Genomic DNA, 97252 nt, shown 5'->3' with positions numbered 1-97252 from the left:
CCAGTTTGTAGGCTTGTTCCATGGGCCGCAGGTTGACCGGCACCATCGCCCGTATCTCCTGCCCGGTCACATCATCACCGTGTGATTTGAGGTACTCGCCAATCGCGCCCGCCACGCAGCTGAGCAGCACGTCGTTGATGGAGCAGTTCAGCGCCCTGCCAACGGCCTTGACTTCGTCGAGCGGAATCGGCTGGCACCAGGCTACCTTTTTTGCAGTGCCCGGTTTGCCTTTGAGGCGGGTTTTGGAGTCGTCGGGCATGAGCGCGAGGGCGGCCCCGTCCTTGAGCACCTGGAGCATGACCTTGGCCATGTCGAGCGAGCCATTCATTCCTTTTTGCGGATCTCCCAGCATGTGCAGCGTGCGGACGGCGCCTTCTCCGGCCACGCCCAGCGCCTTGACCGTGAGGTCTGTGAAGGGTTTGAGGAGGGTGTCGGCAATCCAGTCTTCTGCGCCGCCACCGGTCTCCTTTTTCTTGCGTTCAGGTGGCGCGGCGCCGCCATCCACCAGCGACATGGTGACGGAAATCAGCGCAATGCCGTCGGCGATGCAATGGTGAATGCGCACAATCATCGCGCTGCCCTTGACGCCGTCGGGACCGGTGTAATCCTCAATCAGATGGATTTGCCACAGCGGGCGTTTGCGGTCCAGCGGTTGCATGGCCAGCTCAGCCACGCGGTCCTGCAGCGCATCCTGCTCCCTGCCTTTGGCTGCCTTGGGCAGTTTTTCGGCAATCAGGTGGTTGTGGATATCAAAGTTCCGGTCGTTCACCCAGGTGGCGCCTGCCGTGTCTTCAATCACCCGTTGCTTGAAGCGGCCGTATTTCAGCAGGCTGCTTTCCAGCCGCTCCGCCACTGCGGCATGTTTGACGCCAGGTTGCAAAGCCCACACGCCAACAATCATCATCAGGTTGGACGGCGTGTCCATGCGTAGCCAGGCGGTGTCCACCTTGCTCATGCGCTCACCGGAAAGACCCAGGGTGCCGGAGACGGCGCGCGTCACGTTTTTCTGAACGTTCTTGGCGACTTTTTTACCGGCCGCCTGGGCTGAAACGCGTGTGACCATGAATGCTCCGCTTGTTATTAGAAGTAAAAAGAGCGACCGTTCTTCGCCGGCCGTCTCTGGGAAAAAATAGCTCCCCACAGTGGCAGGCATGAGAAAACTGGCAAAGCCTGCGGCTCATGAACCTTGACTGGGGGAAATTCCCTATTTTGCAGGCAAGGCTGTAGCTAAGATACCGGGCAGTTACCCCAAGCACCATTTTTGGTGATCAACTTCCCAACCGGAGCATCCTCATGGCAGATCTGAAAGCCGCATTCGACAAGGCAATGGCCGACTCAAAAAACCTCAGCGAGCGGCCCGACAATGCGACCCTGCTGAAAATTTATGCACTGTACAAACAGGGCAGCAGCGGCGACAACGCGGACAAAAAGCCCGGTTTCGGTGACATGGTGGCCAGAGCCAAATGGGACGCATGGAACAGTCTCAAAGGTACGTCCCAGGACGATGCGATGCAGCAATACGTGGATCTGATCGAGTCGCTAAGCTGAACGGCTTGCGCTGAAGAAAAGTGAAAACGGGCAGTCAGCTGCCCGGTGAAAAAAGATCAACCCTGTCGGTGATGATGCCGTCGGTTCCCAGATCCCACAGGCGCTCGGCCGCCCATTCGTCGTTAACGGTGTAACTCAGCGTGCGAAACCCGGCGCTTTTGGCTTGCAGCACGGTAGAGCTGTCCCAAAGCGCATGGTTGCAAACCACGGCTGCGCAGTCCAGCGTAAGGGCTGTTTCAAGCCATCCTTTCCACAAACCATCCAGCAGCAGTCCGCGCGGCAACTGCGGTTGGGCCGCTTTGGCAGCGTCCAGTGCCTCAGGGTGAAATGAAGTCAGCAGCGGCGGGACGGCAGCGTTTGCCCAGAGGCGCGCTGCGGCGTTTGCCACGGTCTCGCCGGTTTGCGCTTCCTCGCCCGGCGTGGGTTTTATTTCGATATTGAGGAAATAGCTGTTGTTCAGGCAAAAAGCGGCAATGCTTTCCAGTGTTGCCAGCGGTTCGCCCGCGTAGGCGCGCGAGTGCCAGCCACCAGCGTCCAGTCGTGACAGCACGTCCCAGCTTTGCGCACCACCGATGCCATGGCCGGTGCTGGTGCGATCCAGCGTCGCGTCGTGCATCAGAAACGGCACGCCATCGGCGCTCAGCTTCACATCGCATTCAAACATGCGGTAGCCATGGGCAGCACCCACGCGGAAGGCGGCCATGGTGTTTTCAGGGGCCAGCTTGCCCGCGCCGCGATGCGCGATCCACCGTGGATATGGCCAGGCGTTCACGTGCGCAGCGCCGGGCCGCCCCAAGCAGGCACAGCCCCCTCGGGGGGCAGCGTTTTACACGCAGTGAAAAGCGTGGGGGCCATATTCAAAGCCGCTTTCCACTTTCCGCGTCAAACCAGTGCAAGCGGTCTGGACGCGGCTCCACATGAATGGTTGAGCCAATCTGCGGGACGGCCTGATTTTCATCCGTGCGCACAATCAGAAATTCGTCCCCGAAACGGCAATAAACCAGCCGTTCGGCACCCAGCATTTCAAGCGTGTCCACTTGCACGGCCCAGCCACTGGAGCCGATCCGTAAATGCTCCGGACGAATGCCCAGTATGGTGCCGGCTTTGCCGCCGAAGTCGGCATTGGGCGCATGTTTGAGCAGATTCATCGGGGGCGAGCCCATGAAACTCGCCACAAAGGTGGTGGCCGGGCGGTTGTAGACCTCTTCCGGGGTGCCAAACTGTTCCATGCGGCCCGCATTCATGACAATCATGCGTTGCGCCAGCGTCATGGCTTCAACCTGGTCATGCGTGACAAACAGTGAAGTGATGCCAAGCTCGCGGTGCAGCTTCTGGATTTCCAGGCGCGTCTGCACGCGCAGCTTTGCATCCAGGTTGGACAGCGGCTCATCGAACAAAAACACCTGCGGCTGGCGGACGATCGCACGGCCCATGGCCACACGCTGGCGCTGGCCGCCGGACAGTGCGCGGGGCTTGCGGTCCAGCAGATGGCCGAGTTCGAGAATCTTGGCGGCCTTGTCGACGCGCTGTTTGATCTCGGCAATCGGCATCTTCCTGATTTTCAAGCCATAAGCCATGTTGTCGAACACGCTCATGTGCGGGTACAGCGCATAGTTCTGAAACACCATGGCGATGTCTCGTTCCGCCGGTTCCAGATCGTTGACCACGCGCCCGCCGATGGAAATCTCGCCGCCGGAAATTTCTTCAAGGCCAGCGACCATGCGCAGCAAAGTGGATTTGCCGCAGCCCGAGGGCCCGACGATGACAACGAATTCGCGGTCGGAAATCTCGGCATTGACGCCGTGAATCACCTGCAGTTCCTGCTTGCCCTTGCCGTACTTCTTGACGACGTCTTTGAGTTGTATTGAAGCCATATATCTTTTTACTTTTCAGTGTCTACCAGGCCCTTGACGAACCATTTCTGCATCAGGATGACAACGATCGCCGGCGGCAACATCGCCAGAATGGCTGTGGCCATGACCACGTTCCACTCGACAAACACCTCGCCGAAGATCAGGCGCTTGATACCCATCACGATGGGGTACATGCGTTCGTCGGTGGTCACCAGCAGTGGCCAGAGGTACTGGTTCCAGCCATAGATGAACTGGATCACGAACAGCGCCGCCATCGAGGTTTTGGACAGGGGCAGCAGCACGTCTTTGAAGAAACGCATGGGTCCGGCCCCGTCCATCCGCGCGGCCTCGACAAGTTCGTCAGGGACTGTCAGGAAAAACTGGCGGAACAGGAAGGTGGCCGTTGCCGAGGCGATCAGTGGCACCGTCAGGCCCTGCATGGTATTGAGCATGCCGAGGTTGGACACCACTTCATAGGTCGGGCCGATGCGGACCTCCACTGGCAGCATCAGCGTGACAAACACCATCCAGAACACCAGATTCTTGGCGGGAAAGCGAAAGTAGACGATGGCAAAAGCTGACAGCAGCGAAATGGCGATTTTCCCGATGGCGATGATCAGCGCACTGGACAGGCTGATCAACATCATCGGGCCCGCCGCACCTATGCTGGCCCCAGCTTCGGTCTTGCCGCCGAACAGGGCCAGACGGTAGCTTTCGATGAAGTTGCTGCCCGGCATCAGGGAGATCGGGTTGCTGGTCATGATCTGCGTGGCGGTTTGCGTCGAGCCGATGAAGGTGACGTAGATCGGAAAGAAGACAACCACCACACCGATGATGAGGATCAGGTGTGAGAAGAAATCGAGGATGGGATTTTTTTGGACCATCAGTAGTTCACCTTCTTCTCGACGTACTTGAACTGCACCACGGTCAGCGCGATCACGATGACCATCAGCACCACCGACTGTGCGGCCGAACCGTTGATATCCATGGCCTTGAAGCCATCGTAATAAACCTTGTAGACCAGAATTGATGTGTCCTTGCCCGGCCCGCCGTTGGTGGCGGCATCCACGATGGCAAATGTCTCGAAGAAGGCATACACAACGTTGATAACCAGCAAAAAGAAGGTGGTAGGCGACAACAACGGCCACACGATGGTCCAGAACCGGCGCCACGGGCTGGCGCCGTCAATGGTGGCGGCTTCGATCAGCGACTGAGGAATTGATTGCAGCCCTGCCAGAAAGAACAGGAAGTTGTAGGAGATGTGTTTCCAGATGGCCGCCATGACGATCAGCGCCATCGCATGATTGCCATTGAGCACGTGGTCCCAGTTGAAACCCATCTCAATCAGCGCGTAACGAATCACGCCGTAAGGGGACGCGAACATCATCAGCCACAACACGCCGGCAACCACCGGGGCCACCGCGTAAGGCCAGATCAGCAGCGTTTTGTAAATGCCGGCGGCGCGTACCACCCGGTTGGCCATCACCGCAAGCAGCAGCGAAATCGCCAGGCCACCCACCGCAACCAGCGCGGAGAAGACGGCTGTGATGCGAAAGGAATCCATGTAGGCAGGGTCGCCGAACAGGCGGCGGAAGTTTTCGAGGCCGACAAATTCCCGCGTTGAGCCGAAAGCGTCTTCCTGCAGCACGCTCTGGTACAACGCCTGGCCAGCGGGCCAGAAAAAGAAGACCAGAATGATTGACATCTGCGGGGCAATCAGTACCCAGGGCAGCCAGACCGATTTGAAGAGAACCCGTTTTTCCATGAGACGCTATAAAAATAATAGCTGCCGAATCCCGGTGGTCGGGGGTCGGCAGCTATATTGGCTTGAAAAGAGCGGTGCCGGGCACCGCTCCGCCTGAATCAGGACTTGTTGGCTTTCTGGAAGCGCTCAAGCTGCTCGTTGCCGCGCTTAACGGCATTGTCCAGAGCTTCTTTTGGAGCCTTGCTGCCTTGCCATACGCCTTCGAGTTCCTCGTCGATGATGGTGCGGATCTGCACGAAGTTGCCCAGGCGCACGCCGCGCGACTTGTCTGTGGTCTTGCGAATCATCTGGTTGACCGACACATCGGCACCGGGGTTCTGCTTGTAGAAGCCGGATTTCTCGGTCAACTCAAACGAAGCCTTGGTTACAGGTAGATAGCCAGTGCGCTGGTGGCTGGCGGCAGCGACGTCGGGTTTGGACAGGTGGTTGAGGAAAGCGGCGACGGCCTTGTATTCCTCAGGCTTCTTGCCCGACATCACCCAGATACTGGCGCCACCGATCACGGTGTTCTGCGGTGCGCCCTGCACATCTGGGTAGTAGGGCAGGGTGCCGGTGCCGTAGCCGAATTTGCCGTTGCGCTTGACGCTGCCGGCCAGGGCCGACGAGCCCGTAGCCATCGCACACTCGCCCGAAACGAAAGTGGCGTCAGCCTTGTTTTCACGTCCCTTGTAGACAAACAGGCCGGTCTTGGCCATGTTGGCAAGGTTTTCGATGTGGCGCACGTGCAGCGGGCTGTTGAACGCGAGGCGCGTGTCCGTGCCGCCGAAGCCGTTGTTTTTGGTTGCGTACAGCACGTTGTGCCAGGCCGAGAAGCTCTCCAGCTGTGTCCAGCTGATCCAGGCTGTTGTGAAGGGGCATTTGTGGCCGGAAGCCTTGAGTTTGGCGGCGGCCAGCGCCACTTCCGGCCAGGTGGTGGGTGGCTTCTCGGGGTCCAGACCGGCCGCTTTGAATGCGTCCTTGTTGTAGTGGAAAACCGGGGTCGAGCTGTTGAAAGGGTAGCTCAGCATCTGGCCGTTGGGTGCCGTGTAGTAGCCCGAAACAGCCGGCACATAAACGCTGGGGTCAAATTTGAAGCCCGCGTCGCCCATCACCTTGCCGACGGGCACGGTGGCACCCTTGGCGGCCATCATGGTCGCGGTGCCAACTTCGAACACCTGAATCATGTGTGGCGCGTTGCCGGCACGGTAGGCTGCAACGCCCGCCGTCATCGACTCTGCATAGCTGCCCTTGAAAGTGGGCACTACCTTGTAGTCCTTTTGGCTGGCGTTGAAGTCTTTGGCCAGGTCGTTGACCCACTCACCAAGGGCGCCGCCCATGGAATGCCACCATTGGATTTCAGTTTGGGCGTGACTGACGAGAGGCGCGAGTAGCGCGGAGGCAGCCAAAGTGATGACTGTCAGGCTTTTTTTCATTACAACTCCTGGATGAAACGGTTTGATTGAACGGCGAACCGTCTAGTCTAAAAATGATTTGTGACAGTGGATTTAAGCCACATGCGCGCGTCCTTACAAGCGGGTTTCCACGAAGACAGACCTCCGGCCTGGGAGTGCGGGTTTCCACGAGGAGAGGGCTCGGGCGTGGGGGTATGTTGCGCTGCGGTAACATAGGGCAACTGCACCGGCACCGGTCTGCAGCAGCCGGGTTTTGCCACGATGAACGCTCCTACTCCCCTTCAAGAACTGACCACTTTCGCCGACGACGCCAAAGCGGGTGAAGCCCGCATTCGCGAGATCCCCTACAACTACACCTCGTTCTCTGATCGCGAAGTGGTCATCCGGCTGCTCGGCACCCACTCCTGGGACTTGCTGAACCTGCTTCGCGGTGAGCGCCGCACCGGTCGCTCAGCCCGCATGTTGTACGAGGTGCTGGGTGACATCTGGGTGGTCCAGCGCAACCCCTATTTGCAGGACGATCTGCTGGACAATCCCAAGCGCCGCAAGATGCTGGTCGATGCGCTTCAGCACAGGCTGGGCGAGGTGGAAAAGCGCCGCACCCCTGAGGCAGATAGTCAGCGCGATGCCATCGTAGGCGAGCTGCTGGTAGCGGCACGAAAGGCGGTCAGCGCCTTTGCTACTTCGTTTGAAAACATGTACGACTTGCGCCGCCAAACCGCGCGCAAACTGGGCAAATTCACCCTCAAGGACAACATCAAGTTTGACGGGCTTTCGCGTGTCTCACATGTGACAGATGCCACCGATTGGCGCGTTGAATACCCCTTTGTTGTTCTGACACCTGATACCGAAGTCGAGATGGCAGGCCTTGTAAAAGGTTGCATCGAGCTGGGGCTGACCATCATTCCGCGAGGCGGTGGCACCGGTTACACGGGCGGTGCGATTCCTTTGAGCTGGAAATCGGCAGTGATCAACACCGAAAAGCTCGAAGCCATGACCGAGGTGGAACAGGTTGCATTGCCTGGCCTTGATCAAACAGTCGCGACCGTTTGGACCGAAGCCGGCGTGGTAACCCAGCGCGTGGCCGATGCGGCTGAACGTGCGGGTTTTGTCTTTGCAGTGGATCCGACATCAGCAGAAGCGTCGTGCATAGGCGGTAACATCGCCATGAATGCCGGCGGCAAAAAGGCCGTGCTCTGGGGCACCGCGCTGGACAACCTCGCCTCATGGCGCATGGTGACGCCAGAGGCCCAGTGGCTGGAAGTCATACGCCTGAATCACAACCTGGGCAAGATTCACGACGCCGAGATGGCAAGCTTTGAGCTCAGGTATTTCGAGGCGGACGGCAAGACACCGGTACGTACCGAGCGCCTCGATATCCCGGGAAAAACATTCCGTAAAGAGGGCTTGGGCAAAGACGTCACGGATAAATTCCTGAGCGGATTGCCCGGCATCCAGAAGGAAGGTTGTGACGGCCTGATCACCAGCGCGCGCTGGATTGTGCACCGCATGCCTGCGCACACACGTACGGTCTGCCTGGAGTTTTTTGGCAATGCCAAGGACGCGGTGCCCAGCATTGTGGAGATCAAGGACTTCATGTTCGCCGAGCAAAAGCGCGGCGGGGCGATTCTGGCGGGGCTGGAGCATCTGGACGATCGCTATCTGAAGGCGGTGGGCTACGCCACCAAGTCGAAGAAACACGGCGGCCTGCCCAAGATGGTGTTGTTTGGCGATATTGCCGGTGACGATGCCGACGTCGTTGCGCGAGCGACCTCCGAGGTGGTGCGTATTGCCAATTCGCGCAACGGTGAAGGTTTTGTCGCGATCAGCCCCGACGCGCGCAAGAAATTCTGGCTGGACCGCAAGCGCACTGCTGCCATCTCACGCCACACCAACGCCTTCAAGATCAATGAAGACGTGGTGATTCCACTGCCGCGCATGGCCGAGTACACCGATGGCATCGAGCGCATCAACATCGAATTGAGCCTGGCCAACAAGATCAAGCTGTGCGACGCGCTTGAGGCCTTTTTCCTCAAGGGCAACCTGCCCCTGGGCAAGTCTGACGATGCTGGCGAGATTCCGTCGGCCGAATTGCTGGAAGACCGGGTGGCTCAGGCGGTGGCGCTGGTCAGTGAAGTGCGCGCCCTGTGGACGGGGTGGCTGGAGAACGTTGAGTCGCTGTTCCCCCAATTGCAGGACCACACGCTGCGTGCCAGCTGGAAAACCCAGATCCGCACCGGGCTACAGACCATTTTTTCAGGTGCCGCTTTTGTACCGATTCTGGAGCAGTGCAATCTCATACACAAACAGGTTCTCAAGGGCCGTGTCTGGGCTGCCTTGCACATGCATGCCGGTGACGGCAACGTGCACACCAACCTGCCTGTCAACAGCGATGACTACGAGATGCTGCAAACGGCGCACCACGCCGTGGCGCGCATCATGGTGCTGGCGCGTTCGCTGGATGGCGTGATCTCTGGCGAACACGGCATCGGTATCACCAAGCTCGACTTTTTGACAGCCGAAGAGTTGCAGCCCTTTACCGACTACAAGCACCGGGTTGATCCGCAAGGGCGCTTTAACAAGGGCAAGTTGTTGCGCGATGTGGCTTTTCCTGCCGACCTGACCAACGCCTATACGCCGAGCTTTGGCCTCATGGGTCACGAGTCGTTGATCATGCAGCAGTCAGATATTGGCGAAATTGCCAACTCGGTCAAGGATTGCCTGCGTTGCGGCAAGTGCAAGCCGGTGTGCGCCACCCATGTGCCGCGCGCCAACTTGTTGTACAGCCCGCGCAACAAAATCCTGGCGACCTCGCTGCTGGTGGAAGCCTTTTTATATGAAGAGCAGACCCGGCGCGGCGTCAGCATCAAGCACTGGGAAGAATTTGAAGATGTCGCCGACCATTGCACGGTTTGCCACAAGTGCCTCAGCCCATGCCCGGTCGACATCGATTTTGGCGATGTGTCCATGAATATGCGCAACCTTCTGCGCAAAATGGGCAAAAAGAGCTTCAGGCCGGCGGCCGCCTTTCAGGCCTGGTTTATCGGCACGGCCAATCCGCGGGCCATCCGGGTGGCGCACGCGCTGACTGGCATCAGTTTCAAAGCGCAGCGACTGGCCAACCGGCTGATGAAGGTGGTGATCCGTAAGCAAACGGAAGCGCCGCCCGCCACGGTGGGTCCCGCTCCGATCAAAGAACAGGTGATTCACTTCATCAACAAGAAGATGCCCGGCAACCTGCCCAAGAAAACGGCACGCGCGCTGCTGGACATTGAAGACAAGGACTACGTCCCTATCATTCGCAATCCGAAGACGACAACAGCAGAGACCGAGGCGGTGTTTTACTTCCCCGGTTGTGGCTCCGAGCGTTTGTTCTCGCAGGTGGGACTTGCAACGCAGGCCATGCTCTGGCATGCGGGGGTGCAAACCGTGCTGCCGCCGGGTTACCTGTGCTGCGGTTATCCGCAGCGCGGCAGCGGCCAGTTTGACAAGGCCGAAAAAATCATCACGGACAACCGTGTGCTGTTTCACCGCGTGGCCAATACCCTGAACTACATGGATATCAAGACCGTGGTGGTGAGCTGCGGCACATGTTACGACCAGCTCCAGGGGTATGAGTTTGACAAGATATTCCCTGGTTGCCGCATCATTGATATCCACGAATACCTGCTTGAAAAGGGCATCACACTCGGCGACGCGGCGGGTGGTGGGTATCTCTTTCACGATCCCTGCCACAGCCCGATGAAGGTCCAGGCTCCTATAAAAACCGTCAAGGCGCTGCTCGGGGATAACGTTCTTGAGAGCAAACGCTGCTGCGGCGAAAGCGGCGGGCTTGCGACATCGCGTCCAGATGTGTCCACGCAGGTTCGGTTTCGGAAAGAAGAAGAAATTCGCAAGGGCGAGGCCATCTTGCGGGAAAGCGGAGCAGCAACACCCAAGCAGAACATCAAAATGTTGACGTCCTGCCCGAGTTGCCTGATGGGTCTGAACCGTTACCAGGACGACCTCAAAACGGGCCTGCTCGAGGCTGACTACATCGTGGTCGAGATGGCCAACCAGATTCTGGGAAAAGAATGGCTGCCCGCTTATGTGGATGCGGCCAATCATGGTGGTATTGAGCGCGTGCTCGTTTAGTCGTTGACCAGAAGTACGCCATGGCAGGCCTTAAACCCGATTCACCGACGCCTTCTGAGTTAACCGTCCACAACCAGTCGCGCGCACTGGAGATATCGTTTTCCGATGGCGCAGAGTTCAGGATCCCGTTCGAGCTGATGCGTGTTTATTCGCCATCGGCCGAAGTTCAGGGTCACGGTCCCGGCCAGGAAGTGCTACAGACCGGCAAACGCGAGGTCAAGGTGGTTGAGCTTGAGCCTGTCGGGAACTACGCGGTGAAACCGGTTTTTTCGGATGGTCACGAAAGCGGCATTTTTTCCTGGGACTATCTTTATTTTCTGGGCAATGAGCAGGACCGCCTGTGGGCTGAGTACCTGCAACGCCTGGAAAAAGCTGGTGTGCAACGTGATCAACCTATGCCCTCCGCAGGTGGCCATGCCTGTGGTTCGCATTGAAGGCCATGGGTTGACTAAGCGCAAGGTTGTTGTTTTTCGACATAAACCAGGGCCAATGGCCCGTCAGCGTACAGGTTGTCACTTGAATTGACCGCTTTCACCCCTAGCATTAGAAGATGACAAGCACGCATTTCGGATTTGAGTCGGTTGACGAGCAGGACAAAGCGCGTCGGGTGCGTGGCGTGTTTGATTCTGTCGCACCCAAATACGACGTGATGAATGACCTCATGTCCATGGGCCTGCACAGGGTCTGGAAGGCTTACACCGTCATGGTGGCCAACGTTACGCCCGGTCAGGCGGTTTTGGATATCGCAGGTGGCACTGGCGATCTGGCTCTGGCTTTTGCACCCAAGGTAGGTGAGAGCGGCTGTGTGGTGCACACGGATATCAACGAAGCCATGCTACGCGAAGGCCGCAACCGGCTGCTCGACGCAGGCAAGGTTTTGCCAACCACGGTTTGTGATGCCGAGCATTTGCCATTTGCCGACGCGAGTTTTGACCTGGTGACGGTGGCTTTCGGTTTGCGCAACATGACGCACAAGGATCTGGCTCTGAAGGAAATGAATCGCGTGCTTAAGGCGGGCGGCAAACTGCTGGTGCTGGAGTTTTCCAAAATTGCCAAACCGCTTGAAAAAGCGTACGACTGGTATTCATTCAAGGTGTTGCCAAAATTGGGCAAGCTGGTTGCCAATGACGATTCCAGCTATCAGTATCTGGCGGAGTCGATCCGGATGCATCCCGGTCAGGAAGAATTAAAAGCCCTCATGCACAAAGGTGGATTTGGTCATGTGGACTATCACAACCTGACTGGCGGGGTAGTGGCATTGCATGTTGGAATCAAGTGTTGATCAGTGTTGATCCATTGATTTTTTTGAATTTTTGAAGGAGACGTTATGAAACTTTGGTCTGCAATTCTGGCGGCGGTATTTACCACCACCATGCTCCTGTCGGGTGCACCTGCCGAGGCCAAACGCATGGGCGGTGGTGGCTCCGTGGGCAAACAGTCGTCCAATGTGACGCAGCGGCAGGCCACACCGCCTGCCAATCAGGCGGCTCCAGCGGCTGCTGCCCCGGCGGCAGCGCCTAAAAAACCCTGGGGCGCCATGCTGGGCGGCCTGGCGGCCGGTCTGGGCCTCGCCTGGCTGGCATCGTCCCTCGGTCTCGGCGGCGCTTTCGGACAAATCATCATGTTTGCCTTGTTGGCGCTCGTGGTGATGGTGGTTATTGGCTTTGTTATGCGCAGGCTCAAAGGCGGCAGCGCGCAGCAGAGCCCGACGCCATTCGCGATGCAGGGGGCTGGTAACGCCACCACACCGCGTAACTACAGCCCGGAAAATGTCGGCAACGATGCTTCTGCCCGGCCGTGGGAGCGCAACAGCATGGCTTTTGACGCAACCAAGGCTGGTACTGCTACGGGTGGCTCCATGATTGGTTCTGCCCTGGGTGGCTCACAGGCTTGGGGTGTGCCCGAAGGCTTCGATGCAGAAGGCTTTCTCAAGGCCTGCAAAACCAACTTTGTGACCTTGCAAGACGCCTGGGACCGCTCTGACGTGGCCAGCCTTCGCGCGATGATGACCGATGACATGCTGGAGCAGATCAAGGCCCAGCTCGCCGATCGCGAATCGCATACCGGTGGCGTGGCCAACAAGACCGACGTTGTCATGCTCGACGCCAAGCTCCTCGGCATTGAGGAAATGCCAGACGTGTATATGGCGAGTGTGGAGTTCTCCGGCATGATCCGCGAAGACGCCTCAGCCGGCGCCAGCCCATTCCGTGAAGTCTGGAACATGACCAAGCCCCGCACCGGAGGCGGCTGGCTGGTCGCAGGCGTTCAGGCTCTGCAGTAATCCAGAAGCGGCTCCTCTGCGGGGCCAACTATTTATGCTGCAAAATCGGGGACGTATGAATAACACGTCCCCTTTTTCTTTTCTGCAATCCCTGGCCACCCGCTTTCAGCCGCCTGCCTGGGTTGTAGATGAAGGTCAGCAAAAAATCGTTCTGTTTTTGAACCACGTGCTGATGCAGGAGAAGGAAGCGCAAAACCGGCTTCTGCGAAAAAAGGGAAGCGTTATTCACGTCCGGTGGGGCCTGTTCGCGCTGGATCTTGTCATCACGCCTGCGGGCCTTGTCGGCCGTGCGACGCCGGGCGCCAGACCCGACCTCCTGCTCGAGGTGGCTGCCGAATCACCCATGGTAGTGATGCAGTCTGTGTTTGCGGGCAAGGCTCCGCCCGTCAAGATTGAGGGGGACGTTCAGCTGGCTGCCGAGCTCGGCTGGCTGGCTGACAACGTGCGCTGGGACGTGGAAGAAGATCTGTCGCGATTGATCGGCGATGTACCCGCCCACACGCTGGCGAATGCGGCCCGCCAGGTGCTGGCCGGATTGAGGCAGTTCCTCGCCCAGGCCCCTGCCGGTGGTGCTTCTGCAAACACATCAGTTGTTGCCCCGCAAGTACCGAAAGCTGCCGCATGAGTCGGCTTTTCAGGGGTGTTTTTATCGTCTGGACGGTTCTGCGTTTTGGTCTAGACGAGCTGGTTCTGTCGAGTTTTCAGAGGCCCTGGATCCGATTGCTCACCCGCGTGGTCTCGGTGGGCCGCGATCTCAAAGCACCGCGCGGCGAGCGCCTCCGTGAGGCACTTGAGAGTCTGGGTCCCATTTTTGTGAAGTTCGGTCAGGTCATGTCCACGCGGAGGGACTTGCTGCCGCTGGATATTGCCAATGAACTGGCAAGGCTGCAGGATCGGGTGCCGCCCTTTGATTCAGACGTGGCGATCGCCATTGTTGAAAGATCTTTTGGCCGGCCGATTGACCAGATTTTTGCCACCTTTGAGCGTGAGCCAGTGGCCAGCGCGTCGATTGCCCAAGTTCACTTCGCCACGCTGCCGGGTGGGCGCGAGGTTGCCGTCAAGGTGCTTCGGCCCAACATGTTGCCCGCCATCGAGAAGGACCTCGCCTTGATGCGCATGATGGCGGGCTGGGTTGAAGGCCTGTCGGCCGATGGCAAGCGCCTCAAGCCACGGGAAGTGGTGGGTGAGTTTGACAAATACCTGCATGACGAGCTGGATCTGCTTCGCGAGGCGGCCAATGCCGCCCAGCTGCGTCGCAACATGCAGAACCTGAATCTGGTTCTGATTCCCGAGATGGTCTGGGACTATTGCATGCCGGAAGTGATGGTGATGCAGCGCATGTATGGCGTGCCCATCAGCCAGATTGAGCGTTTGCGCGACGCCGGCGTGGACATCAAGAAACTCGCGCGCGATGGTGTCACCATCTTTTTTACGCAGGTTTTTCGGGACGGTTTTTTTCACGCCGACATGCATCCCGGCAATATCCAGGTCAGTCTGGACCCGGCTACCTTCGGGCGCTATATTTCGCTGGACTTCGGCATTGTGGGCACACTCACCGAGGTCGACAAAGAGTATCTGGCGCAGAACTTCAGCGCGTTTTTCCGGCGCGACTACAAGCGGGTCGCCGAGCTCCACATTGAGTCCGGCTGGGTCCCCGGCAACACCCGGGTTGACGAGCTGGAGGCAGCGATACGCGCCTGTTGCGAGCCCTACTTTGACCGGCCACTCAAGGAAATTTCCCTGGGCATGGTGTTGATGCGCCTGTTCCAGACCTCGCGGCGTTTCCACGTAGAGATCCAGCCGCAGCTGGTGCTGCTGCAGAAAACCCTGCTCAATATTGAAGGCTTGGGCCGTGACCTTGATCCTGACCTGGATCTGTGGAGCACGGCAAAACCCTTTCTCGAAACCTGGATGCTCGAGCAGGTTGGTCCCGAGAAGTTGCTGGAGCAGCTCAAAGCCGAAGCGCCAACCTACGCGAAGCTCCTGCCCGGTTTGCCGCGGCTTTTGCAGCAGTACCTGAAAAACCAGAACGGTGGCAATCACCGGGACCTTCAGGAGCTGCTGCTGGTGCAAAAACGCACCAACAAACTGCTGCAAAGTCTGATTTACGGCGGACTGGGTTTCGCGTTGGGCCTGTTTGCCATGCAGGTTTTGCTCCGGATTCGTCTTTTCTAGGCGCCAGCGCCCACGCCCTGCTGTGGGGATGCGGCCGCGTCTCACAACGCTGCCAGAAGCCTATAATTAAGGGTTTTGCATCCTGAAGGCTCATTCAGGCGCAAACACCTCCGACAAAACCTCTAGCACCATGCCAATCTACGCTTACAAATGCGAGTCCTGCGGGCATAACAAGGACGTTTTGCAAAAAATGTCTGATGCGCCGCTGACCGACTGCCCACAGTGCGGCGCACCTGCCTTCAAGAAGCAGCTTACCGCTGCCGGTTTCCAGCTCAAAGGCTCGGGCTGGTATGTCACTGATTTCCGCGGTGGCGCAGGCGCAACCGCCGTGCCGCCCGTGGCGGGTGGTGACACCGCGGCGCCTGCAAGTGCCGACGGCAAGTCTTCGGAAAAGGCGGCCCCCGCCGCCACGACGGCACCGGCATCTTCCGCCACGCCGGCGACTGCCTCTGCAGCTCCTTCTGTCACGTCGACGCCCAAGGCGAGTTGATGAACGCCATACGCCGCTGGTTGCTGGCCGGGCTGCTGGTCCTTGTGCCGCTGGCCGTGACGGTGTGGCTGCTCAATTGGGTCATCAGCTCGCTTGACCAGACCCTGCAAATCCTTCCTGACAGCTGGCACCCCGACCGGCTGCTGGGTTTCCATATCCCCGGCTTCGGTGTGTTGCTGGCGCTGGCCATCGTGCTTTCGATCGGCGCCCTTGCCACCAACTTTTTCGGCAAAAAAATCGTCAGCTGGTGGGATGCACTGCTGAGCCGCATTCCCATCGTCCGGTCGATTTATTCCAGCGTCAAGCAGGTGTCCGATACGCTGTTCTCGGAAAACGGCAACGCTTTTCGCAAAGCGCTGTTGGTGCAGTGGCCACGCGAAGGGGTGTGGACGATTGCGTTTCAGACCGGCGCGCCAGGCGGTGACGTGGCCAACCATTTGCCGGGCGACTACCTCAGCGTTTACGTTCCTACGACTCCCAACCCGACCGGCGGCTATTTTGTGATGCTGAAGAAAACCGACTGCATCGAACTCAAAATGAGCGTCGATGAAGCCTTGACCTATGTGATTTCCATGGGTGTGGTGGTGCCCGGAAGTGCCGCCAACTACAAACCCCGATAATTTTCCGCGCGGTGCGCAAGCACTCGTTCATTCCTGCGAAACAAGCGATCAATCTATGTCTTCCCAAATGCGTTCCCACTATTGCGGTCTGGTGACCGAGGCCCTCATGGGGCAAAGCGTGAGCCTGTGCGGCTGGGTCAACCGCCGGCGCGACCATGGCGGCGTGATTTTTATCGACCTGCGTGACCGCGAGGGTTATGTTCAAGTTGTGTGTGATCCGGACCGGGCAGAGATGTTCGCCACCGCCGAAGGTGTACGCAATGAGTTCTGCGTTCAGGTCAAAGGCCTGGTCCGGGCCCGCCCGGACGGCACAGTCAACGACGCGTTGAAAAGCGGCAAGATCGAAGTGTTGTGCCAGGAGCTGATTGTTCTCAACCCGAGCGTCACGCCGCCGTTCCAGCTGGACGACGACAACCTGTCCGAGACCACCCGCCTGACCCACCGTGTGCTGGACCTGCGCCGCCCGTACATGCAAAACAACCTGATGCTGCGGTACCGCGTGGCGATGGAAACCCGCAAGTTTCTGGACGCCAACGGATTCATCGACATCGAAACGCCCATGCTGACCAAGAGCACCCCGGAAGGTGCGCGGGATTACCTGGTGCCAAGCCGTGTCAATGAAGGCCAGTTTTTTGCGCTGCCCCAGAGTCCCCAGCTGTTCAAGCAGTTGCTGATGGTGGCCGGGTTTGACCGCTACTACCAGATCACCAAATGCTTTCGCGACGAAGACTTGCGCGCGGATCGCCAGCCTGAATTCACGCAGATCGATATCGAAACGTCCTTCATGGGCGAGCAGGACATCCGCGACATGTTCCAGGGCATGATCAGCAACATTTTCAAAACGGTGCTCAATACCGACCTGGGCGAGTTTCCGGTCATGGCCTACCACGATGCGATGCACCGCTACGGTTCCGACAAGCCGGATCTGCGCGTGAGCCTGGAATTTACCGAACTGACCGACGTCATGGCTGACGTGGACTTCAAAGTCTTCAGCGCACCAGCCACAACGCCGGGCGGCCGTGTGGTGGCCCTGCGTGTGCCCGGAGGCTCGGAAATGAGCCGCGGCGAGATCGATGGCTACACCGAGTTCGTAAAGATCTACGGGGCCAAGGGCCTGGCGTGGATCAAGGTCAATGACGTGACCAAGGGGCGCGAGGGCCTTCAGAGTCCCATCGTCAAGAACATCCACGATGCCGCGATTGCTGAAATCCTCAAACGCACTGGCGCAGCCAACGGTGACCTGATTTTCTTCGGTGCTGACAAATCCAAAATCGTCAACGACAGCATAGGCGCGCTGCGCCTGAAGATCGGCCTTAGCCCGCTCGGTAAAAAGCTGGGCCTGTTCACTGCTGGCTGGAAACCGCTGTGGGTGGTTGACTTTCCAATGTTTGAGCACGACGAGGCCAACAACCGCTGGAGCGCCGTGCACCATCCTTTCACGGCTCCCAAAGACGGCCACGAGGACTGGATGGACACGGACCCCGGCAAATGTATTGCCAAGGCCTACGACATGGTGCTCAACGGCTGGGAGCTGGGCGGCGGTTCTGTCCGTATTCACCGTGCGGACGTGCAAAGCAAGGTCTTCGATGCCCTGAAAATTGGCCCCGAAGAAGCGCAAGAAAAGTTCGGGTTTCTGCTGGAAGCGCTTCAGTATGGCGCTCCACCGCACGGGGGCCTGGCCTTTGGCCTGGACCGCATCGTGACCATGATGACGGGCGCTGAATCCATCCGTGACGTGATTGCGTTCCCCAAAACCCAGCGCGCGCAGTGTCTGTTGACCCATGCGCCAAGTCCGGTTGATGAAAAGCAGCTCAAAGAACTGCACATCCGCCTGCGCAATCCCCAGCCCGCCTGAGCGGCATGCCCCCACGCTTGCCACTTCGTGTGCTGCGCTGCCCCCCGAGGGGGCCGTCGCTTGCTTGGGGCGGCCCTTCGCGGCGCGTTCTCTGAGCCAACGCCCTCTGGAGGTTTTGAATGAAAGATTTCAAAATCCCCGAATCAGTGCTGGTGCTGATTCACACCGCCGAGCAGGACGTGCTGCTGCTCGAACGAGTGGACCATCCCGGGTTTTGGCAAAGTGTCACCGGATCGCTGGACACCAGTGACGAGCCACTGGTACGGACCGCTGTGCGCGAGGTGCTGGAAGAAACCGGCATCGCGGCCGATGTTGCGCTGTTCCACAACTGGGCGCTGTCCAATATTTACGAAATTTATCCTCAGTGGCGCCATCGGTACGCGCCCGGCGTCACCCACAACACCGAGCATGTGTTCAGCCTTTGCGTGCCGCGTGGTACCGCTGTGACACTCAGCCCCCGCGAACACACCGCGTGGCAGTGGCTGCCTCTGCTGGAGGCTGCTGACCTGTGCTACTCCGCATCGAATGCGGAGGCTATTTTGATGCTGCCTCAGTTCATGGCGTCTCAGCCCCACGCATGAATCCCCCGCATACCTCCGAGGCGTTGCAGCTGTTGCAGGGCGGGCAGCAGTATTTTCCTGCGCTCATTAAAGCGATTGACGAAGCCGGCGCATGGGTGCAACTCGAGACCTACATTTTTAACCTCCACGGTGCGGGCGCTGAAGTCGCTGAAGCCTTGGTGCGGGCAGCGGCGCGCGGCGTCCGGGTCGAGGTGCTGGTTGACGGCATTGGGTCAGACCCCTTGCCAGCTGAATGGCAGCAAAAAATGACCACGGCCGGCGTGCAGTGGGTGGTGTATTCGCCCCTGGCGGCCGGTCTGGGCGGATTCGGACTGTTGATTCCCGATCGTTGGCGGCGCCTGCACCGCAAGTTATGTGTGATCGATCAGCGCACCCTGTTTTGCGGTGGGATCAATGTGCTCGATGATTTTTTTGACCCCAACCACGGGACGCTCAATGCAGCGCGGTTTGATTTTGCCGTGGCCGTGACCGGCCCGCTGGCGGCAGAAGCCGCTGACGCCATGGCTCTGCTGTGGTGGCGGGTACAGGCTGGCTACAGCGCGCGCCAGAATCACCTGGCTGCAGCGTGGGAGAAGTTCAAGGCGGCGGGGTATGGGCGGCACACGGTTGCCAGCCGGCTCGCCACCCACGCGCCCCCGCTGTCGGCCCACGCCAATGCCGTGCCCGTTGGCAAGGCGGCTTTGGTGCTGCGCGACAACCTGCGTAACCGCAACAGTATTGAGCGGGTGTACCGCAAAGCCATCGGCCAGGCGCGTCAGGAGATCCTGATTGCCAATGCTTATTTCGTTCCAGGCGGCAAATTGCGCCGGTCGCTGATCAAGGCAGCCCGTCGCGGAGTGAAGGTGACCCTGTTGCTGCAAGGCAGGTACGAATATTTCATGCAGTACCACGCAGCCCGTCCGGTGTACGGCTCCCTGCTGGCGGCGGGGGTGGAGATCCACGAATATGAAGCGAGCTTTCTGCACGCCAAGGTGGCAGTCATCGATGGCCATTGGGCAACGGTGGGCTCGTCCAACCTGGACCCCTTGAGTTTGCTGCTGGCGCGCGAGGCCAATGTGGTGGTGGAAGACAAGGCGTTCGCCGGGCAATTGCGGGAGGCCCTGTGTACGGCAATCGAGGGACAGGGGCGCCAGCTCGACCCCATGGCGTACAGTCAGCGACCATTGCGCCAGCGCGTGCTGGACTACGCGGCCTACGCGCTGATGCGGCTTGCCATTTTTGTGGCAGGCCAGCGCTACTGAAAACCGGCGCAGGGCGGGCTTGCTGATGAATCACCCTTTGCTACTGAATTTATAGCTGTCTTCGCCCGTCGTTAAAGGGCAAAAGGCTCAAAACCCTTGCAAAAATCGGGCAAGACGGTTTTGTGACTGGCTGGTAACATCTGGCAATGCTTATGAAATCCAATACGCCTTCAACTGCTGTTGTCACCACTCTTGTCCCGGCGCGGCAAACTCCTGCCGAGGACGAAGGCACTCCGGTATCCGTCAAGATCCGTGAGCGTCTGGTGGCCGCCAGGAAGCGCTTTAACGCCAACGACAACATCGCCGAATTCATCGAGCCGGGAGAGCTGGAAAAGCTGCTTGATGAGGTTGAAGTCAAGATGCAGGGCGTGCTGGACAGCCTGGTGATTGACACTGCGGGCGATCACAACACCAACAACACCGCGCGCCGCGTCGCCAAGATGTACCTCAATGAGGTTTTCAAGGGCCGCTATGTTCCCGGTCCTACGATCACCGAATTTCCCAATGCCGAGCACCTGAACGAGCTCATGATTGTTGGGCCCATCACCGTGCGCAGCGCGTGTTCACATCATTTTTGCCCGGTGATTGGCAAACTGTGGATCGGTGTGTTGCCCAACGAGCACACCAACGTCATAGGTCTGTCCAAATACGCCCGCCTGGCGGAGTGGGTAATGGGCCGGCCACAGATTCAGGAAGAAGCCGTGGTGCAACTTGCTGATCTAATCCAGGAAAAAACCTCTCCAGACGGACTTGCCCTTGTCATGGAGGCGACGCATTACTGCATGGGATGGCGTGGTGTGAAAGACCTGGACAGCAAGATGATCAACTCGGTCATGCGCGGCGTGTTCTTGAAGGATTCGAACCTGCGCCGCGAGTTTTTGTCACTCATCCCGAAAAACAGCAGTAACTAGGACCCAGACAATGTTGGTACGTCTTCTTTACGCCAGCCGTTCGGCCAACCCTGCTTCCAGCGAGGTCACCGAGGCTATCCTGGCCCAGTCGCGCACGCACAACCCCGCCTGCGGCATCACCGGCATTCTTTGTTATGGCGGCGGTATTTTTCTGCAGGCCCTGGAGGGCGGGCGCGAGCAGGTAAGTGACCTGTACGGCCACATCCAGAAAGACCCGCGGCACACCGACGTGGTCCTGTTGCACTACGAAGAAATCAGCGAGCGCCGCTTTGGCGGCTGGTCCATGGGACAAGTGAACGTGGCCAAAATCAACACCTCGATTTTGCTGAAGTACTCCGAAAAGCCGGAGCTCGACCCTTACTCGGTCTCTGGCAAGGTTTCGTTGTCGCTGCTGGAAGATCTGATGGCCACCGCCGCCATCTGTGGTCGCGCCTGACCTGTCCTGGCGCGGCGCATGAGCCTGCTTGTTGGATGCGATTTTTCCAGCGCGCCTTCCCGTAAAAAACCGATTGTTCTCGCCAGTGGCAGCTGCGCCAATGGCCGCGTGCAGTTAGGCAAGCTTGAACGGCTGGAGTCGCTGGACGCCTTTGAAGCCTGGCTGCGCCAGCCGGGCCCATGGGTGGGCGCTTTCGATTTTCCCTTCGGATTGCCCCGCGAACTGGTTGAGCATCTGGCCTGGCCCGTGGCCTGGCCGGCGCTTATGGCTCACTATGCTGGCTTGAGCCGCGCGGAAATCAGGCAGGTTTTTGCCGGCTTTTGCGATGCGCGGCCTGCTGGCGGAAAGTTTGCCCATCGTGCCACGGATCGGCCGGCAGGTTCCAGCCCATCCATGAAGTGGGTCAATCCTCCTGTCGCATTCATGATGCACGCGGGGGTGCCGCGTTTGGTGACCGCAGGCGTGCACCTGCCGGGCTTGCATGATGGCGACCCGGCCCGCGTAGCGCTGGAAGGCTATCCCGGTCTGCTCGCGCGGGAAATACTCGGGCCCCGTTCTTACAAGAGTGATGCCGCCATCAAACAGACCCCGGAGCGCCTGATTGCCCGCAAGGATTTGATCACCGCTCTGGAAATCGGACAAACACGTCTGGCCTTGCGCCTCAAACTGACGCACGCTCAACGAGACACCCTGGTGGATGACGCCAGCGGAGATTCACTGGATGCCGTGTTGTGCCTCATGCAGGCTGCGTGGGCCCAGGTGCAACACGCGCAGGGTGCTCCCCGCTACGGGATGCCCGCGGGTACAGACCCCCTGGAGGGCTGGATCATCACCGCATGAAGACATCAAGATCATCGCCGGTCCGTTTCTGGATCGCTATTGCTTTGATAGCAATCTTTGCTCGTACTGCTTGGGCGGGGAGCGCAAAAGTCACCTATGTCACCGATGGAGACACACTCTGGGTTCGGCCCGGTGGGGCAGGCAAACCGATCAAGATCCGCATTGACGGAATCGACGCACCTGAGATTTGCCAGGCGGGTGGGGAGGCGGCGCGCGCTGCACTGGCCAGCCGCGTGGTCGGCCGCACGGTTGTTTTTTCCACGCGCCGGCAGGACGACTATGGTCGCCATGTAGCGACCATCGAACTGGATGGCGAAGATGTTGCCGCGTGGATGGTGGGCCAGGGGCACGCTTGGTCCTACCAGATCAGACGCGACGGCAGTCCCTACCGCGCCCTACAAATTGAGGCGCGCTCAGCGCGGCGCGGCCTGTTTGCCCAGCCGGGGGCCATGCACCCGCGTGTGTTTCGCAGACAACACGGCTCCTGCCGGACCTGAGGCTTTACTGGGGACTCCGTCCTACAGCAAAGGCCAAGCATTCTGACGACCGGCTGAATCGGTGGCGCCTAAAGTGGTTTCAGGGCTGGCGCCTTGTCAGCCCATCCATTCTTAAGGAACGTGCACCATGAACAAAGATCAAGTGAACGGTCGTGTTGACCAAACAACAGGGAAAGTTAAAGAAGTGGCGGGCCGGATTGTCGGCAACGACAGGCTTGAAGCAGAAGGTCGGGCCGAGAAAACAGCTGGCAAAGTGAAAACCGTCTACGGCGATGCCAAAGAGGATGTCAAGGACTCCGCAAAACGGGTTATCGACAAAATTTGAGGAAGCTGTGCGGCGTAAAGCCGAAACGACAAAGGCCAGACAGATGTCTGGCCTTTATTTTTGCCAACTGCTAGCAGTTGGCAGGGAGCAAGTGATTAAGGACGAACGACGATGTCGTTGCGCACAGCGCGGACGTTCTTTGTGTCACGAGCCAGGGTTTCGGCTTGTGCTTTTTCCGTGGCGGATTTTGCAAAACCGGACAGCTGCACAGTGCCATTCAATGTCTCAACGCTGAGTGCGCTTGCCGAGACAGTTTTGTCAGAAGCAAACTTGGCTTTTACAGCCGTGGTAATCGCGGCGTCGTCAACATAGGCGCCAGCAGTTTGCTGACCACGCCCCACGGCGCAACCGGTGCTGATGATGGTGATGCCGGCGAGGGCGGCGAATGCAATTGCGCGAGCGTATTTCATGATGTTTTCCTAAGTTATTGATATGGTTGGTGCGGTGAGTTGAAAAGCTGGCCCGCCTATGGCACCACATTGGCGGACTGGCGAAAAATTTATCGGTATCGGTTGTTAGGGTGGTGGCTACCCGTCATGGAACGAACCACTTCAGACAGCTCTTTGGACTTGGCAACCGCAATCAGCACCCCGGTCAGTGACATGAGGCGCCACGGCCGTATGACCACAATGGCTGCACCAATGGCGGCCGAAATACCCAGCATGCGCACGGGCTTGTCCTCGGCATAACTTTGAACCATGGGCTTCAAAAAATCGAGCGCCATATGGGCTGGATGACCCCGCCACCATGATGTTGTGACCTGTTTCACCAAGCCCCAAGTGCCTGACGAGCCATCGATTTCCTCGCGGTCACCCTGGCCCAGGCCTTCCACCGTATCAACAGCTTCCAGCGTATCGTGATGCATGTGCCGAACGATGGCCAGCCGACTTTGAGCAAGGCGGTCCAGAGCGGCAGTCACTTCCTTATTGGTCATGCCGCCGTGCGCAAAGCCTGCGCATCTCGCGTAACCTGAGCCCTGACTTCGTCAAATCGTCCCGTCGTCAGCGGTTTCATGGCTTTCGATGCCGCCACTATCAACAGCACCAGCGTGACGCCGGGTACGGCCACCAGCATCCAGTGAAACTGGTTCAATACAAAGCCGAGCATGACGGCTGTACCTGTGAGCATGACAAAAATCGCGCCGCACATCACCGTCACGGCCCAGGCCAGGCCGCGTTGAAGCAACTCTGCCCCACTCTCGCTGGCCTCCGCTCCAATAAGCGTCGCGTAGCCCGCAAGGTGATCGACCAGAAGGTCGGGTCGCCTGATGATGGTTGAAAACAGGGGGTGCAGCATGGATCAGTGCAGGCAGTTTTTTTTGGTAATTAACGGTTCTGGTGCTTGCGAGCTGCGGCAACCAGCAGGGCCACGCCAGCACCAACCGCGGCAGCGATCAGAACTGACTTGACAGGCTCGTTGGAAACATAGCGCGCGGTAGAAGTCGCATAGCGGCTCACCGAGCGCTGTGCACGGGCTGTCGCCTCTGCGGCTGCATCCAGACTCTGGCGTGCCAGGCGCTGGGACTGAGCCGTCAATTTGCCAACCATTGGATCGATGCTGTCTCTCAAGTGGCGCAATGTCCCCTCGGCGCGGTCCATGGTCTCCGATGCCAGGCTGCGGCTCTGGTCCATTGCGTGTTCGGCCCTAGTGAGCGCTTGCGTAGACAAATCACGGCCAGTTGCGTGGGCCCGATCGGAAAAGTGGTGGTCGGTTGTGCTTGTTTTCATTGTGGGTTCCTGGGGGGTAAAAAAGAATGAGCGGACTGCGAGTCGATGTTTTTGCTGCTCGCAAGCCTGCCCTCAAAAATCAGTTTCGCTTCATCAAGCCGACGACAAAGGTAATCACAGCAATGATGGCGAAGATGAAGAAAAGAATTTTGGCAATTTCGACGGCGCCGGCAGCGATGCCGCCAAAGCCGAATACGGCTGCAATCAATGCAATAACGAGAAATACGACGGAGTAATGCAACATGTCCATCTCCTTGTTCAAGGGCTGTGACGTTCAACTTGAGCGCCTGCTGCAAGATTAACGATGGTGCGCAAACCCGGTCATCGGCTGGCAGCGGTTGGCATTGTCGGCAACCATGGTGACGGGTTGTAGGACATGACCGACCGCAAACCAATGGCGCGGCAGTTGGGGAGCGCGGCTACACCCGCGCAGGTGGAAGCTACGGCGCTTTAGGCAAGACGGCGAAGACGCGTGTGCCCTGACCCGGGCTGGAGGTGATGGTGAGGCTGCCCGTGGCGGCCTCCACCCGGTGCCGCATTCCGGTCAGACCGTGGCTGGACGGGTTGGTGAGCGAGGTGTCGAAGCCTTTGCCGTCGTCCTTGACCTCAACGGTGATGTGGCTGTCAAAGCTTTGCAGCGTGATGCTGGCGTGCCGGGCCTCCGCATACTTGCCCATGTTGGTGAGGGACTCCTGGACCAGCCTGTAGACAGTCAACTGGGCTGAACCGCTAAGTTCCACCATCTCCAGGTCGGTCTGGATCTTGATGCCCGACCGGTCCTCAAATTCCCGCGCCAGAATCTCCAGCGACGCGATCAAACCCAGGTGAGACAGTGAGGACGGCCGCAGGTCTTCGACAATCCGGCGCTTGAGGGCGATGCCGCTGTTCAGACTCTCGTTCAAATGCTGAATGCGCTCTGACACTTCGGGCGAAATGGTCCCCAGACGTGACTTCATGCGCGCCACATCCAGTTTGGCGGCCGTCAGCAACGCACCCAGTTCGTCGTGCAATTCGCGGGCAAGGTGGCCGCGCTCGTCTTCCCTGACCTGTTGCAAATGGGTGGCGAGTTCAGCCAGCGTGGCGGTACGTTCACGCACTTCCTTGTCCAGCTGATCCCGTTCACGTTGCAAGGCAGCTTGCTCGCGGCTCCCGACGGCGAGCAAAGCTCTGGTCTGCCGCAAATACATGTAAAACGCCAACAAGCCTGCCAGAGCCATCAGCGCAATGCCAATCCGGGACAGTTGCAGGGACTGCGCAATCTGCGCGCCGGATTCGGTCATCCTTGTGGTGCTGGACTGCACCAAGCCCAGGCTTTGTTCGCGGATGGCGTTCATCTGGTCCATCCCCACGTCGGTTGTCAACACAAACTTCCAGGCGTCCTCATTTCCCTGTTTGCGCATACGCACGCTGAGGTCCATTTCAGTCAGTTTGCGGGAAACACTCCCTTCCAGCAGGTCAAATTTGGCCAACTCGTCAGGGTAGGGGGTGTAAAGGCGCCTCAGCGTCTCCAGGGTCTGGTTGACGTCCGCTATGGAGCGGTCATAGGGCTCCAGATACTTGCCGTCGCCCGTCAGCAGATAGCCGCGCTGGCCCGTCTCGGCGTTGAGCATTTGTTGTAGCAATTTGTTCACAGATCCGCGCTTCAGCTGCGCTTCTTCCATGCTGCGCGCGGCCTGGGTGGAAAGCCGGAATCCCGCCTCGTTGATGGAGATCAAAATGACGGCCGCCAGCACCGCCAGCGGCAGGCTGATCGCCATTTTGGGTATTACAAACCAGCTCATCATGACTCCGGGTCGGTATTTTGACCAATATTCGTGAATAATCGCTACTGAAAACAAAAGCCCGGATATACACCCGGCTGCCCCATTGAATTGCCCCGACTGACGGTGCAGACCTTAAACAAGGAAATGAAATGATCAAAATTGGAATTGTCGATGACCACGCAATTGTGCGCTCAGGCCTTAAACAGTTCTTCTCCGATCAGGTTGACTTGCGCGTTGTTGGTGAAGCTGCAAGTGGCCGTGAAGCCATTGATCTCGTCCGCAATGTTGAACTGGACATCCTGGTCATGGATCTTTCCATGCCAGGGCAGAGCGGTATTGACGCCCTGGCGATGATCCGGGCCAAGGCACCCGACGTCGGTATTCTGATTTTGAGTGGCTATCCTGAAGAGCATTACGCGGTCAATCTGATTCGCCAGGGCGCCAGCGGCTACCTCAACAAGGAGTGCGACCCGATGGAGATTGTCAACGCCATTCGCGTCATCTCGCTGGGCAAGCGCTACATCACACCCGCTGTGGCCGAGTTGCTTGCGCAACAGCTCAATCGCAAAAACGACGCCACGCCCCATGAACAGCTCTCCGAACGCGAGTTTCAGGTGTTTCTCAAATTGGCGAAGGGTGAGACGGCGGGCGATATTGCCAAGGCCCTGTCCTTGAGCGTCAAGACGGTCAGCACCTACCGGACCCGGGTGATGGAAAAGATGAGTCTGGCGTCCAACAGCGACTTGACGTACTACGCGCTCAAAAACAAGCTGATCGACTAATCCCCCCGGGGTTCTCAGGGGCAGCAGCCGGTTGTAGTCCTAGCCGGCCGCCCCAGGCCGTGACTGCGCCATGCAAAAGTCGATCAGGGCGTCTATTTCATTGGACTTGTCAAATACAGCGTCGACGCCCAGCTGGGCGCAACGCTTGCGGATCTCGACGGTCGCGTAATTGCTGAGGACGATGACTTTTTGATGTGGCTTGCGGTTGCGACAGGCCTCAAGTACGCCCAATCCACTCCCCTGCTTTAGGAAAAGATCGACGATGGCGAGGTCCCATGCATGGTCTTTTTCTGTCAACCAGGCCTTGCTCTCATTTTCGGTTTCAGAAGTTCCCACCGCCTCTATTCCGGCGAGTTCCTCAAGCGTGGCGATGAGGTTGTCACGGATGGTGGCATTGTCTTCGACGAGATAAGTTTTGAGTCCCACTGAGCTTTGATCCGTCTAAACGCTGACTTCGAGTTGTGCTTCAGGCGGAGAATCGTCCACGTCGAACGTCACCACCGCTTTGTACCTAATGTATCCGCACTGTGTCTCCCAGTTTGACATGTCGCGAAATGGGGCACTGTAGGAAGTTCCCTACAGTCAAAATTGTAGGCTGAGGCTGACAGCTGTCCATGGTCACAACCGATGGATGAATGCTGGTCTCCGGCGGATAGTTCAAATCAGCGGGTTTCAAGCACGGGTCGTCCCTGGCGTCCCGAAGACTGGCCCTTTGCCTCCGCCAAGCAGACACACGAACTGGATCCTAGCTTTTATGAGTGCCACCAACCCGACCGTTTCGAAAAAACCCACCGCGTTGTGGATCAAGCTGTTGGGTGGGTTTGGTGTGTTTGTCGGCCTGCTGGTCTTGCTTGTTGTTTTTTTTCCGTGGGACCTGTTGCGCGGCCCGGTCAACCGATACGTCAGTGAGCGTACAGGGCGGAAATTCGAAATTACCCGTCGACTTGATGTCAAGGTAGGCCGTACTACACGGGTGATTGCTGACGGAATTGAATTTGCCAACCCGGACTGGGCGCGTGACCCCCATCTCGTGAAGGCGGAGTCGGCCGAGTTCGAGATCAACCTGCTTCCTTTGTTGCGCGGACGGGTTGAGTTGCCAATGGTGAGCCTCCATCAGCCGTTTTTTGGTCTGCAGATTCAGGCGGACGGGCGGCGTACCTGGGCTTTGGGCAAAGACACCTCGGACAAAAATACCGTTCCAGTGATTGACTTGCTGCTGGTGGATCAGGGCACACTGAACTACCTTGCGGAGGCACAAGGAGCCGATATCAAGGCTGATTTTGCGATTGGCCAAACCGATGGCGCAGCCACTGAAAAATCGGCCGCGACGCCGGACATGCCACTAAGCTACAAGGCGCGAGGCACCTGGAAAAAGGAAACCTTTGCTGCGGAGGGACGCGCAGGGGGAGTGCTACAGCTCAACGAGGCCCGATCGCAACCCTTTCCGATCGAAATCAAGGCCAATGCCGGGCGTACCACCCTGCAGGCGCAGGGAAGCATTGGCAACCTCGCCGCGCTCGACGGTCTTGACGCCAGGTTTGACCTGAAGGGCCAGACACTCGCCGACCTTTATAAGTTGCTCGGTGTCGTGTTGCCCGACACACGGGTATATGCCGTGAAGGGGCATCTGACGAAGCAGGGGCGGGTGTGGAACGCCTCAGGCATTCAGGGTCGGCTGGGTGCGTCGGATCTGTCCGGAAATTTGATTTTTGACCGGTCGGACAAGATCGCCAAATTGTCAGGAAAATTGCAGTCGAAATCGCTGGATTTTGAGGATTTGGGGCCTGTGGTGGGGGTGCCGGTTGACGCTTCCGGCAAGACGAGCAAGACAGTGGCCAAGACTGGCAGCTCTGCAGCACCGAAGCAGGTACAGGTGGCCGGCAAGGTGCTGCCTACGGCGTCTCTTGATTTCGAGCGTCTTAAAACGATGAACGCGGACGTCTGGTACAAGGCGGCCGAGGTCAAGAATGCCAAGGGTTTGCCGTTGGAGCGTATAGACGCCCATATCAAGCTTGCCGACGGCGTATTGCGGCTGGACCCTCTGGATCTGGGCGTTGCCGGCGGTAAGCTCATTGGGCTGATTCGTGTTGATGCCAATAGCAAGCCTGCCAAGGTTCAGACCAAACTGGACGCACGCACGCTTCAGTTGGCCAAATTATTCCCGCGTATCAATGCGACCAAGGGCAGTCTGGGCAAGCTCAATGGGCGTATTGACCTCTCTGGGGGTGGTAATTCGGTCGCCCAAGTGTTGGGGTCCTCGTCGGGCAGCGTCGCACTGCTAATGGGTAAGGGCGAGGTCAGCGCCGTTCTGATGGAATTCATGGGGCTGGACGGTGGCGAACTCATCAAGTTTTTGATGTCGGGCGACAAAAATATTGTCCTGCGTTGTGCAGCCGGAGCCTTCGATGTCAAGCAGGGTTTGATGACCAGCCGGGCAATTTTGCTGGACACGGCAGACACAGTGATCAATGGCAACGGTCAGATAAGCCTTGCTAACGAAACACTGGACCTGGTCCTGTATCCAGAACCAAAAGACAAAAGTATTCTCAGTCTGCGTTCGCCTTTGCGGGTGACAGGAACCTTTTCGCGACCAGCAGCTGCGCCGGACACGGCCTCTCTGGTCAAACGCGGAGGCTTCGCGCTACTTCTGGGTGCGATCAATCCCTTGCTCGCGCTGGCCGCCACAGTGGAAACCGGCCCCGGAAAAGATGCCGATTGTGAGCGTGTGCTGGCCGTGGCCAGCCCGGTGAAGCCGCCTGAAAAGCCTGCAGCACCGACTCCGGCGGTTGCTGAAAAGCAGGCCAGGCCGGTGCCCCCGGCCCCGCCTCCTATCGACCGCTGAGAGCGCTACAGACCGTACAGGACGGATCGCGCCGGGTGCGGACGTCCTGCCATTCCATGCTGCGGCTGTCCAGCATCAACAGCCGTCCCGTGAGAGGTTGCCCCATGCCGCAAAGCAGCTTGAGGGCTTCTGCCGCCTGCATGGTGCCGATAATGCCCACCAGCGGCGCAAAGACGCCCATGGTGGCGCAGGCGACCTCCTCGACAGAGTCAGACGGCGGAAATACGCAGGCATAACAAGCGCAAGTGGGTTGACGCGGGTCGTAAACCGCAATTTGCCCGTCAAAGCGGATGGCCGCGCCAGATACCAACGGTTTGGCGTGTGTTACACACGCGCGGTTGATGGCATGCCGGGTCGCGAAATTGTCGCTGCAGTCCAGCACCACGTCGGCCGTGGCGACCAGCTTTTCCAGCAAGGCAGCGTCCGCGCGCGCGGTGACTGGAGACACCTGCACGTCGGGGTTGATGGCTGCAATGGCCTGCTGTACCGATGTTGCCTTGAACTCCCCCACGCGCTCCAGGGTGTGGGCGATCTGGCGTTGGAGGTTGGTGGTGTCTACCCGGTCATCGTCTACCACCGTGATGTGGCCTACGCCGGCGCTACCCAGATAAAGCGCAACCGGCGAGCCCAACCCGCCCGCGCCTATGACAAGAGCGTGGGAGGAAAGCAGCTTGTCCTGTCCCTCCACGCCCATCTCGTCAAGCAGGATGTGGCGGGAGTAGCGCAGCAGCTGGGTATCGTTCATTGATGGGAGCCCCCGGGACGGGCGCCTGGGGCGATGACGGCATGCATCCAGCCCAGGGCTTGTCGGGCTGGCGTGCTTGACGCGATCAGTTCTCTTTTTTCTCTTCCTTGCGCTCAACAATGGTCTTGCTGACCAGCACGGGGCGGCCTTTGAGCTTGTTGAGAGCCTGGGCGAGCTGAAAGTCCTTGTCACTGCCAAACTCGGGCGGACGGCGCTGCTCAGGCGTTTTTCTGGACTCTTCTTCCAGGCGCTTGAGAGCTTCTTCCCGTGCTTTTTCCCGGCCCGGGTCTTTGGCCTCGGCACCCTGACCGCTGCCCAGGTGTTTTTCCAGATCGCTTTCGCGGGTACGCAAGGCCGCAAAGGGGCTGCCTTCCAGGGTCTCGTCGATCATCACATCAGGCACGATGCCTTTGGCCTGAATCGACTTGCCGCTTGGCGTGAAATAACGTGCAGTGGTGAGCTTGAGCCCGGTGTCCGGACCCAAAGGCCGCACGGTCTGCACGGAGCCCTTGCCAAAGGTCTGGTTGCCCATGATGGTTGCGCGTTTGTAGTCCTGCAGCGCGCCGGCCACAATTTCGCTCGCCGATGCGGACCCTTCATTAACCAGCACGACCAGCGGCACGGTCTTGATGGCGGCAGGCAGGCGTTTCAGCGGATCAGCTGCACTGCGGCGCAAATAAAACTCCGGCGAAGCCTTGTAGGTGAACTTGCTTTCAGCGAGTTGTCCATTGGTCGACACCACCGTGACGTTTTCCGGCAGGAAGGCGGCAGAGACCGCGACCGCAGCGTCCAGCAGGCCGCCCGGGTCGTTGCGCAGGTCAAGCACCAGGCCCTTCAGGTTGGGTTCCTGTTTGTAGATCTGTTCGAGCTTGGTGACGAAGTCCTCAACTGTGCGCTCCTGAAACTGGCTCAGGCGAATCCAGGCATACCCCGGCTCCATAACCTTGCTGCGCACAGACTGGGTCCGGATTTCTTCGCGGGTGATGGTCACCGGGAATGTGCGGTTCTCGTCCTTGCGGAAGATCATCAACACAACCTTGGTGCGAGGCTCGCCGCGCATCTTTTTCACAGCGTCGTTGAGGGACAGGCCCTTGACGGGCGTGTCGTCGATCTTGGTGATCAGGTCGTTGGGCTTGAGGCCCGCGCGGTCGGCGGGTGAGCCTTCGATGGGCGACACCACCTTGACCAAACCATCTTCCTGGGCGATCTCGATGCCGACGCCGACAAAGCGGCCGCTGGTACCTTCACGGAATTCCTTGAAGGATTTTTTGTCGAAGTAAACCGAATGTGGGTCCAGGCTGGCGACCATGCCGGAGATCGCATCGGTGATGAGTTTTTTCTCGTCTACGGGCTCTACATAGTCGGTTTTGACCATGCCAAATACTGCGGCCAGTTGTTGCAGTTCTTCCAGCGGCAGAGGTGTAACCCCGCCACGCGCGACCGCCTGAAGCTGAACAGTGGTCAGGGCGCCGGCGACGGCACCGATGGATATCCAGCCCGCAATCTTGAGTTTCTGACCCATAAATACCTTCATTCGCCTTGATCAGGCCCGATTTCACACAATTTGAACCAATATACACCTTGGAGAAGAGTCTTATTCAACAGTTCCCCAAGCGCAGCGCTGGGAAGGGCGCAGATCACGGTTTATGCGCCGCATTGCCCCAAACTTTACTGCGGCTTGACAGGCGATCAGGCTTTTCCCTGTGCGGCGACAGCCGCTTCCGCTTTGGCCACTGCGTCCGTGTCGCCAAGGTAGTAGTGGCGCAGGGGCTTGAGGTCGGCGTCGAGCTCGTAAACCAGTGGAATGCCATTGGGAATGTTCAGGCCCACGATGTCGGCCTCGGCGATCTTGTCCAGGTACATGACCAGTGCGCGAATCGAGTTGCCATGGGCTGCCACCACAATGCGCTTTCCCGCCTTGATGGCGGGCGCCATGGCTTCTTCCCAGAAAGGCAGTACCCGGGCAACGGTGTCTTTCAGGCATTCGGTCAGCGGTACCTCGGCCGGCGTTAATTTGGCATACCGGCGGTCGCCGCGCTCGCTGCGTGGGTCAGCTGCTTCCAGGGCTGGCGGCGGCACGTCATAGCTGCGGCGCCATGCGAGCACCTGGGCGTCGCCATATTTTTTGGCAGTTTCCGCCTTGTTCAGACCTTGCAGGGCGCCGTAGTGCCGCTCGTTCAGGCGCCAGCTGTGCACCACCGGCAGCCAGGTGCGGTCCATCTCGTCCAGGGTGTGCCATAAGGTGCGCGTCGCACGCTTGAGCACGCTGGTGTAGGCGACGTCAAAGTCATAACCCTCGGCCTTGAGCAGTTTCCCCGCGTTAATGGCCTGATTCACGCCCGTGGGCGTCAGGTCGACATCGGTCCAGCCGGTGAAGCGGTTTTCAAGGTTCCAGGTCGATTCGCCGTGGCGGATGAGCACAAGTTTGTACATGGTGTGGGGGCAATCAGTGGGCGTTAAATGAGGGCATGGCTGAACGGCCAGAAGCCTGTTCACCCTCCATTCTAAAATCAGCGATTAACTGCAAATACCCTGAAGGACTAAAAGTGAAATTTTTCATCGATAACTGGATGCTGATCAGCGTTGCGCTGGCATCTGGCGGCATGCTGATGTGGCCCCTCGTTTCCAGCGGAATGGCCGCGGGCGCCCTCAGCACCAGCGGCGCTGTGCAGCTGATCAATCGGGAAAAAGCCGTGGTGATTGATGTCAGTGAGACCGAGGAATTTGCGGCCGGCCATGTGGGGGGGGCGAAAAACCTGCCGCTGGGTCAGCTCGAGACGACGCTGCCTGGCGCGGTGAAAAACAAGAGCTTGCCCCTCATTTTGGTGTGTGCCACCGGCGCGCGCGCCAACCGTGCGCTGGCGGTTGCCAAAAAGCTGGGTTACGAGCAGGCCCACTGTCTGGGTGGTGGACTGAAAAGCTGGAAAGAAGCTAACCTGCCACTTGAGAAGGCCTGAGCTTTCGCCCCGCCTCGTTACCCGGAGACCCGTTGCCCATGCAAACCGTCAAGATGTACCTCACCGCAAGCTGTCCCTATTGCATCCACGCCAAACAACTGCTCAAACAGCGCGGCGTGACAGAGGTCGAGGAAATCCGTGTTGACCTTCAGCCCGGCGAGCGCCAGAAAATGATGGAAATCACGGGCCGGCGCACCGTCCCGCAGATTTTCATCGGCAGCACGCATGTAGGTGGCTGTGACGATCTGGTCGCGCTGGACGGACGGGGCGGCCTGATGCCCCTGCTCAACAGCTGACCGTTTTGCCGTGCGCGCTTTTTTCCGGACGCGGCGGGGCAAACTGAGATAATTACCCGTGCCCGCTGCCTGAGCAGCGGGTTTTATTTTTTTAGCAATCCGAAAGACCACCATGGCCGAAGCCACTCCTGATCCCGTGTTCCAGATCCAGCGCGTTTACCTCAAGGATATTTCGCTGGAGCAACCCAACTCGCCAGAAATTCTGCTCAACCAGGACCAGCCCGGCGTTGACATCCAGCTGGGTGTGGAAGCGGCAACCATTTCCGACGGTTTGTACGAGGTGTGTGTCACTGCCACCGTGCAGACCAAAATCGAGGAAAAGACCGTGTTTCTGGTCGAAGCCAAGCAGGCTGGTATTTTCGAAATCCGCAATATGCCCGAAGCGCAGCTCAGCGCTATTTTGGGCATTGCCTGCCCGCAAATTGTGTACCCCTATCTGCGCGGCAATGTGGCCGATGTGATTCAGCGTGGCGGTTTCCCGCCGGTCAATCTTGCTGAAATCAACTTCCAGGCAATGTTTGATCAACAACAGGCGGCTGCAGCATCTGCCGCGCAGGAAGCGCCTCAAATCGTCGTTTGATCGGCACGGCGGTTTTCTGGCCACCATGAAAATTGCGATCGTTGGCGCGGGCGCCTGGGGTACGGCGCTGGGCATCAGCGCGGCCAGTTCGTCGCGGCATGAACTCACGCTGTGGGTGCGCGACCCGGCCCAGCTGGCAGCCATGCAGATACAGCGCGTCAACACGCGCTACCTGCCCGGCATACCGCTTTCGCCCTCGCTTCGCCTCGCAGGGGGATCCACCGACTCGCTGGATGCCTCTGTACAGGGCCAGGATCTGGTGGTTGTCGCCACCCCCATCGCGGGTCTGCGCGGGATGTTGCAACGGCTGAATCAGGTCACGGCGCCCGTAGCCTGGCTCAGCAAGGGTTTTGAGGCCCCGGTAGCCGATATCAGCCATTCTTTAGAGCCTTTTGGCCTTCTAGCCCACGAAATACGGGCGCAAGTAGCTATCAATTTGAGAGCGGGTGCTCTCAGCGGGCCGAGTTTTGCGCAAGAGGTGGCGTGCGGTCAGCCGACGGCGCTGGTAGCCGCCAGCGAGCATGCGGACGTGCGCGAGGCGCTGGTTGCCGCTTTTCACGGGCCCAGCCTGCGCGTTTACGCCAACGAAGACATCGTCGGCGTGGAAGTGGGTGGGGCGGTGAAAAATGTCTTGGCCATTGCAACGGGTTTGTGTGATGGCCTGAATCTGGGCCTTAACGCCCGCGCTGCCCTTATCACGCGCGGCCTGGCTGAAATGACCCGGCTGGGCGTTGCGCTGGGCGCCCGGCCCGAAACCTTCACCGGTTTGTCGGGGCTGGGTGATCTGGTGCTGACTTCTACTGGCGACCTCAGCCGCAACCGCAAGGTGGGCTTGTTGCTGGCTCAAGGGCAAACTTTGCAGCAGGCGGTGGACTCCCTTGGGCATGTGGCCGAGGGTGTGTACTGCGCGCGTACCGTGGTGCAGCGCGCTCAGAGCCTTGGCGTGGACATGCCAATTTCTCGCGGTGTCGTCGCTTTGCTGGATGGGCAGATGAAACCAGCACAGGCCGTGGCGGCGCTGATGGGGCGTGATCCGACGGCTGAAGCGGTTTGATCGGTTCGAAGGGGTTTCAAGATAGGGGGCGGAAAGTTGGCGCCGTCAGGCGACGATTCCGCGCAAACGCAATGCGCTGATTTGGGTCGGGTTGAGTCCAATCTCGCGCAGCACCTCGTCCGTGTCCTGGCCTAGCGTGGGCGCATTGCGGTGGTGCGTCCCCGGCGTCACAGACAGTTTGGGCACAAAGCCGGGTACGGAAAGCTCGGAGCCGTCGCTCATCTGCACCTTTTGCAGCATTTCGCGAGCGGCGTAGTGAGGGTCTGCCGCAATGTCAGCCACGGTGTAAATTTTTCCGGCTGGCACTTTGGCTTCGTCCAGCGCTGCGAGCACCTCATCCACTGTACGTGTGAGGGTCCAGGCTTCAATCGCGCTGTCGATTTCCTGCACACGCAAGACGCGGCCTTCGTTGCCGGCCAGCGCCGGGTCATCCGCCAGGTCAGGGCGGTTGATGCACAGCATCAGGCGTTTGAAAATGCTGTCGCCATTGCCGGCTATCAAACGTAACTTCCATCCTTGCACCGATAGGCATTGGTAGGCGCAATGCCGGGCAAAGCGCTGCCTGCTGGTCCGCGTACCGCGCCAAAGGCACTGTATTCAGGCAGCAGGCTTTCCATGCAGTTGAAGACCGCCTCGTACAAGGCGACGTCTATCACCTGGCCTTGCCCGGATGTGTGGCGGTGCTGCAGGGCCAGCAGGATACCGATAACACCGTGCAGCGCCGCCAGTGTGTCACCGATGCTGACGCCGACACGAACGGGCACGCGGCCCGGCTCGCCGGTCAGGTGACGCAGCCCACCCATGGCTTCTGCAACAACACCAAAACCGGGTCGGTCGCGGTAAGGCCCGGTCTGGCCGTAACCGCTGATGCGCAGCATGATGAGCCGGGGGTTCAGGGCCTGCAATTCGTCGGGGCCCAGGCCCCAGCCTTCCATGGCGCCGGCGCGAAAGTTTTCAATCAGGACGTCAGCGTCGCAAGCCAGCTTGCGCACAATCTCCTGCGCTTCGGCCTGCCTCAAATCAAGTGCCACCGATTTCTTGTTGCGCGACTGGACTTGCCACCAGACCGAGGTGCCATCTTTGAGAAGGCGCCACTTGCGAAGCGGGTCGCCCACGGACGATCCCGGCCGGCTCGGGTCTGCCGGAGTCTCAATTTTGATAACGTCGGCGCCAAAATCAGCCAGCGTTTTGGCGGCAAACGGTCCGGCAATCAGCTGGCCCAGCTCCAGCACCTTCAGGCCCCTCAGCGGGCCAGCTGCCTGCGTCATTTCGCCGCAGGTTTCTTTTTGGCAGCAGGCGCTTTTTTAATCAGGGCGTCGAGGTTGCTGACGATCTCGCTTTCAATCCTGTCCTTGAAGGCCCCGAGCAGAAAGCCAAGTTGCGCGTTGAGCTCGAACCGGTCTTTGGTCACGGTGAGGGTGCCTTTGACACCGGAGCGGGTAAATGTCACTTCGTCGCTGGTCGTGCCTTCTTCATAGGTGCACGCCATGTCAAACTTCTCTTCAGCTTGCTCGGCCCACTTGAAGGCGGCCTTGCGCGCTTCAGCCAGGCCCATGGTGTGAATACGTTCAATGTAGATGTCTGCCATAGGGTGTCTCCGAATAGTTGGGTCAGCTCGCGCTGAGAATCTTGTGGCGCTGGTCTTTTGGCATCTGTGCCAGTTTTTTCACTGCATCATAAAACGCGGGCCAGTTGCGGCCTTCGCGCTCAAAGAGGGCTTCAAAGCCGGGCACCAGCTCGTCATAGGCAGCCTGCGCACCAAAGGAGGCGTTGTTGCTTTGGGCGACCCAGCGGTCATAAGCGGCGACATTGAGGTTGATTCCCGAGGCCACCCAGGCCGCCCTGAGCTCAGCGTAGCGTTTGCGAAAGTCTTCGATTGCTACTGTTTTCATAGCTAACTTTGCCCGTGAATCAAGGGCAACATTGCTTTTTGACTCATAAATCTGGCTCAGCTGCGCTTGCGTGTCGCGACTCAAGGCCTGCCACTGCTGACGGCGCAGCTCCAGCGCAGCATAGTCCTGCCGCGCCGCTTCAGACCCGGCCGCCGCCAACCAACGCGCTACACCCAGGCGCTCAACGGCTGTGGCGAAGGATTCGTTAAAGGTCGTGTCATCTTTGGCATAGGCCACCTGGTGCGCCAACTCGTGAAACAACAGGCGGGCGAGATCGCCTTCGGGGTAGCCCAGAAAAGTATTGAGCAAGGGGTCCCCGCCGGCCCAGTTCATGAAGCCCAGCGTGGAGTAGGCCGACACGCCATAAACATGGACATCCAGGCCCTGTGCCTGTAGTTGCGACGCCTCCGCGCGGGCTTGCTGCTCGTCAAAATACCCGCGATAGCCCACGCAACCAGCCACCGGAAAACACCAGGTCTCCAGCTTGAGGGACAACGCGGGCGCGGCGGTCACGTTCCAGACCACGGCGCTGCGCCGCAGGTCTGCATAACTTCGGTAGCTCGCGTTGTCCGGCAAATGAAGCTCGCTGACCGCAAAACTTCGAATGCGCTGGGTCAGTTCCAGCCGCGCCTTGAGTTTGTCGGAGGTGTGGCTTTCATCAAGCCAGTCCTGCACCGGTCGGGCTGCATTCATGACCTGCAGATGGCCACTGACAGACTGCCAGTAGTAGCCAATGCTGGCGCAGCCTGACAAGCCGGGCAGACAGGCGACCACCGTCAGCACAGCGGCGAGGGGGAAAAGTCTGAAGCGCATGGTTTGGAGGACCGACCAAAAACTCACAAACCTTTCACCAGACTGACATAGGGGTAGATGCTAGGGCCAATGCTGATGAATTTATTCATGAATGGAACTATAGTTTTTTCTCAACTGGGCGACTGCCTTGAGGGGATCATTATGAAAACAATTAAAAACCTGGGGCGGTTTCTGGCCGCTGCGACCCTGCTGCTAGCCGGCCTGCCGGCCATGAGCCAGGACGGAGTCAGCAAAACCGGCATCGTGATCGGTCAATCGTTGGCCCTCACGGGTCCGGGTTCTGCGCTGGCTGTGCCGTTTCATCAGGGCGCCCGGATGTACTTTGACCGGGTCAACGGTGCCGGCGGGGTTAACGGCCGCAAGATTGAACTGGTGACGCTGGATGATCAGGGCAATCCGGCCACCACCGCTGCCAACACCAAGAAGCTGCTGGACCAGGGCGTGCTGTCCTTATTTGGCTATGTGGGCTCGCCTCAGGTCACGGCGGCCTATCCGCTGATCAAGGACGGAGAGGTGATGCTGTTTGCGCCCATGTCGGCGGCTGACGAGTTTCGCGGCAGCCTTTACAGCAATGTCTATTCCATCAGGCCCGGCTATTCGGAAGAGGCCGCAGCCATCACCAAACACGCGCAAACGCTGGGCGCGCGCAAGCTGGCCATCATGCATGCGACAGATGGGGAATCACTATCTGCGCTGGAGGCAGCCGAGCGCACCATGTCCGGCGTGGGCGCCGACCTGTTGGTCAAATCCCCTATCAACAGTGCAAACATCGCCAGCAGCGTGGACAAAGCGCTGGGCGCAAAACCCGAATCGGTTTTGGTTATCAGCGATGCATCAGGCGCTTCCAGTGCCGTGCGTAACTTGCGCGCCAAAGGGTTTCGCGGTCCGATTTATGGTTTTTCCAATACCGGCGAAAGTTTGCTTGCGGAGCAGCTTGGCACAGGCGGGGCTGGCGTTGTGGTGGTGCGGGTGGTTCCCCGCAGCGATAACCAGAAGCTGCTCGTGGTGCGGGAGTTGATAGCAGATTTAACAAGTGCCAAATTGGGCAAGCCCAATGTGTATCTGCTTGAAGGTTATATCGCGGCACGCGTGTACACCGAGGCGCTTCGACGCATCCCCAAAGATCCCACCCGCGCCAAGCTGAAGAAGGCTGTTGACGCGCTGGATGAAGTCGATATCGGCGGTTTTCGCGTCCATTTCAAAGAAGATCGCGCAGGCTCCAAGCTCGTGGAGTTGGGATTGATCGACTCTCAGGGCCGGGTGCGCGAATAGGCTGAAAGCCGTTTTCATCGCTCCCCCCGGCCGCGGTGCCGGGTGCGGGAGAAGCCGAGGCCCCGGAGGGCTCAGTTATGCTTGGAGTCGGCCTGCCCCGGTCCGTGCCCTGATACCCCAACCGCCTCTCCTATTGCCCATGCGTTTATTGCTCAGTCTTGTCGCCCTGATGCGGCCTCACCAATGGCTTAAAAACGTTTTTGTGTTTGCGGGCCTGATGTTCAGCCAGACCTGGGGTGACGCAGCGATGGTGCCCAAGGTGTTGAACGCCTTTGCCGCGTTTTGTTGCTTCTCCAGCCTGGTTTACATCCTCAATGACTGGCATGACCGTGATGCCGACAGCCGTCACCCGGTCAAAAAACTCAGGCCGTTGGCCAGCGGTGCGGTCCCGCCTGCGGCCGCGCTGGTACTGGCCCTGCTTTTGCTGGCTGGCGGGCTGTGGCTGGCGGCCGCCAGCAAGACTTTGCTCGCCCTGCTCGGTATTTATGTGATCCTGAATCTCGCGTACTCCTGGCGGCTCAAGCAGGTGCCTGTGGTGGACGTCGCCATCATTGCTTCGGGCTTCATGCTCAGGCTGCTGGCGGGCACTCTGGCGGTTGGTATTCCGCCCTCCCGCTGGCTGCTACTCGCCGGGCTTTTTGTGGCTCTCTTTCTGGGGTTTTCAAAGCGCAAGGCAGAGAGTTTCCATGACGAGGCGGACCAGCGCGCGGTGCTTGAGCATTACCCACCTGCCTTGCTGGACGTCTTCATGGCCGTCACCATGACCGCCAGCCTGATGACCTACGGCCTGTTTGCCACCAGCCCGGAGGCCCAGTTGCAGCACGGGGACCGTTTGGTCTACACCGTGCCTATAGTTGTTTTTGCCTTGTTGCGTTATGCCTATCAGGTGCACCGCGGCAGGGGGGAAGATGTCTCGCGTGATTTGCTGCGCGACCCGTGGATTCTGGTCGCACTGGCCGCCTGGCTTGGGGTCTTTCTAGGGCATCGCTTTTGAAAGTCCCGGTGAGGCCTGCGCACCGTCTGCCGATCAAGCCCCTGTTGCTGGTGCTGGGCCTTGCTGCTACAGCCTATGCCGTGGCGCTGGCAGTGTTCGGTGAGTCGACGCCGATTGGAACGGTGCAGCGACTTTGGTCATGGGTCGGCCTGCAAGCGGCGTTGTTGTGCCTGCTTAACTACTTTTTGCGCGGCTTGCGCTGGCGGCTCTGGATGGCGCAGCATCAGCGCCCGCTGGGGCTGATCGAGGGGCTGCGCCTTTATCTTGCGGGGTACACCTTTACACCGACCCCTGGCAATATTGGCGAGGCGGCGCGCGGGATGCTGCTGGCACGCAATCCGCTGAATGCTGCGCAAAGCTTGGCCATTTTCGGGGCTGAGCGGCTGGCTGACCTGTTTTGCCTTCTTTTGATGTGTTTGCCCTTGGTGGGTTGGCTGTTGACACACGTTGAGTCCGGCTCTGCAACCACCCTTGTGATTGCTTTTGGGTTGGTCGCGCTGGCAGTGCTCGTCTTGCTGATCAAGTTTCACGGGCTGCTGCTAAGTCGGTTTTTGTGGTTGCATGAAGCATGGCGATGCCTGGCAACCCGTCCTCTGGTGTGGCTGGGTCTCACCGCGGTGGCCTGGGCAGCGCAGGGGTTGGCTGTGTGGCTGTTGTGCCGCGATGCAGGGCTTGCCATAGAGCCGCTTCATGCGGCGGCTGTTTATGCCGTGGCCATGGTGGGGGGCGCGCTGTCTATGCTGCCGGCCGGGATGGGCGGTACGGAGGTGTTGCTAGCGACCCTGCTGGTAGCCCATGGCGCCAGCGCCGCAGTGGCGCTCAGCATCACGGTGCTTGTCAGGGTGGTGACCTTGTGGCTTGCCGTGGCCATTGGTGCCCTGGCGCTGGTCTATAGTGCCGCCATTCGTCACGAAATCACTTTCAGATAGTCGTCTTTCATGTCTCAACGCCCCGGCTCCATCACCGCATTTTTCGCCTCCGTTTCTCTCGCCCGCTGGTTGATCACGGTCGGTCTCATGTCGCTGGCCCTGCGGGTGTGGATTTCGGTCACTTTCCCCATCACCGGCGACGAGGCATTTTTTTACTGGTGGGGTGTCTACCCGGATTGGGGCTATTACGATCATCCCCCCATGGTGGGCTGGTTGATCGCTTCCATGCGCTGGTTGCTTGGCGACACCACGTGGGCCATACGGTTGCCCGTGGTGTTGTTGCCGCTGGCTCTTGGTGGTTTGCTCTGGTGGACCTTGCACCCGATTGACCGGGTTCGTGCCGCGTGGGCGGTGCTGTTCTTCTGGTTGGCTCCACTCAACTGGCTCAACACGCTCATCACCACCGATACGCCGCTCATTTTCTGGTCGGTGTTGTCAGTTGCCATGTTGTTGCGCGCTGAGCGGCGCGAGCGCATGGACAAATGTGCGTGGAGCTTGTATGCGTTGTCTGGCCTGTTCCTCGGCTGCGCATTTTTGTCCAAGTATTTTGCGGTAGTGCTCGGCCTGACCTACACCGTTTATTTTGTGTTGTACCGCCGTGATCGTCTGGGTGCGTTTGCGCTGTTGGTGGTGTGTGCCTTGCCCGGGCCGGCCATCAACGTTGCCTACAACATGTCGCACGGCTGGTCGAACATCATGTTCAACCTCTACAACCGCAATGAAGGCGCTGCCTTTGCCTGGAACAAGCCGCTGCTGTACCTGGCCATGCTGGCCTACCTGGCCACTCCCGTTGCTGCCTGGCTGGTTTGGAAGCAACGCGGTGCACTGGCCGCTGCGTCGCGGCAGCAGCGCCTCCTGGCTTGCGTGGTGCTGGTGCCGCTGTTGTTTTTTGCCCTGTTGTCACTGAAAAAGGTGGTGGGACTGCATTGGGTTCTGTCTTTTTATCCCTTTGGCTTTGCGTTGCTGGCCTTTGCCTTGCCGCAGGAAAAACTTAAATCCTGTGCGGTCGGCATGGCGGTGTTTGCCGGCATCCATGTGCTGCTGGTTGCAGGTTTGTATGGCAGGTCGCTGGACAACTGGAAAAACAACAAACTTTATCCGCAAATCATTCGCAGTTACAAAACGAATGAGATGCTGGCGCAAGTGTCCGCGCCCGGAGTGGCTTTAATGGCCAGTGCCTACACCCCGGCATCAATCTATGGCTACGCCTTGCGCCAATATGTTCCTGTGTTTGGTCCGGGCAATTTCCACGCGCGGCAAGACGACTTGCTGGTTGACTTCTCGGTGTATCAGGGCAAGACGGTCCGCATCATCCGCATGGACCTGCCAAGAGTCGAGGAGTACCAGCCCTACTTCAGCAGTGTGCGGGTGCTCACATTTGCGCAGAATGGTGTCCCGTTTTATGCAGTTGAAGGTCAGGGGTTTAATTACGCGGCTTACAAAACCGGCGTGCTGGCACCCATCTACAAGCGTTACTACAACATACCGGCCTGGCTGCCCATGACAGGGTGCCCGTTCTGTGAGCGCCTGTGCGGGCAGGTGCGATGCCCGAATTAGAGACAGCGCAGGCGACCGGCACGATCGAGGTCGCCGCGTTTGACTTTGACGGCACGCTGACCCGTGGCGACACCTTTCTGCCCTATCTGCAGCAGGGACTGGGCTGGCCGCGCTTTTTACTGGCCCTGGTCCAGAGCGCACCCTGGCTCGGGGCTTATGCGGTGGGTCTGATGAGCAATCACCGTGCGAAAGCGCGTTTGCTGAAGGTCAGTCTGGGCGGGCGCAGCTTGCAGGAAACCGCGCAATGGTCCGCTGATTTTGTCGCGCGGTATTTGCCCGGGCAGTGGCAGAAGCAGACCATGGATCGCCTGCCGGAGCATCAGCGGCTGGGGCATCGCTGTGTGATGGTAAGTGCATCGCCCGGTATTTATCTTCATCAGGTTGGGCAGCTTCTGAAGCTGGACGCCGTGATTTGCACCGAGCTTGAAGTTGATGAGGGCACGCTCACCGGACGCATGCTCACAGCCAACTGCCACGGCGAAGAAAAGGTGCGACGCCTTAAGGCCTGGCTGGCAGAAAACGTGGGCCAAAGGCCGATGGTTTTGCATGCCTATGGTGACACCCAAGGCGACGTGCCCATGCTAAATCTGGCAGACTGTGCTTGGTATAGGGGCCAACCGTGGCCACGCAAACCCTAGTAGGCTGAATCAATGAAATTCACTGTCACTCGTCTGCCCCTCGCCGCGCCATGCGGCGTTACAAATGCTCGCCGGGCCTGCGGGCCCGTCTGCGCTTTGCGCCTAGCCTGGCACACCGCTGGACAGCCGCTTGCCAGCGATTTCACTGATTCAGCCTACTAGCCCTGCTCGCGCCCAGCAAGGCAGATTACCCAAGGTCTTTCATGAAAATCATTGACTCCATCGTCACCCAGGCCGCTGGCATTGCGGCCGTCCGCCGCGATATCCACGCTCATCCGGAACTTTGCTTCGAAGAAGTACGCACCGCTGATGTGGTGGCGCAAAAACTCACCGAGTGGGGCATTCCGATTCACCGTGGGCTTGGCACCACCGGCGTGGTCGGCATCATCAAAAATGGCAACTCCAGTCGGGCCATTGGCCTGCGTGCCGACATGGACGCTCTGCCCATGCAGGAGTTCAACACCTTCAAGCACGCGAGCCAGCACCCCGGCAAGATGCACGCCTGTGGCCATGACGGGCACGTCGCCATGCTGCTTGCGGCCGCCCAGCATTTTTCGAAAAACCGCAATTTTGATGGCACGGTTTATTTGATTTTCCAGCCCGCAGAGGAGGGCGGTGGCGGCGCCCGCGAGATGATCAAGGACGGTATGTTTGACAAGTTCCCGATGGACGCCGTGTTTGGCATGCACAACTGGCCGGGAATGCAGGTCGGAAAATTTGCAGCCAGTCCTGGGCCGGTGATGGCGTCCACCAACGAGTTCAAGATCACGGTTCGAGGCAAGGGTGGTCATGCCGCCTTGCCGCACAACAGCATTGACCCGGTACCGGTGGCTTGCCAGCTGGTGCAGGCTTTTCAGACCATCATCAGCCGCAACAAAAAACCGGTAGATGCTGGTGTGATCTCGGTCACCATGATCCATGCGGGCGAGGCGACCAACGTGATTCCCGATAGCTGCGAGCTGCAGGGAACGGTACGCACCTTCACGCTGGAGGTGCTGGAGATGATTGAGCAGCGCATGAGGGCAACGGCCGAGCATCTGTGCGCGGCCCACGGAGCGACTTGTGAGTTCGAGTTTGTGCGCAACTATCCTCCCACCGTCAACCACGCGAAAGAAACCGAGTTTGCCCGCAAGGTCATGGCCGAAATTGTTGGCGCAGACAACGTCATTGACCAGGAGCCGACCATGGGCGCGGAAGATTTCTCGTACATGCTGCAGGCCAAGCCGGGTTGTTATGCCTTCATCGCCAATGGCGATGGTGCACATCGTGAGATGGGCCACGGCGGCGGCCCCTGCATGCTGCACAACCCGAGTTATGACTTTAACGATGATCTGATTCCACTGGGTGCGACCTTCTGGGTAAGGCTGGCTGAAAGCTGGCTCGCAAAGGATGCTGCATGATCGGCGTGTCCGACGCTTTTTCGGATTCGTACGCGCAGGCAAGGATCAAGTTTCTGGAAGCGGCAGCCACCGCGGGCCTGAGGGTGGCGTCGCATATTCATCCCGAGTTGGGACGGGACGGCGAACAGCTTGCGATGGACGTGGTACTCGATGGCCCGGCGGATGCGACCTCACTGTTGATTGTCAGCAGCGCCTGCCACGGTGTGGAAGGTTATTGCGGCTCGGGTGTGCAGGTGTTCGCGCTGCACGACGCCGACTGGCGGGACAAGGCGAGGGCAGAAGGGGTGGCGGTGCTGTATGTTCATGCGCTCAACCCCTACGGGTTCTCGCACGTGCGGCGCACCACGCACGAAAACGTCGATCTGAACCGCAATTTTCAGGACTTTTCGCAACCTCTGCCGGTCAACGAGGCTTATCGGGAGTTGCAGCCGCTGCTGTTGCCAGAGGTTTGGCCGCCCGACGAGGCCAACACGGCGGCTACCAATCAATACATCAGCGAGAAGGGCATTGCCGCCTACCAGGCCGCCATTACGAGAGGCCAGCATGAGTTTGCTGACGGGTTGTTTTACGGTGGCATCGCGCCGACCTGGAGCAACCAGACCCTGCGCAAGGTGTTGCAGACCTACGCAAAAACTGCCCGGCGTGTGGCGTGGATAGACATTCACACCGGGTTGGGGCCCAGCGGCCTGGGTGAGCGCATTTGTGCTTGCCGGGATGACAAGGCGGCACTTGCGCGGGCGCGTGCCTGGTGGGGCGGCGAGGGTGCGACACCCGTCACCTCGATTTACGACGGATCTTCCAGCTCGGCGTTTTTGACGGGGCTGATGTGGTCGTCCATCTACGAAGAGTGCCCTGATTCTGAATACACCGGCATCGCGATGGAATACGGCACCTTGCCGCCCCTTGAGATGATGCAGGCGCTGCGCGCCGAGCACTGGCTCCATGTGCACCGCGATGCGCCGCCAGAACTGGCCCGGCAGATCAAGCAGCAGATGCTGGACGCGTTTTATGTGAACACCGACGCCTGGAAGGGCCAGATCATCAGCCAGGCCCGCCAGTCACTGTTTCAGGCAGTGGACGGCTTGACTTCATAAAGAAATAGCCCGTTTGCCCTTTAATGACGGGCGATAGCAGCTATAAAAATTATGGCAGGAGGGTTTGAAACGACGCAGGGGCGGCGCAACTCAGTCTTCAAGCTCCGCTTTGGCCATTTCCACGTCCAGGCGCTCCATGGCGTCCATCGGCTTGCTGGCTGCAGCCTGTTCATACAGCTTGGTGGCTTCTTTCATTTTTTTGTCACCTTCGAGCATCACCATGCCATTGGCGTACTCAATCATGGCGATCGCAGACGTTGGGTTGAGCTTGAGCGCGTCCTTGAACAGCGACAGGCCAACGTCTTTTTTCGCGCCGTAAGTCATCCCACCGATCAGCGAGCCCACCTTGTCAATCACTTCGGCGTGAAATGCTGCCAGGGCAATGTGCGCGTCAGCATGTTTTGGCGAAAGCTTGATGGCTTGCTCAAGCGCATTTTTGACCTTGGTACCCAGTCCCTGCGCCAGCGCCTTGGCCACGCTGATGCCCTGACCGTAACGGCCCAGCGCATAAGCCTGCCAGTAATAGGCATTGGCGTTTTTGGAATCCTCAGCCTGCTGGGCTTCTGCACGGCCGGCGACTTCCATGAACATTTCCAGCTTGGTCTTTTCCTTGGTCTCAAGGTAGTTTGCGTAAATGCTCGCGGCTTTGTTGGCCACCGTGATGCCTGCGCCCCCGGCTTTTATGCCAGCGTCATAGGCCTTCTGGAACTCGCCATTGTGAAAATGAACCCAGGCCTGAAGGACTGCCGCGTCTTTGGGAAGAGGCTCGCAATCACCCTGATGCAGCCGTGCCCAGTTCTTCTTGAGGCTCGCGGCGTCGAATTCATAGTCGCCGGCGTGGGGAAAAGCAGTCCATTTGGCCATCAGGTGTCTCCTTGAAAAATTATGGTTTGGCTGGTGTGGGCGTCGCGTAGGCGCTCACCAACGCCTGCAGATGCATGCGCTGACCTTGTTCGAGATAGGGAATCAATAAATTCAGCACGTGGTGCGCACCGCGCAGCAGTGCTGCCTGGGCGTTTTCGGGTTCCAGCGCGTTGCGCGGGTCACGCACGTACTCAAAACTCAACCAGTAGGTCAAGACCACGACCATGCTGGTGGCGGTGGCCTCAACTTCGCGGGAGTCTATGCTGACGGTGTTGGCTCGGCTCATGCCGTCCAGCATGGCCTTGACAGACCGCGTCTTGTTCTTCAGTACCCACTGGAAATGCGTTTCAAGCCTGCGGTTTTTACTGAGCAGGTCGTTGAGGTCGCGGTACAAAAAGCGGTATTGCCAGATCAGTTCAAACAGCGTGTGCATGAAAAACCAGGCGTCTTCCACGTCGCGCACGCTGTCGCTGGCGTTGAGAAGCTCGCTCAGCGCCCGCTCGTAGCGGTCAAACAGCGAATTGATCAGCTCGTCTTTTGCGGGATAGTGGTAGTACAGGTTGCCCGGGCTGATGCTGAGTTCGGCAGAAATCAGCGTGGTCGAAACATTTGGCTCACCAAAGCGGTTGAACAAATCAAGCGTCACTTCCAGGATGCGTTCAGCAGTTCGGCGCGGCGCTTTTTTCGCCATGGTGTCTACCTCGTATTTGGCTACTACTCTAACGTACTCAAAGCGTCACCGTAACTAGGGAAGTCGCGTAACCGCGGGCAGTGACTCATCAGGCCATGCGCTGCGGTGACGGGGCAATGGCGTGACTCACGTCTTCCATCAGCTCTTCAAGCGAGCGGATGGCCCGCCCCAACCGGGTAGCCGCAGGCCGAGGCGTGACCAGATGCCGCCGCGGATCGTCCAGCACGTCCAGGTCGAGAGAGACACCATGGCGGGCCAGCTTGGCCGCAAGGGTGGTCCGGCGCGAGCGCAGCATCTCGCGGGTCTTCTGATAAGCGTGTTCTGCCAATTCCCGGCGCTGGCCATAACCAAAGGTATTGGCCAAGAACATGTCCGCGTCCCGGTGATCGGGCTCGATCAACACGATGTCTGTGTCGGGATAGGCGTGCTCATAATGTTTCATGCCCAGCTCCAGCCGGGAGTGAATCATCGAGCGGAATGTCTGGTTCAGGACGGCAGGCAAGCCCCCATCCACCATCCGCGGAATGGCCTGCCTTTCCTTGGGCAGGCCGCGTTGCATCACGCGCCGGGTCATGGACAGATCGGGCGCCTGCGTCGAATTGAAGGGCACCAGCGGGTTGAGGCAAAGCATCAGGTCAATGCCCCCGTCCATCGCAACGCCGGCGTGCAAGGTCTTTTTGAGTGCGCCGTCAACGTAATACTGCTCGTCAATTTCTACCGGTGGAAACAGGCCCGGCAGTGCCGAACTGGCCTGAACCGCCCGCGAGATGGGCACGTGGTCCCAGCCGGGCTGGCCAAAGGGCGCGGCGTCGCCACTGTCCAGATTGGTGGCAACCAGCGTCAATCGGGTGCCGAGTTCGCGAAAGTCGTTGGTACGGCCTTCCTTCGAGAAAAGCAGGCTCAGTTGCTTGTCTACCTCGTCATTGGAAAAAATACCCGTGGGCAGGGCGGGGCCAAGTTTTTCAAGCGCGTTGAGCAGCGACTTGCGCCCGCCCGTGGCGCGCCACAACGCTGCCGCGGCCAGGCCGGGCAGCATGATGCTCCGACGTAGAAACTCGCCATAGGCCGGCACCATCAACCACGCGGGGTCAAAAATTTCGGAAGCCTGGTCGTTTTCGATGAATGCGGCGCACAGCTCGCGGGGCGTCATGCGGTTGGCCAACCCGGCAGCAATGAAGCCGCCTGCCGATACGCCAACGTAGTGGTCCAGCTTTGTCAGCGACAAACCTCGCAGGGATTCATCCAGCGCGCACAGCGCGCCAATTTCGTAAATAGCCCCCAAGGGACCACCCCCGGCCAGTGCGAGAGCAATACGCGGCTGCCGGTCAGATTTTTTAGTGCGAGGAGGCTTGGCAGTGGTCATGAGTCGGGAGTGTAGACGTCGCTCAGAGGTGAATTTGCTGCTATGCAGCATTTGATTTCTGGATGCAGGCAAAAAAAAGGGACGCTGTCACGTCCCTTTAGCAGCTTGCAGTGATATCAAGCAGATTTCCGCGCCGCAGGGCGCTTGGCAGCAGCTTTTTTTGCTGCAGGTTTGGCCGCTGCGCGGGGCGCCTTGGCTGCCGCGGTTGGTTTGGCGCTCATTTTTTGCACGCTTCGGTTGAGTTCATCAATACGCGCGATGAGGGCGTCCACATCTTTGGCAGAAGGCACGCCCAACTTGTTCAGGGCCTTGGCAACGCGCTCTTCAAAAATGTTTTCCAGCTTGTCCCACTGGTGGCCGGCCTTGGAGGTGATGTCGGTAGCCATGGTGGCCATCTTGTTCGTAGCCGACGAGATTTTTTCTTCGGCAACGGCCTGGGTTTTGCGCTGGATGCTCAAGCCTTCCTTGACCAGGGTCTCAAAGACTTTTCCGCCTTCTTCCTGAGCTTTTGAAAACGCGCCCAGACCGGCCAACCAGATCTGCTGTGCAGATTCTTTGACGGCGCCCGAGAGTTGAGGGCCGGATTTGTTGTCAGCGCTCATTTTTTGCAGTTTCTTGACCATGGGGACTCCAGACGATAGATGGGTGATTGGTTTGCGCGGCAACAAGCTGCGCACAGGACAAACTGTAAGCCCTGGGAGCGGTGATATTTAGATGCGTGCTCCTAGAACAAAAGGACGGAGCGCGGGTTTCTGCTGACCAGCGCGCTGGTGCGCATGGGCAAGAATCAGCGTTGGAGTTTGGGCAGAGTTATCACGCGGAGAACATTTATGCAGTATTTCGTCACGGGAGCCACTGGCTTCATCGGTAAGCGCCTGGTCAAAAAATTACTTGAGCGCAAAGGCGCTACGGTGCATTTTTTGATCCGCAAAGAGAGCGCTGGAAAAGTCGAGGCTTTGCGCGCGTACTGGGGCGTTAGCGCTGCCAGGGTCATTCCTGTGCATGGCGATCTGACAGCCAAAAAACTCGGCGTATCGGCCGACGACGTGAAAAAACTCAAGGGTCAGATCGATCATTTCTACCACCTTGCAGCGGTTTACGACCTGGGTGCAGACGAAGAGAGCCAAATCGCCGTCAACGTGGATGGAACCCGTAACACCGTTGAATTTGCCAAGGCCATTGACGCTGGGCACTTTCATCATGTGAGTTCCATCGCCGCGGCGGGCCTGTATGAAGGGGTATTTCGCGAAGACATGTTTGAGGAGGCAGAGAACTACGAACACCCGTATTTCATGACCAAGCACGAGAGCGAAAAAATCGTTCGCAAGGAGTGCAAGGTGCCGTGGACGGTGTTCCGCCCCGCAATGGTGGTTGGCGACAGCACCACGGGCGAGATGGACAAGATCGACGGCCCTTACTATTTCTTCAAGCTGATCCAGCGCATGCGCCAGCTGCTGCCGCCCTGGATGCCTGCAGTGGGCCTGGAAGGCGGCCGCATCAACATCGTGCCGGTTGATTTTGTGGTCGATTCACTTGACCACATCAGCCACAAAACCAGCATTACCAAAAAATGCTTTCACTTGGTGGACCCTGTGGGTTACCGGGTCGGTGACGTCCTCGACATCTTCAGCCGGGCGGCGCATGCGCCCAAGATGAATCTTTTCGTCAATGCCGCGTTGCTTGGTTTTATTCCGCGCAGCGTAAAGAAGAGTCTGATGGCGCTGGCCCCGGTGCGGCGTGTGCGCAATGCGATCATGGCCGATCTGGGCCTGCCCGAGGACATGTTGACGTTTGTCAACTACCCGACGCGTTTTGACTGCCGGGAGACGCTCGCCGCGCTCAAAGGCTCTGGTGTCGAATGCCCGAATTTGAAAGACTACGCCTGGCGAGTCTGGGACTATTGGGAGCGTCACCTCGATCCTGACCTGCACATTGACCGCTCGCTCAGGGGGACTGTCAACGGAAAGGTGGTCCTGATCACGGGCGGGTCTTCGGGTATTGGTCTCGCTGCAGCGCATAAATTTGCCGAAGCCGGCGCCACCACCATCATTTGCGGGCGAGATCAGGACAAGCTCGATGAAGCCTGCAAAGAAGCAAAAACCAAGGGTTACACCTTTGTCGCCTACCCAGCCGACATTGCGGACATGGCAGACTGCGACCGCTTTGTGCAGACGCTCATTGCCGACCACGGCAGCGTCGACTTTTTGATCAACAACGCGGGCCGCTCCATCCGCCGCGCAATTGAGGCCAGCTACGACCGTTTCCACGATTTTGAGCGGACCATGCAGCTCAACTACTTCGGCTGCCTGCGCGTCACCATGGGCTTTCTGCCCGGCATGGTGGCCAAACGCAAGGGACACGTGGTCAACATCAGCTCCATCGGCGTGTTGACCAATGCGCCGCGGTTTTCCGCCTACGTGGCGTCAAAGTCCGCGCTGGATGCGTGGACGCGCTGCGCTTCCAGTGAGTTTGCCGATCAGGGCATCACGTTCACCACCATCAACATGCCACTGGTGCGCACACCCATGATCGCGCCGACCGGGCTGTACAACAACGTGCCGACTCTGAGTCCTGAAGAAGCCGCCGATCTGGTAGCCCAAGCGTGTATTTTCAAATCGGTTCGCATCGCAACACGCCTGGGCATCGCCGGTCAGGTTTTGCATGCGCTGCTGCCGCGTGTGGCACAGATTGCGATGAACACGAGTTTTCGCATGTTCCCGGACTCGTCGGCGGCAAAGGGAGCCAAACCGGGTGACAAGCCCGTCAAACAGGTCTTGTCTCCGGAGGCAGTGGCGATGCAGCAAATGATGCGGGGCATCCACTTCTGACGCTGGGTCCAGCAATTTAAAAAGCGCTCTTCATGAGCGCTTTTTTGTTTCGCTGAGCGCAGTTTTCGATGTTCACCCAAAGGCATAATTGCGGATGCACGCCAGGAGCGTCGCTAGACAAAAGGGGAGAGGCTCATGATTTTGGTCACCGGAGGCGCGGGTTTTATCGGCGCCAATTTTGTGATTGATTGGCTGGGCGCGCAGGATGAACCCGTTGTCAACCTTGACAAGCTCACATATGCCGGCAATCTGGAAACCCTGGCCTCGCTTCAGGATGACCCAAGACATATCTTTGTAAAAGGCGATATTGCCGATGGTGCACAGGTTTCTGAACTGCTAAATCGTTACCGCCCGCGCGCCGTCGTCAACTTCGCTGCGGAGTCCCACGTCGACCGGTCCATCTCCAGCCCTGAAGACTTCATTCAGACCAACATCGTGGGCACGTTCCGGTTGCTGGAGGCTGTGAGGGAATATTTTGGAGGACTTGACGCGGCGAACAAGGCCGCGTTTCGTTTTTTGCATGTCTCGACGGACGAGGTGTATGGATCGCTACGAGCCACTGAGCCAGCCTTCACGGAGGGCAACGCCTACCAACCCAACAGTCCGTATTCGGCAAGCAAGGCAGCCAGTGATCACCTTGTGCGTGCCTACCATCACACCTATGGCTTGCCAGTACTCACGACGAATTGCAGCAACAACTATGGCCCTCGCCATTTTCCAGAAAAACTCATTCCATTGATGATCGTTAACGCCCTTGCAGGCAAGCCCCTGCCGGTTTATGGCGATGGCATGCAGGTGCGCGACTGGCTTTATGTAGGCGACCATTGCAGCGCGATACGCCGAGTGCTTGAAGCTGGCAGGCCCGGTGAGGTTTACAACATAGGCGGCTGGAACGAGAAGCCCAATATTGAAATTGTGAATAGCGTCTGTTCCCTGCTCGACGAACTCCAGCCTCGTCCGGACGGCAAGCCCTATCGCGAGCAAATTAGCTACGTCAAGGACCGTCCCGGCCACGATCGCCGATACGCCATTGACGCCAGCAAAATCCAGCGCGAGCTTGGCTGGGTGCCTGCTGAGACCTTCGAGACCGGAATCAGAAAGACTGTGCAGTGGTACCTTGCGAACCCAGGGTGGGTGGCTCATGTACAGAGTGGCGCTTACCGCAGCTGGATCGACAGTCATTACGCCGTGGCAGACGCGGCGTGAAAATCCTGCTTTTTGGCAAGGACGGCCAAGTTGGCTGGGAGTTGCAGCGTAGCCTGACACCCTTGGGTCAGCTTGTCGTGCTGGATCGTCACAGCACACATCTGTGCGGAGATCTCACCAATCTTGAGGGAATTAGCGCGACGGTAAAACACGTCCGCCCGGACGTGATCGTCAATGCGGCTGCGTACACAGCGGTGGACAAGGCCGAGGCCGATGTCTCAACAGCACGCACTGTCAACGCAGAAGCGCCGGGCGTTTTGGCTGAGGCTGCAAAGGCCATCGGCGCCTGGGTGGTTCACTATTCGACGGACTATGTCTTTGACGGCAGTGGCGACAGGCCGTGGGAAGAGGGTGATGCGACTGCCCCGCTGAATGTCTACGGGCGAACCAAGCTGGAAGGAGAGCAGCGCATTGCGGCGCAATGGGAGAAACACCTTATTTTGCGGACGAGCTGGGTGTACGCCGCACGGGGCACCAACTTTGCCAAAACCATGCTGCGCTTGGCCAAAGAGCGCGACCGCCTCCGGGTTATTGACGATCAGTTTGGCGCGCCAACGGGCGCTGACTTGCTTGCCGATACCACCGCGCATATGGTTCGCGCAGTCTTGTTGGGGGTTTCTGACAGCGTGGCTGGCATCTACCACGTCGCAGCTGCTGGCGAGACCACTTGGCACGGTTATGCGCGATTTGTCATTGACTACGCGTCCGAGGCCGGGATGGCGTTCAAACGTTCACCGGTCATGGTGGACCCCGTTGCAACGAGTGCTTTTCCGACGCCTGCCGCCCGTCCGCACAACTCCCGTCTCAACACCGCTAAACTGCGGGACACCTTTGCCTTGCACCCGCCGCCCTGGCAGCAAGGTGTCGCACGCATGCTGACTGAAACCACCTGACCAAATCATGACGCAACGCAAAGGCATCATCCTCGCAGAAGGATCGGTCACCCGTTTCCCCCGACTATGATGGCCATCAACGAAAACAGCTGCTAGCGGTATGCAAGCCGATGGTGTTTTACCTCTTGAGTGCCTGGGCAGTATTGTTTCCGCTGCTTAAAAGGGAGCTACGGGTGTGAAGGGATTCAACCCCCATCCGCGATGTGTTGATCATTAAACCTCAGGTGTTCGGAAATCTTGGGGCATCTTCATGGAAGGCGTCTATTAGCGCGAGTTCGATGCGCCACTGGCATGGGTTTACTTTTGTTCAGGACGACCACAGCCGCTCGGAAAGGTGTTTGGCGCGGTCTTCACTCCCGGGCACTCTAGCCTTCAGGGGAAACTTGTTCGGGTCGCATATGTGGCGCCGTCCTTGATGTGGTGGTAGACATCCGGGCGGACTCGTCCAGTTTTGGAAAATGGATCGGGCGGGAACTCCAAGAACACGACCATCACCAGCTGTGGGTGCCGCCGGGCCTAGCGCACGGCTTTCTGGTGCTCAGCGATGGTGCCGATGTCATATTCCCACTACTGCGCGCTGAGACAGAGCGATGCATAAGATGGGACGATGCCGAACTGGCGACCGGATAGCCTGCCGGCATTGGGGGCTGGGCCTTCGCCTTACAATGCACCCACAATAATAGGGAGCAACTGGGGTCAGGTCATGCGCAAATCTGCGCAAGAGCCGTGAAACCGGCGTCCTTCAGACGGTCGATGGACCAAACCACGCAAAGAGCATGAACAGAAAAATAGCAATGGTAGGACTGGGCTACGTGGGGCTTCCCGTAGCAGTGGCATTTGGCAAAACGCATTCGGTTGTGGGATTTGACATCAAACCGACCCGTATCGCTGAGCTGAGATCCGGGAAGGACAGCACCGGCGAGGTAACTTCTGAGGAGCTAGCTCAGGCGGATATTCGGTATACAGACCAGATCGACGATCTGAAATCATGTGATTTCTTCATCATTGCCGTGCCCACCCCGGTTGACACAGGCAACAAGCCAGACCTGTCGCCCCTGATCGGCGCGTCGCGGTCTGTTGGACAAGCTCTCAAACCCGGCGATATCGTGGTATACGAGTCCACAGTCTATCCTGGGGCGACAGAAGAGGACTGCATCCCTGTGCTCGAAGCCAGTTCCGGTCTCAGGTTTGGTACCGACTTCACCGTGGGCTACAGCCCGGAGCGCATCAATCCTGGTGACAGGGAACATACGTTCACGAAAATCAAAAAAATCGTGTCTGGGTCCGACGAGCGCACGCTCGAAGTGGTGGCCGAGGTTTACAGTTCAGTCGTTACTGCGGGTGTTCATCGCGCCAGTTGTATCAAGGTGGCTGAGGCTGCCAAAGTAATTGAAAACACGCAGCGTGATCTGAACATCGCGCTGATGAACGAGCTTTCGGTGGTCTTCAAGCGAATGGGCATTGACACCCAGGAGGTGCTGGAAGCCGCTGGAAGCAAATGGAATTTTCTTCCGTTCCGCCCGGGTCTCGTTGGGGGCCACTGCATCGGCGTTGACCCCTACTACCTGACCCACAAGGCCGAGAAACTGGGCTACATCCCTCAAGTTATCCTGGCCGGTCGGCGAATCAATGACAACATGGGGCGCTTTGTGGCGCGCAATACCATCAAACAGATGGTCGCCCAAGGCATTGACGTGGCACGCTCGCGTATCGGTGTGCTTGGTATTACCTTTAAGGAAAACTGCCCTGACACGCGTAATTCCAAAGTGGTGGACATCATCCGCGAACTGCAGGACTATGGTGTGGAGGTGATCGTGTGTGACCCGCACGCGGACGCGGAAGAGGTTCACGAGGAATACAAGCTCCGGTTGGGTGAGGTCAGTGCTGCGCAGCCCGTGGACGCCTTGATTATTGCGGTGGCACATACCGAATACAAAGCACTGACGCCCCTTGAGTTGCGTGGCATGACCCGTGGCGACAAGCCCGTGCTGATTGACGTCAAATGTATTCAGCCCCGCCAAGCGCTGGAATCTGCCGGCTTTTGTGTCTGGCGCCTGTAAAGACCTACTGTATGAAGAGCAACATTACCGATCGGAAGATCCGCTTTGCCCTGGTAGGCTGCGGACGCATTTCCAAAAATCACTTTGACTCCATTGCTCAGCACGGCGACCGGGCGGAGTTGGTGGATATTTGTGACATTGACCCGCTAGCGCTGGATGCCGCAACAAAGTCCACTGGTGCCAAGCCTCACGCTTCCTTGACGGCCATGCTGGCGGCAACCACTGCCGACTGCGTGATCGTGACCACCCCCAGTGGTCTGCATCCAAGGCAGGCGATAGAGATTGCCCAGAGTGGCCGGCATGTGCTGTCTGAAAAACCCATGGCGACCAAGTGGGAAGATGGCGTGCGTATGGTTCGTGTGTGTGAGGAGGCCGGCGTCCACCTTTTTGTAGTCAAGCAAAATCGCCGCAATGCCACGCTCCAATTGCTGAAGCAGGCGGTCGAGAAAAAGCGCTTCGGCCAGATATATATGGTGACGCTCAATGTCTTCTGGCAGCGCCCTCAGGTGGGTTATTACGACCAGGCTAAATGGCGCGGTACCTGGGAAATGGATGGCGGCGCGTTCATGAATCAGGCCAGCCACTATGTTGACCTGCTGGAGTGGGTGGTGGGTCCCATCGAATCGCTGCATGCGTATACCGCCACATTGGCGCGCGACATAGAAGCGGAAGACACGGGTGTTTTGAGCGTGAAATGGCGTAACGGCGCGTTGGGTTCGGTCAATTGCACCATGCTGACCTACCCGAAAAATCTCGAGGGATCTGTCACCATTCTGGGTGAAAAGGGGACGGTCCGTATTGGCGGTGTAGCCGTGAACGAGGTCAAGGAATGGCAGTTTGCCGATGTTGACCCGGACGACGAAAAAATCAAGGAAGCCAGTTACAACACAACGTCTGTTTACGGCTTCGGGCACCCGCTTTATTACGACAATGTCATCAAGGTGCTGCGCGGTGAGGCCGAGCCGGATGTAGATGGACGCGAGGGCCTGAAGACGCTGGAAGTGTTGATGGCAACCTATCGCTCCGCGCGAGATGGCGTGCGTGTTGGTCTTCCCCTTGAACTTTGAACTCGATCCTGGGCGGTTTGAGGCCAACATGAACTACAACGCGCATTCCACTGCCATTGTTGATGATGGCGCGAAAATAGGTGCGGGCACCCGTATCTGGCATTGGGTGCACGTTAGCGCGCAGGCTCACATCGGTGAGCGTTGTTCGCTGGGGCAAAACGTGTATGTTGGTAATGATGTGCACATAGGCAACAACGTCAAGATCCAGAACAACGTTTCTGTCTACGATGCCGTGACGCTCGAAGATGATGTTTTTTGCGGCCCAAGCATGGTGTTTACCAATGTCTTTAACCCGCGCTCTGCGGTCACCCGCAAAGATGAATATCGCCGGACCCTGGTAAGACGCGGTGCAACCCTTGGGGCAAATTGCACCATTGTTTGTGGCGTGACGGTGGGTGAGTATGCATTTGTCGGTGCCAGCGCAGTGATCAACAAAGACGTGGGCGCTTTTGCGTTGATGGTTGGTGTGCCAGCCAGGCAGATTGGCTGGATGAGCCGTTTTGGTGAGCGCTTGGCGCTCCCGTTAGAGGGCTCTGCCAGCGCCCGCTGCGACCATACCGGCGAGCAGTACCAGCTTAATGATGGTGTCTGTTCGTTGATCGCATGATCTGTGTGGATTTTATAGGAGCCTTATGAACGCCGTGTTGAATGCAACGACCGCCATGCCGAAAATTGAATTCATTGATCTGAAGGAGCAATACCGGGCGTTGCAACCTTCTATTGATGCGCGCATGAAAAAAGTCCTGGACCACGGGCAGTACATCATGGGGCCAGAGGTCGCCGAACTCGAGCTGAAACTCGCGGCCTACACCGGTAGCAAGCACTGCATCACCTGCTCTTCGGGTACCGAGGCGTTACTGATGTCAATGATGGCGCTTGGAATAGGCCCTGGTGATGAAGTCATCACAACGCCGTTTACCTTCGCGGCAACTGCAGAAATGATTGTTTTGTTGGGTGCAAAGCCTGTATTCGTTGATATTGAGCTCGATACCTGCAATATCGATGTCAGTTTGATTGAAGCGAAAATCACGCCACGTACGCGGGCCATCATGCCTGTTAGCCTGTATGGGCAAGTGGCTGACATGGATGAAATAAACGCCATTGCTGCGCGCCACGGCAATATTCCCGTCATTGAAGATGCGGCGCAAAGCTTTGGCGCTGACTACAAGGGGCGCAAGAGCTGCAACTTGAGTACCTTTGGCTGCACCAGTTTTTTCCCAAGCAAACCGCTTGGCTGCTATGGTGATGGTGGCGCGATCTTCACCAATGACGATGTGCTGGCGAAGGCTTGTCGCGAAATTCGTGTTCATGGCCAGAGCGCACGGTATGTGCATACACGTGTCGGTCTTGGGGGCCGTATGGACACCCTTCAATGCGCAATCGTGTTGGCCAAGTTGGAGCAATTTGAGTGGGAAGTCGGCAAGCGCGTTGAAATCGGAGGCCTTTACAACGCCACGCTAAAAAAATTGGGGATAAGCGCAGTTTCCCAAAAAGCCGATAGAAACAGTGTCTTTGCCCAATATACGGTGCTGGTTGATGATCGGGATATGGTGCAGGGCAGGCTGAAAGAGGCTGGCATCCCCACCGCAGTGCATTACCCGATCCCGCTCAACTTGCAGCCTGCCTACGCACAATTGTGCTGTGCGGATTGCACACCCAAGGCCTCCCAGGCTGCCAGGAAAGTAATGAGCCTGCCCATGCATCCCTACCTTGACGAATCCACACTGGCGCGAATTACCAGTGCGCTGGCGTCGGCGGTGGCATGAGTATCAAGGTCGTCACTATTGTCGGAGCGCGTCCCCAGTTCATCAAGGCGGCGGCCGTGTCCAGAGTCGTAAGAGATGACTACGCCGGGAAAATCGACGAAATCATTGTGCACACGGGACAGCACTACGACGCAAACATGTCCGGGGTTTTTTTCGAAGAACTGGATATTCCAAAGCCTGGATACAACCTTGAGATCTCAGGTGGCCAGCACGGCGCCATGACAGGTCGCATGCTCGAAGCGGTGGAAAAAGTCTTGCTGGCGGAAAAGCCGAACTGGGTATTGATATACGGCGATACCAACTCTACGCTGGCCGGCGCTCTGGCGGCCGCCAAGCTGCACATCCCGGTGGCGCACGTCGAAGCGGGTTTACGCTCTTTCAACATGCGCATGCCCGAGGAAATCAATCGCATTCTCTCTGACCGCATATCAACGTTGTTGTTTTGCCCTACTGAAACCGCAGTTCGCAATCTGCAGGCAGAGGGAATCCTCAAGGGAGTTCACAATGTTGGCGACGTTATGTACGACGTCGCTCTGTTCTACCGTGATCGAGCTCGGGAGCAAAGCTCAATATTGGGTGATCTGAAGCTGGAGTCGCGCGGCTTTGCGCTGGCTACCTGTCATCGGGCGGAAAACACAGATGACCCACAAAGGCTGGGGCAAATTTTGTCGGCTCTGGCGGAAATTGCAAGCAAGTGCCCGGTGGTGTTTCCTTTGCATCCACGCACCCGAAAGCTGATGGGGGATTATGGTTTATCACACCTTCTGGGTAAGCTGGTGGTAACAGAGCCACTCAATTTTCTGGACATGGTGGCGCTTGAGCAGGCTGCGCGTTTTATCCTTACAGATTCGGGGGGCGTGCAGAAGGAGGCCTTTTTCTACGGCGTGCCCTGTCTGACCATGAGAGATGAAACCGAGTGGGTTGAAACGGTCGAGTTGGGCGGAAACCGGCTGGTAGGGGCTTCAAGCTCGACTATCGTCGATGCCGTGGCTGAAATAATGTCGGAACAACCGGCAAACGCTGCCGCGTCACCGTACGGGACAGGCAGGGCGGCCTTCAAGATTCTGTCTCACCTTGTCTGAGCAAGCTCGGCCGCTAAATCAAATATTAAATTAGTAAAGGAATGGAAATGAAGGTTTTTGTTACGGGCGGTTTGGGGCAAATCGGCTCCCATGTGGTCGAGATGCTGCTGGAGCGCGGTGATCAGGTCGTCGCGATCGACAACCTGGCAACCGGGCGACGCGAGCATCTGACCGAACATCCCAATTTGAAAATAGTGATCGACACCATTGCCGACAAAAAGGTTGTGGACGAACTCATCGGAGACTTCAGACCTGACGCAATCGTCCATACTGCTGCGTCTTACAAAGATCCAGACGACTGGTACAACGATACATTGACCAACTGCGTTGGCGGTTCCAACGTGGTGGATGCCGCCAAAAAATTCGGAGTGAAGCGTTTCGTCTATTTTCAGACGGCCCTTTGTTACGGCCTTAAACCGATGCAGCAGCCCATTCGACTGGATCATCCGCGCTTGCCCGGTAGCAGCAGTTATTCCATTTCAAAAACCACGAACGAGTACTACATTGAACTCTCGGGTATTGACTACGTTACCTTCCGCCTCGCCAACGTCGTTGGACCGCGCAATGTCGCCGGCCCGCTGCCTATTTTTTACCAACGACTCAAAGACGGCAAGCAGTGCTTCGTAACGCAGGCGCGCCGGGATTTCGTATTTGTCAAAGACTTGGCAAGGGTGGTTTTAAAAGCTTGCGACGGAGTCGGACAAGGTGCTTACCATTTTTCGTCCGGAAAAGATGTAGCCATTCAGGAGCTATACGATGCTGTTGTCAACGCGCTGGATGTGCCAGGAAAGCCCAAGGCTGAAGTCAAGGAGCTTGGCCCCGACGATGTATTTTCCATTCTGCTGGACCCGTCACGCACATTTGAAGATTTCGGAAGCATTGAGTTCACCCCCTTGCAAGAAACTGTCTCTGCAGCAATGGCCTACTACCAGAAGTACGGCACGCTCGGTGAATACACCCATTTGCGCCAAGAGCGAAAGTAAGAGGACGCGCGGAGATGCGAATTCTAATCACGGGGGGCGCTGGCTGTTTGGGCTCTAATTTGATCGAACATTGGCTCCCCCAAGGGCACAAGATTTTGGTCATAGACAACTTTGCCACCGGCAAGCGCGAAGTGGTACCTGAAGTTGAAGGTCTCACCGTCAAGGAAGGCAGTATTTCGGATGAATCGATGGTGAATGACTGCTTCACCGACTTCAAGCCGGATGTAGTTGTTCACGCTGCAGCGGCTTATAAGGACCCAGACGACTGGGTGGAAGACTCACGTACCAATGTTATCGGCAGTGCTTATGTTGCTCGTGCAGCCAAGGCTGCCGGCGTCAAGCGCCTTATCAATTTCCAGACAGCGCTTTGCTACGGCCGTCCGAAAAGCCTCCCTATTTTTGCCAGCGATCCAACGGCGCCGTTTACAAGTTACGGCATAACCAAGACGGCTGGTGAGCAGTTCATGATGTTATCGGGCGTGCCAACGCTGTCGCTGCGCATCGCCAACGTGACTGGCCCACGCCTGGCCATTGGCCCGATTCCGACTTTTTACAAACGCTTGAAGGCTGGGCAAAACTGCTTCTGCTCGGACACTGCGCGAGACTTCCTTGACATGTCCGATTTTCTGGACTTTATGGATTTGGCCATACGGGTGGATGCACCTACAGGTGTCGCCAATCTTGCCAGTGGAGAAGCTCACTCCATCAAGGAAATATTCGATATCGTCTCCGACTACCTGGGCCAAGGCATGAAAGAAGTGCCTGTGGTTCCACCGGCAGCGGACGATGTGCCGGTCGTGTCGCTTGATGCCTCAGAAACCCACCGCACATTTGGGTGGAAAGCGCAGGTTGGATTTGAGGAGACGATTCGGCGCCAACTGGCCTGGTATGACAAGCATGGCGTAACAGATGTGTTCTCGCATCTCAAAGCGCCATCGGTAAAGTAATCGAAACAGACAACTTATGACTACATTGAGTTTTTCAGGTTCGCGTGTCCTGATCGTGGGGGGTGCCGGCTTTGTTGGCAGTAACCTTGTTCACCAAATCCTTGAACAAGCGCCCAAGGAAATCATCGTCGTGGACAACCTGCTGTCATCCGATGTGGCAAACATACCAGCAGACGCGCGCGTACGCTTTGTTTTTGGATCGATTACTGAGGACAGGATTCTCGCCTCAATTCCTGAAGATCTGGACTATGCCTTTCATCTTGCGTGCTACCACGGCAACCAGTCTTCGATTGCCGATCCGCTGGCAGACCATGACAACAACACGCTGACTTCACTCAAACTCTTTGATCGTCTCAAGGAAATCAAAGGGTTGAAAAAACTTGTTTATGCCGCTGCTGCGTGCGCCGTCGCCGAGAAAACCTACGACACCCCAACCGCCACCACCGAAGAGCAGCCCGTGACGCTGTATCACGATAGCCCGTACTCGATCTCCAAAATTATTGGCGAACTTTATGGCAATTATTACTTTCAGCAGCATCAACTGCCGTTTGTAAAAGCACGGTTTTCCAATGTGTACGGCCCGAGAGAAATTCTGGGAGCTGGACAGTGGCGCGGCACGGTGCACACTGTCTGGAGAAACGTCACCCCAACTTTTGTATGGCGTTCTCTCAATGGCGAAGCCCTGCCTTTGGACAATGGCGGCAATGCAAGCCGCGACTTCATATTCGTGGAAGATATGGCGCGCGGCCTGATGGCTTGCGCATTGAAAGGCGCTGTGGGGGAGGTTTATAACCTTGCCACTGGCAAGGAAACCAGCATACTTGAGTTGGCCACCATCATCAACGAATTCACTGGCAACAAAACGCCGCTTGATTTGCGCCCTGCGCGTAACTGGGATCGCTCGGGCAAGCGCTTCGCGTCTACAGAGAAGGCATCGCGCGAGTTGGCCTTCGAAGCCCGGATTGACATTCGCAATGGATTGCGCCTGACTGTGGACTGGACCAAAGCCAATCTGGAAACCATCAAGAAGTGCATGGCCAAACACGACAAGATGATGTCTCAAGTTCAAAGGTAATGAGCATGGATCTGCGTGGTAAAAAAATAGTTGTTGTCGGTGGCGCCGGTCTCATCGGCTCACACACGATTGACCATCTCGTCAAGGAAGACGTCAAGGAAATTATTGTCTATGACAATTTTCTGCGCGGCAGCCGCGAAAACTTGAGCACGGCCTTGAAAGATCCGCGGGTGAAGATTTATGACGTAGGTGGAGACATCACGCAGACTGACATTCTTCACTCAGCGTTTGAGGGCGCAGACGGCGTATTCCATCTGGCGGCACTTTGGTTGCTGCAGTGCCACGAATACCCTCGAAGTGCTTTTGATGTAAACGTGCGCGGCACCTTTAATGTGATGGAAGCCTGTGTTGCAAAGGGTGTAAAGCGGCTGGTGTATTCCTCTTCCGCGTCCGTGTATGGTGACGCTGTGCACGAGCCAATGGCGGAAGACCATCCTTTCAATAACAAAAACTTTTACGGCGCAACCAAGATTGCCGGTGAAGCCTTTTTGCGCGCCTTTCATCACCGGTATGGCCTGAACTATGTGGGACTTCGCTATATGAATGTCTATGGCCCACGTCAGGACTATCATGGCGCCTACATAGCCGTCATTATGAAAATGCTGGATGCCATCGATAAGGGGGACAGTCCGACCATCATGGGCGATGGTTCCGAGGCTTTCGACTTTGTAGCGGTGGAAGACTGCGGGCTCGCCAATGTGTGCGCCATGAAAGCCGATACCACCGACACCAACTACAACGTTGGCACCGGAAAGCGAACCTCGCTCAAGGAACTGGCCCAGTTGCTGCTGGAGATTACGGGTTGCACAAAACCCATTAGCTACGCGCCTCGCAGTCAGGCCACATTGGTGCGCAATCGCATTGGCAGTCCGCTAAAAGCATCCCGGGAGCTTGGCTTTACATCGACGATTGATTTGCGTGAAGGTCTGTCCCGGTTGATCGAATGGCGTGCCAGTCATAAAGCGGAGGTTGCCGCTCGTCGGCTTGCTGTGGGGTTACTTGCGTGACCGTTCCACCATCGATGAGTGTCCCAATCGCGCGGACTAGTCTGAGCGAAGAGGAAATTCAAAGCGTCCTCAGACCGCTCCGTAGTGGCTGGCTGGTGCAAGGCCCGGAGGTAAGGGAATTTGAAGAGAAGTGGTCAGCTTTTACCGGGGCACACCACTCCATCGCGGTGACATCCTGCACTACAGCCCTGCATCTCTCCCTCGCTGCACTTGGATTCGGCCCTGGAGATGAAGCCATCGTGCCGGCTTTTACCTGGATCGCGACAGCCAATGTGGTCGAGCATCTTGGTGGCAAGGTCGTCTTTTGCGATATCGACTTGAATACCTTTAACCTCGATGTCAACGATGCTGCGCGCAAAATCACATCACGAACCAAGGCAATTTTGCCGGTACATCTGTTTGGTCTATCGGCAGAGATGGACTCGGTTATAGAGTTGGCGCGACGGCACGGGCTGTGGGTCGTGGAAGATGCGGCATGCGGATTCGGCAGTACTTATCAGGGCCAGCATGTCGGCACTTTGGGCGACACGGGCTGTTTCAGTTTTCACCCACGCAAGGCCATTACTACTGGCGAGGGAGGGATGATCACAACACAAAGCGTTTCGCTGGCAGAGAAGTTGCGCCGCCTGAGGGACCATGGCGCGGCCATGACCGATTTGCAACGTCACATGGGCGCGCGCCCCTATCTTTTAGCTGACCATCCTGACGCTGGCTACAACCAGCGCATGACTGATTTACAGGCTGCGCTCGGCGCCGCGCAGATGGGTCGTGCACAGGCCATCATTGACGAACGTCGGCGTTTGGCAGAGAACTATGACCAAGCATTTGCTCGGCTCGCCTGGCTTAAAACCCCAGGGCATTTGCCGGGCTATGGTCACGGTTACCAAAGCTATCCCTGCCTGTTTCAGCCAGAAGAGTTGTCTCCTCACGCGATCAAGCGTGTAAACGCCCGCAGAAACGAATGGATGGATACCCTACAGCGAGCGGGTATTTCCACTCGCCCCGCCACGCATGCGGTGCATATGTTGGCCTTTTACCGTGGAAAGTACGGTCTCAAGCCCGAAGATTTTCCGATGGCGTACGCCGCCAACGACTGCAGCATTTCCCTGCCCCTGTTTCACGGGATGACGGCTGAGGAGCAGCAGTACGTTGTCGACCATGTTCTGAGCTACAGTGGCTGATGTGCGGCATCACTGGGATTGTTAATCTCGACGGCGATGCCGTTTCCCCCGACATTCTCAAGCGGATGACAGACGCTATAGCCCACCGTGGGCCTGATGGTGAGGGCCAGTGGATCGAAGGAAACATAGGTATAGGTCATCGCCGGCTGGCGATTCTTGATCTATCCCCAGCTGGACACCAACCCATGGTCAGTGCTGACCAGCGCCATGTTCTCAGCTACAACGGCGAGGTTTACAACTACCGTGAGTTGCGGGCCGATCTGGAGGCGAAGGGGATCCGGTTTCGCAGCACAACTGATAGTGAAGTCGTGCTGAACGCGCTGTCATTTTGGGGCCTGGACGCACTTCTCAAATTCAACGGCATGTTTGCGCTGGCGTTGTGGGACCGAAAAGAACGCACACTGCTTCTCGCCCGGGATCGCTACGGCATCAAGCCCCTGTATTACGCGCAACAGGGCCGGCGTTTTGCATTTGGGTCTGAGCAAAAGGCGATCCTTGCTTTGCCGGATTTTCGGCGAAAGCTGAATAAGCGGGCGTTGTTGGAGTATTTCACCTTCCAGAACATCTTCACCGACCAGACACTTCTTGAAGATATTCAACTGTTGCCTGCCGGACATCACCTGGTGCTTGCGGCGGACGATGAAAGCGTTTCTCGCCGCCAGTATTGGGACTATCGTTTTCGTGAGCCGGACCAGCCCGCCAGCAAAGGTGAGTATGTGGAAGAGCTAGACCGCTTGTTTCGTCAAGCTGTAAACAGGCAACTTGTCAGCGACGTGGAGCTTGGCGCATATTTGTCTGGCGGCATGGATTCAGGTTCCATCACAGCTATCGCCGCACAGAGCTTTCCCAATCTGAAAACCTTTACCTGCGGGTTTGACCTGAGTTCCGCTTCGGGCATCGAGCTGGCCTTTGACGAACGCGCCAAAGCTGAGGCCATGTCAGCCCGCTTCAAGACTGAGCATTATGAAATGGTGCTCAAGGCCGGCGACATGGAGCGTTGCCTTCCAACGCTGGCATGGCACCTGGAGGAGCCGCGCGTAGGCCAGAGTTATCCCAATTACTATGCAGCAAAGATCACCAGGAAATTTGTCAAGGTGGTCCTTTCCGGCAGTGGTGGCGACGAACTTTTTGGTGGATATCCTTGGCGCTACTACCGGGCAAGCAACTGCCAAAGCTTTGAGCATTATGTTGATCAGTACTACCTCTACTGGCAGCGGCTGGCAAACAATACGGAGCTAAAGGCCATGTTTGCACCTGTGTGGGGCGAGGTGAGTGACGTGTGGACGCGCGACATCTTTCGTGATGTGTTCGCCACACATGACAACACACTGGACCGCCCTGAGGATTACATCAATCATTCCTTGTACTTTGAGGCCAAGACATTCCTGCATGGCCTTTTTGTCGTGGAAGACAAACTTTCAATGGCTCACGGCCTGGAGTCGCGCGTGCCGTTTATGGACAACGATCTGGTTGACTTTGCGATGCAGTGTCCAGTGGGCCTGAAGCTCAACAACCTTGCGGAAGTGTTGCGTATTAATGAAAATGAGCCAGGGAGTAAGCAAGGGAAGTACTTTCAAAAGACCAACGACGGCAAACAAATTCTGCGTGATGTGATGTCGCGTTATATCCCCGATGAAGTTACCAAGGCGGCGAAGCAGGGGTTTTCGTCGCCGGATGCCAGCTGGTTCAAGGGTGAGAGTATCGATTTCGTCCGACGAGAACTTCTGAACCCCTCTTCTTGGCTTTATTCGGTACTTGACTATGAAGCAATTGCCCCGCTGGTCCAGCAACATCTGGATGGTTCTCGCAATAGGCGGCTGCTTATTTGGTCACTCTTGAATACCGAGTCATGGGCACGCAGTTTTTTGGAGCAGTGACGTTCATGATCCCGCATTCTAGGCCTTGGATTTCGAGAAGTGACCAGTTAGCTGTGTCATCGGCACTCGCAACGAGCATGATCGCACGTGGCAAAAGGGTCGCAGAGTTTGAGCAAGCCGTAGCAGAGTTGGCTTGCGTTGACTATGCCGTAGCGATGTCGAGCGGATCCGCCGCCTTGGCTCTCGCACTGGAAACTCTTTCCATTGGATCGGGCGATGAGGTCATCATGCCGACTTATGTGTGCCGAAGCGTGCTTGAAGCGGTAATGGCCACCGGGGCCGCACCGGTGGTATGCGATGTTGATCACACAGGCGTGTTGGATTTGGCGACTGCGCGCTCGAAAATTTCCGCACGTACGAAAGCTGTCATCGCCGTTCATATTTTTGGAAGGTTTTGCGATATTGCGTCACTCCAAGAGTTGGGGGTGCCTGTTATTGAGGATGCATGTCAGGCGTTCGGTCTTCGTGTAAATGGGGGTGTCGCCGGCGGGTTGGGTGACATAGGGATCTATTCCTTTCATGCCACCAAATGTCTAACGACCGGCGAGGGCGGGATGTTGGTTACGGCCAACCATACAATCGCCAAGCGCGCGCGCATGTTAGTTGAAGAAAATCGATCAACTTTTAGGCAGATGTTTGCGCCACTTTCCGATCTGCAGGCGGCGCTCGGTTTATCGCAGTTGAGCCGGTATGAGGTGTTTCTTGAGCGGCGGGAACTGATTCGCGCGGAGTACCTTCGCGCAGTAGTGGCACAGGGCATCCAGGGGGGCGAGCTAAACATGGCTGGTGCTCCATTTCGGTTTACGGTTTTTTCAAATCACCCTTTCGAATTGCTAAAGAACAGGTTTGCAGAGCACGGTATCGCAATCCGAAAAGGCGTCGATGAATTGTTGCATCGCCTTCTCAGCTTAGAAGATACTGAGTTTCCGTCGGCAAAAGAACTTTTTGAGAAAACTGTGTCAATCCCTTTCTATCCATCCTTGTCCTTAGGAGAGTTATCCAAGGTCCAAAGTGCTTTAGTCTTGCTTGCCCATGAAGGTTGAAGTGCGAGTCATGGACACGCAGTTGGAGCCTGCTTACGCAGATCTCTTGCAGAGCGCTCCGTGTGCAATGTTTAATCATTCAATTCGATTTCGAAACTTTTTGAAGCTCGTTATTCCGGAAGCAAAAGAAACCTATTTCCTTGCATACAAAGAAGGGAAATTAGTTGGCGCCCTCCCGACGTTTACTCGCGACGGCCCAATTGGACCGGTTGTCAACTCGCTCCCTTTCTACGGGAGCCATGGAGCTGCTGTGTTGCGACACGGCGAGAACCAAGAGGTCCGGACCGCATTGTTTGATTCACTACGTGACTATTGCGTCAACGTTGAGGCTGCATTCTCTACGGTAGTTGAATCACCATTGGATGGTTGTCGAGAATCGTACTCCGCGTTAAATGCTGATTTCACCGATGACCGTATAGGTCAAATTACAGCGTTGCCCCAGTATTCTGAAGGTGATACGGAATCCAATCTGATGGACATTTTTCACCACAAGACTCGCAACATGGTTAGAAAGGGACTTAAGAGCGGTTTTATTGTTGGTCATGAAGATTCAGGCTTTGCAATGACCTCACTTTATGAAATTCACGCAGAAAACATGCGGGCTATCGGTGGTTTGGCAAAGCCGTTGTCTATATTTCAAGCGATCAAGTCTGCGTTCGCGTATGGCGAAGATTACCGAGTTTATATTGCCAGGGATGGAAACAAGATCGCGGCAGCGATGCTTGTTTTTTATTTCAAGGACACAGTGGAGTATTTCACTCCGGCAGTGCAGGAAAAGTATCGAAGTAACCAGCCATTAAGCTTGCTGATTTTTTCAGCCATGCGTGATGCAGTTGTCGAACGCTCAGCGCGCTTATGGAATTGGGGGGGGACATGGCGGTCGCAGGAGGGTGTATATCTCTTTAAATCGCGATGGGGTACAAAAGACTATCCCTATCGTTATCACATAAATCAGTATCGGAAGCACCTGGATATCGCGAAGACCTCAAAAACTGAACTCTTCAATGGTTATCCTTATTTCTTTACGATCCCTTTTCGCCTGCTGAGCGTCTCGTGAGCTATTTTTCTACCCCATGGGTTATCCTTTTTGGCGGCGCCGGCCGCGAAGCGGTGGTGGAGTCGCTGGTTGCAGCGGGGATTCCTATTCAAAGGGTGATAGTCCCTGTAAAGCAAGCGCCTAAACTAGTGAGGTCGATCGAAAAATTATCGATCCTGGGTCTTTCGATCGTTAACGTCACAAAAGGAGAGGTCGAGGCTCGACTTGAACAGACGAAGGACTGCAACCTCTTATCTGTGGGCTTCCCTTTCATTATTCCAAAGGCGGCGTATTTCAAACGTCCGATCGCACTAAACGTTCATCCGACCTTGTTGCCCAAGTATCGTGGACCGACTTCTGGCCCCTACATACTGATAAATGACGAGCGCGAGTCGGGTTCTTCTGTCCATTTGTTGGCAGAGGAAGTGGACGCGGGTGACATAGTCATCCAGAGCCGGGTGAGCATCAGTCCGTTTGATACAGTGCGTTCGCTACAGAAAAAGGTCTACGCGACTGAACCCTCTCTAGTGATTCAGGCCTTAAAAATTCTTGACGCAGGGAGTCCACCAACGACTCAAGACCAACGAGAGGCCACAGTTTATCCAGTTGCGCGTCGTCCAAGTGACTCAGAGATTGACCCTACATTGCCCCTGGTAGAGCTCTTTAACCAAATCCGAGCCTGTGATCCAGTGGACTATCCCGCATTCTTCCAGTATCGCGGCGAAAAGGTCTGCATCAAACTTTGGCGCCCCGACAAGCCGGAGGGCGAGGCCGATGCAATCTGATTCTTTCGGATTAATTCGTGATATTAAAGTTGATGATCCTAGTTCATGGAGTCAGTTATTTTTGTCGTTTGATATTGATTGGGCGCATGATGGAGTGTTGCGGGACACAATTGAACTCGTTCGCCCTTTTTCTTCTAAAATTACTTGGTACGCAACGCACTCTAGCTCTCTTCTGGATGAAATAAGGCAAGTATGCGATTGGGAGCTAGGGGCGCACCCGAACTTTAATCCACTTCTGGATTGTCTTTCCGACGTGAGCGCGCCGGAGGTCATTAAAAACCTGCTATCAATAGTGCCAGAAGCACGATCCTTGCGAAGTCACAGTTTGGTTCAGTCATCAAGACTTGGCGACCTTTTTGTATCAAGTGGTATTACTCATGATTCGAATGACTATATTCCCTGTAGTTCAAAAATTGAGTTAAGGCCGTTCACGTTAGAAAATGGGTTGGTGAAGGTGCCCTACTATTTTTCAGATGAGCTATGGTGCAAATCCAAGCGTACGCGCGAAGATTTTCTGGCATTGACTAGATGCACAGGTTTACGGGTCTTTGACTTTCATCCCATTCACGTTTTTTTAAACACTGAAGATATTAGCCGATATGAGATGACTCGACCGTTTCATCGTAATCCGAAAGAATTGATGAAATATCGATATAAAGGCTACGGCACGCGTGATCGATTGATTGATTTGTTGTCGATGGTCTGAATAATCCAGTCATCAATTAATGATAGGGACTTTATAGTGAGAATAGCAATAATCGGCCGCACAGAGATACTTTACGACACAACAGTCGCTTTAAGATCTCTGGGCCACGAAATCGTTTGCATCTTGACTGCTAACTCCGCGCCCGAATATTCCCGTACTTCCGTTGATTTCCAGACTTTGGCAAAAAAGTTGGAAATTCCATTCGCAGAAGGCGCGCCAATAGGAAATCATTTCGAGTTTCTGAATTCAGCCAAGGCAGATATTGCGGTCAGCATCAACTACACGGGAGTGATATCTCAAAATGTAATCGATCTTTTTCCGTTGGGAATCTTAAACGCACACGGAGGTGATTTGCCCCGTTATCGCGGAAATGCGTGCCAGGCATGGGCCATTCTCAACGGCGAGAAAAGAATTGGCTTGTGCATACACCGGATGGTTGGTGGTGAACTAGATAGTGGTGATATTCTTGCGAAGAGTTATCTTCCGATCGACAACACCACGAAGGTATCCGCTGTGTGGGATTGGATGGTGCGCGCAACCCCTGCTTTAATGGTGGAGTCAGTTAACCGGCTGGCCGCAGATCCGGGTTACGTCCTGGAGCGGCAATCCAAAGACCAGAAGGATGCCCTTCGCTGTTATCCACGGCGGCCGGAAGACGGCCGAATCAATTGGGATCGAACAGCGTTGGATGTTTTGAGGTTGATAAATGCCAGCAACAAGCCGTACGCAGGGGCATATTGTGAATACGAAGGCCGTCGAATGACTATTTGGGATGCAGCGCTACTGGAGGATGGAGAAGTATTTTACGCGGTTCCTGGGCAAGTGACTCGTGTTGCTCAAGGTCATGTCGAAGTCGCCTGTGGTTCTGGAAAACTCATCATCCGGAAAGTGCAGCGTGACGGGGATGTTGAGAGTGCTCCGAGCCTTTACATCTCTTCGATCAGAAAGAGACTGACGTGATCTCGACAGAGAACCCGCCGCTGAACAGCGAGTCGAGCGACACTGATTTCACGGTCACTCACTACCGTGAGTTGTTGAAACTTGCCAAACAGAATTTTGTATTTGCAACCTACGACGACATTCCGTGGGGGAGCCGTTTTGTTCTGTGGCGACACGATTGTGATTACTCCTTGAATCGGGCGCACGGGCTCGCGACTGTCGAGGCTGCCGAGGGCGTGCGCGCCACCTATTTTCTGAATCCCCATTGCGAGTTCTATAACCTGTTTGAGCGCAGCCAGCATCGGCTTGTGCGAGAAATTTTGGGAATGGGGCACAAGATCGGTCTGCACTTCGACGGGGCCTTCCATGACGTTGTTGATGAAGATAGCCTGTCAGCGCATGTGCAGCGCGAAGCGGCGCTTCTCGAAGGTCTATACGGCGTGAAACCCCTGGCCTTCAGCTTTCATAACCCGGCTGCGTCACATTTGGCCTGTGACGCGGAGGCCTATGGTGGGTTGACCAATTGCTATTCTGGTCGATTGAAAGCAGAGGTGCCTTATTGTTCTGATTCAAACGGATACTGGCGCTTTCGACGCTTGAGGGATGTACTGACTGAAGCGACCGATCCATGCCTTCAGGTGCTGACGCATCCAGGCTGGTGGCAAGACAAGGTGTCACCACCACGCCAACGCATCTTTCGCAGCGTTTACGGTCGCGCCAAGGCCACCTTGCAGCTTTACGATGAGGGACTTGACGCACACGGTCGTGAGAACTTTTCCGGTGCCTCCGCTGCACTTGCCTTTATGCGACCACTCAACCTTCAGCAGTATCAATTCTGCGATATGTTGTGGATTAGCGCACAACTGGAAGCCCTTTTCGATGAGCTTTGGCGGTTGCATCAACGCCAGATCAATAAACTGTGCAAAGCAATAATGCGCACTCAGTGGCAGGTACCAGCTGCCCAGATCAATACGTTCTTTGAAGATCCGTGCTTGTCATTGGAAGGATGGGAGCTTTTTTCAGCGGTGTTTGAAGACTCGTGGCAAGAAGTGTCAGGCATTGCCGCTGGAACCCACCAGGAATGGATTGCCGTGCGCAAGCAGTTGGTAAGTGGCCGCGCACCGGTTGAGTATGCGCGGCTGGAAAGTGGTTGTGTGTATCTTTGCCAAATCATTTCGTCTTTGGCTGCTTGGGGCAAGACATCGACACTCGGCTACGACGGCGTAGCGGATCTCAGGACAGTCGGCCTCTCGACTTGCGAAGAGGCAAATGGCGATCTGCCAAATCAAGCCGACACGATAAATGCTAATGTTGATGCCGATGCATCGGCTTTCTCGCAGCGGAAGTGGGCACAATTCAAACAAAACTTGGCTGCGTTCTGCACTAGCGAAAAAAAACCATGAGCGCTCCGGCAATAATTCTCAGGCCTGTTGTGGATACAGACTCGGATGTGCTCTTCGAGTGGATTAACAATCGTGACCTAGTTGTTTTTAGTGCGCCTTATCGACTTATCGGCAAAGAAGAACATAAAGCATGGTTTGAAGATATCAGAAAAAAAGAAGACATTAGGTTTTTCATGATCGAACATGCAGAGACCGCGGAGGCGGTTGGATCTTGTCAGTTACTGAAGATAGATCTGGTCTCGCGTGAGGCTGAGCTACAAATTCGGATTGGCCGAAAAGAGTTCCAGAATAGTGGTGCAGGTAGCGAAGCGGTGCGGCAGTTAGTGAGATTTGGATTTAATAACTTAAATCTGCATCGTATTTCGTTGCATGTTTTTACTACGAATAGACGCGCGATACGCGTTTATGAGAAAAATGGATTTGTGGCCGAAAAAATAGATCTTAAATCGGTCTGTATTGAGGGCGAATGGAAAGACATACTGTTCATGGCCAAGCGACGAAGTGAAGATGCCTAATCTTGTAGCCATCCATCAGCCTAATTTTTTTCCGTGGCTGGGTTATTTCGACAAAATTGCACGGGCTGATATCTTTGTATTTCTTGATGATGTTCAGTTTCCAAAAAAGGGCGGGAGTTGGTCAAGTCGCGTCAAGATAGTCATGAATGGGGCAGCTTCTTGGGCGAGTGCTGCGATTGACCGGGATTATCACGGTACCCGCAACATCAACCAGATGAATTTCCTGGCCACCAATCCGTGGCGGTTGAAAATTTTCCGAAGTCTGGAGACCAATTATCGTAAACATCCTCACTACAAAAGCACGATGGATGTCGTTGAACCCTTATTGAAGAATACCGAGGCAAATATTGCGGCTTACAACATTCATGCAGTGACTGCGCTTGCGCAGCATTTGGGATTGGATACCACCAAACTGCGACAGAGTTCAGACCTGCCGGGTACAGGCCATTCCAACGAATTGCTTTGCTCGCTAACGCATGCGGTAGGGGGCGGGGCGTACGTGTGTGGGGGGGGGGCTGATGGCTACCAGGACGAGTCCGTTTTCAAGGCATCCGGCATCGAGTTGGTTCGGCAAGAATTTGTGCACCCCATCTATCCGCAAGCTGGGGTTAACGAGTTTGTTCCGGGCCTTTCGATTGTGGACGCCTTGATGAATCATGGCGCGGCGGCTGTCGGCGCCTTGATCGAAAAGACGGCGCTAAAAGCGACTTTCACTGAGCGCTACGGCGGCTGAGAGCATGCTGTTCCGCACACGCTATGGCTTACACTCCTTCATTAAGTATGGGGTTGCCGTTGAAATTCGTAATCATGAAGCGCATCAAAAGCGCACTTTTGCAATCCAGCTATGTGCAGTCGGAGATAGCCTCGGTGCGAGCGAATCTCAAGGCCGAACTCAAGGCAGAGCTTGAGGCTGAACTCCACGCTGAGCTCAAGGCTGCCCTCAAGACTGAGATCAAACCTGAAGTCCACGCTGAGCTCAAGGTTGAGCTGGCGCAGGCGATTCAGCGATTGGTGCAGTTACCTGGAACCGTTCGCGATTTTTGTGCTGATATCAGCGTTAGAAGGGCCAAAGGGACTCTGAATTCCGAAGTAGACGCACTTGAGCTTAGACGCTTGGTGCGTACTTGCGCGGGTTTGACGCCAGATCTTCCCGGCGTGGTGGAAACCGCGGACCTGCTTGCTGAGTTCCGCTTTCTGCACGCTTCTACTTCTACGTTAAGGCCGGCTTTCGAGGCGGTGGCCGCGCCTCGCGTACTTTTTTGCGGCCAAGCCTACTACAACAGTTGGTACCTGTCGCGTGGACTGCGTAAGCTGGGGTGGCAAGCCGATGTTTACAACTGGGACACCAACCCGTCTTCGCAAATTTACTACCACGGGGAGGATTTCCGTTTGGGCGGCGATATTGCTCATACCCTGAACGGCGAACTCGGATTCTACCTTGCGGCGCTGTATCGCTACGATGTAGTCCACTTTGCAAATACTCATTGCATTGCCTTCGGCTGGTCCGTGCAAAGTGCGGCGACCAGTGAGGCCGGCGAAGGCGCCGAGATTTACTTGCTGAAAAATCTGGGCAAGAAGATCGTTTACTCCAATAACGGGTGCCTGGATGGCGTGTCGCAAACGTCTTTTTCCAAGTGGGGGCCAGAGTCTGTTTGCGCGATCTGCCCCTGGCAGAGTGAGAAGACGGTCTGCAATGATGAACGCAATCTGAAGTGGGGGAAATTTCGCAACTCTGTCGCCAATTTTCAGTGCACCTTGGGTGGAAACCGTGTCGACTACAACGATGACCCGCGCGTGCACGAAGTGCCCGAATTTTATTGCCTGGATTCGGAGATATGGAAGCCGGACCTGGACAGACCGCCGCACTACCGGCGCCCTGATTTTCAAGGCGAGGGGGTCAGGCTGTATCACGCGATCGGAAACCGTGAAGAGCGCACGCGCCTGGACGGGGTCAACATCAAGTCCACCCACGTCTATATGCCGATTATCGAGCGTTTGCGTAGCGAAGGCTTGCTGATTGACCTCATTGAACCGACTGGCGTTCCGAATATCGAGGTTCGCTTCTTGCAGGCTCAAGCGGACATCTTTCTTGAAATGCTGACCTACGGCTGGTTTGGCGCCAACGCACGCGAAGCAATGATGCTGGGTAAGCCAGTAATCTGCTTTATCCGCCCCGAATGGCTGGAAAGCCTTCGCGAGGAGATTCCAGAATACGCCAACGAGTTGCCTATTGTTAGTGCCACGCCGGAAACCGTTGAGGGTATTTTGCGCGATCTTATTTCTCATCCGGAAAAGCGGCTTGAAATTGGTAGGCGCAGTCGTGAATTTGCCCTCAAGTGGCACACTTCCGAGGCAGCTGGAAAGCGTTTCGATCAAATTTACAGGGCATTGCTGGCAGGTGAGCCGCTGTTGCGGCCAGGGTTTAACTCTCGATGAGCATGGTTGCGTCCGACATTGCCTTACGCTGCACTGGTGTCGCGAAAACGTTTGCCGTCCAGCGTGATTTACGTGTTTGGCGCCTTTTGCTTGGCTCGGTCGACGATGGCAAAGGGCCTGTGATCGAGGCGTTGCGAGACATATCGCTGGAAGTGCCGCGCGGAAAAATACTCGGTATCCTCGGACGTAATGGGGCAGGCAAGAGCACCCTGTTGCGTCTGCTTGGACAAGTCTATATGCCGACGCGTGGCCGAATCGAGGTATTTGGCTTTGTCGCCGGATTGTTTGAGCTGGGAGGCATGGGTAATCCGAACCTGACTGGGCGGGAGTATGCCGTGCGTTACCTGCGCATGATGGGTGTGGAAACTGCCGACTTGTCAGCTGTGCTGCAAGACATCCTGGAGTTCTCTGAGTTGGGCGATTCGTTTGATCAGCGGGTCCGCACTTATTCCTCCGGAATGGCGGCGCGTCTATATTTCTCGGTGGCGACTGCCTATCAGCACGAGATTTACCTGATCGATGAATTGTTGTCGGTGGGAGACGAGCACTTTCAGGCCAAATGCTGGCGCCGCATGCGGGAGCGGCTCCTCGGAGGCGCTTCAGGGGTTCTTGTGACACATGATTGGGCGGCCATTGTGAAGCTGTGCGAGACCGCCTGTGTAATTGATGCGGGAACTTTTTCGTTTGTGGGGCCGAGTGATAAAGCTGTGGTGCACTACTTGAAACTACCGAAGCCCTCGGCTTCCGGGGCAAGCTTTGGCGCAGCGTTGCCTGGCGAGTATCTGGTGCGCTCGGGGGAGACCATTCATATTGAACTCCCGGTGGATATTCACGAGGCAGGTGCAGTTGACTGCGCGATTTCCATAGAGATACTGCGCATTGGCATTGGCTGGGAAATTTTAATTCTTTCTGACTACATTCGAGTTGGTGATAAACCAGGCAGCTACCGCGTGGTCTTTGAGGTTCCAACATTGCCTCTGATGCCAGGCAACTACTCCCTGAATCTGTTTCTCAACCACGCCCGAAGTGATGGCGGGGATTGCCGTTCATGGACGTATGGCAACGGGCTTCGTCTTGTTGTTGATGGCGTGGAGGGAAATTGCGCGGTCCGTCTGCCTTTTGCCGCACGACGAATGCCAGGGGCCCTTGCATGAGCCTGTATGTAACGCTTGAAAACGTCTCCAAGGCCTATCCGGTAGGCAAGTCTTCTGCGGAAGATCTGATAAGTGCCATGGGACAGCATGGCAGCGATGACGATCTCTCTGGGGGTAAGGTAGCGGTGGACCAGGTTAGCTTCACACTGCGTGAAGGGGAGCGGCTGGGCATCGTGGGTCGCAACGGTGCTGGCAAGTCCACTTTGCTGCATATGATCGCTGGAATTTCGAACTCCACCTCGGGCCGGATTCTAACAAACGGCAAAGTGACATCCATCATGACCTTGGGTATAGGCTTACGTGATGATCTGAGCGGACGCGAAAACATCTATGTTGATGGGGAGATTCAAGGAAAGTCGCGTTCAGAAGTCGATGAGGTCATTAGTCAGATAATCGATTTTGCCGAATTGGACAAATTTATTGACTATCCAGTTCGGACCTACTCCACGGGGATGAAGGCCCGGCTCGCTTTTGCGATGATCAGTCATATTGACCCCGAAATCCTGATTATCGACGAGGCCTTGTCGGTTGGCGATGCGGCGTTCTCACTGAAGGCCAGCGCCAGGATTCTTGAAATCTGTGCCAAAGGGAAAATTGTTATTCTTGTGTCGCATGGGATGAAGTCCGTGCAGGATATTTGCAATCGCTGCATTTACCTGAAGGATGGCCGCGTCGTGATGGACGGGACGCCTGCAGCTGTCACCAAGGCCTATATCGATGAGGTGCGAGGCCAAGATGACGCGGCACTGTTGGCCCGATTTGCAGCCTATGTCGGCGCACGGTCTCTGGTCACTGGTTATAGCATCGAAAGCACGGCGTTGCTGTCCGGAGAGGCGCAGACGCATGTTGTCCGCGTCGAAGCTCTACAGAGGTTGAGGATTCAGATAAATTTTTCAGCGGAAGATGCGCTGGCGGTCTGCCGTGTTTGCATCATGCGACTCGACGACCTGAAAGTTTTTCAACAGGATTTTTCAGTAGCTGACTATTCTCATGTCGGAGGCAAGAGCGGATTGGAAGTGGAGTTCTTTCCGCTGTCCCTCGCCCCTGCAGTTTACCGCCTTGATGTCGAACTGCGGGAGTCTGCTTCAGATCAAGCTGTGCTATTTGCGCAGTCGTCTTCAATCTTTGAGGTGTACTCAATGTCACCTCCGACGGGCGGTAAACCTATGCTTTACTACCCTGTGTCTGGCAGCGTGAAGCCGGCTTCAACTTTGGAGAAGTAAGCTTGTTTGGATTCAATCGGCACGACGTCCGGCTTCTCTTGAACCTGTTCAAGATGAACATTCGCGACCGCTATTTGGGGTCTTCGCTTGGCAGTTTCTGGGCCATCACCAACCCGCTGTTTATGCTGGGCCTCTATACGTACGTGTTCGGATTCGTATTCAAGGTCAAATTGCCAGGCGCAGACACAACCCTCGCTTATGTAATTTGGCTAATCAGCGGATATGGTCCATGGATTGCGCTACAGGAGTCGATCATGGCATCGACGACATCCGTGGTGGGCGCCTCGGGCATGGTAAAAAATATGGCTTTCAAGACAGAGCTTTTACCGATTGCGGGCACCTTGGTTGGAGTGATCAATCTGGCTGTCAGCTTGTCTTTTCTTTTTGTATTGCTGCTTTGGTCAGGAGCACCAATCACGTGGCACGTTTTACTTTTGCCAGTGGTAGTGGTGCTGCAGTTTTCGTTTGCAGCTGCGATAGGCATTTGGCTGTCTGCAATCGCTGTTTTTATCCGGGATGTCATACAGATCCTGCCGACCGTGTTGACGGCGATCATGTTCATGACCCCAATCTTCTATTCTTTTGAGAGTATGCCGAAGTTTGCCCAGAACATGTCGGTCGTCAATCCTCTCTTCCAGATTGCTGATGGGTATCGTGCAATACTCTTGGAGCACCGCGTGCCGAATTTGGGTGGCCTTCTCTATGTCGGTTTGTTGTCGCTGGGCATGTTCTATTTTGGATTGATTGCGTTCAGACGGGCAAAGGGTTCTTTTAATTCTGCGATTTAGATAACCGCGCAAAATTGATATCTGCAGGAGCCACCGTTAAAATGTATTGATATTACTGATAGCGGTCCTCCCCACAAAAAAAATACTATGAAAAAGGCGATACAGTTCGCTAGGCTCTTAACTCATCTCTTTAAGCAAAAATATGCAAACTACTAAAATTTCTGAACAAAACGCAGTTTACTGGGATGAACTTTGCGGCAGCAATATTGCCAAGGTACTCGGCGTTACTGATTCATCCATTGATTCGCTCAAGAAGTTTGATGATTGGTATTTTGAATACTATCCATATCTATTTCAACACATACCATTTGCAGAAATGGCGAATAAAAAGGTGCTGGATATTGGGCTTGGGTACGGCACAGTCGCGCAACGCCTGGCGGAATCCGGGGCACTGTATACCGGCCTGGATATTGCGGAAGGACCGATATCGATGGCCAACCAGAGGCTGGCCCAATGTCATCTTCCGGGAAAAGCGGTTCAAGGAAGCATTCTCAATCCGCCATTCGAACCGGGGACTTTTGACTACGTAACGGCGATCGGATGTTTGCACCACACGGGGAATCTGCAGTTGGCGATCGACCAGTGCTACCGATTGCTCAAACCAGGGGGTCGGCTGATCTTTATGGTTTATTACGCTTATTCGTATCGCAGGATTTTGACGTCACCTATTCTCACCCTTAACTACTCTCTGAAGGAGCTCTTTGGCTATCATGGTGTAGTCGGGGAAAGCTCAAAAAAGCAAAGTGCGGCATACGATGCCAGTGCGGAAGGTGATTTGGCTCCCCATACAGATTGGATTTCTGCACGGTCCTTAAAGCATTTCTGCAGGGCTTTTTCTTCTGTTAATTCCACTACTGAAAACATCGCACAGGAGCGTCCATTTCAAAAGAGATCGAGAGAAGAGCTGCTCAAGACAAGGTGGCCATCTATTGTTGGGCTGGACATATATGCGACTGCAACCAAGTGATTGGCCATGAATGTTTTAATTCTCTACAACTCGACGCAGACATTCACAAATACGGTTTATGAACATCTGGCTTGCTTTGCAGAGCATTCCCGTCACCGAATATTTTTTGCGCACGTTGATGCATATTTTGAACTAAACGTAAATTTGCGAAATTTTGATGCAGTCGGTATTCATTTCACACTAAGACTCCCTTTCGACCAAGTCTCTTCGTCGGTATCTGAAGCATTAGAGAATTATGGAGGACTCAAATTTCTCTTCATTCAAGATGAATATGACTACCCGAAGAGAGCGTGGCACTGGATCAAAAAGCTGGGCATGCGGCTGGTCTTCACGGTAGTTCCAGAGGCAGGGATCTCCACTGTTTATCCAGCAGAGGAATTTCCTCAAACGCGCTTTGTAACGAATCTCACGGGTTACGTTCCAGAGAAACTGCCATCTACGCATTTGCTGCCACCGCCTTCCCAACGTAGTTTAATGGTGGGATACCGTGGCCGGCCGTTACCAATGCGGTATGGCCAGCTCGGGTTTGAGAAGGTCGCAATCGGTGAAATGGTTAAATCCTACTGCGATCAATTTGGTGTTGAGAATGACATTGCCTGGCGCGAAGACGAAAGAATCTACGGACCCAAATGGTATGACTTCGTCGTATCGTGCAGATCCATGCTCGGATCCGAAAGTGGCAGCAACGTGTTCGATTGGGACGGTACACTTTCCCAGGAAGTGGAGCGGTGCAGAAACGAGAATCCCGGCACGCCAGATGAAGACATCTATCAAAGGATTATCCGCCCCAGGGAAATTGATGGGCTCATGAATCAGTTATCACCAAGAGTTTTTGAAGCTATCGCTTCAAGAACTGTTCTGGTTTTATTTGAAGGCCAATATTCGGGTGTGATCCGGCCATGGGACCATTTCATTCCGTTGAGGAAAGATGGTTCAAATTTGCAAGAGGTTGTCCGGTTGCTGCAGGACGATTCATATCTTGATGCCATGGCTGAGCGCGCTTGGCTTGACATCATTCGCTCTGGAAACTATTCATACAAATCATTTGTTGGAATGGTGGATAAGGAGCTAGATCGCTCTTTGGTCGATTTGGGAACGGAAACTATTAGTTTCGAAAAGGCACCAATGACCCCAAGCCGGATCGATTTCCCGACCCAGATTACGAGCGGCCCTATCCGGGCATACCCCCCAGAACGTTTGAATGACACATTTATTCAATTGTGTAAGGCATCTCGTAGCCCTCAAGATTTTGCCAAACGCCTAGCGATTTATCTATGGCGGAAGTTGCCGGAATCTGTCAGGTTAACTTGGAAACCGCGACTACTACGGTTTGTTGGGAAAGGTTGAAAGAATGTGTGGAATCTTTGGTTTTGTTGGAAGTGGCCCCTGTGCTGTGGAGCGATCGTCCAATGCCCTTGATGTCGGCTTAAGCCGCATTCGTCACCGTGGCCCCGATGGCACTGGCAAGTGGACCTCGGTTAACGGGCAAGTCGGCTTTGGACACGTACGACTTTCAATCATTGACCTGCAGACGGGTGCGCAGCCGATGCATAGCGATGACGGACGCTACACCATCATCTATAACGGGGAAATTTATAACTACATTGAACTGCGGCAAGAGTTGGGCGAAGGTGAGTTCCGCACCCAGTCTGACACGGAAGTTGTATTGCGAGCGTTTCAGCGTTGGGGCTCGAACTGCTTAACCCGTTTGAGGGGAATGTTTGCGATCGCTATTTGGGACGCAGTCGAGCAAAAGTTGTTTTTAGCGCGTGATCGGTTTGGAATCAAACCCCTCTACTGGGTTAAAACCTCAGGCGGGCTGTATTTTGCTTCTGAGATCAAGGCACTGCTTCCTTTCTTGGAGCATCGACGGGTTAACGAACTAGCGCTCTCAGATTACTTTAGCTTTCAGTTCTGCTTGGGCGAAAAGACACTGATGGATGGTGTTTGGCAATTTCCAGCCGCGCATTTTGCCACGCTCTCTCCTGGTGAGTCGCCGAAACCAAAGAGATATTGGGAGGTTCACTATAAGGTTGACTATGACCACACAGAGCGTTGGTTTACAGATCGCTTGCGCGAGTTGCTGCTTGATTCAGTGCGCGTTCATCTACGCGCGGATGTTGAGGTGGGCAGCTATGTAAGCGGCGGCGTGGATTCCAGCTTGCTTGCAGCACTGGCGCGAGACGTTCGCCCGAACGGTCCCTTCAAGGCCTTCAATGGACGATTTTTAGACGGCGCGGGCTTTGATGAATCGCAATATGCCAAAGCATTGGCAGATGAGCAAGACATGCAGTTGCATGTGGCGGATATTGGTGAGCAAGATTTTGTTGATAACATCGCGAAGGTGATCTGGCACTTGGATCAGCCTGCGGCAGGGCCGGGCTCTTTCCCGCAGTACATGGTTTCCAAACAAGTGGGTGAGCATATTAAGGTTGTATTAGGCGGGCAGGGCGGCGACGAAATATTTGGCGGATATGCTCGTTATCTCGTAGCCTACTTCGAGCAGTGTATAAAAGGGGCGATAGAGGGATCGCTGGGTAACGGCAACTACGTCGTCACATATGAGTCCATCATTCCCAATCTTGAAACCCTCCGCCAATACAAGCCGCTGCTGCGCGAATTTTGGTCGAATGGCTTATTTGGAGAGCGCGACGAACGTTACTGGCGGCTGGTCAACCGTGCCAACACCTTTGGAAACATTCTTGCGCCCGAGGCGATCAATCAAAAAGCAACGTTTGAAGAGTTCAAGAGTATCTTCTGGGGCCAGAATGTAGGCAAGGAATCCTATTTTGATTCCATGACGCATTTCGATTTCAAGACATTGTTGCCCGCTTTGTTGCAAGTTGAAGACAGGATGAGCATGGCTCATGGCGTTGAGTCAAGAGTACCGTTTCTCGACCATCCTCTGGTGGAGTTTGCGGCTACGATTCCGGCCAATATCAAGTTTCAAAACGGCGAATTGAAACGCTTACTCAAATCGGCATTCGCGAATCGGCTGCCTACTGCGATTCGCGAGCGCAAGGATAAAATGGGGTTCCCAGTGCCCCTCAATCTGTGGCTTAAACGTGGTGGGCCGGCGCGTGATTTTATTGGGGATATTTTCGGCTCGCAAAGCGCACGTAATCGGCCTTATCTTGCCACCGGCTTATCCATTGATTCAATACTCGACTCGCAAAGCGTGTATGGTCGAAACCTTTGGGCACTTTTGAGCCTTGAGTTATGGCATCGTCAGTTTGTAGATTGAAAAGTGAAACCCAGTCTCGATAAGCTCAACATCTTGGTACTGCATAGCTTGGGTGACGCCAGAGCTGTGCCGTTTTTCCTGAGACATCACGTGTTCATTCTTGAGAGAAGCTGCCCTGGGCATAATTATCTCTACCATGACACCGCACTTCCGTTGCCCGATTACATCAAAGACACGCCTTTCGATTTGATTGTATTAGATGTGACCTTGCTGTGCGGACGCTGGTCGGCCACCAAATCTTTCGAACGCCTGAAGAATGCATATTCTTTCGTTAAAGACAGCAGTGCAGTAAAAATGGCTTTCCCTCAAGATGAATATGATTGCCATGAGTTGCTGGATGAATGGATGTGTGAATGGCGAATAGATATTGTTTACTCTGTCATCGCGGACCACCGGGAGCTGCTCTACCCAAAATATCACAAAACAGGGGAAATTCGTCTCGGTTATACAGGGTATATTGATGAAGATCTAATGGACGTCAAGCCCAAACCATTTGATATTCGACCAATCGATGTTGGTTACAGAGCAAGAAAACTGCTTCCCTATTTTGGCAGGGTCGGTGAGATAAAGTGGACCATAGGGCGCGATTTTGCAAAGAAGGCTCAAGACGCAAGACTGGTCACGGATATAGTAATTGGTGAACAAGGCACGCTTTTGGGTGAAGCTTGGCTAGACTTTATCAATAATTCGAAATTTACTCTGGGAAGCAACAGCGGAAGCAGCTTGTTGGACCCCAGGGGGAAAATTCAACATGATGTCCGGGCTTACGTGACGGCTCATCCTGAAGCCTCTTTCGAGGAAGTGGAAGCCGCCTGTTTCAAAGGGCTGGATAGTCTGCATGAATTTACCGCAATTTCACCTCGAGTGATGGAAGCGGCACTTTTGAATAGTTGTCAGATTCTGGTTGAAGGACGCTATAGCGGCGTAATAGAGCCGTGGGAGCATTACATCCCGATCAAAAGCGACGCGTCAGATTTTGAACGCGTGCTTGAGGCCATACAGGACCAGCCTGCCGTGCAAAAAATGATAAGTAGATGCCGTTCTGCAATTCTTGATGCCCCTGAGCTGCGGTGTCAGAACAGGGCTCAGCAAGTCATTGATACCGCTATAGGGCTGATTTCAAAGAAAAATGTTCGGAGCTCAGTTGATGATGTCCAGCAAGTCATACAGCGCTACAAAATTGATGTGACTCCTGAGCGGTACGAACTTGTATGGAGACAGAGGAGGTTGCGGCAAAAAGTGGTGCGGGCCTTGAATACTTCCCCGGTGTTGTTAAGACTCGCACGACTTGCCTACAGCTACGTTAATAGGCGAACTTGGTCGTGAAGAAATTTTATAGCCGATGACATACCGCCCGGACATCGATGGGCTGCGGGCAATTGCTGTTCTCTCCGTTGTTTTCTTTCATGCCGGCATTCAATCGTTTCCTGGTGGTTTTGCGGGGGTAGATATTTTCTTGGTTATTTCCGGTTTTTTAATCACCCGGATATTGATCGAGATGATAGAAGCGCAGCAGTTTTCGTTGGTAAATTTTTATATCCGACGAACCCGACGGATCTTGCCGGCGCTATACGTGGTGATTGTCAGTGTTTTTTTGCTCGGGTTATTCGTTTTGCTGCCGCTCGAGCTCGTGGGGCTTTCTAAATCTATCCTGGCTACTAATCTATTTGTATCCAATTTTCTCTTCTGGAAGCAGGCTGGATATTTTGATGCTGCCGCAGAACTCAAGCCTCTCCTGCACACCTGGTCTCTGGCGGTAGAGGAGCAGTTTTATGTCGTCTGGCCGCTGCTGCTGGCTTTGTCGTATCGTCGCGGATGGAGGCTGAAGTGGATAGTCGTGACGTTGCTTGTTCTTTCGTTCGCGGCAGCGGGTTTGCTGTTGGTTGAAACGCCTGATGCAGTGTTTTACCTGTTACCGTTTCGCGCTTGGGAGTTGTTGATGGGCGCCGCGCTAGCCGCCGGTTACCTGGGCTCTATCGCAGAAAGTCGCTGGAAACATATCTGCTCGCTGGTAGGTCTGGGCTTGCTGCTTGTCAGCGTCTTTTTTCTGAATAAGGCCTTGCCATTTCCGGGCTGGAACGCGTTGCCGCCGTGTCTGGGTGCTGTTTTGCTGATTGCTGCGGGCAAAGATGCTGTGGTTAATCGCTATGTACTGAGTGCGCGCCCTTTGGTCTTGGTCGGATTGATTTCGTACTCACTGTATTTGTGGCACTGGCCGCTGCTTGTCTATGTTCGGGTCCTGAATCTGGGTCAGCTTCCAGTGGCAGACGCGATTGTTGCTATCGGCATCTCGATGGTGCTGGCGTGGTTGACTTGGCGCTACATTGAGCAGCCGTTTCGTGCCAACGGCGAGGCAGGCCGACCCGTTGGGCTGCTTGTGAAATTTGCGTTACCGGGTCTGTTGCTGTGCGCAGCAGCAGGGACGGCGCTCGCCTACAAAGGCTTCCCTGAGAGGATTCGTCCCGATGTCGTGGCGGCACAAGAAGCCGCTCTGGATTTCAATGCCTCAAGGTCTGGGTGCCATCTTGGCATGGCGAATATTGTGTTGCCCCCATGGGCCAACTGCACAAGTCAACGTCTTACAGGGACAACAAAAACAGGCGTGGTGGTTTGGGGTGATTCCCACGCTGAGGCCATAGTTCCGGGCGTGCGGGTTATGTCTGGGCTTGCCGAGTCTGAAATGCTCCAGTTGACCAAAACCAGCTGTCCGCCCTTGATCGGGGCAAAGGTGATCAGAGGTGGTACGGAATATCAGGAGTGCGAAACCTTTAACAGGAAGGTCTTGGCTTTATTGACCGAAAGCAGTGCTGTGACCACCGTAGTGCTAGCCGCGCGTTGGCCGGTATATGTTTTGGGGGCGCCGTTTGGGGCGCCGGAAGAATTGCCAGGGACGGCTGGCTATGCTTTGACTATCGGTGCCCCAAATGTGCCGATATCAATCACATCCGTTGAAGTTTTTGAAGCTGCGCTGGGAAATACGGTGGAACTGCTGGTCCGTGCCGGCAAAAAGGTCGTGGTCGTCGGTTCCGTGCCGGAAATGAAATTCGATGTGCCGGCGTGCGTGGCAAGAGCGAGAATGGCCTTGTCGGGGGGCATTGAATGTGGGCTGGATCACCAAGCTGTAGGGCAACGCATATCAATGGTCGACGCCGCAGTAGACAGGTTAGCCACCCGGGCTCAAGCGGTGGCGGTCTATCCGGACAGAATTCTGTGCCAGCACGGGTATTGCGATGTAGAAGGCCCCGAAGGGCAAGTGCTCTACCATGACCACAACCACTTATCAACCGCCGGGGCACGGTTCGTGTTTTCAAAACTCAGGCTGAAGGATTAAAACATGTGCGGCATCACGGGGGGATGGATCTTCGAAGAGAAAAGCAGCCTGGACGTCCGGATGAAAAGCGCGCTGTATGCGATGCGACTGCGCGGTCCGGATGATAGCGGCTATGAACGCCTGCCCGCCGGACGTGGCACGGTGGTTTTGGGGCACACGCGGCTTTCAGTCATTGATCTATCCGCGGGCGGACATCAGCCCATGCATTCCAGCTGTGGGCGGTATGCCATGGTCTTTAACGGTGAGATCTATAACTACCTTGAGCTCAGGTCGGAACTAAGGGGGCTTGGGGCGACGTTCAAGTCTGAGTCAGACAGTGAAGTATTGTTGGCCGCATGGGCGCAATGGGGAAGAGCCTGCTTGAAGCGCTTGGTCGGCATGTTCGCGTTTGTCGTTTTTGACCGCAATGAGAAGAGGTTGACCTGTGTACGAGATGGCTTCGGAATCAAACCACTCTTGTTTGCATATAGTGATGACGGCTTTGTGTTCGGATCAGAAATTGGCGCAATCAAGGCGTTGAGACCCCAGACGATAGAGCTGGACTGGCAGCGAGCCTACGATTATCTGGTGCATGGAGACTACGACAACGGGCATCGAAGCTTTGTCTCTGGTGTTTCGCATGTGCTACCGGGGCATTTGGTTTCCCTTGACACTGCTACGGGAGAACTGACTGAACAGCTGAGGTGGTGGCAGCCAGAAATCGCGCAGCACAATATCGGTTATCGCGAGGCGATGGAAGTCGTGCGCGAAAAATTTCTGAACAGCATCCGGGTTCATTTACGCAGTGACGTAGCGATAGGCGCAGCCTTGTCAGGGGGCCTCGATTCGTCGGCGGTCGTTTGCGCCATGCGCCACCTGGAGCCTGACCTGACAATCAAGACTTTCAGTTTTATTGCGCGTGACAATCCACTTTCAGAGGAAGTCTGGGTTGATCAAGTCAACCACTTTGTGGGCGCAGAGGCGCATAAAGTGCTGGTACAACCAGAAGACCTTGCGCGTGATCTCGATGACATGATCAAGGCCCAAGGCGAACCCTTCGGAAGCACGAGCATTTACGCGCAATACCGCGTGTTCGAGGCTGCAAAGGCGCAGGGCGTCACTGTCACATTGGATGGACAAGGGGCCGATGAGATGCTGGCGGGCTACAGTGGGTATCCGGGTCAACGACTGCACAGTTTGTTGGACAAAAAAGATTGGCGCGGCGCAATAAGCTTTATTGATAGCTGGGCGAAGTGGCCGGGGAGGAGCCGAATGGCTGCCTGCAAGCGGCTAGCGGGGGAATTGACCAGCGGCAATTTATACAGGCAGTTGCGAAGATTGAATGGGAGTCAATTCAACCCAGCCTGGTTGAATGCAGGTCCGCTCCTGGACAACGGCATACAGATAGGATTTGATGCACAAGACCACGCCGATGAACAACCAGGTCGCAGAGTTGCGGCAGCATTGCGAAATGCTCTTACAGAAAAGGGGTTGCCATCCTTGCTACGGCACGCAGACAGAAATTCCATGCGGTTTTCCGTCGAAAGCAGGGTGCCATTTTTGACGCAAGATTTGGCTGAGTTTCTGCTCTCATTGCCCGAGGAGTACTTGATATCAGACGGTGGGGAAACCAAGCATATTTTTAGAGCGGCCATGCGGGGTATTGTTCCAGATGCTGTCCTGGACCGCAGAGACAAAATCGGGTTTGCAACTCCGGAGAAAGACTGGCTCATACCAATCGCAGAAACCATGCGTGATTGGCTAAAAGAGGATATAGGACTACCGTTCCTCAATCAGCCAAGAATTCTCAGGGAGTTTGATGCCGTCATGGAGGGGCGGAGCCCTTTCACTTCACAAATATGGCGATGGGTCAATTTTTACCGTTGGCATTATCACGTCATCGCGAATTAATGAAAATACCGAATGCTTTGAATAGAGCAGCGATAGTCGCCTTGGGGGTGGGTTTGGGTCCCTTGGTGCAACTGCTAGCTATGCCTGTGTTATCCAGGATTTACATGCCAACGGAGTTTGGTCACCTTGCACTATTCCTCTCGGTGGTTAGCATAGTAGTAACTGTTTCGTGTTTGCGTTACGAAGGGGCAATCCAGGTTGTTAAAGATTCTGAGGTGGAAGCCATCGCCTGGACAGCACTATTAAGTGCTGGGCTCCTATTTTTGATCACGGTTGCCCTGCTGTTGACAGGACTACCGCAACAGAGGATCGAGTCGCTTTTAATTCTTGGCGGCGACGCAAAATGGGTGCCGGCAGTGGCGTTGTGCGGTGCCATGATCCTGATTGGTTCCAACATCACGATGCGCGAAGGACGGTATGTCAGAAATGCCGCTATCCGATCTTCACAGTCAATTATTTTTGTACTCTTTGCAATTGCTGCCAGCGAGCTGGGCCTTTTAGTTACAAGCGTATTGGCATCCCTTGTCGTGGGTCTGGGAGTATTTATATATTTAATTCGGGTTATAAGAAGAATTCCATTTTCCGACATAAGAAAAACTGCCAAAAAATATCTGGAATATCCTATGCTCGTGGCGCCCACATCGCTGTTGGATGCCGCTGCACTGACCTTGCCAGTGCTTTTTATCAGTGGGTCCTACGGGTTCGAGTCTACCGGGCACTACACACAGATTCAGCGACTGATTGGCGCACCGATATTGATGGCAGGGATTGTCGTAGGGCAGCTTTTCATGAAAAGATCAGGAGAACTGTTCAGAAGCGGACACTCTTCAAGAACGCTGTTGTGGAAGTCGGTGGGAATTCTGTCTGTGGGAGCCATCGCACTGCTTATTGGCCTCGCTACCTTCGGAGAGGTGGTTTGCAGGGCAATCTTAGGCGATGCCTGGAGAGTTGATACAAAGTTTCTACTGATTGTGATGACGCCACTCTTGTTCCGGGCCGTCGTCTCCCCGATTACGACTATTACGTTGACGCATGGTCGGATCAGGGTTGGCACTTTGTGGCAAGTCTACTACTTCGCATCAACATATCTAGGCTTGCTTTACGCAGCAAGAACCATGAATTTCGAAAAATTTCTTATTTTTTATGCAATTATAGAGATAGTAGCTTATTCGCTATACTTAATACTGGCAGATAAAGTGGCGTCCAATTTTTCAGGCAAACATGTTAAATAGAATATTTGCAATTACACAATTCAAAAACATATGGTTGGTTTTGCCTTTGCTGTTGGCCGTGCTGTATGTTCCTCAAGCTTTGTGGGGCCTGCACATTTTTGGGGATAAATCTGCGGTACAGCTTATCCTGATCATTGCGATGGGTTTGGCAGTGTATCTCGGGACATATTTTATTCTGTGGAGAATTGACGCTGTCCCTTCCAGCATGCTGCGTGCAGGCGACTCGCTGCAGTGGAGTGCCACTTATTTTGTTCCCATTGTATCTGTAATATATTTTGCACTAATTGGATATGTCCTCTTTACGGCGCAGAAGATTGCGTTGCTAGAGGCTTTCCGGGGTGCATCGCAAGACGATATCGCTTTCGCTAGAGAAGCGCTGTTCAAGACAAGAGAGGGGTGGGAGAAAATTCTGCCCTATTTGAATGCGATATTTTCTTCCGCACTAATGCCATTCGCGTTGGTGCTTTCCTATGTAGATAGAAGACGATACCGTCATTATTTACTCTTCCTCTTTTGCTTGAGTTTGTTGCCAAGTCTGGAAAAGGCCCTGATTCTCAAGGCAATGGTCCCGCTAATAATGCTAGCGCTGAACGGTTATTTTCCGATCAAGCGAGTATTCCAGTTTGTGGCAGTTTCAACGCTAGTTATTGCTGGCGCCTTCATGCTCACCAAGTCAGGCGAAGGTAATAATCTTGACGAAAACGTTAAGGCATTAAAATTATTGCAGAGCCAAAAAGCAGTTGTTGATAAATTGAAAAGCGATCGCCAGAGCGTGATAGATGGCACGGGCGAAGACGAAATTTCCAGAGCTCTCAAGCAGCTATATGGGCAAAAGTCAAACCTCGAGAAGTTAAAGCGTCAGCGCCAGAACGTGATGAATGGCAAGGGCGAAGACGAGATATCCAGGGCTCTCAAGCAGTTATATGGGCAAAAGTCAAACCTCGAGAAGTTAAAGCGTCAGCGCCAGAACGTGATGAATGGCAAGGGCGAAGACGAGATATCCAAGGCGCTCAAGCAGTTGTATGTGCAAAAGTCCAACCTCGAGAAGTTAAGGCGCGATCAGCAGAACATGATAAATGATGCAGCCCGGAAGGCATGGACAAATTTGTTGGAACAGGAGAAGGTCATAGATAAACAGCTGGAGTATTACGTTAAAGCTGACCGGGAGGCATGGCCAAACTTATTAGAGCAAGAGAAAATAATTGATAGGCAATTGGATTACTACATTAAAGTAGACCGAGAATTATTACCAAGCTTGCGTCAACAGGAAAAAAATATTGATGCCCAAATGAAGTATTATAAATGGGTGGATAGTCATCGTCATAAATATAACGCACTTGGGTTTGGTCGGGTGGCGTTTGTAATTAATAGAGTACTATGGATCCCCTATGTCACTGCCTATGACTGGCTGGGCTATTTTGATCAACATTTGAAAGGGCAGTTCCTGCATGGGGCGACCAGCTCCTTGGTGTCAAGAATTTCTGGGGCGGAGCCATTTCCGATGGAAAAAGAGGTATTCAAATACCAATTCGGAACGGGGGGGCCGCAAACTGCCGCAGCAAATGCCACTTTCCTGGTTGACGCATTTGTTAACTTCGGCTGGTTTGGCGTGGCCTTTTATTCGTTTTTGCTCGCGGCGCTTATTTATCTAATCACTGTGGTTGGTAATCCGGCCATGCAAGCTTGCTCGTATTATTTTCTAATTCAAATCTCCATGGGCGGTCTGCCTGGCGTTTTCTTCAGCAACGGCATGCTGTTGCTTATATTACTTTCCTTCTTTATCAAGCCTAAGCGGGCAGTTGAAGTAACAGGAAAGACGAGTGCCGCATAAGTTATGAATATTGTTTTCGTTGCACATTACTTTCCACCGCTGAATTCCTCGGGTGCCAGACGGATCAATGCATTTGCCAAGTATCTCGCTGCGAATGGACATCAGATTACTGTCATCACCACCCGAAAAACCGGGCGAGATGGTTTGCTTACCGAGGGTGTTCCCCCCTATCTCTGCCTTTTGGAGCTAGGCCACTGGGGCAGATTATCCCCGACCGAGGTCGATGGGAATACTTTGGCGTTGCGCTCTGGCTCGGTAAAAAACCGGTCGCTTGCGGGCCGCATGCTCTTGAAAATCAAGCGCATGGTGATGACGCTGGCGGGGCAACTGATAGATCACCGCTTGTTTTTTGCCATGCAGTTTGCGTTGCCGTGGTTAGACAAGGAAGTGAAAAAGAGACTTGCTGAAGCGGATGTGGTGATGTCGTCATGTCCGCCCTGGCCTGTACATTTGGCGGGGTGGATCATAAAAAGAAAATATCAAAAGCTTTGGGTGGCTGATTACCGTGATCAATTCAGTGGCAACCATATTTTGCGCGGCAGTGATTTATCAAATACTCTTGAAGTGAGCTTGGAGCGTTGGTTACTTCGCTCGGCAGACTGCGTTATCGCAATCTCTGACCCAATGAAGGAATACTACGAGCAGTTTCACCCGAATGTTGTGTGCATAGAAAACGGTTATGACGAGGGGATGTTCGAGAAGGCACGAATGGAGATCAAGGTGGGGAACGCGAAATCCACCAACGACGATTTGTTCATACGGTATATGGGGTCAATTACCTCAGACCGGATTCCTCGGGCATTTTTCCACGCACTAGCCGAACTCAATCGGAATTCCCCGCGTCGCATGATTGTCGAGTTTTATGGGGAGTCCGGATTGCTGCAAAAGGCGCTTCCCGGTTTGGTTCCCGAGGTGCTGCCATTCGTGCGATTCTGTCCTCAGCTACCCTACATGGATGCTATCCACAGCATACTGACTGCTGATGCCCTGTTTTTTATTGAAACTTCAGATTTCTCGTCGCACAGTGCGCGCGGAGTATTGACCACAAAGCTCTTTGAGTATTTGGCTGCCCGCAAGCCCATCGTGGCCGAAATCACTCCCAAGGCACTTGCGGCCCGTTACATTGCAAAGTCGGGTCTTGGTGTGGTGGTGTCTGAAGACGTGAGCGAAATGCGCGACGGCCTGGCGGCTTTGCGCGCCGGCGCGTTTCATGCAAAGGTCGATGACGAATTTATTGATTCTTTGTCGCGTCGGGTGAAGGCGAACGAGTTGGAGCATCTGCTTGCCCGACTTGGTGCAAAAAGTGCTCAGGTTCGGGTATGAGGGTTCTCGTTGTCAGCCAGTACTTTTGGCCCGAAGGGTTTCGTATCAATGACGTAGTGCTTACCTTGGTGGAAAAGGGTGTGGAAGTTGATGTCCTGACCGGCAAGCCAAATTACCCTGAGGGCACATTTTTCAAGGGCTACCGCGGATGGGGCACCCAGGTGGAAGCCTGGGGCGGTGCAACGGTTTTTCGCGTGCCATTGTATCCGCGTGGTTCACGCAGTGCCTGGCGGCTTGCCGTGAACTACCTGTCGTTTGTCATGACGGGCACGATCTATGGGCCCTGGCTACTGCGAAAGCGGCAGTACGACGTGATTTTCGTCTACGGATTGTCGCCCATCCTGCTTGCCATTCCTGCCGTCGTCCTGTCATGGATAAAGCGGCGCAGGCTCATTGTCTGGGTGCAAGACCTTTGGCCTGACAGCCTCGCGGCAACGGGCTACGTCCGCAGCCCTCGCGTGTTGAGCGCTGTGAAGTGGGTTGTGCGCTGGATCTATAAGCATACAGACTTGTTCCTCGTGCAGTCCCGTGCCTTTCATGCACCCGTGGCCGAGCTCGCACCTGGAAAGCCCGTCATGTACTTTCCCAATTCGGTAGACGCCGCGTTTTGTGAGCCCCCTGCGGCTGGGATTGATCTACCAATGGTTCCCGCGATGAATGAAGGTTTTCCGGTGGTGTTTGCCGGCAACGTAGGGGCTGGACAGGCGGTAGAGGTATTGGTAAACGCCGCCGAATTGCTCAAATCTTATCCAGACATACAGGTGGTTGTTTTTGGGCAAGGCAGCCGCTGGGACTGGATGCGCGAGCAGGTTCAAGCCAGGGGGCTCACCAATTTGCACATGCCAGGGCGCTTTCCTGTCAGCACCATGCCGGCCCTGATGCAGAAGGCGTCTGCTTTGCTGGTAACGCTGGCAGACGAGCCCATTTTCGCGGCCACAGTCCCGAGTAAGGTGCAAGCGTACATGGCGGCTGGTCGCCCCATACTGGCCTGCCTCAATGGGGAGGGCGCGCGGCTTGTCGAAGAGGCGGGAGCGGGGCTCGCCGTGCCAGCCGAAGACGCCAGGGGGTTGGCAGATGCCGTGTTGCAGCTCTATCGGATGCGGCCCGAAGAACGCGCCGAGATGGGTGCAAGCGGGCGGCGATATTTCAAAGAGCATTTTGATCATGAAAAATTGGTCGAACAACTGATTGTTCACTTCTCCACCCAATCCGCAGAAAGTGGGAATCCTGTATGAAGGTATTGATCCTTGGTGCATCGGGCATGCTTGGAAACGCCATGTTGCGTCTGTTTGCGCAAAGTGAGGGGTATGAGGTTGCGGGGTCGGTCCGGTCAGAGCGTGCGTTGGGCCTTTTGCCTGAGGCATTGCACGGCAGGGTGATCTGGGGTGTGGATGTGGAGAACATCGACAGTCTGACCCGCGTGTTTGCAAGGGTGCGCCCTGATGTAGTTATCAACTGCGTTGGACTCATCAAGCAGTTGGCCGGGGTCGACGATCCTCTGGTGGCAATTCCCATCAACGCTATCTTGCCCCATAAAATTGCGAATCTCTGCGATGTCGCTGGAGCGCGCTTCGTGCATATAAGCACGGACTGCGTTTTTTCGGGCGACCGAGGAATGTATACCGAAGGTGATCCCTGTGATGCCAAAGATCTTTATGGTCGAAGCAAATACCTGGGCGAGGTGGATTACCCAAACGCCATTACCTTGCGGACCTCAATCATTGGCCATGAGTTGGCCGGCACGCAAAGCCTCGTGGGCTGGTTCCTGTCCCAGAGGGCGAAGGTAGCGGGCTTCAGGCGCGCAATATTTTCCGGCTTGCCTACCGTTGAGCTGGCACGCGTCATTCGGGACCACGTAATCCCTCATCCCGAGTTGCACGGCCTGTATCATGTTTCGGCAAGCCCCATTAACAAGTTCGATCTGCTTTCGCTAGTAGCACAGACCTACGAAAAAGATATAGAAATTGTGTCCGATGATCAGTTGATGATTGATCGCTCATTGGATTCCACGCGTTTTCGCGGGGTCACGGGCTACAAGCCGCCGGATTGGCCGGAACTGGTGCGCCGGATGCGCGAATTTTCGTAGTCGTAATTTACATAGCCAGCAAAGAAAATGTTCGATAACAAAGTATTAATGATCACCGGCGGGACCGGCTCTTTTGGTCATACCGTCCTCAAACGCTTTCTTTCCACCGGTGTGCGTGAGATCCGTATCTTTAGCCGCGACGAGAAAAAGCAGGAGGAAATGCGCATTGCGCTCAATGACAGCAAGTTGAAGTTCTATATCGGCGATGTGCGTGATCACGACAGTGTCAGTCAGGCGATGAAAGGCGTGGACTACGTATTCCATGCCGCAGCCCTGAAGCAGGTGCCCTCATGCGAGTTCTACCCGATGGAGGCGGTTCGCACCAACGTCCTCGGAACCGAAAACGTGATGAATGCGGCCACGAGTAGCGGGGTAAAGCGAGTTGTCGTTTTGAGCACGGACAAAGCGGTCTATCCGATCAACGCAATGGGGATATCCAAGGCTCTGGCCGAGAAGTTGATGGTCGCCAAGGCCCGCACCCAGCGTGATCACGAAACGGTGCTTTGCGCCACCCGTTATGGCAACGTGATGGCCTCGCGAGGATCTGTGATTCCGCTGTTTGTGTCACAACTCAAGGATGGCAAGGCCTTGACCTTAACCGATCCGAACATGACACGTTTCCTGATGTCGCTGGAAGACTCAGTCGATCTGGTCCTGTATGCGTTCGAACACGGAAAGCAGGGCGACCTTTTCGTGCAGAAAGCACCCGCCTGCACCGTGGGCGATCTCGCCAAGGCACTGAAGAAAATTTTTACCAAGGACAATCCGATCCGTGTCATCGGGACCCGACACGGGGAGAAGCTCTATGAGTCTCTGATCTCGCGCGAAGAGATGGCCAAAGCCACAGATATGGGTGGGTATTACCGCATTCCTGCGGATAACCGCGATTTGAACTACGCGCAATACTTCAGCGAAGGAGAGGAGCGAGTGTCCCATCTGGACGACTACACCTCGCACAACACAGCGCGCCTGGATGTCGAACAAATCACGCAGTTGTTATTGAAGCTGGACTACATCAAAGAAGAACTCAATGCTTAAAGTCATGACGATAGTGGGTACACGGCCCGAACTGATCAAGATGAGCCGTGTGATAGCCGAGTTTGACCTGCACACCAAGCACATCCTGGTTCATACGGGGCAAAACTATGACTATGAGTTGAATCAGGTATTTTTTGAGGATCTCGGCATCCGCAAACCCGACTATTTTCTGGAGGCGGTGGGCGATAACGCGGCGCAGACCATTGCGCAGGTCATCATGAAGGCAGACGAAGTTATGGCCCGTGAGGAGCCTGACGCTGTGCTGCTCTATGGGGACACGAACTCATGCCTGTCTGTGATTTCGGCCAAGCGCAGAAAGATCCCCGTGTTCCACATGGAAGCGGGTAACCGCTGCTTCGATCAGCGCGTGCCAGAGGAACTCAATCGAAAGGTACTGGATCATCTGAGCGACATCAACCTGGTGCTGACGGAGCATGCCCGCAGGTACCTGATTGCCGAGGGCATCCGGCCCGAGACCATCATCAAGACGGGTTCGCACATGGACGAGGTGCTTCAACATTACATGCCCGGCATCAAAAAATCCGATGTAGTGCAGCGTCTGGGTTTCAAGCGCCGCGAGTTTTTCGTGGTCAGTGCGCATCGTGAGGAAAATGTGGACACCCCGGAGAACCTGCGCGATCTTGTGACTACCCTGAACGCACTAGCTGATGCCTATGGTTACCCGATCATTGTTTCCACTCACCCGCGCACCCGGAAACGACTCGATGCGCTGGACGTGGCCAAAATCAGCCCTCTGATCGACTTTGCCAAACCCATGGGCTTTTTTGATTTTGTGAAACTGCAGATGGAAGCGAAATGCGTGATTTCAGACAGCGGTACCATCACCGAGGAATCTTCATTACTGAATATCCCCGCCATCACCATCCGGTACGCGCATGAACGCCCTGAGGGGATGGACGAAGGTACGCTGATCATGTGTGGCCTCAAGACCGAAGAAGTGCTGGATGCCATCAAGGTTGTTTGCCAGCAATTTGCCGAGCACGGCCCCATGCGGCAGGTGGCGGATTACCTTGCGCCGGCAGTGTCACGCAAAGTCGTACGCGTGGTCATGAGCTATACAGGCTATGTTAACCGCACCGTCTGGCGAACGTAA

The 97252-nt window shown here is 55.9% G+C and carries 92 protein-coding genes and 1 pseudogene; 70 read left to right on the top strand and 23 right to left on the bottom strand.

All coding sequences use genetic code 11. The features are described from left to right. Window positions 1–1063, bottom strand: a 1063-nt coding sequence (locus tag VE934_RS08190) for a wax ester/triacylglycerol synthase domain-containing protein (protein ID WP_324886208.1), incomplete at its 3' end; no start/stop codon positions are given. 230 nt (window positions 1064–1293) lie between these two features. Here VE934_RS08190 and VE934_RS08185 point away from each other — a divergent pair. Continuing rightward, window positions 1294–1548 (top strand): acyl-CoA-binding protein, encoded by a 255-nt coding sequence (locus VE934_RS08185; RefSeq protein WP_324886206.1) that lies wholly within the window; start codon window positions 1294–1296, stop codon window positions 1546–1548. A 34-nt stretch (window positions 1549–1582) separates the two neighbouring features. Here the strand turns inward: VE934_RS08185 and ugpQ are convergent, their stop codons facing one another. The 5 genes from ugpQ to ugpB form a co-directional block, all read right to left on the bottom strand. Continuing rightward, window positions 1583–2320, bottom strand: coding sequence for a glycerophosphodiester phosphodiesterase (gene ugpQ / locus VE934_RS08180; RefSeq protein WP_324886204.1), 738 nt, complete (start codon window positions 2318–2320; stop codon window positions 1583–1585). 85 nt (window positions 2321–2405) lie between these two features. Then, window positions 2406–3422 carry a sn-glycerol-3-phosphate import ATP-binding protein UgpC gene (locus VE934_RS08175; protein ID WP_324886202.1) on the bottom strand — a complete coding sequence of 339 codons (1017 nt, stop codon included), beginning with the start codon at window positions 3420–3422 and terminating at the stop codon, window positions 2406–2408. Between the two features lie 8 nt (window positions 3423–3430). After that, window positions 3431–4285, bottom strand: coding sequence for a sn-glycerol-3-phosphate ABC transporter permease UgpE (ugpE, locus tag VE934_RS08170; RefSeq protein ID WP_324886200.1), 855 nt, complete (start codon window positions 4283–4285; stop codon window positions 3431–3433). After that, window positions 4285–5166 carry a sn-glycerol-3-phosphate ABC transporter permease UgpA gene (gene ugpA, locus VE934_RS08165; RefSeq protein WP_324886198.1) on the bottom strand — a complete coding sequence of 294 codons (882 nt, stop codon included), beginning with the start codon at window positions 5164–5166 and terminating at the stop codon, window positions 4285–4287. Before ugpA ends, ugpE begins: the two co-directional genes overlap by 1 nt. 98 nt (window positions 5167–5264) lie before the next feature. Then, complete coding sequence (gene ugpB, locus VE934_RS08160; protein ID WP_324886196.1) at window positions 5265–6578, bottom strand: sn-glycerol-3-phosphate ABC transporter substrate-binding protein UgpB; 1314 nt, start codon at window positions 6576–6578, stop codon at window positions 5265–5267. A gap of 240 nt (window positions 6579–6818) precedes the next feature. On the opposite strand from ugpB, the gene VE934_RS08155 reads away from it, so the two are divergent. The 16 genes from VE934_RS08155 (at window position 6819) to VE934_RS08080 (ending at window position 22943) form a co-directional block, all read left to right on the top strand. After that, a complete protein-coding gene (locus VE934_RS08155) occupies window positions 6819–10691 on the top strand; it encodes an FAD/FMN-binding oxidoreductase (RefSeq protein ID WP_324886194.1) in 3873 nt (1290 codons plus the stop codon). Window positions 10692–10711: 20 nt separating this feature from the next. Next, the gene (locus VE934_RS08150; protein ID WP_324886191.1) at window positions 10712–11125 is read left to right on the top strand and encodes a DUF971 domain-containing protein; all 414 of its coding nucleotides are present in this window, start codon (window positions 10712–10714) and stop codon (window positions 11123–11125) included. A 116-nt stretch (window positions 11126–11241) separates the two neighbouring features. Continuing rightward, complete coding sequence (ubiE, locus tag VE934_RS08145; protein WP_324886189.1) at window positions 11242–11973, top strand: bifunctional demethylmenaquinone methyltransferase/2-methoxy-6-polyprenyl-1,4-benzoquinol methylase UbiE; 732 nt, start codon at window positions 11242–11244, stop codon at window positions 11971–11973. Between the two features lie 45 nt (window positions 11974–12018). Next, a complete protein-coding gene (locus VE934_RS08140; RefSeq protein ID WP_324886187.1) occupies window positions 12019–12972 on the top strand; it encodes a Tim44-like domain-containing protein in 954 nt (317 codons plus the stop codon). 55 nt (window positions 12973–13027) lie between these two features. Further along, a complete protein-coding gene (locus VE934_RS08135; protein WP_324886185.1) occupies window positions 13028–13597 on the top strand; it encodes a hypothetical protein in 570 nt (189 codons plus the stop codon). Then, the gene (gene ubiB, locus VE934_RS08130) at window positions 13594–15147 is read left to right on the top strand and encodes a ubiquinone biosynthesis regulatory protein kinase UbiB (protein ID WP_324886183.1); all 1554 of its coding nucleotides are present in this window, start codon (window positions 13594–13596) and stop codon (window positions 15145–15147) included. The genes VE934_RS08135 and ubiB overlap by 4 nt, the downstream gene beginning before the upstream one ends. Before the next feature lie 130 nt (window positions 15148–15277). Then, window positions 15278–15637 (top strand): FmdB family zinc ribbon protein, encoded by a 360-nt coding sequence (locus VE934_RS08125; RefSeq protein ID WP_324886181.1) that lies wholly within the window; start codon window positions 15278–15280, stop codon window positions 15635–15637. Next, complete coding sequence (locus VE934_RS08120; RefSeq protein ID WP_324886179.1) at window positions 15637–16257, top strand: DUF502 domain-containing protein; 621 nt, start codon at window positions 15637–15639, stop codon at window positions 16255–16257. The genes VE934_RS08125 and VE934_RS08120 overlap by 1 nt, the downstream gene beginning before the upstream one ends. A 67-nt stretch (window positions 16258–16324) precedes the next feature. Then, window positions 16325–18112: an aspartate--tRNA ligase gene (aspS, locus tag VE934_RS08115; RefSeq protein ID WP_324886176.1), complete on the top strand. Its 1788-nt coding sequence runs from the start codon at window positions 16325–16327 to the stop codon at window positions 18110–18112. A gap of 119 nt (window positions 18113–18231) precedes the next feature. Then, a complete protein-coding gene (nudB, locus tag VE934_RS08110) occupies window positions 18232–18693 on the top strand; it encodes a dihydroneopterin triphosphate diphosphatase (protein ID WP_324886174.1) in 462 nt (153 codons plus the stop codon). Next, window positions 18690–19934, top strand: coding sequence for a cardiolipin synthase ClsB (gene clsB / locus VE934_RS08105; protein ID WP_324886172.1), 1245 nt, complete (start codon window positions 18690–18692; stop codon window positions 19932–19934). Before nudB ends, clsB begins: the two co-directional genes overlap by 4 nt. Before the next feature lie 146 nt (window positions 19935–20080). Beyond that, window positions 20081–20845 carry a GTP cyclohydrolase I gene (gene folE / locus VE934_RS08100; protein ID WP_414693823.1) on the top strand — a complete coding sequence of 255 codons (765 nt, stop codon included), beginning with the start codon at window positions 20081–20083 and terminating at the stop codon, window positions 20843–20845. Between the two features lie 10 nt (window positions 20846–20855). Continuing rightward, window positions 20856–21281, top strand: coding sequence for a BLUF domain-containing protein (locus VE934_RS08095; RefSeq protein WP_324886168.1), 426 nt, complete (start codon window positions 20856–20858; stop codon window positions 21279–21281). Between the two features lie 18 nt (window positions 21282–21299). Continuing rightward, entirely contained in the window at window positions 21300–22121 is an 822-nt protein-coding gene (locus VE934_RS08090; RefSeq protein WP_324886166.1) for a DUF429 domain-containing protein, read from the top strand. Next, window positions 22118–22618, top strand: a complete 501-nt coding sequence (locus tag VE934_RS08085) for a thermonuclease family protein (RefSeq protein WP_324886164.1) — start codon at window positions 22118–22120, stop codon at window positions 22616–22618. The genes VE934_RS08090 and VE934_RS08085 overlap by 4 nt, the downstream gene beginning before the upstream one ends. A 127-nt stretch (window positions 22619–22745) precedes the next feature. Next, window positions 22746–22943, top strand: a complete 198-nt coding sequence (locus VE934_RS08080; RefSeq protein WP_324886162.1) for a CsbD family protein — start codon at window positions 22746–22748, stop codon at window positions 22941–22943. Between the two features lie 95 nt (window positions 22944–23038). Here the strand turns inward: VE934_RS08080 and VE934_RS08075 are convergent, their stop codons facing one another. The 6 genes from VE934_RS08075 to VE934_RS08050 form a co-directional block, all read right to left on the bottom strand. Then, a complete protein-coding gene (locus VE934_RS08075) occupies window positions 23039–23353 on the bottom strand; it encodes a BON domain-containing protein (RefSeq protein WP_324886160.1) in 315 nt (104 codons plus the stop codon). 89 nt (window positions 23354–23442) lie between these two features. Further along, window positions 23443–23877, bottom strand: a complete 435-nt coding sequence (locus VE934_RS08070; protein WP_324886158.1) for a hypothetical protein — start codon at window positions 23875–23877, stop codon at window positions 23443–23445. Then, window positions 23874–24239 carry a hypothetical protein gene (locus VE934_RS08065; protein ID WP_324886156.1) on the bottom strand — a complete coding sequence of 122 codons (366 nt, stop codon included), beginning with the start codon at window positions 24237–24239 and terminating at the stop codon, window positions 23874–23876. The genes VE934_RS08070 and VE934_RS08065 overlap by 4 nt, the downstream gene beginning before the upstream one ends. Before the next feature lie 29 nt (window positions 24240–24268). After that, window positions 24269–24670, bottom strand: coding sequence for a hypothetical protein (locus tag VE934_RS08060; protein WP_324886154.1), 402 nt, complete (start codon window positions 24668–24670; stop codon window positions 24269–24271). A 79-nt stretch (window positions 24671–24749) separates the two neighbouring features. After that, window positions 24750–24914, bottom strand: coding sequence for a DUF1328 domain-containing protein (locus VE934_RS08055; RefSeq protein ID WP_324886152.1), 165 nt, complete (start codon window positions 24912–24914; stop codon window positions 24750–24752). A 196-nt stretch (window positions 24915–25110) separates the two neighbouring features. After that, complete coding sequence (locus VE934_RS08050; protein WP_324886150.1) at window positions 25111–26451, bottom strand: CHASE3 domain-containing protein; 1341 nt, start codon at window positions 26449–26451, stop codon at window positions 25111–25113. A 131-nt stretch (window positions 26452–26582) separates the two neighbouring features. Between VE934_RS08050 and VE934_RS08045 the strand changes: the two genes are divergently transcribed. Then, the gene (locus tag VE934_RS08045) at window positions 26583–27215 is read left to right on the top strand and encodes a response regulator (protein WP_077593954.1); all 633 of its coding nucleotides are present in this window, start codon (window positions 26583–26585) and stop codon (window positions 27213–27215) included. Window positions 27216–27254: 39 nt separating this feature from the next. Here VE934_RS08045 and VE934_RS08040 read toward each other — a convergent pair whose 3' ends face one another. Further along, entirely contained in the window at window positions 27255–27641 is a 387-nt protein-coding gene (locus VE934_RS08040) for a response regulator (RefSeq protein ID WP_324886146.1), read from the bottom strand. A 328-nt stretch (window positions 27642–27969) separates the two neighbouring features. On the opposite strand from VE934_RS08040, the gene VE934_RS08035 reads away from it, so the two are divergent. Next, window positions 27970–30057 (top strand): AsmA family protein, encoded by a 2088-nt coding sequence (locus tag VE934_RS08035; RefSeq protein ID WP_324886144.1) that lies wholly within the window; start codon window positions 27970–27972, stop codon window positions 30055–30057. On the opposite strand, the gene VE934_RS08030 is transcribed toward VE934_RS08035, so the two are convergent. From VE934_RS08030 to gpmA, 3 genes are all read right to left on the bottom strand, one after another. Continuing rightward, window positions 30044–30802, bottom strand: coding sequence for a HesA/MoeB/ThiF family protein (locus VE934_RS08030; RefSeq protein WP_324886142.1), 759 nt, complete (start codon window positions 30800–30802; stop codon window positions 30044–30046). The two genes, VE934_RS08035 and VE934_RS08030, sit on opposite strands and share 14 nt — an antisense overlap. An 85-nt stretch (window positions 30803–30887) precedes the next feature. After that, window positions 30888–32324, bottom strand: coding sequence for a S41 family peptidase (locus VE934_RS08025; protein WP_324886140.1), 1437 nt, complete (start codon window positions 32322–32324; stop codon window positions 30888–30890). A 167-nt stretch (window positions 32325–32491) separates the two neighbouring features. After that, complete coding sequence (gene gpmA / locus VE934_RS08020; RefSeq protein ID WP_324886138.1) at window positions 32492–33235, bottom strand: 2,3-diphosphoglycerate-dependent phosphoglycerate mutase; 744 nt, start codon at window positions 33233–33235, stop codon at window positions 32492–32494. Window positions 33236–33348: 113 nt separating this feature from the next. Between gpmA and VE934_RS08015 the strand changes: the two genes are divergently transcribed. From VE934_RS08015 to VE934_RS08000, 4 genes are all read left to right on the top strand, one after another. Then, complete coding sequence (locus VE934_RS08015) at window positions 33349–33759, top strand: rhodanese-like domain-containing protein (RefSeq protein WP_324886136.1); 411 nt, start codon at window positions 33349–33351, stop codon at window positions 33757–33759. A gap of 38 nt (window positions 33760–33797) precedes the next feature. Next, on the top strand, window positions 33798–34055 hold the full coding sequence (gene grxC, locus VE934_RS08010; protein WP_324886134.1) for a glutaredoxin 3: 258 nt from the start codon (window positions 33798–33800) through the stop codon (window positions 34053–34055). A gap of 112 nt (window positions 34056–34167) precedes the next feature. Further along, a complete protein-coding gene (gene secB / locus VE934_RS08005; protein WP_324886132.1) occupies window positions 34168–34635 on the top strand; it encodes a protein-export chaperone SecB in 468 nt (155 codons plus the stop codon). A 25-nt stretch (window positions 34636–34660) separates the two neighbouring features. Beyond that, the gene (locus VE934_RS08000; protein ID WP_324886130.1) at window positions 34661–35689 is read left to right on the top strand and encodes an NAD(P)H-dependent glycerol-3-phosphate dehydrogenase; all 1029 of its coding nucleotides are present in this window, start codon (window positions 34661–34663) and stop codon (window positions 35687–35689) included. Between the two features lie 45 nt (window positions 35690–35734). Here the strand turns inward: VE934_RS08000 and VE934_RS07995 are convergent. From VE934_RS07995 to VE934_RS07985, 3 genes and pseudogenes are all read right to left on the bottom strand, one after another. Continuing rightward, window positions 35735–36957, bottom strand: a pseudogene (locus VE934_RS07995) (CaiB/BaiF CoA transferase family protein). Then, window positions 36954–37277, bottom strand: a complete 324-nt coding sequence (locus VE934_RS07990) for a polyhydroxyalkanoic acid system family protein (protein WP_324886128.1) — start codon at window positions 37275–37277, stop codon at window positions 36954–36956. Before VE934_RS07990 ends, VE934_RS07995 begins: the two are co-directional and overlap by 4 nt. Before the next feature lie 22 nt (window positions 37278–37299). After that, complete coding sequence (locus tag VE934_RS07985) at window positions 37300–38394, bottom strand: aminopeptidase (protein ID WP_324886126.1); 1095 nt, start codon at window positions 38392–38394, stop codon at window positions 37300–37302. Between the two features lie 141 nt (window positions 38395–38535). Here VE934_RS07985 and VE934_RS07980 point away from each other — a divergent pair, with 141 nt between their 5' ends. The 7 genes from VE934_RS07980 (at window position 38536) to VE934_RS07950 (ending at window position 46278) form a co-directional block, all read left to right on the top strand. Then, window positions 38536–39666: an ABC transporter substrate-binding protein gene (locus VE934_RS07980; protein ID WP_324886124.1), complete on the top strand. Its 1131-nt coding sequence runs from the start codon at window positions 38536–38538 to the stop codon at window positions 39664–39666. Between the two features lie 139 nt (window positions 39667–39805). Then, window positions 39806–40660: a decaprenyl-phosphate phosphoribosyltransferase gene (locus VE934_RS07975; protein ID WP_324886122.1), complete on the top strand. Its 855-nt coding sequence runs from the start codon at window positions 39806–39808 to the stop codon at window positions 40658–40660. A gap of 8 nt (window positions 40661–40668) precedes the next feature. Beyond that, complete coding sequence (locus tag VE934_RS07970; RefSeq protein WP_324886120.1) at window positions 40669–41589, top strand: lysylphosphatidylglycerol synthase transmembrane domain-containing protein; 921 nt, start codon at window positions 40669–40671, stop codon at window positions 41587–41589. 9 nt (window positions 41590–41598) lie between these two features. Further along, window positions 41599–43146 carry an ArnT family glycosyltransferase gene (locus VE934_RS07965; RefSeq protein WP_324886118.1) on the top strand — a complete coding sequence of 516 codons (1548 nt, stop codon included), beginning with the start codon at window positions 41599–41601 and terminating at the stop codon, window positions 43144–43146. Next, window positions 43134–43784: an HAD family hydrolase gene (locus VE934_RS07960; RefSeq protein WP_324886116.1), complete on the top strand. Its 651-nt coding sequence runs from the start codon at window positions 43134–43136 to the stop codon at window positions 43782–43784. The genes VE934_RS07965 and VE934_RS07960 overlap by 13 nt, the downstream gene beginning before the upstream one ends. Before the next feature lie 203 nt (window positions 43785–43987). Further along, window positions 43988–45184 (top strand): M20 aminoacylase family protein, encoded by a 1197-nt coding sequence (locus VE934_RS07955; protein ID WP_324886114.1) that lies wholly within the window; start codon window positions 43988–43990, stop codon window positions 45182–45184. Beyond that, window positions 45181–46278, top strand: a complete 1098-nt coding sequence (locus VE934_RS07950; RefSeq protein ID WP_324886112.1) for a M14 family metallopeptidase — start codon at window positions 45181–45183, stop codon at window positions 46276–46278. Before VE934_RS07955 ends, VE934_RS07950 begins: the two co-directional genes overlap by 4 nt. A 90-nt stretch (window positions 46279–46368) precedes the next feature. Here VE934_RS07950 and VE934_RS07945 read toward each other — a convergent pair whose 3' ends face one another. The 4 genes from VE934_RS07945 to VE934_RS07930 all read right to left on the bottom strand — a co-directional run bounded on the left by VE934_RS07945 (window position 46369) and on the right by VE934_RS07930 (window position 49819). Continuing rightward, complete coding sequence (locus VE934_RS07945; protein ID WP_324886110.1) at window positions 46369–47142, bottom strand: hypothetical protein; 774 nt, start codon at window positions 47140–47142, stop codon at window positions 46369–46371. A 19-nt stretch (window positions 47143–47161) separates the two neighbouring features. Then, a complete protein-coding gene (locus VE934_RS07940) occupies window positions 47162–47833 on the bottom strand; it encodes a TetR/AcrR family transcriptional regulator (protein ID WP_324886108.1) in 672 nt (223 codons plus the stop codon). A gap of 88 nt (window positions 47834–47921) precedes the next feature. Then, window positions 47922–49196, bottom strand: coding sequence for a patatin-like phospholipase family protein (locus VE934_RS07935; RefSeq protein ID WP_324886106.1), 1275 nt, complete (start codon window positions 49194–49196; stop codon window positions 47922–47924). Window positions 49197–49312: 116 nt separating this feature from the next. Beyond that, window positions 49313–49819 carry a phasin family protein gene (locus tag VE934_RS07930; protein WP_324886104.1) on the bottom strand — a complete coding sequence of 169 codons (507 nt, stop codon included), beginning with the start codon at window positions 49817–49819 and terminating at the stop codon, window positions 49313–49315. Between the two features lie 207 nt (window positions 49820–50026). Between VE934_RS07930 and VE934_RS07925 the strand changes: the two genes are divergently transcribed. The 40 genes from VE934_RS07925 (at window position 50027) to wecB (VE934_RS07735) (ending at window position 97252) form a co-directional block, all read left to right on the top strand. Continuing rightward, on the top strand, window positions 50027–52024 hold the full coding sequence (locus tag VE934_RS07925; protein WP_324886102.1) for an SDR family oxidoreductase: 1998 nt from the start codon (window positions 50027–50029) through the stop codon (window positions 52022–52024). Window positions 52025–52159: 135 nt separating this feature from the next. Further along, entirely contained in the window at window positions 52160–53230 is a 1071-nt protein-coding gene (rfbB, locus tag VE934_RS07920) for a dTDP-glucose 4,6-dehydratase (protein ID WP_324886100.1), read from the top strand. Continuing rightward, window positions 53227–54123 (top strand): dTDP-4-dehydrorhamnose reductase, encoded by an 897-nt coding sequence (gene rfbD / locus VE934_RS07915; RefSeq protein WP_324886098.1) that lies wholly within the window; start codon window positions 53227–53229, stop codon window positions 54121–54123. The genes rfbB and rfbD overlap by 4 nt, the downstream gene beginning before the upstream one ends. 396 nt (window positions 54124–54519) lie before the next feature. Next, on the top strand, window positions 54520–54753 hold the full coding sequence (locus VE934_RS18170) for a dTDP-4-dehydrorhamnose 3,5-epimerase family protein (RefSeq protein WP_414693827.1): 234 nt from the start codon (window positions 54520–54522) through the stop codon (window positions 54751–54753). A gap of 146 nt (window positions 54754–54899) precedes the next feature. Continuing rightward, complete coding sequence (locus VE934_RS07910) at window positions 54900–56183, top strand: nucleotide sugar dehydrogenase (RefSeq protein WP_324886096.1); 1284 nt, start codon at window positions 54900–54902, stop codon at window positions 56181–56183. 11 nt (window positions 56184–56194) lie between these two features. Beyond that, complete coding sequence (locus VE934_RS07905; protein WP_324886094.1) at window positions 56195–57250, top strand: Gfo/Idh/MocA family oxidoreductase; 1056 nt, start codon at window positions 56195–56197, stop codon at window positions 57248–57250. A gap of 28 nt (window positions 57251–57278) precedes the next feature. Beyond that, complete coding sequence (locus tag VE934_RS07900) at window positions 57279–57857, top strand: N-acetyltransferase (protein WP_324886226.1); 579 nt, start codon at window positions 57279–57281, stop codon at window positions 57855–57857. Between the two features lie 64 nt (window positions 57858–57921). Further along, complete coding sequence (locus VE934_RS07895) at window positions 57922–59016, top strand: DegT/DnrJ/EryC1/StrS family aminotransferase (protein WP_324886224.1); 1095 nt, start codon at window positions 57922–57924, stop codon at window positions 59014–59016. Then, entirely contained in the window at window positions 59013–60098 is a 1086-nt protein-coding gene (wecB, locus tag VE934_RS07890; protein WP_324886092.1) for a non-hydrolyzing UDP-N-acetylglucosamine 2-epimerase, read from the top strand. The genes VE934_RS07895 and wecB (VE934_RS07890) overlap by 4 nt, the downstream gene beginning before the upstream one ends. A 41-nt stretch (window positions 60099–60139) precedes the next feature. After that, the gene (locus VE934_RS07885) at window positions 60140–61081 is read left to right on the top strand and encodes an NAD-dependent epimerase/dehydratase family protein (protein ID WP_324886090.1); all 942 of its coding nucleotides are present in this window, start codon (window positions 60140–60142) and stop codon (window positions 61079–61081) included. A gap of 14 nt (window positions 61082–61095) precedes the next feature. Further along, window positions 61096–62028 (top strand): NAD-dependent epimerase/dehydratase family protein, encoded by a 933-nt coding sequence (locus VE934_RS07880; protein WP_324886088.1) that lies wholly within the window; start codon window positions 61096–61098, stop codon window positions 62026–62028. Between the two features lie 16 nt (window positions 62029–62044). Then, window positions 62045–63103, top strand: a complete 1059-nt coding sequence (locus tag VE934_RS07875) for an NAD-dependent epimerase/dehydratase family protein (RefSeq protein ID WP_324886086.1) — start codon at window positions 62045–62047, stop codon at window positions 63101–63103. Further along, on the top strand, window positions 63103–64110 hold the full coding sequence (locus VE934_RS07870; RefSeq protein WP_324886084.1) for an NAD-dependent epimerase/dehydratase family protein: 1008 nt from the start codon (window positions 63103–63105) through the stop codon (window positions 64108–64110). The genes VE934_RS07875 and VE934_RS07870 overlap by 1 nt, the downstream gene beginning before the upstream one ends. Window positions 64111–64124: 14 nt before the next feature. Continuing rightward, window positions 64125–65291 (top strand): DegT/DnrJ/EryC1/StrS family aminotransferase, encoded by a 1167-nt coding sequence (locus VE934_RS07865; RefSeq protein ID WP_324886082.1) that lies wholly within the window; start codon window positions 64125–64127, stop codon window positions 65289–65291. Beyond that, window positions 65291–67168 (top strand): asparagine synthase (glutamine-hydrolyzing), encoded by a 1878-nt coding sequence (gene asnB, locus VE934_RS07860; RefSeq protein WP_324886080.1) that lies wholly within the window; start codon window positions 65291–65293, stop codon window positions 67166–67168. The genes VE934_RS07865 and asnB (VE934_RS07860) overlap by 1 nt, the downstream gene beginning before the upstream one ends. After that, window positions 67141–68211, top strand: a complete 1071-nt coding sequence (locus VE934_RS07855) for a DegT/DnrJ/EryC1/StrS aminotransferase family protein (RefSeq protein WP_324886078.1) — start codon at window positions 67141–67143, stop codon at window positions 68209–68211. The genes asnB (VE934_RS07860) and VE934_RS07855 overlap by 28 nt, the downstream gene beginning before the upstream one ends. 10 nt (window positions 68212–68221) lie before the next feature. Continuing rightward, window positions 68222–69268: a GNAT family N-acetyltransferase gene (locus VE934_RS07850; RefSeq protein WP_324886076.1), complete on the top strand. Its 1047-nt coding sequence runs from the start codon at window positions 68222–68224 to the stop codon at window positions 69266–69268. Continuing rightward, complete coding sequence (locus tag VE934_RS07845) at window positions 69265–70032, top strand: methionyl-tRNA formyltransferase (protein WP_324886074.1); 768 nt, start codon at window positions 69265–69267, stop codon at window positions 70030–70032. Before VE934_RS07850 ends, VE934_RS07845 begins: the two co-directional genes overlap by 4 nt. Beyond that, window positions 70022–70738: a hypothetical protein gene (locus VE934_RS07840; RefSeq protein ID WP_324886072.1), complete on the top strand. Its 717-nt coding sequence runs from the start codon at window positions 70022–70024 to the stop codon at window positions 70736–70738. Before VE934_RS07845 ends, VE934_RS07840 begins: the two co-directional genes overlap by 11 nt. 123 nt (window positions 70739–70861) lie before the next feature. Then, window positions 70862–71698 (top strand): methionyl-tRNA formyltransferase, encoded by an 837-nt coding sequence (locus tag VE934_RS07835; protein ID WP_324886070.1) that lies wholly within the window; start codon window positions 70862–70864, stop codon window positions 71696–71698. After that, complete coding sequence (locus VE934_RS07830; RefSeq protein ID WP_324886068.1) at window positions 71695–73080, top strand: hypothetical protein; 1386 nt, start codon at window positions 71695–71697, stop codon at window positions 73078–73080. Before VE934_RS07835 ends, VE934_RS07830 begins: the two co-directional genes overlap by 4 nt. Next, window positions 73077–73595, top strand: coding sequence for a GNAT family N-acetyltransferase (locus VE934_RS07825; protein ID WP_324886066.1), 519 nt, complete (start codon window positions 73077–73079; stop codon window positions 73593–73595). The genes VE934_RS07830 and VE934_RS07825 overlap by 4 nt, the downstream gene beginning before the upstream one ends. Beyond that, entirely contained in the window at window positions 73588–74328 is a 741-nt protein-coding gene (locus VE934_RS07820; RefSeq protein WP_324886064.1) for a WbqC family protein, read from the top strand. The genes VE934_RS07825 and VE934_RS07820 overlap by 8 nt, the downstream gene beginning before the upstream one ends. 74 nt (window positions 74329–74402) lie before the next feature. After that, a complete protein-coding gene (locus tag VE934_RS07815; RefSeq protein WP_324886062.1) occupies window positions 74403–76031 on the top strand; it encodes a glycosyltransferase in 1629 nt (542 codons plus the stop codon). Window positions 76032–76033: 2 nt separating this feature from the next. Then, on the top strand, window positions 76034–77185 hold the full coding sequence (locus tag VE934_RS07810) for an ABC transporter ATP-binding protein (protein ID WP_324886060.1): 1152 nt from the start codon (window positions 76034–76036) through the stop codon (window positions 77183–77185). Further along, the gene (locus VE934_RS07805; protein WP_324886058.1) at window positions 77182–78408 is read left to right on the top strand and encodes an ABC transporter ATP-binding protein; all 1227 of its coding nucleotides are present in this window, start codon (window positions 77182–77184) and stop codon (window positions 78406–78408) included. The genes VE934_RS07810 and VE934_RS07805 overlap by 4 nt, the downstream gene beginning before the upstream one ends. A gap of 53 nt (window positions 78409–78461) precedes the next feature. Then, entirely contained in the window at window positions 78462–79196 is a 735-nt protein-coding gene (locus VE934_RS07800) for an ABC transporter permease (protein WP_324886056.1), read from the top strand. A gap of 142 nt (window positions 79197–79338) precedes the next feature. Beyond that, entirely contained in the window at window positions 79339–80163 is an 825-nt protein-coding gene (locus tag VE934_RS07795) for a class I SAM-dependent methyltransferase (protein ID WP_324886054.1), read from the top strand. 6 nt (window positions 80164–80169) lie between these two features. Next, window positions 80170–81510 (top strand): hypothetical protein, encoded by a 1341-nt coding sequence (locus VE934_RS07790; RefSeq protein ID WP_324886052.1) that lies wholly within the window; start codon window positions 80170–80172, stop codon window positions 81508–81510. Window positions 81511–81514: 4 nt separating this feature from the next. Next, window positions 81515–83407 (top strand): asparagine synthase (glutamine-hydrolyzing), encoded by a 1893-nt coding sequence (gene asnB / locus VE934_RS07785; protein WP_324886050.1) that lies wholly within the window; start codon window positions 81515–81517, stop codon window positions 83405–83407. Window positions 83408–83410: 3 nt separating this feature from the next. Next, window positions 83411–84733, top strand: coding sequence for a hypothetical protein (locus VE934_RS07780; RefSeq protein WP_324886048.1), 1323 nt, complete (start codon window positions 83411–83413; stop codon window positions 84731–84733). A 16-nt stretch (window positions 84734–84749) separates the two neighbouring features. After that, a complete protein-coding gene (locus VE934_RS07775) occupies window positions 84750–86738 on the top strand; it encodes an acyltransferase family protein (protein WP_324886046.1) in 1989 nt (662 codons plus the stop codon). Between the two features lie 3 nt (window positions 86739–86741). Then, a complete protein-coding gene (gene asnB / locus VE934_RS07770) occupies window positions 86742–88628 on the top strand; it encodes an asparagine synthase (glutamine-hydrolyzing) (RefSeq protein ID WP_324886044.1) in 1887 nt (628 codons plus the stop codon). After that, a complete protein-coding gene (locus VE934_RS07765; protein WP_324886042.1) occupies window positions 88583–89860 on the top strand; it encodes a lipopolysaccharide biosynthesis protein in 1278 nt (425 codons plus the stop codon). Before asnB (VE934_RS07770) ends, VE934_RS07765 begins: the two co-directional genes overlap by 46 nt. Beyond that, window positions 89850–91691 carry a hypothetical protein gene (locus tag VE934_RS07760; protein ID WP_324886040.1) on the top strand — a complete coding sequence of 614 codons (1842 nt, stop codon included), beginning with the start codon at window positions 89850–89852 and terminating at the stop codon, window positions 91689–91691. Before VE934_RS07765 ends, VE934_RS07760 begins: the two co-directional genes overlap by 11 nt. A gap of 3 nt (window positions 91692–91694) precedes the next feature. Further along, a complete protein-coding gene (locus VE934_RS07755; RefSeq protein WP_324886038.1) occupies window positions 91695–93014 on the top strand; it encodes a glycosyltransferase in 1320 nt (439 codons plus the stop codon). Further along, on the top strand, window positions 93011–94249 hold the full coding sequence (locus VE934_RS07750) for a glycosyltransferase family 4 protein (protein ID WP_324886036.1): 1239 nt from the start codon (window positions 93011–93013) through the stop codon (window positions 94247–94249). Before VE934_RS07755 ends, VE934_RS07750 begins: the two co-directional genes overlap by 4 nt. Then, window positions 94246–95100: an SDR family oxidoreductase gene (locus VE934_RS07745; protein ID WP_324886034.1), complete on the top strand. Its 855-nt coding sequence runs from the start codon at window positions 94246–94248 to the stop codon at window positions 95098–95100. The genes VE934_RS07750 and VE934_RS07745 overlap by 4 nt, the downstream gene beginning before the upstream one ends. Before the next feature lie 27 nt (window positions 95101–95127). Beyond that, window positions 95128–96138, top strand: a complete 1011-nt coding sequence (locus VE934_RS07740; protein WP_324886032.1) for a nucleoside-diphosphate sugar epimerase/dehydratase — start codon at window positions 95128–95130, stop codon at window positions 96136–96138. After that, window positions 96131–97252 carry a non-hydrolyzing UDP-N-acetylglucosamine 2-epimerase gene (gene wecB / locus VE934_RS07735; protein ID WP_324886030.1) on the top strand — a complete coding sequence of 374 codons (1122 nt, stop codon included), beginning with the start codon at window positions 96131–96133 and terminating at the stop codon, window positions 97250–97252. Before VE934_RS07740 ends, wecB (VE934_RS07735) begins: the two co-directional genes overlap by 8 nt.

This window comes from Polaromonas sp., assembly GCF_035638815.1.
In the GTDB taxonomy this organism is placed as follows: Bacteria; Pseudomonadota; Gammaproteobacteria; order Burkholderiales; family Burkholderiaceae_C; genus Polaromonas.
This window is presented reverse-complemented; position numbering and strand designations above follow the sequence as displayed.

Excerpts from the sequence above, each read along its gene's own strand:
- VE934_RS08185 (WP_324886206.1), top strand. The coding sequence starts at position 1,294 with ATGGCAGATCTGAAAGCCGCATTCGACAAGGCAATGGCCGACTCAAAA.
- VE934_RS08175 (WP_324886202.1), bottom strand. The coding sequence starts at position 3,422 with ATGGCTTCAATACAACTCAAAGACGTCGTCAAGAAGTACGGCAAGGGC.
- ugpE (WP_324886200.1), bottom strand. The coding sequence starts at position 4,285 with ATGGTCCAAAAAAATCCCATCCTCGATTTCTTCTCACACCTGATCCTC.
- ugpA (WP_324886198.1), bottom strand. The coding sequence starts at position 5,166 with ATGGAAAAACGGGTTCTCTTCAAATCGGTCTGGCTGCCCTGGGTACTG.
- ugpB (WP_324886196.1), bottom strand. The coding sequence starts at position 6,578 with ATGAAAAAAAGCCTGACAGTCATCACTTTGGCTGCCTCCGCGCTACTC.
- VE934_RS08155 (WP_324886194.1), top strand. The coding sequence starts at position 6,819 with ATGAACGCTCCTACTCCCCTTCAAGAACTGACCACTTTCGCCGACGAC.
- VE934_RS08150 (WP_324886191.1), top strand. The coding sequence starts at position 10,712 with ATGGCAGGCCTTAAACCCGATTCACCGACGCCTTCTGAGTTAACCGTC.
- ubiE (WP_324886189.1), top strand. The coding sequence starts at position 11,242 with ATGACAAGCACGCATTTCGGATTTGAGTCGGTTGACGAGCAGGACAAA.
- VE934_RS08140 (WP_324886187.1), top strand. The coding sequence starts at position 12,019 with ATGAAACTTTGGTCTGCAATTCTGGCGGCGGTATTTACCACCACCATG.
- VE934_RS08135 (WP_324886185.1), top strand. The coding sequence starts at position 13,028 with ATGAATAACACGTCCCCTTTTTCTTTTCTGCAATCCCTGGCCACCCGC.
- ubiB (WP_324886183.1), top strand. The coding sequence starts at position 13,594 with ATGAGTCGGCTTTTCAGGGGTGTTTTTATCGTCTGGACGGTTCTGCGT.
- VE934_RS08125 (WP_324886181.1), top strand. The coding sequence starts at position 15,278 with ATGCCAATCTACGCTTACAAATGCGAGTCCTGCGGGCATAACAAGGAC.
- VE934_RS08120 (WP_324886179.1), top strand. The coding sequence starts at position 15,637 with ATGAACGCCATACGCCGCTGGTTGCTGGCCGGGCTGCTGGTCCTTGTG.
- aspS (WP_324886176.1), top strand. The coding sequence starts at position 16,325 with ATGCGTTCCCACTATTGCGGTCTGGTGACCGAGGCCCTCATGGGGCAA.
- nudB (WP_324886174.1), top strand. The coding sequence starts at position 18,232 with ATGAAAGATTTCAAAATCCCCGAATCAGTGCTGGTGCTGATTCACACC.
- clsB (WP_324886172.1), top strand. The coding sequence starts at position 18,690 with ATGAATCCCCCGCATACCTCCGAGGCGTTGCAGCTGTTGCAGGGCGGG.
- folE (WP_414693823.1), top strand. The coding sequence starts at position 20,081 with ATGCTTATGAAATCCAATACGCCTTCAACTGCTGTTGTCACCACTCTT.
- VE934_RS08095 (WP_324886168.1), top strand. The coding sequence starts at position 20,856 with ATGTTGGTACGTCTTCTTTACGCCAGCCGTTCGGCCAACCCTGCTTCC.
- VE934_RS08090 (WP_324886166.1), top strand. The coding sequence starts at position 21,300 with ATGAGCCTGCTTGTTGGATGCGATTTTTCCAGCGCGCCTTCCCGTAAA.
- VE934_RS08085 (WP_324886164.1), top strand. The coding sequence starts at position 22,118 with ATGAAGACATCAAGATCATCGCCGGTCCGTTTCTGGATCGCTATTGCT.
- VE934_RS08080 (WP_324886162.1), top strand. The coding sequence starts at position 22,746 with ATGAACAAAGATCAAGTGAACGGTCGTGTTGACCAAACAACAGGGAAA.
- VE934_RS08075 (WP_324886160.1), bottom strand. The coding sequence starts at position 23,353 with ATGAAATACGCTCGCGCAATTGCATTCGCCGCCCTCGCCGGCATCACC.
- VE934_RS08070 (WP_324886158.1), bottom strand. The coding sequence starts at position 23,877 with ATGACCAATAAGGAAGTGACTGCCGCTCTGGACCGCCTTGCTCAAAGT.
- VE934_RS08065 (WP_324886156.1), bottom strand. The coding sequence starts at position 24,239 with ATGCTGCACCCCCTGTTTTCAACCATCATCAGGCGACCCGACCTTCTG.
- VE934_RS08060 (WP_324886154.1), bottom strand. The coding sequence starts at position 24,670 with ATGAAAACAAGCACAACCGACCACCACTTTTCCGATCGGGCCCACGCA.
- VE934_RS08055 (WP_324886152.1), bottom strand. The coding sequence starts at position 24,914 with ATGTTGCATTACTCCGTCGTATTTCTCGTTATTGCATTGATTGCAGCC.
- VE934_RS08050 (WP_324886150.1), bottom strand. The coding sequence starts at position 26,451 with ATGAGCTGGTTTGTAATACCCAAAATGGCGATCAGCCTGCCGCTGGCG.
- VE934_RS08045 (WP_077593954.1), top strand. The coding sequence starts at position 26,583 with ATGATCAAAATTGGAATTGTCGATGACCACGCAATTGTGCGCTCAGGC.
- VE934_RS08035 (WP_324886144.1), top strand. The coding sequence starts at position 27,970 with ATGAGTGCCACCAACCCGACCGTTTCGAAAAAACCCACCGCGTTGTGG.
- VE934_RS08030 (WP_324886142.1), bottom strand. The coding sequence starts at position 30,802 with ATGAACGATACCCAGCTGCTGCGCTACTCCCGCCACATCCTGCTTGAC.
- VE934_RS08025 (WP_324886140.1), bottom strand. The coding sequence starts at position 32,324 with ATGGGTCAGAAACTCAAGATTGCGGGCTGGATATCCATCGGTGCCGTC.
- gpmA (WP_324886138.1), bottom strand. The coding sequence starts at position 33,235 with ATGTACAAACTTGTGCTCATCCGCCACGGCGAATCGACCTGGAACCTT.
- grxC (WP_324886134.1), top strand. The coding sequence starts at position 33,798 with ATGCAAACCGTCAAGATGTACCTCACCGCAAGCTGTCCCTATTGCATC.
- secB (WP_324886132.1), top strand. The coding sequence starts at position 34,168 with ATGGCCGAAGCCACTCCTGATCCCGTGTTCCAGATCCAGCGCGTTTAC.
- VE934_RS08000 (WP_324886130.1), top strand. The coding sequence starts at position 34,661 with ATGAAAATTGCGATCGTTGGCGCGGGCGCCTGGGGTACGGCGCTGGGC.
- VE934_RS07990 (WP_324886128.1), bottom strand. The coding sequence starts at position 37,277 with ATGGCAGACATCTACATTGAACGTATTCACACCATGGGCCTGGCTGAA.
- VE934_RS07985 (WP_324886126.1), bottom strand. The coding sequence starts at position 38,394 with ATGCGCTTCAGACTTTTCCCCCTCGCCGCTGTGCTGACGGTGGTCGCC.
- VE934_RS07980 (WP_324886124.1), top strand. The coding sequence starts at position 38,536 with ATGAAAACAATTAAAAACCTGGGGCGGTTTCTGGCCGCTGCGACCCTG.
- VE934_RS07975 (WP_324886122.1), top strand. The coding sequence starts at position 39,806 with ATGCGTTTATTGCTCAGTCTTGTCGCCCTGATGCGGCCTCACCAATGG.
- VE934_RS07965 (WP_324886118.1), top strand. The coding sequence starts at position 41,599 with ATGTCTCAACGCCCCGGCTCCATCACCGCATTTTTCGCCTCCGTTTCT.
- VE934_RS07960 (WP_324886116.1), top strand. The coding sequence starts at position 43,134 with ATGCCCGAATTAGAGACAGCGCAGGCGACCGGCACGATCGAGGTCGCC.
- VE934_RS07955 (WP_324886114.1), top strand. The coding sequence starts at position 43,988 with ATGAAAATCATTGACTCCATCGTCACCCAGGCCGCTGGCATTGCGGCC.
- VE934_RS07950 (WP_324886112.1), top strand. The coding sequence starts at position 45,181 with ATGATCGGCGTGTCCGACGCTTTTTCGGATTCGTACGCGCAGGCAAGG.
- VE934_RS07945 (WP_324886110.1), bottom strand. The coding sequence starts at position 47,142 with ATGGCCAAATGGACTGCTTTTCCCCACGCCGGCGACTATGAATTCGAC.
- VE934_RS07940 (WP_324886108.1), bottom strand. The coding sequence starts at position 47,833 with ATGGCGAAAAAAGCGCCGCGCCGAACTGCTGAACGCATCCTGGAAGTG.
- VE934_RS07935 (WP_324886106.1), bottom strand. The coding sequence starts at position 49,196 with ATGACCACTGCCAAGCCTCCTCGCACTAAAAAATCTGACCGGCAGCCG.
- VE934_RS07930 (WP_324886104.1), bottom strand. The coding sequence starts at position 49,819 with ATGGTCAAGAAACTGCAAAAAATGAGCGCTGACAACAAATCCGGCCCT.
- VE934_RS07925 (WP_324886102.1), top strand. The coding sequence starts at position 50,027 with ATGCAGTATTTCGTCACGGGAGCCACTGGCTTCATCGGTAAGCGCCTG.
- rfbB (WP_324886100.1), top strand. The coding sequence starts at position 52,160 with ATGATTTTGGTCACCGGAGGCGCGGGTTTTATCGGCGCCAATTTTGTG.
- VE934_RS07910 (WP_324886096.1), top strand. The coding sequence starts at position 54,900 with ATGAACAGAAAAATAGCAATGGTAGGACTGGGCTACGTGGGGCTTCCC.
- VE934_RS07905 (WP_324886094.1), top strand. The coding sequence starts at position 56,195 with ATGAAGAGCAACATTACCGATCGGAAGATCCGCTTTGCCCTGGTAGGC.
- VE934_RS07900 (WP_324886226.1), top strand. The coding sequence starts at position 57,279 with ATGAACTACAACGCGCATTCCACTGCCATTGTTGATGATGGCGCGAAA.
- wecB (WP_324886092.1), top strand. The coding sequence starts at position 59,013 with ATGAGTATCAAGGTCGTCACTATTGTCGGAGCGCGTCCCCAGTTCATC.
- VE934_RS07885 (WP_324886090.1), top strand. The coding sequence starts at position 60,140 with ATGGAAATGAAGGTTTTTGTTACGGGCGGTTTGGGGCAAATCGGCTCC.
- VE934_RS07880 (WP_324886088.1), top strand. The coding sequence starts at position 61,096 with ATGCGAATTCTAATCACGGGGGGCGCTGGCTGTTTGGGCTCTAATTTG.
- VE934_RS07875 (WP_324886086.1), top strand. The coding sequence starts at position 62,045 with ATGACTACATTGAGTTTTTCAGGTTCGCGTGTCCTGATCGTGGGGGGT.
- VE934_RS07870 (WP_324886084.1), top strand. The coding sequence starts at position 63,103 with ATGAGCATGGATCTGCGTGGTAAAAAAATAGTTGTTGTCGGTGGCGCC.
- VE934_RS07865 (WP_324886082.1), top strand. The coding sequence starts at position 64,125 with ATGAGTGTCCCAATCGCGCGGACTAGTCTGAGCGAAGAGGAAATTCAA.
- asnB (WP_324886080.1), top strand. The coding sequence starts at position 65,291 with ATGTGCGGCATCACTGGGATTGTTAATCTCGACGGCGATGCCGTTTCC.
- VE934_RS07855 (WP_324886078.1), top strand. The coding sequence starts at position 67,141 with ATGGGCACGCAGTTTTTTGGAGCAGTGACGTTCATGATCCCGCATTCT.
- VE934_RS07850 (WP_324886076.1), top strand. The coding sequence starts at position 68,222 with ATGGACACGCAGTTGGAGCCTGCTTACGCAGATCTCTTGCAGAGCGCT.
- VE934_RS07840 (WP_324886072.1), top strand. The coding sequence starts at position 70,022 with ATGCAATCTGATTCTTTCGGATTAATTCGTGATATTAAAGTTGATGAT.
- VE934_RS07825 (WP_324886066.1), top strand. The coding sequence starts at position 73,077 with ATGAGCGCTCCGGCAATAATTCTCAGGCCTGTTGTGGATACAGACTCG.
- VE934_RS07820 (WP_324886064.1), top strand. The coding sequence starts at position 73,588 with ATGCCTAATCTTGTAGCCATCCATCAGCCTAATTTTTTTCCGTGGCTG.
- VE934_RS07815 (WP_324886062.1), top strand. The coding sequence starts at position 74,403 with ATGAAGCGCATCAAAAGCGCACTTTTGCAATCCAGCTATGTGCAGTCG.
- VE934_RS07810 (WP_324886060.1), top strand. The coding sequence starts at position 76,034 with ATGGTTGCGTCCGACATTGCCTTACGCTGCACTGGTGTCGCGAAAACG.
- VE934_RS07805 (WP_324886058.1), top strand. The coding sequence starts at position 77,182 with ATGAGCCTGTATGTAACGCTTGAAAACGTCTCCAAGGCCTATCCGGTA.
- VE934_RS07800 (WP_324886056.1), top strand. The coding sequence starts at position 78,462 with ATGAACATTCGCGACCGCTATTTGGGGTCTTCGCTTGGCAGTTTCTGG.
- VE934_RS07795 (WP_324886054.1), top strand. The coding sequence starts at position 79,339 with ATGCAAACTACTAAAATTTCTGAACAAAACGCAGTTTACTGGGATGAA.
- VE934_RS07790 (WP_324886052.1), top strand. The coding sequence starts at position 80,170 with ATGAATGTTTTAATTCTCTACAACTCGACGCAGACATTCACAAATACG.
- asnB (WP_324886050.1), top strand. The coding sequence starts at position 81,515 with ATGTGTGGAATCTTTGGTTTTGTTGGAAGTGGCCCCTGTGCTGTGGAG.
- VE934_RS07775 (WP_324886046.1), top strand. The coding sequence starts at position 84,750 with ATGACATACCGCCCGGACATCGATGGGCTGCGGGCAATTGCTGTTCTC.
- asnB (WP_324886044.1), top strand. The coding sequence starts at position 86,742 with ATGTGCGGCATCACGGGGGGATGGATCTTCGAAGAGAAAAGCAGCCTG.
- VE934_RS07765 (WP_324886042.1), top strand. The coding sequence starts at position 88,583 with ATGGGTCAATTTTTACCGTTGGCATTATCACGTCATCGCGAATTAATG.
- VE934_RS07760 (WP_324886040.1), top strand. The coding sequence starts at position 89,850 with ATGTTAAATAGAATATTTGCAATTACACAATTCAAAAACATATGGTTG.
- VE934_RS07755 (WP_324886038.1), top strand. The coding sequence starts at position 91,695 with ATGAATATTGTTTTCGTTGCACATTACTTTCCACCGCTGAATTCCTCG.
- VE934_RS07750 (WP_324886036.1), top strand. The coding sequence starts at position 93,011 with ATGAGGGTTCTCGTTGTCAGCCAGTACTTTTGGCCCGAAGGGTTTCGT.
- VE934_RS07745 (WP_324886034.1), top strand. The coding sequence starts at position 94,246 with ATGAAGGTATTGATCCTTGGTGCATCGGGCATGCTTGGAAACGCCATG.
- VE934_RS07740 (WP_324886032.1), top strand. The coding sequence starts at position 95,128 with ATGTTCGATAACAAAGTATTAATGATCACCGGCGGGACCGGCTCTTTT.
- wecB (WP_324886030.1), top strand. The coding sequence starts at position 96,131 with ATGCTTAAAGTCATGACGATAGTGGGTACACGGCCCGAACTGATCAAG.